The sequence below is a fragment of the Pandoraea sp. SD6-2 genome (assembly GCF_000389825.1).
In the GTDB taxonomy this organism is placed as follows: domain Bacteria; phylum Pseudomonadota; class Gammaproteobacteria; order Burkholderiales; family Burkholderiaceae; genus Pandoraea; species Pandoraea communis.
On record NZ_KB944458.1, the window covers coordinates 1 to 81738 of the forward strand.

At 63.8% G+C, this 81738-nt stretch carries 57 protein-coding genes and 2 pseudogenes; 31 read left to right on the top strand and 28 right to left on the bottom strand.

Annotation, left to right across the window (positions count from 1 at the left end; genetic code table 11):
- From C266_RS25230 to C266_RS25255, 6 genes and pseudogenes are all read right to left on the bottom strand, one after another.
- Nucleotides 1–453: pseudogene (locus tag C266_RS25230) on the bottom strand (electron transfer flavoprotein subunit beta/FixA family protein); the annotation flags it as partial.
- Between the two features lie 75 nt (nucleotides 454–528).
- Nucleotides 529–1758: an MFS transporter gene (locus C266_RS25235; protein WP_010805283.1), complete on the bottom strand. Its 1230-nt coding sequence runs from the start codon at nucleotides 1756–1758 to the stop codon at nucleotides 529–531.
- A gap of 137 nt (nucleotides 1759–1895) precedes the next feature.
- A complete protein-coding gene (locus C266_RS25240; protein WP_010805284.1) occupies nucleotides 1896–2786 on the bottom strand; it encodes an amidohydrolase in 891 nt (296 codons plus the stop codon).
- Between the two features lie 111 nt (nucleotides 2787–2897).
- Entirely contained in the window at nucleotides 2898–4310 is a 1413-nt protein-coding gene (locus C266_RS25245; protein WP_010805285.1) for an FAD-binding oxidoreductase, read from the bottom strand.
- 51 nt (nucleotides 4311–4361) lie between these two features.
- A complete protein-coding gene (locus C266_RS25250; protein WP_010805286.1) occupies nucleotides 4362–5093 on the bottom strand; it encodes a FadR/GntR family transcriptional regulator in 732 nt (243 codons plus the stop codon).
- A gap of 154 nt (nucleotides 5094–5247) precedes the next feature.
- A complete protein-coding gene (locus C266_RS25255; protein ID WP_010805287.1) occupies nucleotides 5248–5547 on the bottom strand; it encodes an antibiotic biosynthesis monooxygenase in 300 nt (99 codons plus the stop codon).
- A gap of 338 nt (nucleotides 5548–5885) precedes the next feature.
- On the opposite strand from C266_RS25255, the gene C266_RS25260 reads away from it, so the two are divergent.
- The gene (locus C266_RS25260) at nucleotides 5886–7088 is read left to right on the top strand and encodes an ammonium transporter (protein ID WP_010805288.1); all 1203 of its coding nucleotides are present in this window, start codon (nucleotides 5886–5888) and stop codon (nucleotides 7086–7088) included.
- A 69-nt stretch (nucleotides 7089–7157) separates the two neighbouring features.
- Here C266_RS25260 and C266_RS25265 read toward each other — a convergent pair whose 3' ends face one another.
- Entirely contained in the window at nucleotides 7158–8666 is a 1509-nt protein-coding gene (locus C266_RS25265) for a hypothetical protein (protein WP_144265928.1), read from the bottom strand.
- A 494-nt stretch (nucleotides 8667–9160) separates the two neighbouring features.
- Between C266_RS25265 and C266_RS25270 the strand changes: the two genes are divergently transcribed.
- Nucleotides 9161–10102: a flagellar brake protein gene (locus tag C266_RS25270; RefSeq protein ID WP_081636416.1), complete on the top strand. Its 942-nt coding sequence runs from the start codon at nucleotides 9161–9163 to the stop codon at nucleotides 10100–10102.
- The gene (locus tag C266_RS25275) at nucleotides 10102–10893 is read left to right on the top strand and encodes an IclR family transcriptional regulator (RefSeq protein ID WP_010805291.1); all 792 of its coding nucleotides are present in this window, start codon (nucleotides 10102–10104) and stop codon (nucleotides 10891–10893) included. The genes C266_RS25270 and C266_RS25275 overlap by 1 nt, the downstream gene beginning before the upstream one ends.
- A gap of 83 nt (nucleotides 10894–10976) precedes the next feature.
- On the opposite strand, the gene dmpG is transcribed toward C266_RS25275, so the two are convergent.
- On the bottom strand, nucleotides 10977–11996 hold the full coding sequence (dmpG, locus tag C266_RS25280; RefSeq protein ID WP_010805292.1) for a 4-hydroxy-2-oxovalerate aldolase: 1020 nt from the start codon (nucleotides 11994–11996) through the stop codon (nucleotides 10977–10979).
- A gap of 32 nt (nucleotides 11997–12028) precedes the next feature.
- Nucleotides 12029–12973 (bottom strand): acetaldehyde dehydrogenase (acetylating), encoded by a 945-nt coding sequence (locus C266_RS25285; RefSeq protein WP_010805293.1) that lies wholly within the window; start codon nucleotides 12971–12973, stop codon nucleotides 12029–12031.
- A gap of 734 nt (nucleotides 12974–13707) precedes the next feature.
- Between C266_RS25285 and pagP the strand changes: the two genes are divergently transcribed.
- On the top strand, nucleotides 13708–14370 hold the full coding sequence (pagP, locus tag C266_RS25290; protein ID WP_010805294.1) for a lipid IV(A) palmitoyltransferase PagP: 663 nt from the start codon (nucleotides 13708–13710) through the stop codon (nucleotides 14368–14370).
- 21 nt (nucleotides 14371–14391) lie between these two features.
- On the opposite strand, the gene C266_RS25295 is transcribed toward pagP, so the two are convergent.
- Entirely contained in the window at nucleotides 14392–15717 is a 1326-nt protein-coding gene (locus C266_RS25295) for a sugar MFS transporter (RefSeq protein WP_246831229.1), read from the bottom strand.
- Nucleotides 15718–15964: 247 nt separating this feature from the next.
- Between C266_RS25295 and C266_RS25300 the strand changes: the two genes are divergently transcribed.
- From C266_RS25300 to C266_RS25330, 7 genes are all read left to right on the top strand, one after another.
- Complete coding sequence (locus C266_RS25300) at nucleotides 15965–17023, top strand: hypothetical protein (RefSeq protein ID WP_010805296.1); 1059 nt, start codon at nucleotides 15965–15967, stop codon at nucleotides 17021–17023.
- 312 nt (nucleotides 17024–17335) lie between these two features.
- On the top strand, nucleotides 17336–17794 hold the full coding sequence (locus tag C266_RS25305; protein WP_010805297.1) for an HU family DNA-binding protein: 459 nt from the start codon (nucleotides 17336–17338) through the stop codon (nucleotides 17792–17794).
- 474 nt (nucleotides 17795–18268) lie between these two features.
- The gene (locus C266_RS25310) at nucleotides 18269–19066 is read left to right on the top strand and encodes a transporter substrate-binding domain-containing protein (protein WP_036664573.1); all 798 of its coding nucleotides are present in this window, start codon (nucleotides 18269–18271) and stop codon (nucleotides 19064–19066) included.
- 353 nt (nucleotides 19067–19419) lie between these two features.
- On the top strand, nucleotides 19420–20076 hold the full coding sequence (locus tag C266_RS25315; RefSeq protein WP_010805299.1) for a PadR family transcriptional regulator: 657 nt from the start codon (nucleotides 19420–19422) through the stop codon (nucleotides 20074–20076).
- Nucleotides 20076–20915 (top strand): siderophore-interacting protein, encoded by an 840-nt coding sequence (locus C266_RS25320; RefSeq protein WP_010805300.1) that lies wholly within the window; start codon nucleotides 20076–20078, stop codon nucleotides 20913–20915. Before C266_RS25315 ends, C266_RS25320 begins: the two co-directional genes overlap by 1 nt.
- A 59-nt stretch (nucleotides 20916–20974) precedes the next feature.
- Nucleotides 20975–21325, top strand: coding sequence for a hypothetical protein (locus C266_RS25325; RefSeq protein WP_010805301.1), 351 nt, complete (start codon nucleotides 20975–20977; stop codon nucleotides 21323–21325).
- Nucleotides 21326–21478: 153 nt separating this feature from the next.
- Complete coding sequence (locus tag C266_RS25330; RefSeq protein ID WP_010805302.1) at nucleotides 21479–21826, top strand: hypothetical protein; 348 nt, start codon at nucleotides 21479–21481, stop codon at nucleotides 21824–21826.
- A gap of 129 nt (nucleotides 21827–21955) precedes the next feature.
- Here the strand turns inward: C266_RS25330 and C266_RS25335 are convergent, their stop codons facing one another.
- Entirely contained in the window at nucleotides 21956–22711 is a 756-nt protein-coding gene (locus tag C266_RS25335) for an SDR family oxidoreductase (protein ID WP_010805303.1), read from the bottom strand.
- A 502-nt stretch (nucleotides 22712–23213) separates the two neighbouring features.
- On the opposite strand from C266_RS25335, the pseudogene C266_RS28490 reads away from it, so the two are divergent.
- From C266_RS28490 to C266_RS25375, 9 genes and pseudogenes are all read left to right on the top strand, one after another.
- A pseudogene (locus C266_RS28490) lies at nucleotides 23214–23606 on the top strand (CDP-alcohol phosphatidyltransferase family protein); the annotation flags it as partial.
- A gap of 174 nt (nucleotides 23607–23780) precedes the next feature.
- A complete protein-coding gene (locus C266_RS27615; protein WP_144265929.1) occupies nucleotides 23781–24611 on the top strand; it encodes a 2OG-Fe(II) oxygenase in 831 nt (276 codons plus the stop codon).
- A complete protein-coding gene (locus C266_RS25345) occupies nucleotides 24612–25634 on the top strand; it encodes a flippase-like domain-containing protein (protein ID WP_010805305.1) in 1023 nt (340 codons plus the stop codon).
- 15 nt (nucleotides 25635–25649) lie between these two features.
- Entirely contained in the window at nucleotides 25650–26414 is a 765-nt protein-coding gene (locus C266_RS25350) for an NTP transferase domain-containing protein (RefSeq protein ID WP_010805306.1), read from the top strand.
- Complete coding sequence (aepX, locus tag C266_RS25355) at nucleotides 26411–28120, top strand: phosphoenolpyruvate mutase (RefSeq protein ID WP_010805307.1); 1710 nt, start codon at nucleotides 26411–26413, stop codon at nucleotides 28118–28120. The genes C266_RS25350 and aepX overlap by 4 nt, the downstream gene beginning before the upstream one ends.
- On the top strand, nucleotides 28113–29300 hold the full coding sequence (gene aepY / locus C266_RS25360; protein WP_010805308.1) for a phosphonopyruvate decarboxylase: 1188 nt from the start codon (nucleotides 28113–28115) through the stop codon (nucleotides 29298–29300). Before aepX ends, aepY begins: the two co-directional genes overlap by 8 nt.
- 41 nt (nucleotides 29301–29341) lie before the next feature.
- Complete coding sequence (locus C266_RS25365; protein WP_010805309.1) at nucleotides 29342–30415, top strand: 2-aminoethylphosphonate aminotransferase; 1074 nt, start codon at nucleotides 29342–29344, stop codon at nucleotides 30413–30415.
- Nucleotides 30416–30437: 22 nt separating this feature from the next.
- On the top strand, nucleotides 30438–32354 hold the full coding sequence (gene dxs / locus C266_RS25370; RefSeq protein WP_010805310.1) for a 1-deoxy-D-xylulose-5-phosphate synthase: 1917 nt from the start codon (nucleotides 30438–30440) through the stop codon (nucleotides 32352–32354).
- 330 nt (nucleotides 32355–32684) lie between these two features.
- Complete coding sequence (locus C266_RS25375) at nucleotides 32685–34802, top strand: TonB-dependent copper receptor (RefSeq protein ID WP_010805311.1); 2118 nt, start codon at nucleotides 32685–32687, stop codon at nucleotides 34800–34802.
- A 6-nt stretch (nucleotides 34803–34808) separates the two neighbouring features.
- Here the strand turns inward: C266_RS25375 and C266_RS25380 are convergent, their stop codons facing one another.
- Nucleotides 34809–37442 (bottom strand): MMPL family transporter, encoded by a 2634-nt coding sequence (locus tag C266_RS25380; RefSeq protein WP_010805312.1) that lies wholly within the window; start codon nucleotides 37440–37442, stop codon nucleotides 34809–34811.
- Nucleotides 37443–37678: 236 nt separating this feature from the next.
- Here C266_RS25380 and C266_RS25385 point away from each other — a divergent pair, with 236 nt between their 5' ends.
- From C266_RS25385 to C266_RS25405, 5 genes are all read left to right on the top strand, one after another.
- Entirely contained in the window at nucleotides 37679–38326 is a 648-nt protein-coding gene (locus tag C266_RS25385) for a phospholipid-binding protein MlaC (protein ID WP_010805313.1), read from the top strand.
- A 359-nt stretch (nucleotides 38327–38685) separates the two neighbouring features.
- Nucleotides 38686–39645: a 4-hydroxy-3-methylbut-2-enyl diphosphate reductase gene (gene ispH, locus C266_RS25390; protein WP_010805314.1), complete on the top strand. Its 960-nt coding sequence runs from the start codon at nucleotides 38686–38688 to the stop codon at nucleotides 39643–39645.
- A 23-nt stretch (nucleotides 39646–39668) separates the two neighbouring features.
- Entirely contained in the window at nucleotides 39669–40790 is a 1122-nt protein-coding gene (hpnH, locus tag C266_RS25395) for an adenosyl-hopene transferase HpnH (protein ID WP_010805315.1), read from the top strand.
- A complete protein-coding gene (hpnA, locus tag C266_RS25400; protein ID WP_010805316.1) occupies nucleotides 40791–41786 on the top strand; it encodes a hopanoid-associated sugar epimerase in 996 nt (331 codons plus the stop codon).
- Nucleotides 41783–42985, top strand: a complete 1203-nt coding sequence (locus C266_RS25405) for a glycosyltransferase (protein WP_010805317.1) — start codon at nucleotides 41783–41785, stop codon at nucleotides 42983–42985. Before hpnA ends, C266_RS25405 begins: the two co-directional genes overlap by 4 nt.
- Before the next feature lie 114 nt (nucleotides 42986–43099).
- On the opposite strand, the gene C266_RS25410 is transcribed toward C266_RS25405, so the two are convergent.
- The 4 genes from C266_RS25410 to hpnD form a co-directional block, all read right to left on the bottom strand.
- Nucleotides 43100–43816 carry a phosphorylase gene (locus tag C266_RS25410; protein WP_010805318.1) on the bottom strand — a complete coding sequence of 239 codons (717 nt, stop codon included), beginning with the start codon at nucleotides 43814–43816 and terminating at the stop codon, nucleotides 43100–43102.
- Between the two features lie 12 nt (nucleotides 43817–43828).
- On the bottom strand, nucleotides 43829–45793 hold the full coding sequence (gene shc, locus C266_RS25415) for a squalene--hopene cyclase (protein ID WP_051126571.1): 1965 nt from the start codon (nucleotides 45791–45793) through the stop codon (nucleotides 43829–43831).
- Nucleotides 45794–46021: 228 nt separating this feature from the next.
- Nucleotides 46022–47275 (bottom strand): hydroxysqualene dehydroxylase HpnE, encoded by a 1254-nt coding sequence (gene hpnE, locus C266_RS25420; RefSeq protein WP_010805320.1) that lies wholly within the window; start codon nucleotides 47273–47275, stop codon nucleotides 46022–46024.
- A complete protein-coding gene (gene hpnD, locus C266_RS25425) occupies nucleotides 47275–48123 on the bottom strand; it encodes a presqualene diphosphate synthase HpnD (RefSeq protein ID WP_010805321.1) in 849 nt (282 codons plus the stop codon). The genes hpnE and hpnD overlap by 1 nt, the downstream gene beginning before the upstream one ends.
- A gap of 177 nt (nucleotides 48124–48300) precedes the next feature.
- On the opposite strand from hpnD, the gene hpnC reads away from it, so the two are divergent.
- From hpnC to C266_RS25440, 3 genes are all read left to right on the top strand, one after another.
- Nucleotides 48301–49164: a squalene synthase HpnC gene (gene hpnC / locus C266_RS25430; protein ID WP_010805322.1), complete on the top strand. Its 864-nt coding sequence runs from the start codon at nucleotides 48301–48303 to the stop codon at nucleotides 49162–49164.
- A gap of 172 nt (nucleotides 49165–49336) precedes the next feature.
- Nucleotides 49337–50287 (top strand): DMT family transporter, encoded by a 951-nt coding sequence (locus tag C266_RS25435; RefSeq protein WP_246189981.1) that lies wholly within the window; start codon nucleotides 49337–49339, stop codon nucleotides 50285–50287.
- 125 nt (nucleotides 50288–50412) lie between these two features.
- On the top strand, nucleotides 50413–51588 hold the full coding sequence (locus C266_RS25440; protein WP_010805324.1) for a nitronate monooxygenase family protein: 1176 nt from the start codon (nucleotides 50413–50415) through the stop codon (nucleotides 51586–51588).
- Here the strand turns inward: C266_RS25440 and C266_RS25445 are convergent.
- The 7 genes from C266_RS25445 to C266_RS25475 all read right to left on the bottom strand — a co-directional run bounded on the left by C266_RS25445 (nucleotide 51525) and on the right by C266_RS25475 (nucleotide 61070).
- Nucleotides 51525–52226, bottom strand: a complete 702-nt coding sequence (locus C266_RS25445; RefSeq protein WP_010805325.1) for a hypothetical protein — start codon at nucleotides 52224–52226, stop codon at nucleotides 51525–51527. The genes C266_RS25440 and C266_RS25445 overlap by 64 nt on opposite strands.
- Nucleotides 52227–52359: 133 nt before the next feature.
- Nucleotides 52360–53298, bottom strand: coding sequence for a LysR family transcriptional regulator (locus C266_RS25450; RefSeq protein ID WP_010805326.1), 939 nt, complete (start codon nucleotides 53296–53298; stop codon nucleotides 52360–52362).
- Nucleotides 53299–53300: 2 nt separating this feature from the next.
- Nucleotides 53301–53672, bottom strand: a complete 372-nt coding sequence (gene cyoD, locus C266_RS25455; protein ID WP_010805327.1) for a cytochrome o ubiquinol oxidase subunit IV — start codon at nucleotides 53670–53672, stop codon at nucleotides 53301–53303.
- Nucleotides 53669–54304, bottom strand: coding sequence for a cytochrome o ubiquinol oxidase subunit III (gene cyoC / locus C266_RS25460; protein ID WP_010805328.1), 636 nt, complete (start codon nucleotides 54302–54304; stop codon nucleotides 53669–53671). Before cyoC ends, cyoD begins: the two co-directional genes overlap by 4 nt.
- Nucleotides 54304–56310: a cytochrome o ubiquinol oxidase subunit I gene (gene cyoB, locus C266_RS25465; protein WP_010805329.1), complete on the bottom strand. Its 2007-nt coding sequence runs from the start codon at nucleotides 56308–56310 to the stop codon at nucleotides 54304–54306. The genes cyoC and cyoB overlap by 1 nt, the downstream gene beginning before the upstream one ends.
- Nucleotides 56311–56313: 3 nt before the next feature.
- Nucleotides 56314–57327: a ubiquinol oxidase subunit II gene (cyoA, locus tag C266_RS25470; RefSeq protein WP_010805330.1), complete on the bottom strand. Its 1014-nt coding sequence runs from the start codon at nucleotides 57325–57327 to the stop codon at nucleotides 56314–56316.
- 398 nt (nucleotides 57328–57725) lie between these two features.
- Nucleotides 57726–61070 carry an autotransporter domain-containing protein gene (locus C266_RS25475; protein WP_010805331.1) on the bottom strand — a complete coding sequence of 1115 codons (3345 nt, stop codon included), beginning with the start codon at nucleotides 61068–61070 and terminating at the stop codon, nucleotides 57726–57728.
- Nucleotides 61071–61881: 811 nt separating this feature from the next.
- Here C266_RS25475 and C266_RS25480 point away from each other — a divergent pair.
- Nucleotides 61882–62484, top strand: a complete 603-nt coding sequence (locus C266_RS25480; RefSeq protein WP_010805332.1) for a response regulator transcription factor — start codon at nucleotides 61882–61884, stop codon at nucleotides 62482–62484.
- A gap of 36 nt (nucleotides 62485–62520) precedes the next feature.
- Complete coding sequence (locus C266_RS25485; protein ID WP_081636418.1) at nucleotides 62521–64104, top strand: ATP-binding protein; 1584 nt, start codon at nucleotides 62521–62523, stop codon at nucleotides 64102–64104.
- 90 nt (nucleotides 64105–64194) lie between these two features.
- Here the strand turns inward: C266_RS25485 and C266_RS25490 are convergent, their stop codons facing one another.
- The 3 genes from C266_RS25490 to macA are packed head-to-tail and all read right to left on the bottom strand — an operon-like array spanning nucleotide 64195 to nucleotide 68951.
- Entirely contained in the window at nucleotides 64195–65631 is a 1437-nt protein-coding gene (locus C266_RS25490) for an efflux transporter outer membrane subunit (RefSeq protein WP_371257195.1), read from the bottom strand.
- Between the two features lie 23 nt (nucleotides 65632–65654).
- A complete protein-coding gene (locus tag C266_RS25495; protein ID WP_036664592.1) occupies nucleotides 65655–67736 on the bottom strand; it encodes a MacB family efflux pump subunit in 2082 nt (693 codons plus the stop codon).
- Between the two features lie 24 nt (nucleotides 67737–67760).
- Nucleotides 67761–68951: a macrolide transporter subunit MacA gene (gene macA / locus C266_RS25500; protein WP_010805336.1), complete on the bottom strand. Its 1191-nt coding sequence runs from the start codon at nucleotides 68949–68951 to the stop codon at nucleotides 67761–67763.
- Between the two features lie 540 nt (nucleotides 68952–69491).
- Here macA and C266_RS25505 point away from each other — a divergent pair.
- On the top strand, nucleotides 69492–70127 hold the full coding sequence (locus C266_RS25505; protein ID WP_010805337.1) for a trimeric intracellular cation channel family protein: 636 nt from the start codon (nucleotides 69492–69494) through the stop codon (nucleotides 70125–70127).
- Between the two features lie 22 nt (nucleotides 70128–70149).
- Here the strand turns inward: C266_RS25505 and C266_RS25510 are convergent, their stop codons facing one another.
- Together C266_RS25510 and C266_RS25515 are read right to left on the bottom strand one after the other, a co-directional pair.
- Nucleotides 70150–70842, bottom strand: a complete 693-nt coding sequence (locus C266_RS25510; protein WP_168162960.1) for an RNA polymerase sigma factor — start codon at nucleotides 70840–70842, stop codon at nucleotides 70150–70152.
- A gap of 168 nt (nucleotides 70843–71010) precedes the next feature.
- Nucleotides 71011–81723: a filamentous haemagglutinin family protein gene (locus tag C266_RS25515; protein WP_036664567.1), complete on the bottom strand. Its 10713-nt coding sequence runs from the start codon at nucleotides 81721–81723 to the stop codon at nucleotides 71011–71013.
- Nucleotides 81724–81738: the final 15 nt, after the last annotated feature.

The following is an 81738-nucleotide window of genomic DNA, read 5'->3' on the forward strand; positions in this document are numbered from 1 at the left end:
GTTATCCGCCACCGTCACCTTCGAGGCGAACGTCGCCTGCGGCAGCTTCGCCAGCGCCGCGAGCATCTGACCGGTTTGATTCGAGTCGTCGTCGATCGCCTGCTTGCCCAGGATCACCAGTTGCGGCTGCTCCTTGTCCACCACCGCCTTGAGCAACTTGGCCACAGCCAGCGGTTGCAGTTCTTCATCCGATTCGATCAGAATCGCGCGATCCGCGCCGATGGCCAGCGCCGTGCGCAGTGTCTCCTGCGCTTGCGCAACGCCCGCCGACACCGCGATCACCTCCGTCGCCACGCCCGCTTCCTTCAGACGCACCGCTTCTTCCACCGCGATTTCGTCGAACGGATTCATCGACATCTTCACGTTCGCGATGTCGACGCCACTGCCGTCGCTCTTCACGCGAACCTTTACGTTGTAATCCACTACCCGTTTGACCGGTACCAGGATCTTCATGCGCAACTCCCTTGAATCAGAAAAACCGGGAGGCGGGCCGACTCGACGGCGCTCGCCCCCTGAGAAGATACGAACTTACTCGATCTCGCGCCCTTTCGTCTCGGGCAACAAGAAGGCGGTGACCAGCACGACAAGATAGGCACCGCCGGCGAACATACCGATGGCAGTTCCCAGGCCACTGGTCTTGGCCAGATAGCCGACCAGACTCGGGAACAGCGCGCCGATGCCGCGCCCGAAGTTATACGCGAAGCCCTGCCCGTTGGCACGCACCGCCGACGGAAACAACTCGGTCAGATAAGCGCCCATGCCACTGAAGATGCCCGATGCGGCGAAACCCAGCGGAAAACCGAGAATCAGCATCTGGTCGTTGCTCAGTTGGAACTGCGTGTAAGCATAGATACTCGCCCCCGACAGCACGGCGAAGATCAGCAGGTTCGCGCGTCGCCCCAGACGGTCGGTCAGATACGCGCCCGTCAAATAGCCGATGAAAGACCCCAGAATGATCACGAGCAAATAGCCGCCGGTGCCGATGACCGAGAGATGACGCTCGGTCTTCAGGAACGTCGGCAGCCATGTCGTCACGGCGTAGTACCCGCCCTGCACGCCGGTGCACAGCAACGCCGAGAGCGCCGTGGTCTTGATGAGTGACGGCGAGAAAATCGCCCACGCCGAGGTGCGCTTGGCCGCGTGCGCCTCCTGCTTGCGCGTGCGCTCGAACAGTTCCGGCTCCGGCACGTTCTTACGAATGAAGAGCACGAACAGCGCCGGGATCACGCCAATCCAGAACAACACGCGCCAAGCGTACTCCTCAGGCAACAACGAGAACGACGCCGTGTAACACAGCGCCGCCACCGCCCAGCCGATAGCCCAGCCGCTTTGCACGGTGCCGACGGCACGCCCGCGATACTCGGTGCGCACGATTTCGCCCATGAGCACCGAGCCGACTGCCCATTCGCCGCCGAAGCCCAGCCCCTGCAAGGCACGCAGCACGAAAATCTGTTCGAAATTCTGCGCAAAGCCGATCAGGACCGTGCAGACGGAGAACCACAGAATCGTCGCTTGCAGAATGCGCACACGGCCGAAGCGGTCGGCAAGCACGCCCGCCACCCAGCCGCCGATGGCCGAGAACAATAGCGTAATGGTGGCCAGCATGCCGGCCTGCGCCTTGTCGATACTGAACACAGTGATCAGCGTCGTGATCACGAAGGTGAATACCATGAAGTCGAGCGCGTCGAGCGCCCAACCGCCAAACGCCGCAATAAAAGTGCGCCGCTCGGTCTTATTCATCTGGCGATACCAATCCATCTTGTCTCCTCCTCTTGTCCCTGCTGAATTGCGAGAGCGCGACATGCGCCCGGATAGGATAAAAATCAGTGGCGAAAAGCGTCAGTACATCGGGCGGCAATACCGCCGCCCGCGACGCCGCATACGCCGGTGCATCGTCAAACCGTTGCCGGGAACCCGTACAGACGTGCCGGGTTGTCCACCAGAATGCGACGCCGCGTATCGGCGTCGGGCGCCCATTGCGGCAGCAGATTGCGCAACGCGCCCGTGTTCGGCATGCGCGTGAGCGACACATGCGGCCAGTCGCTTCCCCAGACCATACGGTCGGGGGCGTCTTCGATCAGGGCTTGCGCGAAGGGGGTCACGTCGTCGAACGACGGGAAACGCTCGCTGATGCGATAGGCCCCCGAGAGCTTGACCCAATAGCCGTGGTCGCGAACGAGCGAGCGCAGCGCCGAGAAGCCAGGCGCGTCGAGCCCTTGCGCAACCGGCGTGTGTCCCATGTGATCGACAATGCCCGGCACCGGCAGCTTCGTCATGCGCGGCATAAGTTCGGGCAACGCGTTCACATCCATCAGGAATTGCATATGCCAGCCAAGATCCTTGATGCGGTGCGCCAGCGCTTCCATCGCCGTGAAGCCGATACCGCCGCCGAACAACACGTTGATACGCAAGCCGCGAACACCTGCCGCGTGCATCGCTTCGAGTTCGGCATCGGTCACATCCGGCGAAACCACGGCGATGCCACGCAGGCGATCGTTGTGACGGCGCAGCGTCTCGAGCATGTAGCGGTTGTCCGTGCCGTAGACACTGATCTGCACGAGCACGCCGTAGGTCATGCCCGTGGCGTCGAGCATCGAGAGGTACTTGTCTTCGGGCGCGGGTGGCGGCGTATAGCTACGCTCGGGCACCATGGGATACGCGTCGCTTGCGGCAACCACATGCGCATGCGTGTCGACGGCACCGAACGGCACGTCGAAGGTGGGTGGATCAATCTCCGGCAGCGGGCCAAGGCACAGCGGCGCTCCGGCGGCAGGCGTTACGGTCATGTCGACTCCTCAGGAGGCGCGAGGGCGACAGTCACAAACGTCGGGCTCACGCCGGGGGGGGTAAAACAGATCGGGCACCGCCACTGCCGGCACCCGTCAGAAGGCAGCCGCTTACAGCAGCTTGCCCGGATTCATAATGCCGGCCGGATCGAAGACGGCCTTGATCTCGCGCATCAGCCGCAGCTCCAGCGGCGACTTGTACTTCGCAAAGTACTCGCGCTTGAGTTGCCCGATGCCATGCTCGGCGCTGATGCTGCCACCGAAGCGCGCCACTTCGTCTAGCACTTCGGCGGTGATCGCCTCGCCATGTCTGACCATGAAGTCCGCCACTTCACCCGCCGGACGCGACAGGTTGTAATGCAGATTGCCGTCGCCAAAGTGACCGAAGATGAACGGCCGCACTTGCGGGCAAACGCGTCGCACACGCACCTCGGCGCTCGTCATGAATTCCGGAATGGCTTCGATCGGCAGCGAGATATCGTGCTTGAGATGCTGGCCGTCTGCGCGTTGCGCCTCTGAGATTTCCTCGCGCAACTTCCACATTTCCTCGACCTGCCCCAGCGTCGACGACACCACGGCATCCGCACACAGATCGCGCTCGATGGCCGTCTCGATCACACGCTCCAGCAAGGCGGCCAACGATTGTTCGTCGGCCGTGTCGGCCAGTTCGATCAGCACATAACCGGCGTGACGCTCGTTGAACGGCGCACGCACACCGGGCACATGTGCCATCACCAGATCAACGCACTCGCCCGTGAAGAACTCGAACGCCTGCATGCGCGGGCCGCATTCGGCAAACAGCAACTCATACAGTTCCAGCGCCTGACGCGGCGACGTCACCGCCGCGATCACGACCTGACGAACGGGTGTCGGTGCGTAGAGGCGAAGCGCCGCCGCCGTTATCACCCCCAGCGTGCCTTCCGAGCCGATCAGCAACTGCTTGAGGTCGTAGCCGGTATTGTCCTTGCGCAGCGTACGCAGGCCATGCAGGATTTCACCGTTCGGCAGCACGGCTTCCACGCCGAGTACGAGTTCGCGCGTCATGCCGTAGCGAACGACGTTCACCCCGCCGGCGTTCGTCGCCAGATTGCCGCCAAGCTGGCATGAGCCTTCGGCCGCGAGACTGAGCGGCAACAGACGATTCGCGTCGCGTGCCGCGCGTTGAAGGTCTTCGAGAATGCAGCCCGCTTCAGCGACCAACGTGTTGGCGATGGTGTCCAGACTACGCACGGCATTCATGCGATCCAGGCTGAGTACCACGTTCTGCGTGGAGGTGTCGGGCGTCGCGCCGCCGCACAGGCCCGTATTGCCGCCGCGCGGCACGACCGGCGTCGCCGTGCTCTGACAAAGCGCGAGAACTTTTGCGACGTCCTCCGTCGTTCGCGGACGCACGACGGCCTGAGCGTTGCCGCGATACATGCCGCGCCAGTCGGCCAGCCACGGGGCCACGTCGTCGGGCGAGGTGAATACACTGTCGGCACCGACAGCGTCGATAAGACGTTGAGCAAAAGCGGAGAGGGTCATAGGATCACGCGTCGGGGGGGTTACGGTGCAGAAGATGGCATCTGACGAGGGTCAGGCCCGGGTCGGCGCAATGGCGCCAGTGATGACGTCGCGTCCAGGCAGCGTCAGCCCCAGACGCGCCGAAGCACGCAGCAGATGCGAGAGCGACGCCGCGCGCGCCAGCAACGGGTCGCGTGCCTTGATGGCGTTGAACACGGCCACGTGCTCCTGATGCACCTGCGCGGCGAGCCCTTCGTGACGCAGCGTGTTCGTGCGCGCCGCCTGCACGACCTGCCGGATTTGCAGGTTCAGATACTGCAAAAGGTCAGCGTAGTAACGGTTATGCGTGGCGCGCGCAATGGCGGCGTGAAACGCGGTGTCGTACTCCACCCCGTTGTCCGCGTGATACAGATTCGTTTCCAGCTTTTCCAGAATGTCGGCGAGCCGGCGAATGTCTTCGTCGGTATGACGAACCGCGGCGAGCGCCGCAGCGGTGCTCTCCAGATCGAGTCGCAATTCGTAGACGCTGGCGAGATCCGCCGCGTCTTGCCCAACGGGAACCTGAAAACCGCTGGACGGCGTGCGCGCCTTTACGGTCACCCCCGCCCCCTGCCGGCTATCGATCAGGCCCTGCGAGCGCAAACGCTCCGTGACCTCACGGATCACCGCCTGACTCACCCCGTACGTTTCGGAGAGTTGCTTGCCGGTCGGCAACTTCGTGCCGACGGGATAGGTGCCCTGCCGGATAGCGTCCTGCAACTGCTGCGCAACCTGCTCGGTCAGGGTCTTGGGCTTGGTCGTCATCCTCTCGCGGCATCTCATATTTTTCTGGTTTGCATGTTATATGAAAACTTTGAGCATTCACCACCGAGTTAACCCTTAGACTCCCGCACCATGAATGACAAAGGCGGCGGGGAGTCTTGCTCCGCCACCGCCTTTTTTTGCTGCGTTGCGACGCTCAGAAACCGATCAGCGCTTCCGTGACGTGGCTCACGTTCGGTGGCGCGGTGAAGCAATCGCTCACGAGCGCGCGCCATTGCTGGAAGGCTTCGGAGTTGCGGAAGTGGACGGTGTGGTCTTCGAGCGTTTCCCACGTCACCACCAAACTGTAGTGGGTCGGCTGCTCGATGGACTTGAGCAGACGCATGCCGTGGCAGCCTTTCGAGCCCTTGAACAGCGGTGCGGCTTTCGCCACACCTTGCTCGAACGCGGCTTCGCTGCCGGGCTTCACTTCGATCTGGGCAATTTCAAAGATCATCGGATTTCCTAGAGGGTTTGGGTGTAGTGGTGCGAGTGTCGATCCTGTTGTCGTCGCACGAAGGCGCCGCGAGAACGCTCGATTCTATACCGCACATTCGTGTGATGCATCGCATGCGGCGCCCCCCCCTACCATTCCGCATTTTCCACTTGCGTCACTCGCGTCTGCGCACGGACTTCGGTCATCCGTCGGCCACACAGCACCATGAGCGTGCAGTCCGCCACCCCATTTTCACTTCACCTGACAAAACATCGATAAAAATCAAATACCTGAAAAATGCTGGCATCGCTCTTGCATATCTTCCTTCTTCTTTATGTTTGCACCAAAAGAGCACATTCATGCCCAATTCCAATACACCCGGCGACGTGCTGTTCCTTCTGCTCGGCGCGATCCTGGTGCTTGCCATGCACGCCGGCTTTGCGTTTCTCGAACTCGGCACCGTCCGCAAGAAGAATCAGGTCAACGCCCTCGTCAAGATCCTGACCGACTTTGCCGTCTCCGGACTCGCGTACTTCTTTATCGGCTATCCGCTGGCGTACGGCGTCGACTTCTGGTCGAGCGCCACGGTGCTGTCCGAACACAACGGCTACGCGCTGATTCGCTTCTTCTTCCTGCTGACGTTTGCGGCCGCGATTCCCGCCATCGTCTCAGGCGGCATTGCCGAACGTGCGAAGTTTCACCCTCAGTCGGTGGCGACCTTCTTCCTTGTCGGCGTGATCTATCCGTTCTTCGAGGGCATTGCGTGGAACGGACATCTCGGCATTCAGGACTGGCTCACGCGTGTCTTGGGTGCGCCCTTTCACGATTTCGCAGGCTCGGTGGTCGTGCATGCGGTCGGCGGCTGGATCGGGCTGGCGGCAGTGCTGCATCTCGGCGCACGCCGGGGACGCTACAACGGGCAGGGGCAAGTGGCCGCGCATCCGCCGTCGTCGATCCCCTTTCTGGCCCTCGGCGCGTGGATTCTGATCGTCGGCTGGTTCGGTTTCAACGTGATGAGCGCGCAGCGTGTGGGCGGCATCTCCGGGCTGGTCGCGGTCAACTCGCTCATGGCGATGGTCGGCGGCACTCTCGTGGCGATGTGGATCGGCAAGGATGACCCCGGCTTCGTTCACAACGGCCCGCTCGCGGGGCTGGTCGCCGTGTGTGCCGGTTCGGACGTCATGCATCCGCTCGGCGCCCTCGTCGTGGGTGCCGTCGCGGGCGGCCTGTTCGTGTGGCTCTTCACGGTGACGCAGAACCGGCTGCGCATCGACGACGTGCTCGGCGTCTGGCCGTTGCATGGCGTGTGCGGCATCTGGGGAGGACTGGCGGCAGGCATCTTCGGACAGACGGCACTCGGCGGACTGGGCGGCGTGAGCTTCGTCGCGCAGGTTGCCGGGACGGTGATGGGCGTGGCGATTGCCTTCGCCGGAGGTTACGTCGTGTACGGCATCATCAAGCGCAGCGTCGGTCTGCGGCTCGACGACGAACAGGAGTACTACGGCGCCGACCTCTCGATCCACAAGATCACCGCGACACCGGAACGCGAGACGAACTGGTAAGTGCGCCAGTGAAGACAAACAATCATTGTTTGCCTTCGTGCGTCAGCGCGACGTGCTGCCGCCACCCACTCAGACCCGAGTCGATTCAACATCGATATGCGCAACACCGGACCGTGTGCGCGTCACACCCGCCGGGTCGTCCGGCGGCGATTCGACATCGCGCGCCGCTCCCGCGCACGATGACGACGACACCGCCCGCTCCAGCAGCGCCGAACTCCAGTGCTGATACAGCAGCAATAGCCGATACGACGCGCGCGCCGGGGTTGCAACGCCCCACCGCCACGCGTCGCCCGTCCAGCGATGTCCCCAAGGACTCTCCCCCGGTTTCAGGCTCAGATAGCTGATGCCATCGACGCATGACGTATGGCATAGCACGCCGAACCGCTCGCAAGCGCAATCGATCTCGCTTGCCGTCAACGACCCGCCCGAAGCGAGTAAGTGCTCGCGCAGCGCGTCATGCGATGCGATCTTCGTCAGGAGCGGCGTGTCGCAGTGCGCGCAGAGCTGCGTCATGCGCGCTACGCGGTGAAGCACCGCCGTCTGGTCCGCAGCAGGCACGTCTGCGAGCCGCGCACAAAGCAACTGCCACCGATGCGTCAAGTCTTGTGCGTCAAGCGTGAACGCGGTATTGCGCGCCCATGTGCCCAGCAGACTCGTCACTGCGCGACAGGAATCGAGCATGAGACCCGCCACGCGCAAGATGCCCCGGTAGCCGTTGATTTCGGCCGGCGGACTCGTGAACCACGACGGCGCCCAGAGCCCCAGTCGCGCGGGCGGTATCGCCGTATTGGCAAATGTGAAAAGCGTCGCCACGTCGCGAGCCCGCGTGAGCGCGCCTAACGTGTTGCGCCACGATGCAGGTTCCGTCGGCGGCGGCATCGCGACACACGCCTCCAGCAACCGGCACCCCGCGTCCATGCGTTTGAGCACTTCGTCGACCGCGTGATGACGAATCAGCGTCGGCGAACCGAGCGACTGCGTGATCACCCCCTTCGCGCCCTCGAACGCCAGCAGCGTCCAGTCGGCCCAGGGCACCCCGAATGGCGTGTTCGCTAGCGCAGCACCGCGAACGGTGGCTTGCGGGCCGTCACCCTCCGTTGCCCCCTGTTGATGAAAGCACGCGGCGATGATCGCGAGCATCGACAGATTGCCGACCAGGGACAACGCGTCGCGCGCCCCTCGAAAGTGCCACCCCCGGTCGCCCGTCGCGGCGATCGTCTCGAGCCATTGCGCAATATCGCGGTGCACCTGCTCGACCGCGATGCCGCCGGAGACGAAAAGGCCGGGAGCCGCGAGCGCGGCGTCGCCGTGAGTGGGCGCCAACATCGCTTCGACCTGCGCCAGCGTGTCGCCCAGACGCGCATCTCGCTTGTGTGCAAGATCGAACTCCTTGCGGTAGAAGTGCTGACATGGCCCGGTACTCACCCACAATCCCGCCCACGCCTGGGCAAATGCACGCGCCAGCTCAGGGTCGATACGAGGCGACGCGTCGATGCCGTTGCGCCGTGCGTTGCGGGCCGCGTTAGCTGTTCGCTCCAGACCTTCGCCAAGCCCATTTGCCCCGGAGCGATGCTGCACCGACGCCTCATGTATGTCCGCCAGATCAATGTCTGGCGTCGTGCGCCTGCTGACGTTCCCACCGTTTGCGCCTACACCGTTCGGGTACCCCATCGCTCCCTCCCACATCGTCGCCGCCGGGCGTGCCGGCAAACCGTCGACTATAGACAGACGGTGCCGAACGCGTAGCACCCCGTCGAGCGGACACGCACGCCGGCCCCGGCAATCCGGTCTCGACGGCACCGAACGTCGCGCACAGCCCCCTCCCCAGCGAGTACCCACTTACGCAGCTTGCACAAGCGCGGGAATGCCCCCCTCTCGCCAAGTGCCAATGCGGCGCGGTAGACTTTCGCCAAACCTGACATCTGCGGCCCTGTTTGCACGCTTTGGCGAGTCCCCACTTCGCTGACATCGCTGCAAAGCCAGTGTGCCGATGCCACCCCTGCCAATCGGCCAACGATCACGACCTTTCGACGGCCTAACGCGAGCGCACCTGTCGCGCCCCCTAGCTCCTTATGTCCAACACCCCTTCTCAAGCGTCTGCCGCCACCGCGCTTCCCCTCGTCCCGCTCACACCCGACGAGATGCCGCTGGGAGAAGCCCTGCCCTGGGCTATCGTCGATAAAAACGGAGAACCGTTGCTCGCCGAAGGCGACATGATTCCCACGCAGGCCGGACGCGACTGGCTCTTCACCTCGTTCGCGCCGCACCGGGTGGCGAATCTCGGCGAAGACGACGCGACGCTGGCCGACGTGGCTCCGTCACCGGTGCCGGCCACCGGCGAGCCAACGTCCGCCACTGGGACACCCCCACCGCAGTACGCGCTCACCGACCTCAATCTGCGCCCCGGCGACTGGCTACAAATTCAATTGCCGCCAGGGGCCGGATCGCAGCGGGTGCGCACGCGCGTCATTGGTCATGCACCGAATCAGATGCTGTTCGTCACGGCGCCGACCGGCCGCACTGCGCCTCCCGCCTTGCAAGTGAGCGAGCGGCTTGAACTGTGGACTTTCTCGGGGGAGGACATTTACCACTTCGTCTGTACCGTCGAACGTGTCGAGCGAGCGCCGTTCGATTACGCCATTCTCTCGGCACCCGCGCAAATTCGCCGCAAGGTACTGCGCCGTTCGCAACGCGTGTCTGCGAAGCTGATCGCGTCGGTCGTCGCGGGTGAGGCGCGTCACCTCGCATTGCTACAGGACGTGAGCGCCGAAGGCGTTTCACTGCTGGCGGACACATCGCTTGGCGCACCCGGCGAAAGCATGCAACTGGCGTTTCGCGTGCGTGTCGGTGATATCGACATGCCCATCGACGCCGCCGGCACGATTCGCGGCGTTCACCAAGGCGATGACGGAAGCTATCTTCACGGCATCGAATTGCCCGTGCTCGAACCCTCGCATTACGTCGCACTGAAGTGCTACGTCTATGAGCGCCTGCTCGCGCTCGGGGGGGCCTGATGGCAAAGCCGAAGTCTGTGCCGGCCGAGCGGCCCCGCACACTCGCCAGTCAGACACTTTTCCGCGGTCTCGATATCGTGGAAGCGGTCGCCGCCGGCATCGACACCGTGCCGGCCCTCTGCGCGCACACCGGCATCACGCCGTCGACGACGCATCGCATTGCATCGGCCCTGGTGCACGCGGGGTATTTGCGATTCGAACCGCGTCGCGGTTATCGCCTGGGCAACAAGCTCATCGAGTTGGGTTTTCTCGCGTATCGTCAGATCGACTTGCCGCGTGTCGCCCGGCCGACGCTGGAGCAGTTGGCGAGCGAGACGCAGGACACCGTGCATCTGGCCGTCGCCGATGGCTGGGAGGTGATGTACCTCGACAAATTGCCGGGGCAACGCGCCGTGGAAATCAGCTCGCGCATCGGCGGTCGCAAGCCGATCTGCGTGACCGGCGTGGGTAAGGCGCTGCTGCTCGATCAGGACAAAGCGCAATGGCAGGCGCAGCTCGAGCACTATCAGGCGGAGCGGCCCTCGCATCCGATCGACACGGCGGCATGGCTCGCTCGCATGCATGACTATGCCCGCCACGGTTACGCCTTCGATCTGGAAGACGACACCCCGCAGATCCGCTGCGTAGCGGCCCCGGTGTACGACGCAAGCCAACATATCGTGGCCGCCATCAGTGTCTCGAGTACGACCAAGTACATGAGCCGCGAGCGCATGCAGGAACTCGTGCCACGCGTGAAAGACGCCGCGGCACAGATCAGCCGTCAGCTCGGGTGGTCCGGCAGCGCACGCTGATTCCCGTCATCGACAGACGAAAAAAGCCGGCCCCTGCCTGAAGAGGCGGGGGCCGGCATCGCTACCGCGTCGGAGATGCTACGTCAGGCAGCGCGACGCTTGAGCAGATCGAGCGCAACGTCGACGATCATGTCCTCCTGACCGCCCACCATGCGACGCTGCCCCAGCTCGACGAGAATGTCGACGGTCTTGAGGTCATAGCGTGCCGCAGCAGCTTCGGCGTGACGCAGGAAGCTCGAGTACACACCGGCGTAGCCGAGTGCCAGCGTCTCACGGTCCACCCGCACGGCACGATCTTGCAGCGGACGCACGATGTCATCGGCCGCGTCCATCAGCGTGTACAGATCGCAGCCGTGGTTCCAGCCCAGACGCGACGCCGCCGCGATGAACACTTCCAGCGGCGCGTTCCCCGCGCCTGCCCCCATGCCCGCAAGGCTGGCGTCGATGCGATCGCAGCCCTCTTCCACGGCCACGATGGAGTTCGCCACCCCCAGGCTCAGGTTGTGGTGGGCGTGCATGCCCGTAAGCGTCTCGGGCTTGAGCACATCCTTGAATGCGCGGAAGCGGTCTCGCACATCGTTCATGCCCAGCGCACCGCCCGAATCGACCACATAGATGCAGGTCGCGCCGTACGACTCCATCAGTTTGGCCTGCTCGGCCAGATGCTGAGGCGTGGTCATGTGGCTCATCATCAGGAAGCCGACGGTATCCATGCCCAACTCGCGCGCGTATGCAATGTGCTGGCGGGAGACGTCGGCTTCGGTGCAGTGCGTTGCGACACGAACCACGCGAGCGCCGGCGTCGTAGGCTTCGCGCAGATCGTGCACGGTGCCCACGCCCGGCAGTAACAGCGTGGCGACCTTGGCATGCGTCACCGTCTCCGCTACGGCAGCGATCCACTCGAGATCGGTGTGTGCGCCAAAGCCATAGTTGAAGCTCGAACCGGCGAGGCCGTCGCCGTGCGCCACTTCGATGGAATCGACGCGGGCGGCATCCAGCGCGGCGGCAATCGCCTTCACGTTGGCAATGCTGTACTGGTGACGAATCGCGTGGCTGCCGTCGCGCAGCGTCACGTCGGAGATATAGAGCTTTTTCTGCGTCATGATGGGATGTGTCTCCTGATAGCGCGCGACGTTCAAGCGGCAAGCGCCAGGCGAGTGGCGGCAATACGATCGGCACAGGCCAGCGCGGCGCTGGTCATGATGTCGAGGTTGCCCGCGTAGGCCGGCAAATAATGCGCGGCACCTTCCACTTCGAGGAAGACCGAAGTCTTCAAGCCGGTGAGCTTACCCAGCCCCGGTACGTTCAGCGCCCGCGAAGCGTCGAACAACTCGAACTGCACTTGTTGCTTGAGACGGTAGCCCGGCACGTAGGCATGCACCTTGTCGACCATCGCCTGAATACTGGCTTCGATGGCAGCCTGATCGCCCGGCTCCGACAGCACGAACACCGTATCGCGCATGATGAGCGGCGGCTCGGCCGGGTTCAGCACGATGATCGCCTTGCCGCGCGAGGCACCGCCCAGCACTTCGATCGCCTTCGACGTCGTTTCGGTGAACTCGTCGATATTGGCGCGTGTGCCGGGACCGGCCGACTTGCTCGAGATCGATGCGACGATCTCCGCGTAATGCACCTTCGCCACTTGCGAGATAGCCGCCACCATGGGAATCGTCGCCTGACCGCCGCACGTCACCATGTTGATGTTGCGCGCGTCCAGATGCGCGTCGAGGTTGATCGACGGGATCACGTACGGGCCGATGGCCGCAGGCGTCAGATCGATCACCTGCACGCCGCGCGCTTGCAACAGCGCGTTGTGATGCGCATGCGCCTTGGCCGACGTGGCGTCGAATGCAATGCGAATGTCTTCGAAGCCCGGCATCGCCAGCAGACCGTCGATACCGCCGGCCGTGACCGGCACGCCCAGCCGCTGCGCGCGCGCCAAACCATCCGAGGCCGGATCGATACCGACCATCGCCCCCATTTCCAGATGCTCGCTGTTACGCATCACCTTGATCATCAGGTCGGTGCCAATGTTGCCCGAGCCAATGATCGCCACTTTCTGTTTGTGTCGTTCCGTCACTGTCGTCTCCTGAACGTGTCCGTCCGCCGGTATGAGGCGCATCGTAATTCCGCGACAACTTAAATGTCAATATGTAAACATTGATCTCATATATTGAGATCAATGACGAGCATGGCTTATCCACACTTTTTGTTCACAAGCCCGTTGATAACTTGCGGAAAAGCATGACAAGTCGCTGATTCGACAGGGAAGAATTGCCGCGCGCGAAAGTTGTGCCGTGTGCTGCAAAACAAGGCGTGGCGCGGGTTTAGCCAAGGATGGGTTATCCACAGAATCTGTTTGCAAGCCAGTGGACAACTCGCGGATAGACGACTCAAGTCCTTGATCGGGTGGAGGAAAAATGCGGCGCGCATTTGCTGCGCCCTCCCGGTAACCTGTGGAGCGCCAGTCTTCGCGCGGCCCGAGGCGTGCACCACCGGGTCTGCACCGCTCGGTGTTATCCACAGAAAATGTTCACAACCCGGTGAATAACACGTCGATATCCGCGATATCTCATTGACGCAAAAGGACATCTTTGCCGCGCAACAGGTTGGGTCAATCAACGCTTCGTCAGTGAGCATTCGTGCAAAATGACGGCGTTTCGAACTTTTGCGATGACGGTGAGGTCTAGAGAGACTTGAATGCCGGTCACGCGACGCATTGCGGTAATGCCGCCAATGTCCGCCATGTCCCTTTGTCCGCACGATGTCGACACTTGCCGTCGACACGTTTCTCGCAAGAAGACACACTCAACCATGCCTACGAACCCCCGACTCAACGGGCGGCTCGCGCTATCGATTCGACTCGCACCGCTTGCCTCCCCCTGCCTGAAGCCGCCACGCACTCGGCACCGCTCGCTCGCCGCCCTCGGCGCCGCATCGATATTCCTGTCGCCGCTCGCAGCGCAGGCCAACGACGCTCCCGGCGGCATTTCGACCTGGGCCGGCGCCATCGTCGATGAATTCCGCGACGTGGCGACACAAGGCGCAAGCGATCTGTACGTGCCGCTGCATACGCATCACCTGCGCTTCGCGTACACCCGCGAAAAAATCGCCCAGTACAACGAAAACCCGTGGGGGCTCGGCTACGGCCGCGTGCTGTCCGACGGCAAGAACGGCTCACGCATGCTATACGCCATGGCGTTCAAAGATTCGCACAACGACTGGTCGCCAATGGCGGGTTATGGGCGAATCTGGAACATCGCGAATGCCGGCCCAGTTCGATTCGGCCTCGGCTACACCGTCTTTCTGATGTCGCGCTCCGACACGCTCCGCGGCGTGCCCTTCCCTGCCGCGCTGCCCCTCGCAGAAATCGGCGTGGGGCGTGCATCCGTGTCGACCGCCTACGTGCCGGGCGGCAAAGGCAACGGCAACGTGTTGTTCATCTTCGGGCGCTACACGTTCGGCAAGCCGGGCTGAACTCCCTCTTCAACTGGCCGCTCACGTCGGCTTCACGGCCGCTTTCTCATCGGTGGCATCGGTGCCGGATGCCGATTCGGTCATGGTGCGCGCGCACCATGTACCGAATCCGGCGATGTAGCCGTAGGCCAGCGCGGGGACAAGGAACGACAGCACGATCCCGATACTGTCCGCCAGCGCGCCTTGCAGGTACGGCAATATCGCGCCGCCGACAATCGCCATGCAGATCAACCCGCCGCCCTCGCTCACCCGCGCACCGAGCCCGCCCACGGAGAGCGAGAAAATCGTGGGAAACATGATCGCGTTGCCAAGGCCGCAAGCCAGCAACAGCCACATCGCGAACGACGCAGGCAACGCCAGCGACGCGAGAATCAGCGTCAGGTTGTAAAGCGCGCACAGGCTCAAGAGTCGTCCCGCCGACACCTTGCGCAGCAGCCACGCCCCCACGAATCTCCCCACCATCGCCCCACCCCAGTAAAACGCCAGATAACGGCTCGCATGCGCGTGGTCGAGAATGCCCGTGCCCGTTTGCGTCAGGTAGACGATCAGGAAGCTGCCGATACTGACTTCAGCCCCGACATAAAGAAATAGCGCCACGATGCCGTAACGCAATGGACGGTGTGCCATCAAGCTACGTACGTTAACAAGCAAGCCCGGCGATGTGGCATCGGCGGTGGGCCGCTCGGGCAGCGTCAGTCGCCAGAGCACCACACCGCCGATGGCGAGCACCGCGGCGAGCAAGCCGTAGGGACCTCGTACGCTATCGACGGCATGAGCACTGGCTGTCGTTGTCTGCGGCGCGAGGATCCAGAGCGCGGCCAGCGGCGGCCCGACGGTCGTTCCCAGCGAGTTGAACGCTTGCACGAGTGTGAGGCGGCTTGCCGCAGCACCGCGCGAGCCCAAGGTTTCGACATAGGCGTTCACGGCGACTTGCAGCAGGGTAATGCCGCTCGCCAGCACGAAAAGCGCGGCAAGAAAGCAGAGATAGGACGTCAGCGCAGCGGCCGGAAAGAACAGTGCGCAGCCCAGACCCGCCAACCACAGGGAACTGGCCAGCGCACGTCGATAGCCGACGCGCGCGGTGTATTGCCCCGCCGGGTACGACACCACGAAATAGGCAGCAAAGAAACTGGATTGAATCAGCGCCGCGTCGCGATAGGTCAGGTCGAAGGCCGCCTTGAAATGAGGCACGAGAATATCGTTCAGCGACGTAATGAGCCCCATGGCGAAGAAAAGCGCCGCGAGCATCGCAAGGACGCGATTCACAGACGGCATGGGGGATGTTGGGGAGTCATTGGGAGGGGGTAAATCGGAACGGCCGGGGGCATTCGTGCGATCGACAAGCATGCATGTCTCCAGAAGCCAACGGGCAGTGGCTCATTGAATGAGGGGCCAATGCCCGTCAGTGTAGAACGCGCTATCGATGCCGGGATACGGGCGAATTCTCATAATTGCGTGACGCTGCGATGGCATGCGATACGCCGTCGAGCCCCCGTTTCCCCTTGTTTTTCGCTGTTTTCGGCGCTTGTCAGCCGACGTCTTTTGATCGACTATCCGCAGGCATAGGATATGCCGCCACATTCGAGGAAACATCATGCGGGGTTTCAGTTCTTTAAGGATCGCGACGGGATGGCTCGTCGCGGGCATGCTCGGCCTGGCCGCGCAGGCACAGGCACAGTCCGGTGGCGCGTCGCGCGCTCCGGTCGCCGCGTGCAATTGCGCGCAGATCATTGCCGACTGCTCGGCCTCCGTGTCGGTGGTCCCGACACGCGCCACCAACAGTGTTTTCTCTGCCGACGTCGTGCTGCAAACCGACGCCCCCTCGTGCGCCAAGGTCGACTATCAGCTCGACGACACGCCTTACGTCACGATTTTGCGTGACGGCGCTCAGGGCGGGCAGCGGCTCTATGGTACGCGTCCGCTAACGCGCAACAGTCTCTCTCACATGTCGTGTCATGTGTGCGCAGCGGCCTCTGCACCGGTGCCGAACGATGGCCTGCCACCCGATATGGCGCGTGTGGACGGTGCACCAGGCACGTTCAGCGCGGCGCCCGCCGCAGTGCAACCGTCGCCCGGCAACACCAGCACTTACGCACCGCCCGCTGCTGCGTCGCAAAATGCCGCTATCGCGGCGACGGCCCCGCAAACCAGCACCCCGCTGCCGAGCGCCATTGGCGACACGCCGGGGCTGAACGCGGTGAACGCCACGAGCGCCGGCTCGCCGGAAGTCGCACGCGACGTCGCGGCAATCGATGCGCCGCCGCCCGCAGGGGCCACGCTCGTCACACCGCCGATCGCCCCAGGCACCGCTGCGCAGGCCGGCGCGCCAGCACCGTTGCGCGTCGTGAATCCGTCGGGACGCTGGCGTGGTCTGTGCACAAACGCACCGCCGTGGTGGGGTTTTTGGGGCTCGCCGATGACACGGCTGATGGCGCTTGCGCTCAACGGCGCGCAAGTCACCGGCAGTATCGACGACGTCGAACCGAACATTCACACCTCCGTGCAGGGCACGCTTGCGGGTGATCGTCTGCAACTCGCAGGCAGCTATGGCGCGAAGCACAACATCACTTTTGGCCCCGACGGCACGACGCTCACCGACGCTTGGTGCAACGGCGATGGCCGTTGCGAAACCTGCGAAATGCAGCGTTTCTAAGGGTTTCGGGGCCTTCGAGGTGGATAGCGATGCCTGATACGCGCACAAAAATCGCGTAAAAAAATCCGGCGAAACCCGCGAAGAAATCGCGCCAGGAATTCACGGCGACAGGAACGAATCGGCACGTTGCGAACGAAACGACTCGAAATGCAGCGCCGATCACCGCTCAGCCTTGTGCGGCAAGCGCGCAACATAATTCGCGCACTACTCTCACAAAGCGATTTCTTAGGTAGAATCGTCGGCGCAGCAAGACGTATCATTCGGGTGGCCGTTCTCCGACGGCACTTTCTTATTCTCATCGATTGGATCGATATGGCAACGGCAAAGAAAGCAGCAGCAAAGAAGGCCCCTGTGGCGAAAAAAGCTCCGGCAGCAAAGAAGGCTCCGGTAGCGAAAAAGGCAGCCCCGAAGGCAGCTCCCAAGGCAGCCCCGAAGGCAGCCGCCAGCGGCAAGGTTTCGCCGATCAAGGAAGCGTTCAACAAGACCCAGCTCGCAGCGCACCTCGCCGAACAATCGGCTGTCGCCGTGAAGGAAGTCAAGGCAGTGCTGGCCGCGCTCGAGAACACCATCGTCAGCTCGCTGCACAAGAAGGGCGCTGGCGAATTCACGCTGCATGGCCTGTTCAAGGTCACGTCGCAACAAATCGCTGCCAAGGCGAAGCGTTTCGGCAAGGACCCGTTCACGGGTCAAGAGCGTTGGTTCCCGGCCAAGCCGGCTTCGGTGCGCGTGAAGGTTCGCCCGCTGAAGAAGGTCAAGGACGCTGCCCAGTAAGTCTTGCTGTCGCGCCGCCGTGGCATCTGCGGCAGCGCGAATGGCAAAGACCCGGCAGGCAAGGCCTGAATACGGTGCCGATTTCCGGCACCGTTTTTTTTCGTCCTCATTTTGTTTTCGCTCCCTGCCTGAGGCTGATTTCGTCATCCTCATCATTTTGGCGATGAAGCACCGCTCAACCGAAACTTAGGGTTTTCGCTGGGGTTTGTGCGGAGTGGACGCATCTTGTGGCGCCCGCTACCATCGCTCGGGTACAGCCGTCAGCCAGCAAACGGACGCACGCCTTGCACGACGAACTGGCGTTTTCGGCGATGTCTTCGCGGCCTCAGGAGACCCAGCATGACTCGCAAGTTATCGCGTCACCCTGCGCAATCGCAACACGTGTCATCGCACCCCGCCAGCCGGCGAACCGTTCCGGGCAGCGTGGATATCAGTTCCCGCCGCGGTTTTCTCGCCACGCTCGGCGTTGCTGCCATGCCGGCCGCATTCGTCGGATCGCTCGGCGGCACACTCGGCGGACTGCTCACCAGCACGCTGTCGCTATTCTCCGCCCCCGCCCACGCGCAGACCGTTGCCGGCATCAAGAAGAAGGGCACGCTTAACGTCGGCATGCTTATCGACTTCCCGCCGTATGGCACGACGAATGCGCAGGCGCAGCCGGACGGTTACGACGCTGACGTCGCGAAACTGCTGGCCAATGATCTGGGTGTGAAGCTCAACATCATGCCGGTGACCGGACCGAACCGGATTCCGTATCTGCTCAGCGGCAAGGTAGATGTTCTCGTCGCCTCGCTCGCAATCACGCCCGAGCGCGCCAAGCAGGTCCAGTTCTCCAAACCGTACGCTGCCGCGACCATCGTGCTGCTCGGCAAAACGGGCGCGCCCATTAAATCGGCCGCCGATCTGAAAGGCGTACGTGTCAGCGTTGCGCGTGCGAGTACACAGGACATGGCGCTCACCAAGACGGCCCCCGAAGGCACCGAGATCCGCCGTTTCGACGACGATGCTTCCGCGATGCAAGCGCTACTCACCGGACAGGTTGACGCCATCGGCTGCTCCGTGACGGTCGCGAACGCGATTCGTCAACGCGCGCCGGGCCAGTTCGAGCCGAAGTTCAATTTGCTGCAACAGGCGATGGGCATCGCGATGCGCCTCAATCAGCCGGAGTTGCTGGCCGCGGTCAACGACTTCGTCACACGCAATACGGTCAACGGCGAGCTGAACAAACGATATCGCAAGTGGCTCGAGACCGATCTTCCGAAGCTGGAGTGAGCACCGCCGGTGATTCGCGCACGTTGCGCGTAGCACGGCAACAGTCCCCCCGAACCGTTGAGTACCACACCAAGTCCGGCGATCTGGCACAACGAGCGAGCCGCATAAGACATAGCTCCCCATAGCCGCCGCGAGTCACTGCCCCTCAGCGGCCGGGCGCCGCATCGGCATATCGAAACGCGCATTTCGATATAGTTTCCGCACTTTTTCCTCCCTCCCAAATACCTCGCTCTCCCCGTTCGACAGGGATTTCACCCATTTTCCACAGGATCGCTACGTAAAAAGATTTTGCTTTCGATGCGATTTAGATATATCGTAAACATGTCTCAATTACATCGATAAGGAGTCGCATCATGCGTGGATCACGTGGCGATTTCATGGGCCGTGGCCCGTTGGACCTGGACAAAATGGATTTTGGCGACGAGCGGCGTGGTGCACGCCACGGACGGCGCGGCGCTGGCGAAGGCTATGGTGACGGCCGTTTCGGACGTGACGATGAAGTCCGAGGCGCACGAGGCGCACGAGGTGGCCGCGGCGGACGCGGCGGCGGCCGCCTTTTCAGTCACGGCGGCTTGCGACTCGTGCTGCTGCATCTGATTGCCCAACAACCGCGTCACGGTTACGAACTCATCAAAGCCATCGAAGAGAGCGTGAACGGGACGTATAGCCCGAGCCCAGGCGTTGTCTACCCGACGCTCACGTTGCTCGAAGAAATGGGCTACATCCGCGTGCAGGAAAGCGCGGGCGACAGCCAGCGCAAGTCTTATGAGATCACCGACGCCGGGCGCGAGTATCTGGCCGAAAACGAAGACTCGATCACGGAACTGCTCGCGCGGCTCGCAACACGCCGCGAACGCTCGGAAGAGATGCCGCCGCAAGTCATGCGTGCGCTGCATAACTTCAAATATGCCGTGCATTTGCGTCTGGGCGGCGAGCCGCTCACGACCGAACAAGCCAACGCGTTCGCCGCGATTCTCGACGCGGCCGCGCAACAACTGGAGCGACTCTGATGCAAAACAACGCTGCACCGAACGCCATCCCCGATCGCACGCCGCAACGGGTGCGCCACGAACTTCGCATGCGGCTGCTCGAAGTGCGCAGCGTCGAGTCGCTCACGCCGCACATGGTGCGCGTGACGCTCTGCGGCAACGACCTCGAAGGCTTCACCAGCCCCGGCTTCGACGACCACGTCAAACTCTTCTTCCCCAACCCCGAGACCGGTGAACTGGCACTGCCGCAGATCGGTGCCGAGGGCGTGGCCAAACCGGCGCCTGGCGACGCACCGCGGCTCATGCGCGACTACACGCCGCGCCAATATGACGCGGCGACGAAAACGCTCGTGATCGATTTCGCCATGCATGAATCGGGGCCGGCCACCCAGTGGGCGCGCACGGCCAAACCGGGAGACCGCATCGGCGTGGGCGGCCCGCGTGGCTCGTTCGTCATTCCCATGAACTTCGACGGCTACGTGCTCATCGGCGACGACACGGCACTGCCGGCGATTGCGCGACGCCTGACCGAGCTACCCGCCGGCGCACTGGTGTTCGTCTTCGTTGAAGTCGACAGTCCGGCCGACCGTCTGCGCTTCGCGAGCAACGCCGATGTGGTGGTGGAATGGATCTATCGTGAAGGCAAGCCTGCTGGCGAAAGCACGGCCCTGCTCGACGCGCTTCAGGTCGCCACGTTGCCCAGCGGCGATATCCACGTATGGGTCGCGGCCGAAGCTGGCGTGGCGAAGGCCGTGCGCCGCCATCTCGTCGACACTCGCGGCCTCAACCCGAAATGGGTGAAGGCGGCCGCCTACTGGCGACGCGGCGACGCCGCCGTGCACGAGAATCTGGACGATTGAAGGCGTGGCAGCGCGTGTATGCTTTCTATCCTCTGCTCAAGAGAGAACGCTTAGTACGTATGGATACGCCACCGTTGCCCGACACGAACCTCTTTGCCGGCCTGCCCTCGCACCCCGATCCGAAGGCGGCCGAGCAGTTCGACACATTGCTCGCCCGGCCGGGGCTGCGGGTCGAGCGCATCGTCTCGACCGGACAGGCATCCCCCGCGGGCTTCTGGTACGACCAGGCGCAGCATGAGTGGGTCGTGTTGCTCACCGGCGCTGCGGGTCTGGCTTTCGCCGATACGCCCGGTCAGACGCTTGTGCTGACAGCGGGCGACGCGGTGACGATTGCCGCCCATCGGCGTCATCGTGTGGCCTGGACAGCCCAAGGCGAAACCACCGTCTGGCTGGCGATTCACTACGATTGACGCCGGTCCGTCCGTCCCCTTTGGAGAAATTCCCTGCCGTATTTCGGAATTGCCTGATAGAAATGCCAGGAACAAATTCCGACTATGAAAACGCGCCCGGGGATGTCGAATCTCGGCACCCGGAGGGCGGTTCACCCAAGGGGGTACGACGACATGGAGCAACGCAAAAGACACGACGGCTTCGAGCGTTGGGCAGCGGGCGCGACAGCGCGTCAGATAGGGCGGGACGATGCTCGCTGGCGCGTGTTTCGCGCACCGGAGCAGGCAGACTTTCACGGGTTCGTCGTCTGGTGTTACACGCAGGGCGTATTTCTCGGTCAGGAGTTTGACCGGCGTACCGACACCATCACGCATTGCTACGTGCGTAACGGTGCCTGGGCCGTGCAATTCGATTCGTATGGGGAAGCTTGTGAGCGTGCTTTCGACATTCACACGCCGACACTGATTCTGTACGCACCGGAGCGCAACGGCAGCGTTTTCATCACCAGCACCGAGCAGTAGGCGGCGCTTCACACCGCTGTCGGCTGCACCAAGACGGCACCGGCCGGCAGTACGCCGGCTGGTGCATTTTTTTGGGGGGCTTCACCCGTCGCGCAGGTGGCGGCAAGCACTCGCGCCCGGCAGGCTGGATCAGGGGTAGTGACGGATGTCGTCGATCTCGGTCTGGCCGAAATCGTCACGCTCGGTCAGCGCCAGAATGCGGCGAGCCACATCTTCCGGCGAAGCGAGTTTGCCGCTCGCCTTGAGGTCCTGAAAACGTGCCAGTGCCGGAAAACTCTCCGCGCTGCTGCTGCGAATGGTCTCCTGCATACCGGTATCGACCACGCCGGGGGCCAGCGACACCGCCTGCACACCGTGTTCCCGATGTTCAGCGTTGACCACCCGCGTATACATATCCAGCGCTGCCTTGGTCGAGCAGTAGACCGCCCAGCCAGCGTTCGGATTGCGGCCGGCGCCCGACGAGATATTCACAATCTGCCGTTTGGCGGCCAGCCCTTGCGTGGCGGTAAGAAAGCGGGCTGTGAGCAACATGACCGAGGTCACGTTCAGTGCGAATGCCGCACCGATGGCGGCCGGGTCCGTCAGGGCCGAGCTGTTGGCAACCGGGTTGACCGTCCCAGCGTTGTTGATCAGCAGATAGCGGCCGGCGTCGCGCGGCAGCGCGGCGAAGATTCGATTGGCGACCTGCGCCGTAGCCTGGGTATCGGCCAGATCGACGGCGATTTGTTCGAGCGCGACACCTTGCGCGCTCGCCAAGGCGGCGAGGTCGTCGTCCGTGCGACGTGCCAGCGTCACGAGATGGGTGCCGGGGGCGAGCAAACCGCGTGCGAGCGCCGCGCCGAGACCACGGGATGCGCCGGTAAGGATGGCAATCGTTTGGGACATGGGGAGATGTGCGGTCGGATAACACCGCAAAAAGGGACTAACGGGAGCGCCATTATCCGCGCATCGACCCGGCACCGCTATCCCGGCCACTCGCCATTTGCCGGTCAAGCCGGGCGTGAAGGTTTGTGCGGACCGCTACCGGTGCGTCGAAACGACACCGGGTGCCGGCAAGCGAAACGGAGTATTGCGGAATATAATTGCAAATTCATTGCGCTTATAACCTAAGGTAGTAAAAACGTATTTGGCGAGGCCCCGGAACGATCGGCACGCTAGCGCGGCGAGACGTTTATCGCGCGTCAATTCCCCGAATCGTCAAGGTTGTCGCGGTAAGTACAGGTCTTTTAGGTGCACTGCACATTACCGCCTTATGGGTATATATTCCCCCCTCATGGAAACGATACCGAAAATCATTTCGGCGCCTGCTGCTGCGCCGGCCACAAGCAATACCGCACGTCCCGTGCCGCCGCGCCCGCGCCAATACGATGCGCGGCTTGCGCGCTGGATGGTCACGCCGCTCGTCGACACCCGAGTCAGCCCGAACCACCTCACAACGCTTCGCCTGATCGTCGGGCTGGCCTGCACCTGGGCATTTGCGCAAGGTAGCTACGCGATGGCCAATCTGGGCGCCGTGTTGCTCGTGCTGTCGAACTTCATCGACCACACGGACGGCGAACTGGCGCGCATCAGCGGTAAGACGAGCCGCATTGGCCACCTGTATGACCTGGCCTCGGACGCCTTGGTCACCGTGCTGCTGTTCGGCGGTATCGGCATGGGCGTGGCGGCTGTCGCCCCGGACCCATACCCGCTGCCCGTGCCGCTCTCGGCATCCGCGCTCGGCTGGATTGCCGGCATTGCGGTGGCCCTGATCTTCTTCCTGCGCATGCGCATCGAAGACCGCGTGGGCAAGGCCGGCACGAAGCAGGCATCCGTCGGCGGCTTCGAGACGGAAGATGTGCTTTATCTGATGCCGCTCGTCACGCTGTTCGACGGCACGCGCGGCTTCCTGATTGCCGCCGCCATCGGCGCGCCGATCTTCGCGCTGCTCGTGATCGCCGACTACGTGCGCGTCATGCGCCGCGCGCTGCCGGTCGAAGCCGGTGAGTCTGCCGCCACGCCCGAGGCCGCCACCGCCGTCGAGGCAGCCCAGCCGATGGCGCCTGCGGCGTTCGCGGCAGACGCCGAAATCGAACGTGCACTGGACGCCATCGACTTCGACGCCGCGACCCGCGAGTTCAAGTCGCAGGACGCATTCATCTATCTCGAGAAGTTCCTGCCGAAAGCGGTCACGGAACAATTGATCGCCGTGGTTCGCTCGGTCACGCCGAACGTCAATCGCAACTACCTTCCCGGTCACAAACAGGGCGGCAGCGTGAGCCGTCATACGCTCGACGAGCTTGCCCCGTTCGTGGCCGAGTTGTACCGCTCGCCCGCCCTGATGCGTTTCCTGGAGCGTCTGGCCGGTGAAAAGCTGTTGCCGTCGCCGCAAGACGACCCGCACGCGTATGCGCTGTATTACTACACACGTCCGGGCGATCACATCGGCTGGCACTATGACACGTCCTACTACAAGGGCCGCCGCTACACGCTGCTGCTTGGCGTGGTGGACCAATCGAGCTGCAAGCTCGAATACCGGCTTCACACCCGCAACCCCGGCGTGGCGCAAGTCGAAGGCGCAGTGGCGTATCCACCCGGTGCGCTGGTGTTCTTCGACGGGGACAAACTGCATCACCGGATCACACCGCTCGGCGAAAATGAGGAGCGAATCTCGCTCACGTTCGAGTATGTGACCGACCCGCGCATGGGCACATGGCAGCGCTTCATCTCGAACATGAAAGACGCCATCGCCTACTTCGGTTTCCGCCAAGTGTTTCGTCAGCTATTGGGACGGACGAAACGCTAAATGAACCGGACTGCCATCGTATCTCTCACCCTAGGTTTCGCCCTTTTTGTCGCCCTGCTCATTTGGCAGGGCACGGGATCGGTGATGTCTACGCTGGCGGTCGCCGGCTGGGGACTGTTGCCCATCGCCGCCTTCCACCTCGTGCCGCTGGTGCTCGACGCCGCCGCCATTCAGGTGCTGGTGGCGAAATCCTGTTCGCTGCGCCGCGCCACGCTCACGCGCTGGGTCGGAGAGTCGGTCAACAGCCTGCTGCCGGCCGGTCAGATCGGCGGGCCGATCGCGATGGTGCGTCAAATGAAGCAACGCGGGTTGGCCGGTCGCGAAGCGGCGGCCGCCATCACCGTCAGTACGACGCTACAGGCGGTGGCGCAGATCGTTTTCGCGCTGTTGGGATTGGCCGTCTTCGGGATCAGCGCAACACAAGGCGCCGGTGACAGCCTGTGGCTGCCGATGCTGCTTGCCACCGCGCTCATCTCCGCCCTGCTATACGCGTTCTACGTTGCGCAACGGCGCGGCATCTTCGGCTGGGCATTCCGTATGCTCGCCAGAATGTCGTCCAAGCGCGACTGGTCGTCGCTGCTCGACCGGGCGGACGCCGTCGACGAAATCGTGCAACGCATGTATGGCCAGCGCCGTCAGGTGCTCGCGAGCTTTTTGCTCAGCCTTGTTGGCTGGATCGTCGGCACAGTGGAGGTCTGGCTGATTCTGCAATTCATCGGCTACCCGGTGAGTTGGATCGACGCGATGCTGCTCGAAAGTCTCGGGCAGGCGATTCGCGGCGCTGCTTTCTTCGTGCCGGGTTCGCTCGGCGTGCAGGAAGGCGGTTACCTGCTGCTCGCCCCGCTCGTGGGCCTGCCGGCCGACGCCGCGCTGGCTCTCTCCCTGGCCAAACGTACGCGCGAGCTGCTGCTCGGCGTGCCGGGCCTCGTTTATCTGCATTTCTCCGAACGTGGCTGGCGCCGCCGGCGTGCCTCGCAACAAAGTGTGTCGCTGCCTGCCGCCACGGACTCTGCACCGCTCTAAAGAAGGATATTCATCATGCGGGCCATCATTCTCGCAGCAGGCATGGGCCTGCGTTTGCTACAGCCCGAAGATAAGCAGTCGCCCAAGTGCCTGCTGCCGTTCGACGGCATGTCGCTACTCGAGCGCCATCTGCGCATGCTTGCGGCGGCGGGAATCACCGATGTCGTGCTGGCGCTCGGCTTCCATCACGAGCAAGTGAGCGAAGCCCTCGATCGCCTGAACTGGACACCGCGTCCGCAGATCCGTCTGAACCCGGCGTTCCATCTGGGCAGCGTGCTGACCTTGCACACGGCCGCCGACGCGATGACCGCGGGCGGCGACGTCCTCGTCATGGACGCGGATGTGCTCTACGACCAACGCATTTTCAACGCCCTGGTGGCGGGTGAGACGGCGAACCGTCTGCTCATCGACCGCGATTTCGAAGTCGGCGATGAGCCGGTCAAGTTGTGCCTGCGCAACGGCGTACCCGTCGAACTGCGCAAGCAGGTGATGGCAGGTCTCGAATACGACACCGTGGGCGAATCGGTCGGCTTCTTCCGCTTCAACGAAGCGACGGCGACACGTCTTGCGGAAATCACCCGCGATTATGTCGAATCGGGCCGCGCCAAGATGCCGCACGAAGAAGCCGTGCGCGATCTGCTGCTCGAGCGCGGCGCGCAATTCGAAACGGCCGATGTCACGGGCTTCCCGTGGATCGAAATCGACTACCCTGAAGATGTAAAGCGCGCCACCGAACAGGTGCTGCCGCAACTCGAACCGCTCACGATGGTGTCAGAATGAACGCTCCCGACGCATTCACCCCGCCGCCGACCGCCACGCGCGCGTCGCAACTGCGCGCCATGCTGCGCAGCAATCAACTCGAATTCCTGATGGAAGCCCACAACGGCCTGTCCGCACGTATCGTGCGTGAAGCGGGCTTCAAGGGCATCTGGGCATCGGGCCTCGCCATCTCGGCGCAATTCGGTGTGCGCGACAACAACGAAGCCAGTTGGACGCAGGTTGTCGAGAACCTCGAATTCATGGCCGACGCCAGCGATCTTCCGATCCTGCTCGACGGCGATACCGGCTACGGCAACTTCAACAACATGCGACGCCTCGTGCGCAAGCTCGAGCAACGTGGCGTGGCCGGCGTGTGTATCGAAGACAAGATCTTCCCGAAGACCAACAGCTTCATCGGCGGCGAGCGCCAGCCGCTCGCGGACATCGACGAGTTCTGCGGCAAGATCAAGGCAGGCAAGGACTCGCAGGCCGACGACGACTTCTCGATCGTGGCGCGCGTCGAAGCGCTGATCGCGGGCTGGGGCATGGAAGAAGCCCTGCGCCGGGCGGAGGCCTATCGCCAGGCCGGTGCCGACGCCATCCTGATTCACAGCAAACTCAAGCGTGCCGACGAAATCGTGCAATTCGCCCGCGAGTGGGATAACCGCTGCCCGCTGGTGATCGTGCCGACCAAGTACTACAGCACGCCCACCGACGTGTTCCGCGAAGCCGGTATCAGCGTCGTGATCTGGGCGAACCACCTGATTCGCTCCGCCACGTCGGCCATGCAGGCCGTGGCCGCCGAAATCCACCGCAGCGAGACCCTCGTCAACGTCGAAGACCGGATTGCGACCGTCGATGAGATCTTCCGCCTGCAAGACGCCGACGAATACACCCAAGCGGAAGACCGTTACCTGTCCGCTGCGAATGGACCGCGCTCGGCCATCGTGCTCGCCGCCAGCCGTGGAAAGAACCTCGAGAGCGTGACGACCGACCGTCCGAAGGTGATGCTGCCCGTTGCTGGCAAGCCCTTGCTGCGCTGGCTGGTCGACGGTTTCAAGAAGCAGAATGTGAACGACATCACGGTCGTGGGCGGCTATCGCGCCGACGCCATCGAGACCGCCGGCATCACGCTCGCCGTCAACGAACGGTACGCCGAAACCGGCGAACTCGCCTCACTCGCCCGCGTGGCCAATGCCTTCACGCACGACACGGTGATCTCCTACGGCGACCTGCTGTTCCGCAGCTACATCGTGCGCGATCTGGTGGAAAGCAACGCCGACTTCACCGTTGTCGTCGACTCGACGGCCGCGACCACGGCCAATGCCGCCAACGCCAGCGTGCGTGACTTCGCGTACTGCTCGGCCGGCGACGACCGTGGGCTGTTCGGTCAGCAAGTGCTGCTGGAGAAGATCAGCGGCAACGCCGCAGACGCCGGGCGCGCGCCCAATGGCCGCTGGATCGGCTTGCTCGGTGTGCGCGGCGACGAAGGCCGTGCGCAACTGCAACGCGTCTTCACGGCATTGCAGGCACGCCCGGACTTCGATCAGCTCGGCATGCCCGAACTGATCAACGCCCTCGCGGCGGACGGCGCCAAGATAGAGGTGCAATACGTGCACGGCCACTGGCGTGGTGTGAACGACATGGAGGAATTCCGCCGCGCGGCAGACTTCGCCCATGGTCAGACGCCGTTTAGCAGCGCCGCCCCGGAGGCCCAAGGTGATTGAAGCCGGACAGTTCGTCGAAGCCGCGCGCAAGCACGGCTTCACCTGGTACACCGGCGTGCCGTGTTCGTTCCTCACGCCGTTCATCAACTACGTGCTGCAAGACCCGACGCTGCACTATCTGTCGGCGGCCAACGAGGGCGACGCCGTCGCCATCGCGGCCGGTGCCACCCTCGGTGAGGGCAGTGGCGCACGCTCGGTCACGATGATGCAGAACTCGGGCCTCGGCAACGCCGTGAGTCCGCTGACTTCGCTCACATGGACCTTCCGCCTGCCGCAGTTGCTGATTGTGACGTGGCGTGGCCAGCCGGGCATTACCGATGAGCCGCAACACGCACTCATGGGCCCGATCACGCCGGCCATGCTCGATCTGATGGAAGTGCCCTGGGAGCTGTTCCCCACCGAGCCCGAAGCGATTGCGCCGGCGCTGGAGCGCGCGGTCCGTCACATGGACGAGACCGGACGCCCCTATGCACTCGTGATGCAAAAGGGCAGCGTAGCGCCCTACCCGCTGCAACCGGCCGAGCGCCCGGCGCGTCCGGCCCAGCCCGCGCCGGTGTCGCTCATGAAGGGTGTCGCCCCGTCCGAGATGCCCACGCGTCGCGACGCGCTGGCCCGTGTGATCGCCCACACGCCGCTCGAAAACACCGTCGTGCTGGCGTCGACTGGCTTCTGCGGCCGCGAACTGTATGCGCTCGACGACCGCGCCAACCAGTTGTACATGGTTGGCTCGATGGGCTGCGTGACGACGCTGGCGCTGGGCCTCGCCTTGGCGCGCCCCGACCTGCGCGTGGTCGCCCTCGACGGTGACGGCGCCGCGCTCATGCGCATGGGCGCCTTTGCCACGCTGGGTGCGTACGGCCCGTCGAATCTCATCCATCTGCTGCTCGACAACGCATCGCACGACTCCACCGGCGCGCAGGCCACGGTCTCGCCGACGGTGTCGTTCGCGGGCGTAGCCGCCGCAAGCGGTTATGCGCTCGCGCTCGAAGGCGATACGCTCGACGTCGTCGAGTCATTGTTCGACAGCCGCACCGCCAGCCTGAGCGAGGGACCGCGTTTCGCTTGCCTGACGACGCGTCCGGGCACGCCTGACGGGCTGCCACGCCCGAAGATCACGCCGGAAGCGGTAAAGGCACGCCTGATGGACCATATTGCACGACGCGCACCGGCTTCGGCCTGAGCGTCTCCCCCATTCACGAAATCTGCCGAGGAAGCTTCGCCATGCTGTTACTGAATCCGGGCCCCGTCACCCTGACCGAGCGCGTCCGCAAGAGCCTGCTGCAACCCGATCTGTGCCACCGCGAGCCCGAATTCTTCGATCTGCAGGAAGAGGCCCGCGCACGTCTGACGGCGGTCTACGGCCTCGATCCGGCTGTGTGGGCCCCCGTGTTGATGACCGGCTCGGGCACCGCAGCCGTCGAGAGCATGACCGCAGGTCTCGTGCCGGAAGGCGGGCGCCTGCTGATCGTCGAGAACGGCGTGTATGGCGAGCGCATCTCGCAGATTGCGAAGCAGTACCGTATCGATCACGACGTCATTCACTTCGAATGGATGCAGGCACCCGATCTCGCGCAGATCGTCGACCGGCTCGACACGGCGGGAGACCGTCCGTACACGAACGTGGCGATCATCCACCACGAGACGACGACAGGCCGCCTGAACGATCTGACCGGCATCGCCGCCGCCTGTCGCGAGCGCGGCATCGATCTGCTGGTCGACGGCGTGAGCAGCTTCGCCGCCGAAGCCATCGATTTCGACGATTCGGGCATCGTGGCCGTTGCTGCGACCGCGAACAAGTGCTTGCACGGCGTGCCGGGCGTGTCCTTCGTGATGGTGCGCAAGGACGCTCTCGCCAAGGCCGCCAGCCGCACGTATTACCTTGACATCGCGCGCCTCGCCAAGCTTCAGGCCGAGCGTAATACGCCGTTCACGCCGTCTGTGCACGCCTACTACGCGCTGGTCGAAGCACTGCGCGAACTCGACGACGCCGGTGGCTGGCAACAGCGCCACGCCCATTACGGCGCGCTCGCCGAGCAAGCGCGCGCCGGTCTGGCCGCGCTGGGCATCGACAGCGTCTTGCCGCCGGGTGAGTCGTCGGTGGTGCTGCGCGCCTACAAGTTGCCCGCGGGTGTCGACTATGTGCGCCTGCACGACTGGCTCAAGGCCGACGGTTTTGTGATCTACGCAGGGCAAGGCGGTTTGTCCAAGTCGTTGTTCCGTATCTCGACGATGGGCAACCTCACGGCCGCCGACATCGACCGCCTGCTGGCTTCCGTCGCCAGACTGGTGAAGTGAGCGCAGGGACGGACGTTCATCCATGAAAGATCTGCTAGCCAGCATCCAATCCCCATCCGAGTTGCGCGCGCTCTCGCGCGCCGACTTGCGTCGCGTGGCCGATGAATTGCGTGCCTGTGTGCTCGACAGCGTGTCGCGCACCGGTGGCCACCTCTCGTCGAATCTGGGCACCGTCGAACTGACGATCGCACTGCACTACGTTTTCGACACACCCAACGACCGCATTGTGTGGGACGTGGGTCATCAAACCTATCCGCACAAGATTCTCACGGGCCGCCGCGACGCCATGCCGACCCTTCGGCAATGGCAGGGCCTGTCGGGCTTTCCGAAGCGCGACGAATCGCCCTACGACACGTTCGGCACGGCGCATTCGAGCACGTCGATTTCGGCAGCGCTCGGCATGGCGCTGGCCAGCAAGGTCAAGGGCGAGAAACGGCACGCGATTGCCGTGATCGGCGATGGGGCGATGACCGCCGGCGAGGCCTTCGAGGCCCTGAACAATGCCGGCGTCTACGAAGACCTGCCGTTCCTCGTTGTGCTCAACGACAACGACATGTCGATCTCGCCGCCGGTCGGCGCGCTCAATCAGTACCTCACACGACTCATGTCCGGTCAGTTCTACTCGGCCGGCAAGGAGAGCGTGCGCAATCTGTTGCGCAATGCCCCCGCCCCCATGCGCGAACTGGCGCACAAGCTCGAAGAACACGCCAAGGCCATCGTCTCGCCCACGGGCACGATGTTCGAGGAGTTCGGCTTCAACTACCTCGGCCCTATCGACGGCCACGATCTGGACGCACTCATCCCCGCGCTCGAGAACATCAAGGCGCTCAAGGGGCCTCAGTTCCTGCATGTCGTGACGCGCAAGGGCCGCGGCTACAAACTCGCCGAAGCCGATCCGGTGCTGTATCACGGCCCGGGCAAGTTCAATCCGAGCGAAGGGATTCGTCCGGCCGCGCCGGGCACGGTCTCGGCCAAGACCTATACGCAGGTCTTCGGCGAATGGCTGTGCGACGCGGCGGCGGCAGACAAGCGTGTCATCGGCATCACGCCCGCCATGCGCGAAGGCTCCGGGCTTGTGGAATTCGAGAAGCGCTTTCCTGAGCGCTATTACGACGTCGGTATCGCCGAGCAGCATGCCGTGACGTTCGCAGGCGGGTTGGCGACCGAGGGGCTCAGGCCCGTGGTGGCGATCTACTCGACGTTCCTGCAACGTGCCTACGATCAGGTGATTCACGACGTGGCCCTGCAAAACCTGCCGGTCGTCTTCGCGATCGATCGAGGCGGTCTCGTCGGCGCCGACGGCGCAACGCACGCTGGGGCTTACGACATCGCCTACCTGCGCTGCATCCCCAACATGGTGGTCATGGCCCCGGCCGACGAAAACGAATGCCGACAGATGTTGCAGACGGCGCTCGGTATCGACGGCCCCTGCGCCGTGCGTTACCCGCGCGGCACCGGCCCCGGCGTGAAGACCGAGGCCGGCTTGACGACACTGCCCGTGGGCCGTGCCCAGGTGCGTCGCCGGAGCGCTGCCCCGGTGGGTCGTCGCGTGGCTATTCTGGCGTTCGGCTCGATGGTGACGCCGAGTGAACAGGTGGCCGCCGAGTTCGACGCGAGCGTGGTCAACATGCGCTTCGTCAAACCGCTCGACGACGCCACGCTGCTCGACATGGCCCGCACGCACGACCTCATCGTCACGATCGAGGAAGGTGTTGTGATGGGGGGTGCCGGCACGGCGTGTGTCGAAGTCCTCAACGCCAATGGCGTGCTGATTCCGGTGCTGCAACTGGGATTGCCCGACACTTACATCGATCAGGGCACGCCCGCGCAGCAGCTCGCGTCGGTCGGGCTCGACGCGCAGGGCATTGCGGCGTCGATTCGCCGGGCACTGACCGAGCGTCTCGGCGGCAAGGTCGAGGCGGTGCCGTCGGCCCCCTGAGCGAAGCGTTTCACCACACTTCCATATCCGTAGCAAAACGGCACCTTTTGATCTGATTTAGAGAGTCAGATCAAAATGCACAGGGCAAACTCCCAAAGTTCACGCTCCCCGAGAACCGGGTTCGGCAATGCCGATATCCGGGATTTCGGCACCTTTGCCGCCAATTAGCGCCGCTTCTGCAAAACTGCGTAACGCCGCCGCTCGACACAATCCCATCTCAACGCCTCAGAATCCGGCTACGCGATTTTGCGAGCCCTTCGCCATGTGCAGGATTTTCCCTTCCGTTCGTGTCGGCGATCAGCCGCACCGACGTCTTTCCCGTACCGATTCATGTCCTCCCAGTTCGTTCATCGTGCGCGCCCCCTCCGCGCGAAGCACCGCTGGCACGTGCACAGCGTGACCCTTCCCGCACTTGCTGCTGGCGCCTTCCATTTCTCATACGCATTCGCGCAACCGGTGGGGGCCGAGCAGGCCGGCGAATTCGCGCACGCGGAACACGTGTTCATGCTCCCAGCGATCGAAGTGGTTGCCGCTCCTGACACAATACCGCTGGAGGTCGTCACCGATCCGAAAAGACCACGCCAACCTCTGCCCGCGAGCGACGGTGCCGATTATCTGAAGACGATCCCTGGCTTCGCGTCGATCCGCAGCGGCGGCACCAATGGCGACCTCGTACTGCGCGGCATGTCCGGATCGCGGCTCCAGTTGCTGGCGAACGGCATGTCGACACTCGGTGCGTGTGGGGGTCGGATGGACTCGCCGACGTCCTACATCGCACCAGAAAGCTACGACAAGGTAACCGTCATCAAGGGCCCGCAGAGCGTGCAATACGGACCAGGGGCATCGGCCGGCACAGTGCTATTCGAGCGAACGACACCGCGCTTCAAGGCGCCCGGCATGCGTTTCGAAGGCAGTATGGTCGGCGGTTCATTCGGGCGCAACGATCAGAACCTGGACATCGCAGCGGGCACGCCGGACTTCTATGGCCGGGTGACCGCAAATCACGCGCATTCGCAAGACTATAAGGATGGCAACGGGCGCGTGGTACCGTCGCAATGGAGCAAATGGAACGCGAACGCGACATTCGGCTGGACGCCTGACAACGACACTCGACTCGAGATCACCACGGGCACAGGCGACGGGTATGCCCGCTATGCCGGGCGCGCCATGGACGGCTCGCGTTTCCGGCGTGAAACCTTCGGTCTGAAGTTCGACAGGAAGCGCATCGGTGGCCCGCTCGACCGGATCGAGGCACAGGTCTATTACAACGTAGCCGATCATGTCATGGACAACTACACGTTACGAACTCCCGCTTCGACGGCAGGTATGCGCATACGCGTTGCCTCTGAGGTACGCCGGCGTATGGTGGGCGCGCGCACCGCCGCAACCTGGCGCCTGGACGACGCGATCCAACTCGTGACGGGGATCGATGTGCAATCAAGCCGTCTCGATTTGCGCACGGCACGAGGAATGCAAGAGCGTGGTGGACAACCATGGAATCCGCGCGCGAACCTTTGGAACGCAGGGGCCTTCGGTGAGCTAACGTGGCTGGCCAGTCACGAATCACGCGTGATTGCCGGAGCACGGGCGGATCGTGCGTCGGCGCGCGACGAGCGCGCAACAGCTAGCGGGCCGGTCCAGCCCAACCCGACGTTCGACGTAACGCGCTCGCGAGTGCTACCGAGCGGATTCATTCGCTACGAGCACGATCTCGCATCGGTGCCCGTCACTTGGTACGCGGGCATCGGCCATACAGAGCGTTTTCCAGACTATTGGGAATTGTTCTCGGCCGCCCGAGGGCCAAGCGGTTCGGTGAATGCATTCTCGGCAATCCGCCCCGAGAAGACAACGCAACTCGATGTCGGCGCACAGTACAGAACCGAGAAACTCGACGCATGGGTATCCGCCTATGCGGGTCAGGTGCAGGACTTCATCCTCTTCAACTACGCGACGGGCCCGGCGAAGCAGGCGACTAACGTCAATGCGCAGATCATGGGCGGCGAACTCGGCACGGCGTGGCGCCCTTTTGCGGCGTGGCGCTTCGATGGTTCGCTCGCATATGCGTGGGGACGCAATCGCCAAAACGGCGGACCGTTGCCGCAGATACCTCCGTTGGAAGCGCGCCTGGGGCTGGAATACACGCACGGATCGTGGACGGCTGGTGGACGATGGCGCATCGTCGCACCACAGCGCCGTTGTGCGTTGAACCAAGGCAACGTTGCCGGCAAGGACTTCGGCCCGAGCCCCGGCTTCGGCGTGGTGTCGCTGCATACGCAATATAAGGTGAGCAAGGCCGTGCACATCTCGATTGGCATGGACAACGTATTTGACAAGGCGTATTCGGAGCACCTGAACCTCGCCGGCAATGCTGGGTTCGGGTATGCGGCGAACGTGCCGGTCATGGAGCCGGGGCGTTCGGCTTGGGTACGTGTGGGGGCGAAGATTTGATGAGCGCTATGGCTTCGAAGGCGCTTCCTTCTCGCGCGGCTTGCCCATGAGCACCGGCTGGAAGAACACCGCGCCGATCAGCGTGCACACGAGTGAGAGCGCCAGCAGCTTGCCCATGCTCGACGTGCCCGGATGGTGCGACAGCCACAGACTGCCGAAGGCGATGCCCGTCGTTGCGGCAGAGAGCACAATCGCCTGCGTCAGACTCGAGGCCAGCAAGTGGGTCTTCCCCTCTCGCCACGCGATCACGTAGTAGATCTTGAACGCCACGCCAACGCCAAGCAGCAACGGCAGCGCGATGATGTTCGCGAAGTTCAGCGGCAAACCGATCAGCACAGTGATTTCGAGCGTGACGGCGGCCGAGACCAACAGCGGCACCAGCGTACGCAGCACGTCGCCGAAGTTGCGCAGCGCTAGCCACAGCAACACAGTGATCGAAAGCAATGCCCAGAGGCCTGCCTCGATGAAGGCGCGGATAATCGTGTCGGCCGAGCGCAGGATCGAGATCGGGCCGCCAACGGCATCGGGTGCGCTCGCCAGCACGGCCGCACTGAACTTGCGCAGCATGGCGTCATCGCTCGGATCGGCGCCCTTCGCCACGTGCGGAGAGATGTTCACGAGCGCGCGTCCGTCGGCCGCGACCCATTGCGAAACGATGTCCTTGGGCAGCGATTCGCGCGTGACCTCACGCGGTTGCAACGCGTCGCGCAATTGGCCGAGGGCAAGCTTCAACGGCTCGGCGATCGCACGATCCGCCCGGTCGCGGGTGGCAGCATCGGCCGCCGCAAGCTTGCGCAAGGCCGTTGCCAGACGCTGCGCTTCCTTGGCCCCTTCGCCGGGGTGATCGAGCGCGGCGTCTTCCAACTGGCCGGCCGCCGTCTTGAGCGACGACACCCGCGCCGCATCGGCCACCGGGGCCAACGGCGTTTGCGAGAGCACCGGCAGCAGCGACGCGGCAGCCGTACCGATCTGCGCGAGCTTGGCCGGCTGCTCCGCCGGGATAAACGTCGTGAGCGTGACCACGCGGCCGACCTCGGGCACAGCGCGCAGCTTCGCGGCCTCGGCATTGGCCGCGTCAAGATTCGGGGCGAGCAGTTGCACGTCGTTCACGCCGGCTTCCGGCGAATTGGCCAGATCCAGCAGCGTCGCCATCGACTCCGTTTTCGGATCTTTCAAATGCAACGGGTTGAAGTCGAAATGCAGATGCGCCAGCAGTGGCAAGCCCGCGATGACAAGGGCGAGCGTGCCATACAGCAACGGCTTGCGGTACTTGTCGGTGAAATCGTCGACCGGACCGAGGCTGCGAAAGCCCGGCGGGCTCGCTTCGCCCTTCGGTTTGAACACGCTGATGAGCGCGGGCAGCAACGTAATGGCCGACGGGAATGCCACACACAAAATGCCCACGCCGGCGATCAGCCCCAGCTCGGACACGCCGCGATAGTCTGTCGGCAGGAACGAGAAGAAGCTCGCCGCCGTGGCCGCCGCGGCGAGCGACAGCGGCATCGCAATCGCCTTGCCTGCCCCCGTGAGCGCGCCACGAAGCACGTCGTCGGCCGACGACTTGCCGTCGCTGTCCAGACGATGACGCTCGTCGCGGTAGCGCACGCCAAACTGAATCCCGAAGTCCACGCCGATGCCGACGAACAGCACGGCAAACGCCACCGAAATCATGTTCAGTGCGCCAACCATCATCAGGCCGAGCGCAAACGTGACGACCAGCCCCGCCAGCAACGTGATGAACACCGCGAGAATCATCTTGCCCGAGCGTACCGCCAGCCACAGCACCACGAGCACGGCCAGCAGCGTGATGACGGCGTTCGACCCGGCGTCCTCGCGCACGGATGCGAATTCCTCATCGGACAGTGGGCGCGGGCCCGTCAAACGAACCGTCGCGCCATAGCGCTCGGCGAGCTTCAGGTCGGCAGCCGCCTCGCGAATGCGCGATGCGGCGTTGGCGCCGGCTTCGAGCGCCGCATAGTCCAGCACGGGCTGCACCTGCACGTAGCTGCGCGCCACGGTATCCGGCACGACGAGGGCCCGCCACGACATGCCCGCCGGACGGCCCGCCAGCACCGCCTCGGTCGTATCGGCCGCGCGGCCGAGCAGGCGCGCCATGTCCGGCAGCTTCACCTGCCCGGTGAGCAGCGGCGTCTGCAACGTGACCGACAGGAGATTCGACAGGCCCGTGAGGCTGGGATCTTGTGCAAGACGGTTGAGCAGCGGCTTCGCGTCTTCGAGCTTGCCGGTGAGGGTTTTCACGTCGTCGAGCGACGCGAAGAGCAGCGCGTTGCGCGCAAAGAACTCGCCCGATCCCGGGCGGCTCACCGAGCGGAACACGTCCGTCTCGGTCGACAGCTTCTCGGCCAGTTCTGCGGCAGCCCGGTCGGCGAACTCCACGGCCGGGGCCTGCACCACGGCCAGCGTGATGTCGGCCTTCTGCGGGAAAGCGCGGTCGATTTCACGCCCGCGCTCGGCGGCGGGCGTGTTCGAATCGATCAGGCTCGAGATATCGGTGTTGATCGCGAAGTGCTTGGCGACGTAGACAGAACTCGCAATAACGAGAAGCAGCGAAGCGAAGATGACTGGGTACGCGTGCTTCGCCGAAAAACGGACGATGCGCACGACGAGCGAAGTCAGCATGTAGCGGTTCCGGAAGAAAGTGGAGGCCGCCCTCGCCTTCGGCCGCCTGGATCCATAAGGTCAAACGTTATGTATCCGATGCGCCGGGGAACCAATCGTGGACAAATTCCGTCGATCAGTTCATGGAAAACGAGGAAACGGTGAATTTACGAAATCGCAGCAGTATACAAGGCCGCGTGAACTACACTACGGGCCTACTCGTTTTAACCGACTAAAACCGACGAAGACGAACTGGTATGAACAAATTTCTGGTGACGGCAACCGCCGCCGTCGCATTGAGCAGCATCTGTGGCGTCTCAGGCGCCTGGGCACAGGCAAGCAGCGCGAATCCGAACGATCTGGTGAAGACGGCAGTCGAGACGGTCGTCAAGAATGCCAAGGCCGACCCGGCCGCCCGCGACGGCGATGTCGCCGCAACCGCACGTGTTGTCGCCCACGACTTTCTGCCCTACACCGATTTCCACCGCACCACGCGCTATGCCGTGGGCGCAAAAGCATTCGATGCCGCCACACCGGCCCAGCAGCAACAGGTCTTCGAGCAGTTTCAGCAGTTGCTCGTGAACACCTTTGCGCTGCAACTCTCGCAAGTGCGCGGCACGCAGATCTCATTCAAGTTTGCCCCGGCCAAACTCACCGCGAACAGCACCGATGTGGTGGTGGGCGCCACGGTCAGCGGGACTGGCGACAATCTTTCGGTCGCCTATCGTCTGGCCAAGACCGACAAAGGCTGGAAGATTTATGACATCAACATGATGGGCGAGAACGTGGCCGACGCATGGCTCATCCAGTTGTATCAGCCGCAGTTCAAGGCACGTATCGCTCAAGGCGGCATTGACGGACTGGTCACCTATCTGCGCGAGAAGAACGATCGTTTCACCAAATAAAACAACAACTTAACGACGGGCATCGTGAACAGCGCGGCGCCTCCGGGGGCGTCGGTGTCAGCATCTCCCTCGACGGCTCGACCCACTTATCGGCAGATTCGGCCCAGATCCGTGGCAGATCGACGCCGATTCGTCAACATTTATGCAACACTCGCTGGCGCCTTCCCACGGGAGGTCGTCAGCAACATTTGGCTGCCGCGGTTACAATCGCTGCTTGTCAAACGACCGGACGGCGGTCCCCCCGAGGGTTTGCGCGATTTGCCATCGAAACTGGCGCCGCGCGTTCCATGAGGCCATGGCTTCTCAACATGGACACCCGATAGCACCGCCATCCCGGCCGACCTGAGCCGGAGAGCTGAATGCAAGTCTTCCTTGCCCAACCCCGCGGGTTTTGTGCGGGTGTCATACGTGCCATCGAGATCGTGGAGCGCGCCCTGGAAAAATACGGCGCCCCCGTCTACGTCCGCCATGAGATCGTCCACAACAAGCATGTGGTCGATTCGCTCAAGGCCAAGGGCGCGCGCTTTATCGACGAGTTGTCCGAAGCACCTGCGGGCGCCGTGACCATTTTCAGTGCACATGGCGTCGCACGCGTCGTCGAACAGGAAGCGCAGACGCGCGGCTTGAAGGTGCTCAATGCCACTTGCCCGCTCGTCACCAAGGTGCACATTCAAGGCAAGAATTATGTGTCTGCCGGTCGTGAAGTCATTCTGATCGGCCATGCCGGTCACCCTGAAGTCGAGGGGACGATGGGGCAGATCGACGGTCCGGTGCATCTTGTGCAGACCGAAGAAGATGTCGACGCATTGCCGCTCGCCGACAATACGCCGCTGTCGTACGTTACCCAGACCACGCTGTCGGTCGACGAGACTCGCGGTATCATTGCTGCGCTGCAACGTCGCTTTACCAATATCGTCGGGCCGAACACCAAGGACATCTGCTACGCCACACAGAACCGCCAGACCGCCGTGCGCGAGCTGTGCGAGCGTGTGGACGTACTACTCGTGGTCGGGGCGACGAACAGCTCGAACTCGAACCGCCTGCGCGAAATCGGCTCCGAAATGGGGCTGCCGAGCTATCTCGTGGCCGACGGCACCGAGTTGAACCCCGAATGGGTGCGCGGCCAGGCCCGCATCGGCATTACCGCCGGGGCGTCCGCGCCCGAGCGCATGGTCGAAGACGTGATCGACGCGCTGCGTCGTATCGACACCGTTGACGTGACCCTCATGGACGGCATTGAGGAAACCATCCAGTTTCGCTTGCCGTCGGAATTGATTAAAAACGAGCCGGTCGCCGCACAACACGCGGTCGCTGGCTAACGCAACACGAACAGGAGCCGAACTTGGCCATCCCCTTCCTGCAACAGGCGTATGTTGGCGCCTACCTGATGAAGCAACGCTTCAAGGGCAACAAGCGCTACCCGCTGGTGCTGATGCTCGAACCGCTGTTCCGCTGCAACCTCGCCTGCTCGGGCTGCGGCAAGATCGACTATCCGGATCCCATCCTGAATCAGCGTGTGTCGCTCAAGGACTCGCTCGACGCCGTGGACGAGTGCGGCGCACCGGTGGTCTCGATCGCCGGCGGCGAGCCGCTGCTGCACAAGGAAATGCCGCAGATCGTTAAGGGCATCATCGAGCGCAAGAAGTTCGTCTATCTGTGCACGAACGCCCTGTTGCTCGAAAAGAAGATCGACGACTACGAGCCGAGCCCGTTCTTCGTCTGGTCGATTCACCTCGACGGCGACCGTGAAATGCACGACGCCGCAGTGTCGCAGGAAGGCGTGTACGACCGCGCCGTGTCGGCCATCAAGCTGGCCAAGTCGCGTGGCTTCCGCGTGAACATCAACTGCACGCTGTTCAACAATGCCGACCCGGAGAAGGTCGCCAAGTTCTTCGATTCGACGAAGGACCTGGGCCTCGACGGCATCACCGTCTCGCCGGGCTATGCCTACGAGCGCGCGCCGGATCAGCAGCACTTCCTGAACCGCTCGAAGACCAAGCAACTGTTCCGCGACATTCTCAAGCGCGGCAACGGCGGCAAGGACTGGACGTTCAGCCAGTCGAGCCTGTTCCTGGACTTCCTCGCCGGCAACCGCTCGTACCACTGCACACCGTGGGGCAACCCGACGCGTACCGTGTTCGGCTGGCAGCGTCCGTGCTACCTGCTTGGCGAAGGTTATGCCAAGACGTACACCGAACTGATGAACACCACCGACTGGGACAAGTACGGTGTGGGCAACTACGAGAAGTGCGCCGACTGCATGGTGCACAGCGGTTTCGAAGCCACGGCCGTGAACGAGACGCTGACGCGTCCGCTGCGCGCGCTGGGTGTGGCGCTCAAGGGCGTGCGTACCGATGGCCCGATGGCCGAAGACGTCTCGTTCGCCAAGCAGCGTCCGGCCGAGTACGTGTTCTCGAAGCACGTCGAGATCAAGCTCGACGAACTGCGCCGGGCCAAGGCGTAAATGCGCTCGCGTGTGCTGGTCACCGGAGCCTCCGGGTTCGTCGGTTCTGCGGTGGCACGCACGGCGCTCGCGCGCGGTCACGAGGTTCGCCTGCTGGTGCGTGGCACCAGCCCGCGCGCGAACCTCGCCGACCTGCCCGTGGAAGTCGTGGAAGGCGACATGCGCGATGCGGCATCGATGCAACGCGCGCTCACCGGGATGGATGCCCTGCTCCACGTCGCCGCCGACTACCGCCTCTGGGCGAAAGATCCGAACGACATCATGCGGGCCAACATCGTCGGCACGCGCACGGTCATGGAAGCCGCGCTGCGTGCAGGCGTCGAGCGGGTGGTATATACCAGCAGCGTTGCCACGCTGCGTGTGCACGACGCCACCGGCCCCGTCGATGAAACCTCCCCGAACGACGAAGCCACGACCATCGGCGTGTACAAGCGCAGCAAGGTCGCGGCCGAACGTCTGGTCGAACGGATGATCGCGAACGACGGTCTGCCCGCCGTGATCGTCAATCCGTCCACGCCCATCGGGCCGCGCGACATCAAGCCCACACCGACCGGGCGCATCATCGTCGAAGCCGCGCAAGGCAAGATCCCCGCATTCGTCGATACCGGCCTGAATCTCGTGCACGTCGACGATTGCGCCGAAGGCCATCTGCTGGCCCTCGAACGCGGCCGCATTGGTGAGCGCTACATTCTTGGCGGCGACGACGTCCTGCTGCGCGACATGCTCGCGACCATTGCAGGCCTGGTCGGCCGCAAGGCCCCGACGATCGCCCTGCCGCGCTGGCCGCTTTATCCGCTCGCGATGGCAGCGCAAGGCGTCGCGCGCTTCACGGGCAAAGAGCCGTTCGTTACCGTTGATGGCCTGAAGATGTCGCGCTATCACATGTTCTTCTCGTCCGAGAAGGCGAAGCGCGACCTCGGCTACACCGCCCGCCCCCACCCCGAAGGCCTGCGCGACGCGCTCGCCTGGTTTGGTTCTGCCGGATTTTTGTCATGACTGTTTTGGCCTGGATTGCCGCGTTGTCGCTGGCCATCTGGATCTATCTGCTGAGTTCTCAGGGCGGCTTCTGGCGCGCGCGTGAGCGCGACGATCTGGACGAAGACCGTCTGCCTGTGCCCGATGTCTGGCCCGCCGTGGCCGTTGTCATTCCCGCGCGCAACGAGGCGGAGTCGATCGGACAGGTAGTCGAATCGCTGTGCCGTCAGGACTATGCAGGACGGCTGCGCATCGTGGTGGTGGACGATCAGAGTCACGACGGCACGGCCGACCTCGCCCGCGAAGCCGCCGCACGCGCTGCGGCCGACGGTTTTACGCGACGCGTGGACGTGCTCGGTGGTCAGCCGCTGCCCGGTGGCTGGACCGGCAAGATGTGGGCGGTGTGCCAGGGCGTGGCGTTCGCCAGCGATCCCGGCACGAACGACGGCGGCATCGCCCCCGACTACCTGCTGCACACCGACGCGGACATCGCGCATTCGCCCGAGAACGTGCGCCGGCTGGTCACGCGCGCCACGGGCGACCATCGCGTGCTCGTCTCGCTCATGGCGAAGCTGCGTTGCACGGCATGGTTCGAGCGCACGCTGATCCCTGCGTTCGTGTTGTTCTTCCAGATGCTGTATCCGTTCGCCTGGGTCAACGATCCGAAAAAGCGCATGGCAGCGGCGGCCGGCGGATGCATGCTGATCCATCGCGCCTCGCTCGAAGCCGGTGGCGGTATCGAAGCCATTCGCGACGAGATCATCGACGACTGCGCCATGGGTCGCCTGCTCAAGAAACAAGGCGCGATCTGGCTAGGCCTGACGGAGCGCGCGGTAAGCGTGCGTCCGTACGACAATCTCGGCGAGATTCGCAAGATGGTGTCGCGCACGGCGTACGCGCAGTTGCAGTACTCGCCGGTGTTGCTGGCGGGCACCATCGTGTCGCTGCTGCTTACGTTCATCGTGCCGCCGGCCATGACGATCTTCGCCTCGGGCATTGCCCAGTGGCTGGGGCTCTTCGCCTGGATAGCGATGACGCTGTCGTACCTGCCGATGCTGCGCTTCTATCGTCAGCCGTCGAGCTTCGGGCCGCTGCTGCCGCTCGTCGCTGCGCTGTACACCGTCTTCACGTTCGACTCGGCGCTGCAACACTGGCGCGGTCGTGGCGGCATGTGGAAGGGACGCGCTCAGGCGCGCGGACAGCAATCGTCGGACGCGTGATCCAGCACACACGGGCATCTGCCCAAAATGAAAATGCCAGCCCGTCAGTTCAGACGCGCTGGCATTTTCTTGGATGACACCCGCGTTTGACCGGGCGCGCGAAGTACCGCTCGCTCAGATGCCTGCGGCCACCGCACCGAATCCGTCCCCCAGCTTGAGGGCAACGATCTCGCGCCCGTGGCGCATGGCCTGCCTGGCGAGGCTCGCGTCTTTGCCGACGCGCAGCAAGGCAGGCAGTTGCAACGGATTGACGGCGAGCGAGCGCAGCACGCCGAAAATATCGGTAGAGCCGTCGCTGCGAAGTCCGGCGAGCGCCGCCGGGGGAAGCGAACGCTCCGCCGGGTCGATCACCACGCGGGCGGCAACGAACGGCAGCCCGTGCGCCTGCGCCACTCGCGCCACGATATGCGACTCCATATCTGCCGCCGCCGCCCCGCTCTCGCGGAACAACTTGGCTTTGTCACCGGCGGTCACCACGGGCGCGCTCACACCGGCCAGATCGGCACGTAAGGCGCCCGGCATGGCGCGGCGCAGCGCATCCGCCCAGCCAATCGCCGAGACATACTCACGCGCCTGCTGAGGCATATCCAGCACCTGCTGAGGCATATCCAGCACCTTGTGCGCAATGACCCACTGACCGGGCTTCACGCCGGGAATCAGGCCGCCGGCCGTACCGAAGCTCACCAGGCCGCGCGCACCGCCCTGTGCCATTGCGGCCTCGAGGTCTGCTGCGAGCGTATTGTTCTGCGCGCAGACCACGAGCACGCCGTCACCGCGCGCAATGCGGGCTTCGAAGGGCATGCCGGTCACAACGATGATGGGCGGTGTCATGGCGTTCGCGTCTTACATGCCGCAGGGCACGGGGCAATCGTTGCGCACCGTCAGATTCCGGTAGCGCGCGAGCGCCCACAGCGGGAAGAACTTGCGATAGCCGTGATAACGCAGATAGAACACGCGCGGGAAGCCTGTCGCCGTGTAGCGTTCCTCGTCCCACAGCCCGTCTTCGTTCTGGGTATTGAGCAGATAGTCGACACCGCGCTTGACCGCCGGATCGTTCGCCTTGCCTGCCGCCATCAGGCCGAGCAATGCCCATGCCGTCTGCGACGCGGTGCTCGGTGCTGCCTCATAGCCCTTGTAGTCGAGTTTGTAACTATCGCCGTCCTCGCCCCAGCCGCCATCGGCGTTCTGGATCGAGAGGAGCCACTGCGCCGAACGGGCCAGCGCCGGATGCTCCGGCGGCAAACCCGCCGCCTGCAAACCGCACATGGCCGACCACGTGCCGTACACGAAATTCATGCCCCAGCGGCCGTACCAGCTACCGTCGGCTTCCTGATCGTCGAGGATGTACTTCAACGCCAGGTCGGCAGACGCCTTGCGCGCCGGCGACGACGGTAATTGCGCCAGCATCGACAGACAACGCGCCGAGACGTCCACCGTCGGCGGATCGAGCAACGCACCGTGATCCGAGAACGGGATGTTGTTCAGATACAGATGGGTGTTCTCGGGCTCGAACGCGCCCCAGCCACCGTTGCCGCTCTGCATGCCGATCACCCACTCCGTGCCGCGATCGATGGCATGGCGCATCGGACGCGTGCTCGCATCGACCTTGTCGTTCTCGAAGGTGCCCGCGAGCTTCTCGTAGCGATCCATCGCCATGGCGACCACCGCGGTGTCGTCCACGTCCGGGTAATGGGGGTTGGCGAACTGGAAGGCCCAGCCGCCCGGCCGCACATTTGGACGACGCGAGATCCAGTCGCCCCGCACGTCCAGAATCTGAAGCGGGATGAGCCACTCGAGCCCCTTGCCGGCCAGTTCGATGGCGCGCTTGTCGCCGGTTTCGAGCAACGCGTGCGCCGAGAGCGCGGTGTCCCACACCGGCGACAGACACGGCTGCACGTAAGTCTCATGATCGGCCGGCGTCACCAGCTTTTCGACCGACTTGCGGGCAATCGCACGGCTCGGATGATCTTCCGGATAGCCGAGCACGTCGTACATCATGACCGCGTTCGCCATCGCCGGATAAATCGCGCCAAGGCCGTCTTCGCCGTTCAAACGCGCTTCGACGAAATCGACGGCGCGCTTGATCGACTTCTCGCGCAGCGTCTTCGGAAAGTACGGATCGAGCGCACGCAGCACGTGATCGACACCCGAGAAGAACGTGAACCAGAAACGGCTCTGATGCGGGGCGCGCTTCGGCGGCCCCACGTCTTTGGGGTTGCCGATGAACAGTTCGTCGATGCCGATCCCCTTCGGATTGCGCGCGAGCGGACGCTTGGCCTGCAACACGAGCAGCGGCACGATCACGGTGCGCGCCCAGTACGACACCTTCGACAAATGGAAGGGGAACCACTGCGGCAGCAGCATGATCTCGACGGGCATCATCGGTACCGCACGCCAGGGGAGTACGCCATACAGCGCCAGCAGAATGCGAGTGAAGACGTTCGAATTCTGCGCGCCGCCACGCGAGAGGATGGCCTCGCGTGCCCGCACCATGTGCGGGGCGTCGATCGGCTCACCGATCATCTTGAGCGCGAAGTACGCCTTCACACTGGCGCTCATGTCGAACTTGCCATTGTGAAACAGCGGCCAGCCGCCATGTTCGCCCTGAATACGACGCAGGTAGGCGGCGATCTTCGCTTCGAGTTCGGCGTCGACCTTCTCACCCAGATGGTGACGAAGCAGCACATATTCGGCCGGAATGGTCGAGTCGGCTTCCAGTTCGAACAGCCAGTGACCGTCTTCCTGTTGCAGGTCGAGCAACGCCGTGATCGAGCGGTCGATTCCCGTCTCGAGAGTTTGCGTGGCCATTGCCGTGCTCACCTTCTTGGCAAGCTCCGTATGCAGCTTCAGATCCACGGCCGTGGCGGTGGCCGTGCGTCGCGCTTCCTTTTCGGAAGCATCGCGTATCGTATCCATGGCGTTCTTGCCTACTCAAAGGCGTATGAGCGGCGCGTGGCACGCGCCGGTTAAACATTCACTCTTGCGATTGCGCCGGGTTCTTCTGCCCGGCTGGCGCATAAGACGATACCGCAGGGCTCAAGCCGGACGCAGCGTGTCGGCCGCCCGGTTGCCGCTGCGCAGCGCACCTTCGATGGTCGCGGGCAGCCCCGTGGCCGTCCAGTCGCCGGCCAGCACGAGATTGCGCCAGCGTGTCTGCGTGCCTGGGCGACGCTTGTCCTGCGCCGGTGTCGCTGCGAACGTGGCGCGCTTCTCGCGCACCAACTGCCACACCGGCATCGGCGTGGACGGCACCTGACAGGCGCGTGCGACTTCTTCCCAAATGCGAAGCGCGAGCGATTCCCGCGATTCGTCGAGCAAATGGTCCGCACCGCTGATCGTGACCGACAGTCGGCCGTCGAACGCGAAGATCCAGTCGCTCACACCGTTCACCACGCCGATCATCGGCGGGCAGCCCGGCGGCGGCGGCACCTGAAAGTGCGCGTTGACGATCGCCCGGTATTCATCCGGTGTGGTCAGTTCCGGCACCAACGCAGCCGCCACGTTCGGCGGTACGGCGAGCACTACGGCATCGTCGGCCGCCAGCGTTTGCGGTCCGTCGCAAAAATCGATCGATTCGACACGGCTGCCGTCCGGCGCATAGCCTAACGCGCGCACGCGGTGCTGCATCATCACGCGCGCGCCCTTCGCATCCAGGTAGGCGAGCGCGGGCGTGACGAACGACACGTCCAGACCGTCGCTAGCAATCAGCGGATGACAAGCCTTGCCGCCGGCCGCGAGCGTCTCGCGAATGACGGCGGCGGCCATCTGCGCCGAGCCTTCCGCCGGATCGGCGTTGAGCACAGCGAGAAACAACGGGTGAATCAACCGCTTGTACAGCGTGGGCGGGCAATTCATGGCGTCCGTCATCGTCGCGTCGGGCCCTGCGCGCAGCAGCGGTGCGAGCGATAGATAGTCAGACCATTTCGTGCCCGGCACGCGAGCACCTTTATCAAAAATCCACCACGGCAGGCGCCCTTCCGACAGACGCACTGTCCAGCGCGCATCGCTATCGAGGTCGATGAACGCGAACTCGGCGCGATCGGGGCCGCTCAGCGTGTGCTCGGAACCGATGGTGCGCGTGAATTCGCGCATCGTCGTATTGCCCGAGAGCACCAGATGATTGCCGTTATCGATCACGGCATTCAACTGCCGGTCGAAATACGAGCGGCAACGTCCGCCCGCCTGCGGCGCGGCCTCATGCAGCACAACAGGCACACCTCGCGTGGCGAGCCTTACCGCGGCGGCCAGCCCTGCAAGGCCGGCGCCGATGACGTGAACCGTGCCCGCCATCAGAAGACCATCTGCCGCAGCAGCATCAGAATGAGGCGCCAGCGCGGCACACGCACGCGCTCGCGAGGCACGGCAAAACCGCGTGCGACGAGCTTGTCGAGAATCGCCCCGTAGGCCTTGGCCATCACGGCGGGTGCGACGACCATGCGACGCGGATGCCGCACCATGATCGCCCGCGCCCTTGCATAGTGCTCGCGCGCGCGTGTCACGAGCGGCGCGCAGGCACGGTCGAGCTTGGCAGCCACGACCATCTCGGGGGTCACGCCCACGAGACCGGCGTCGGCCAGCGTTTCACGCGGCAGATAGACCCGGCCGATGCCGGCATCTTCGTCGATATCACGCAGAATATTCGTCAATTGCAAGGCACGGCCGAGGTGATAAGACAGGTCGATGCCATCTTGCTCAGGCATGCCGAACACCTTGACCGACAAGCGTCCGACGGCGCTCGCCACGCGATCGCAATACAGATCGAGCGTGGCGAGATCGGGCGCGACGATGGGGCCGCAGGCGTCCATTTCCATGCCTTCGATGACGGCAAGGAAGTCTTCGTGCTTCAGGCCGAATTGCTTGACCACTCGGGCGAGTTTCACGAGCGACGGCGCGGGGCGGCCGTCGTACAGATCGGCCAGATCGCGCCGCCAGACGGCCAGACGCGACATACGGCTCGCCGACGTGTCTTCGCCGTCGTCGGCAATGTCGTCCACGGCGCGGCAAAAGGCGTAGATCTCGAACATGCCTTCGCGTTGCGCAGGCGGCAGGATACGCATGGCAGCGTAAAAACTGCTGCCCGACGCCACACGTGCGCTGCTTTGCTCAGGCGAAATATCGATGGGTTCGGCGACGCTCACGAGGCTCCTCGTCGTGCAGGGGAACAGGGTGACACCACGGAAAAAACTCTGGAGATTCTTGCAAGGAGGGAAGTATACCGGGGATTGGCGCGACTTTCCCGCCAGAATTTGCAACGATAGCATAGAATCTTGGGGCACTCAGCGCAGCCGCGTTGCCCCAATTGCCTCACCAGCCCGATGACTTCCGACGCCAAGATCGAGCATTACGAGAACTTCCCGGTCGCCAGTATCCTGCTGCCGCGCGAGATGCGCGCGCCGGTCGGCGTGATCTACAACTTTGCCCGCACCGCCGACGACATTGCCGACGAGGGCGATGCGACCAACGCCGAGCGGCACGCCGGCCTCGCCGCCTATCAGGCCGAACTCGACAAGATCGCCGCCGGACAGCCGACATCTCCCGACAAGCCGCTGTTCGCCGCCCTGGCGCGCGTCATCGCCGAGCATCGCCTCGCCGTTCAGCCCTTCTCCGACCTGCTCTCGGCGTTCGATCAGGATATCGAGGTCAAGCGCTACGCCACCTTTGCCGACTTGCGCGACTACACCCGGCGTTCTGCCGACCCGGTCGGGCGCATCATGCTCGGTCTGTTCAAGCTCGACACGCCCGAGAACGTCGCTCGCTCCGACGATATCTGCTCCGCCCTGCAACTCATCAACTTCTGGCAGGACGTGGCAGTCGACTGGCGCAAGGCGCGCGTCTATCTGCCGCAGGGCGACATGGCCCGCTTCGGCGTGACCGACGCCGATATCGGCGCGCAGACGTTCGACGACCGCTGGCGCGCGCTCATGCGTTACGAGGTCGACTTCGCGCGTCAGATGATGCTGCGCGGCGCACCGCTCGCCAACCGGGTGCCGGGGCGCTTTGGGCTCGAACTATGCTGCGTGGTGCATGGCGGCTTGCGCATTCTCGACATGATCGAAGCGGCCAACTACGACGTCTTCCGCCACCGCCCGCAACTGGGAAAATCCGACGGACTGCGCGTGTTCTTGCGCGGCCTCGGTATGAAACTGAGCGGCACACCGCCCAAGGCACGCGCCAACTGAAACCGTTCCGCCCTGTCGCGGCCCTCAGCCGCGCGGGGTTCGGCGCACCGTGGCACCACCGATTGCCTCGCTTCTGGCGCTTCTCCGGCTTGCACAGGTGTCCTAACGTGACGGGATAGCGCGTCCCGCCTGTCGCGGCACGCCCATCTGCAACCTACGGGAGCCCGTGCGCGTGAACCTGCCTGCCAGTCTCCAACGTCTTGCCTCGAATCGTTCCCCCGTGCGCTCGCACGCCGGTGTGCTCTTTACCATCGTCATCGTGGCGTGGGGCGTGAACTGGCCGGTGAGCAAGGCATTGCTCCTGCATGTCTCTCCATGGTGGAGCGCGGCACTGCGCTCGGTCGTCGGCATGACGACGCTCTTCGTCATCTGCGCCCTCACCCGGCGTCTCGTGCTGCCGCGCCGGGGCGATCTGCCCGTCATCCTGAGCGTGGGCTTGTTGCACATGACGGTGTTCTCGCTGCTCGTCGCGTTGAGTCTTCAATACGTCAGCGCGGGACGCTCCGCCGTGCTCGCCTACACCACGCCCCTCTGGGTGATGCCAGCCGCACGCGTGTGGCTGGGCGAAGCGCTCACACCGCGCCGTGCGCTCGGACTCGCGTGCGGCCTGTTGGGTCTGGCCGTGATGTTCAACCCGCTCGCATTCGACTGGCACGACCGTCAGGCCGTGTTCGGCAACGCGCTGGTGCTGGCGGCGGCCTTCGCCTGGGCGGTGGCCATCGTCCACGCGCGAGCGCACCGCTGGGTCAACGGTCCGTTCGAACTCAGCCCGTGGCAGTTGCTGCTCGCCAGCGGTGTGATGTGCGCGCTCGCGCTCGTGGTCGACGGCGCGCCGCATATCAGCGGCTGGCGCGGGTTCTCGGGATTGCTCGCCTACGGCGGGGTGATCGGCGGCGGCATTGCCTATTGGCTTGCCGGCGTAGTCACGCGTCGGTTGCCGGCGGGCGTCACTTCGCTCGGATTGCTCGGCGTGCCGGTCGTCGGTACGCTGGCCTCGGCCCTCATCCTGCGCGAGTCGCTGGGATGGGACGTCTGGCTTGCCCTCGCCCTGATCGTCGGCGGCATCGCGCTCGGCACGGCGACGGGCACTGCGACGTCATGCCGCACGGACGCCACCGCCTGAGCCCCCCTGCGCTTGACCCATCGCAAGAACCGTTTGCCCGGCAGGTGCCAGACTGCCTTCTCGCGCGCGCAACGCCATCTCGGCGCCTTTGCGCGAGCGAGCCAACATCGACGAACGGAACTGACATGAACGAGCAATGGTTGACGCTGGCCGGCCGCCGGCTGGTGCCGGTGGTGCAAGGCGGCATGGGAATCGGCATCTCCGCGCACCGGCTGGCGGGCACAGTCGCGCGGCACAACGGCATGGGCACGATCGCGAGCATCGATCTGCGTCACCATCACCCCGACCTGCTCGCCCAAGTCGAAGGCACGCGGGACAAGGCGGCCATCGAGGCCGTCAATCTGATCGCGCTGGATCGCGAAGTCCGCGCCGCCAAGGCAATTGCCGACGGCAACGGGCTGGTGGCGGTCAACGTCATGAAAGCGGTGAGCGCGCACGCGTCGCTGGTGCGCCAGGCGTGCGAGAGCGGTGCGGACGCCATCGTCATGGGCGCGGGACTGCCGCTCGATCTGCCCGAACTCGCGGCCGAGCATCCGCACGTCGCCCTCATTCCGATTCTGTCGGACTCACGCGGCGTGAGTCTGGTACTGCGCAAGTGGATGAAGAAGGGACGCCTGCCGGACGCCATCGTCATCGAGCATCCGGCGCATGCGGGCGGGCATCTCGGCGCATCGCGCATCGAGGATCTGGGCGACGCGCGCTTCTCGTTCGACCGCGTGCTCGCGGAGTGCCGCGAGATCTATGCCGCACTCGGCATCGACTGGGACAGCGTGCCGCTGATCGTGGCGGGCGGCATCCATCGTCACGAGCAGGTCCTGCATTGGCTCGACAAGGGTGCGGCCGGCGTACAGTTGGGGACGGCATTTGCCGTCACGGAGGAATCGGACGCCCATCCGGCCTTCAAGGAAGTGCTCGCTCGCGCCCGCCCCGAAGACATTGCCGAATTTACCAGCGTGGCCGGACTGCCTGCGCGCGCGGTGCTCACACCGTGGCTCAAGAAATATCTGTCGCGCGAGACGGCCTTGCAGGCCAAGGCGAAGGTGCGGCAATGTCTGGAAGGGTTCGATTGCTTGCAGGCCTGCGGGTTTCGCGACGGCGTGGCGCGCATCGGGCAGTTCTGCATCGATCTGAAGCTTGCACAGGCGGTGCGTGGCGACGTGGCGCGCGGACTCTTCTTCCGAGGCCGCGACCCGCTGCCGTTTGGCGATCGCATACGTCCTGTGGCCGATCTCATGCGCTACCTGCTCACGGGCGAGCGGCCGGACGAGGGGAACACGGCAACAACAGCGACAACGGCGTAATCCGGCTCACTTTGTCGATGGTATGGACGGTGTGTCCACGGTGGCGTCCGGCGATGCGTCTGGCGCACGGGTGCCGTCCGGCGGGCTCGTGCCCCCTTCTCCTCTCGCGCCGCCATTCGCCGGTCGAAAAACGCGGCCAGCGCCGGATCGTTCACTTTGAGATCGAACTGAAAATCGTCGACGGCGTTGAAATAGCCGTCGCACAAATCGGCCTTCTCGGCCTCGGTCGATTGATCGTCGATACTGCGCGAGTACACGACGAACTGACGCTCGACGAGCATGGGCAACTGCGTGCGCAACAGGTCATCGAAACGCTCGCGTGCCTGCGCGTCGGTGTAAGCGGCCTGCAATTCGGCACGCACGCGCCGGCCCTCGGCGAGATAGTCACGGTGACGCGCCTGCCACGCGCGCAACGCCGCGTTGCCATGCACTCGGGTCGGCTCTCCGTAGAGGCCGCATTTCTGCACCAGCCGCTCCAGCACCAGCCCCACGCCTTCGGGTGAGGCAATCGCCGCACCCATCAGTTCGGCGTCATTCCGGTATTGAGGCGGTTGCGCGGGCGCGGGCGCCGTCCACACGAAGCCCGCGCCCGCCATGGCACAGGCGACGAGGCGTCGCAATGCGTTGCCACGTAGCATCGTTCCAGCTCAAAGGGATGGCGTGCTCGGACGGCTACGCTCTTGGAGATATCGCATCGGCCACGACGTCGATGGCAGCATCTTAGCCCAAGTGAAGGCAAGACGTGCCACCGCCTTCCGCGCGGCCCGGCCATCAGGCCGACGTCGCGGCCGGGCAGGCCTCGGGCCCGAGTTTGGCGACCATGTAACGAACGAAATCGTCGAGCTTCGACGACACGAAGCGTCCGGCAAGATGCACGAGGTGCATGGGCTCGCTTAGTTGCACATCGGCCTCGAGCACGCGCACCAGCCGTCCCGCTTGCACTTCAGGCGCAAGCAGATACTCCGGCAGCAGCGCAATGCCCATGCCATGTACGGCCGCCTGTAACTGGGCAAGCGGATTGTGGGCGATGAGCCGGGCGTCGCGAACCGTGCCGCCACTCGCCCCGGCTTGCGTGAACACCCAACGGCCCAGCACGTCGTCATAGCGGAACCCGAGACAATCGTGTCCGGCCAGATCGACGGGTTGCCGGGGCACGCCGCGCCGCGCCAGATAAGCAGGCGACGCACATGCCACACGCGTCACGCCGCGCAGGGTATGCGCCACCAGCCCCGGCACGGGATTTCCGCCCGCCTGAAAGGCCGCGTGAATTCCCTCTTCCTCAAGATCGACAACGCGATCCTTGAGTGCGAGATCGAGTGCGACATCCGGATGCGATTGCAGGTACTCGGCAAAGATCGGCATGAGCAGGTGCGAGCCCACGGTTGTCGGTGCGCTCACGCGAAGCTGACCGACGGGCCGTGAAATTGCCCCTGGCATCGACGCCCCCGCGGGCCCGGCATCGCCCAGCGCATCGGCGTTCTCCACCCGCGCGAGCACTTCCGCACACTCGGCGAAGTACCGCTGGCCCAACGCCGTCGGCACCTGGCGCCGCCCGTTACGCCGCAGCAGCGGCTGCCCGAGGCGCGCCTCGAGCACCTGTACGTGACGCGCGGCGGTGACTGCCGACATGCCACAGGCCGCCGCGCCGGCGGACAAACTGCCGGCGCGCACGACCTGTACGAACACCTCCATGCATTTGAGGCGATCCATGATCAATCGCGCAGCTTTGCCCGTTCGATGGACATGTGCGTGGGCATCATGTTGGTATTGGCGTTATGCATCACCCAGAGCGAGCCGGCGACGATGATGGCGATCAATCCTGCGGTACACAGGAAGATGGCCGAGTTCTGACGCTGGCTGCGCTTCGCGCCGATGTGCAGGAAGTACACGAGCTGCACGATCAGTTGCGCCACACACAGCACGACGATGCTCGCCAATCCCATGCCCGCCGGCACCAGCTTGAGCATGACCGCACCGAACGACGCGAACGTGAGCACCAGCGAAAGGAAGAAGCCGATGACGTAATCGCGCAGGTGACTTTGCGAGGCATACGCCGCATGATCGTGGACTTGAGCGCGCGTCATACGAACTCCCGCAGATAGACGAAGGTGAAGACACAGATCCAGACGAGGTCCAGAAAGTGCCAGAACAAGCTCAGGCATTGCAGGCGGCGGCGCACCACGGCGTCGAAGCCGAAGCGCCCGATCTGGTGGATCATCACGACGAGCCACAGCAGACCGCACGTGACGTGCAGGCCGTGTGTGCCCACGAGCGTGAAAAACGCCGACAGGAATGCGCTGCGTCCCGGCCCGGCGCCTTCGTGGAGCAATGCCGAGAATTCGTAGATTTCCATGGAGACGAACGCCGCGCCGAGCGCGAACGTCACCCACAGCCAGCGCTGGACGATGGCCTCGTTACCCGGGCGCATGGACAGCGACGCGAGGCCGAACGTGAAGCTGGAGAGCAGCAGCAGCATGGTCTCGCCGAGCACGAACGGCAGCTCGAACAACTCGCGGCCGGTCGGCCCGCCGGCGGTGTTCTGCACAAGCACGCCGAACGTGGCGAACAGCACGCAGAAGATGAGACAGTCGCTCATCAGGTAGATCCAGAAACCAAGCGTCGTGGTGGCGCCGGTGTCGTGATGACCGTGAGCGTGATCGTCGGACGGCGCGTTGGCGCCGTGCCCGTGATGAGGATGAAGGGATGCCGAGGACATCAGGCGGCCTTTTGCAGGGATTGACGCGCAGGAAGCGCTGCACGCAGGTCGGCAAAGCGGGCGTTTTCGATACGCTCCACTTCGGCCGCCGGCACGTAGTAATCGACGTCGCGGTCGTAGGTACGCCACAGGAAGACGGCAAGCGTGGCGACGAGGCTCGCACCGGCGAGCCACCAGATGTGCCACACGAGCGCGAAGCACATGACACCGCTGAACACCGAGACGAGGAAACCGGTGCCGGTGTTGCGCGGCATATGGATGTCTTCGTATTGCTTGGGCTCACGCCATGCGAGGCCGCGCGCTTTGTCGTCCCAATGCTGCTCGAGCGAGTCGATGTGCGGCACGTGCGCGAAGTTGTAGAACGGCGCCGGCGACGACGTTGCCCACTCCAGGCTGCGGGCGTCCCACGGATCGCCCGTCAGGTCGCGGTTGGCGTTGCGGTCGCGAATGCTCACGGCCAGTTGCACGATGAACGCCAGAATACCCAGTCCGATCACCGCCGCGCCCACGGCGGCCACGATCAGGTACGGCTGCCAGTCGGGTTGCACGTAGTGGTTCATGCGGCGTGTCATGCCCTTGAAGCCCAGCACGTACAGCGGCATGAAGGCCAGATAGAAGCCCACCAGCCAGCAGGTGAACGAGATCTTGCCCCAGCGTTCGTTAAGCGTGAAGCCGAACACTTTCGGGAACCAGAACGTAATCCCCGCGAGGCACCCGAAGACGACGCCGCCGATGATGACGTTGTGGAAGTGCGCCACGAGGAACAGCGAGTTGTGCAGCACGAAGTCGGCCCCCGGCACGGCGAGCAGCACGCCGGTCATGCCGCCGATGGCGAACGTCACCATGAATCCGATGGTCCAGAGCGTGGACGAGTGGTATCGGATACGGCCCTGATACATGGTGAACAGCCAGTTGAACAGCTTCACGCCGGTCGGAATCGAGATGATGGTGGTCATGATCCCGAAGAACGCGTTGACGTTGGCCCCGGAGCCCATGGTGAAGAAGTGGTGCAGCCACACGAAGAACGACAAAATGCCGATGGACGAGGTGGCGTAGACCATGGACTTGTAGCCGAACAGGGGCTTGCGCGAGAACGCGGCGATGATTTCGGAGAACGCGCCGAACGCCGGCAAGATCAGGATGTACACCTCGGGGTGACCCCATATCCAGATGAGGTTCACGTACATCATGGCGTTGCCGCCCAGTTCGTTGGTGAAGAAGTGCATGCCCAGGTAGCGGTCGGCGGTGAGCAGCGCGAGCGTGGCGGTCAGCACCGGGAACACGGCGACGATGAGGATGTTGGTGATCAGCGCCGTCCAGGTGAACACGGGCATCTTCATCAGGTTCATGCCGGGCGCACGCATGCGCAGGATGGTGACGATGAAGTTGATGCCGGTCAGCGTGGTGCCGAGCCCCGATATCTGTAGCGACCAGATGTAGTAGTCCACCCCGACGGTCGGGCTGTACCCCAGTTCGGACAGCGGCGGATACGCGACCCAGCCGGTGGCGGCAAAATCGCCCACGAACATGGACATCATGACGAGCACGGCGCCCATGGCGGCGAGCCAGAACGACAGGGAGTTCACGAACGGGAAGGCGACGTCGCGCGCACCGATTTGCAGCGGCACGATCACGTTCATCAAGCCAAGCACGAGCGGCGTGGCCACGAAGAAGATCATGATGACGCCATGCGCCGTGAAGATCTGGTCGTAGTGATGCGGCGGCAGATAGCCCGCCTCTCCTCCGGCGGCAACCGCCTGTTGCGCGCGCATCATGATGGCGTCGGCAAAGCCGCGCAGCAGCATGACCAGCGCGAGCACGATGTACATCACGCCAATACGCTTGTGGTCGACTGAGGTGATCCACTCTTTCCAGAGGTAGCCCCATTTCCGGTAGTACGTGATGGCGCCCAGAAGCGCCGCGCCACCCATCAGCACCACGGCAAGCGTGCCCATGATGATGGGCTCGTGCAGCGGAATGGCGTCGAGATCGAGTTTTCCAAACATGACTTACTCCGTGAACGCGCGCGGCGCAGCAGGTGGCACACCGGCTTCGCGCTCGGGACGCTGCGCGAGAAGCGCGCGGCGATCCAGTGGGCCGAGTTGGCCGTCCACACGGCAATTGGCGGCGGCGATGATGTCGTCGAGGGCACTGCCCGCGACACGCATGCCTTGAGAGGTGCCGTCCATGGGCCCCATGTATTTGCCGACGATGGCGTCGAACAGCCCCGGCATGACGTTGGCGTAAATCGCGACGGGCGCACCGGTGCCCGGCTGTTCGAGCTTGACGTAGGTCGGTGCGTCAAGCGCGTCGGGCACGGCCTGCGCTTCCCTGACCCATTTGTCGAAGTCACCGCGCGAAGTCACATGCGCCTTGAAGTGCATGTCCGAAAAGCCCGCCCCGCTGTAGGCGGACGACATCCCGGCATACGTGCCGGTCTGGTTGGCGATCAGGTGCAGCTTGGTCTGCATGCCCGACATGGCGTAGACCATGCTCCCAAGCTGCGGGATGAAGAAGGCGTTCATCAACGACTCGGCCGTGAGCTTGAACTCGACGGGCGTGTCGACCGGCAACACGAGCTTATTGACGGTGGCGACGTGGTAGTCCGGATAGATGAAGAGCCACTTCCAGTTGAGCGCCACGACTTCGACTCGCACGGGCGGCTTGTCAGACGCAACGGGCTCTATGGCACGGTACGGGTCGAGCTTGTGAGTCGTCTCCCAGATCATCACGGCAAGCGCGACGACGATGACGACGGGGATACTCCACACGACCACTTCGATCTTGGTCGAGTGCGCCCATTTGGGCGAGTAGGTCGCAGCGGTGTTGGTCTCGCGATAGCGCCAGAAGAACACGAGCGTGAGCACGATCACCGGAATCACGACAAGCAGCATGACACCCATGGCGATCAGGATCAGATGCTTTTCCTGCTCCCCGACACTGCCCTTCGGGTCAAGCAGCTCCAGCGTGCAACCGCTCATGGACACCACCGCCATCGCCGCCGCAACCCGCGCACACCACATGCGCCAACGCGCGACAGGTGTCGTGTCTGCCCTTCCCCTCTCGGTGGGCAAGACGTTATGCATGGACATTTAAAGCCTCTATGTATGGATACACAATTTGCGTGACGAATGCTACGCATATACATATTCCATACATCGCGACATAATGACGCAGGCCGGTACTTCGTAGTTTTGCTTTTTTCTTTTGGCTCTTTTGGCTCTTTTGAGCTTGTTTTTTTGCTTGGCTGAAAAACCACCTTTTTCACCACGCTCAGGTACTGATTACCCCAGCGGCACCAGACCGGAGACCCCCTTCCGATACTCAAACAGTGACCCAACTCGTCTCGGAAGGGGGTCCCCGGTCCGGCCTGTTACGCCCCCCCCCCCCCCCGGTTCCCCTCTCCTTCTTTCTCCGTTTCTTAAAAACGCCACGTTGCCGACACCGACCCCGCCACGTCCGCACTCCCCGCCTTGTACAGGTTGCTCGACACCGCCGCACCAAACACAACGCGCTGCGCCAACCGATACGACACCCCCGCCTGCAACCCAAGGCTGTCTCTACCCACTACCTCACTACGCGTTGTGAACGCCGCGCCCGGATATCCCGCGAAGTACGCACTCTGTGTCACTGCACCACCCGTCAACTCATGATTCCACGTGGCCTGCATACTCGCCGTCAACGCATTGCCAGAAATCATCGGCAATTCGAAACGCACTTCACCTCCAAGACGACTCCGCAGCGAATTGAACGTCTTGCCGTTAACATGCAAACGCACACCGTCAGCATTGCCTTCGGTAAGACTCGGTCGATATAGCGCCGTGTAGTCGAGCGCCGCAATCGGCCCCGCACTCGTCGTGCCACTCAACTGCCAACGCCAACCACCACCCACGGTGGCCGACGCCGTCGCTCCCGTCCACGTCCCCCTCGGCGCCGCCGAATACCCGTTCACCGCAATCGAACGATCCACCCGGCCATCCTCAACCCCCACCCGCGCCGACGCAAACGCATGCGGCCCAGCATTCAAGTCCGGCGCATACCTCGCATGCACACCGACATCGAGCGCCGTAGTCTTTCCAGAGCCAGGCGTCCGACCGTCCAGACGCGTCGACTGACCACTGATGGCACCATGCGCGCCCAACGCCCAGTCGCGCCCCTCACCCGCCACCCTCTCAACGCCAAACACCACGCCGTAGGTATTGCCGCTCGCACCCGCCATGTCTCCAGCGCTTCCGCGCCAATATCCACTGCCGAAAGGCATCGCGAACGCACGCCAGTTGCCCTTGAGCGCGCCCTCACTCACCCCCTTCACGCCATCGGCGCCAACAGCCGCCGCAACCATGTCGGTAATCTGACGCTCACGCAACAAACCACCCGTGTACATGGCGCCATACGCGGCCGGAGTGAGTTGCGGCAACGCCCTGGCAATGCCGCTGCCGTCCGCCGCAGAAAAGTCGAGCGCCGCCACCAACGGCTGCAGGTCCGCACCGGCACCGCCCGCGATCTTGTCGAGCGCCAATCCGACCCCCTGGCTATTGCCGTCGACACCGTATCGGGAATATGCACTCGCCGCGCGTGTGATAGCCACGCGGTAGGTGTTGTTGCCCAACGACGTGGCACTGGCGTTCAGCGTCGGTGATGCCAGCAAGGCCGTTACGCTGGCAAAGGCACCCGTGATGCTCGACGCATTGAGCCACTGGTTCGATGTGACGCTGAAACCGCTCGCGTACCAACCGCGCTGCGGCGCAATCGCCAGCGTGCCGTCCAGAGTGGCATTGCCGGAGACGACCAGTTTGCTGAAAGTGCCGTCGGCCGCGAGCGAGCTCAGCAAGCGGCCCGTGCTCGCTTGTGTGTAGTCTCCGCCCACACTGATGAAACCGCCAGCCAGCAACGGCGCGACCGTGCCCGCGTTGACGAAGCGCCCAGCAGCATCGAGTTGATAGCGACTGTTGCCGGTAAGCGTCGCACCATTGGCCACATTCACGTCGTAGACCGTGTGATCGCCGTTGATCTGTGTGGTGCCACCAACCATCGACAGCGACAGATTGCCGCCGACGATGTTGCCGTCGAAGCGCAGGTTGAAGGCCGCATCCGGTTGCAAGGTGGCGCGGCCGTTTGCATCCGGCGTCAAACCGAATTTGAGTTGCGTCAGCCGTAGCGCACCGCTGCTGTCGCGCTGCGAATAGAACGACAGAATGTCGCCATAGAGCGCCGCCCCGCGCATGATGTTGATCTGCCCGACATAACCGCTCTCGGACATGTAGAGCGAAGCGTATTTGCCCGCGAGCCGGCCCGTGACGTCGACTTGCGATACCAATGGCCCGTTGATTTCGTCGGGCAACGGCAGCGGATTGTTCTGCTCCTGGCGGATGTACGAGCCCCGATATTCGAAATCCTGACCGTCGCCGAGAGGGTTGTAGCCAAAGTCGAAGCTCGCCGCGATGCCATGCTCGCCCATTGCCTGGACGTCGCCACGCTGCACAAAGGTGTGATTCTTGCCGTAGGTGAACATCACGCCACGCCCATAGGCACCGTCGGCATACACGCGCGTTCCGGGAAGCACGACGACAGTATTCCCCACACCGTCAACGCGAATGCCCGCGCCACCGGGCCCCGCGCTCAACAGATCGGCCAGTTGCGAGACGTTGTTGTAGCTGCCGTAGATGTGTAACCCCAGGCCTTGCGTGGCGGTGTTGTAGACGTTCGGCAAGTATGCCGTGCCGTCGGCGTTGCGGCCGAAGTACGGCCTGTCGTTAACGATGGTCAGCCCGTCGTTGTATATCGAGCGGCCGAAGAAGTTGCGACGATCGATGTTGTAGCCAAGGTCCTGAAGCGCCGCCAGTTCGGCCTCCATGAACCCGGTGTAATTGCGATACTGCTGGTGACTCATCAAGCTGTTTTTCAACTCGATGTGCGACATGAACGGAAGGTCGGCCGCGTTGCTATCGAGTCCCGTCGTAACCACGGGAATTCCCTTCATCGCGCCCGCCAGCACTTCGCTCACGTGGTCGCCGGCGAAGTATCCCCCCTCCGAACTGACGTCGAACGGATTGGCCGACGGGGTATTCACGCAAACCGGACAATGGATGACTTGTCCCGGCTGGGCCGGATTGCCTTTGCTGTCGCGCAAGTGGGAAGTCCAGACGTCGAGCTGCTGCGGGAAAGACGCAGCGTACGGCGCCCCGCCTGCGTAATTCATCACGATATTCGTGCCGATACCCAGGTTATGCGCCACCTCATGAAAGATCACCGCAGGCAGATCGGCCTGCCGATTGAGCGGTATCTGCGATGGAATGTACGGCGCCGGCGAGAAATTCATGTCGGTAATGGTGATTTCTCCATGCGCCTTGAAGAAAGAAGGCGCCGGAGCCTCGCCTTTGAGCAGCGCTGAAACCACCAGTGTGTCGACGCCGTTACCGTCAGCACCAAACGGGCTGTCGGCATGGGTGCCGCCGGTCTTCGACAGGCCGATGTTGAGAACCGCAGGCACCTGCCCCTGCGGAAACCTGAGAATTTCGCCCCAGTAGCGCAATGCAGCCACTGTCTGCGCCCTTTGGATTGCCGAAATGGTGTCGCTCGACGGCACGCCCAGCCCCGTGGTTTCCGAGTATCGATAATCGCCAAAGGACGGCGTCACGAAGCGCGCATCGATGAACGGCACCCCGTTTCCGTCGGTGATGTGCTCGATATCGTCGGCTTCTGCCACTGGCGACATCATCATGCAAAGCGCCGCAAACGCGACGCCAGTCATACGAATCGTCATCATTCAGTACTCCATACACATTTTCGTATTTCGTAATGATTTGTAATACGAAGCGCATGGTACGGAGTGCTCGATGGAGTGTCACTGCGATTTATACGGGGTTTGGGCAGAACCACCCGCAAACCATTGTTAAACAAGGATTTTTTTGTTTTTCACACTGCAATTTCACAGGAAATCGGTCCGGCTTGTATTAATCACAGTTTCGCCAGGGTGGGGCTGTGACGATACTTCACTCACCGACTGACGCAACACAGCGGCAGCCGAAACCCGGAACCCGGACCCTTCAAGGAGAAACGACATGCCCGCCATCATCGCCTACGGCTTTCCCTCACTCCTCGGCCTCGTGGGCGTCATCGCCCCGATCTTCGGCTGAGCCGCCCCTCACCCCGACCAGAACCCGGAGAACGACATCATGAGCCACCTCTTCGACTTCATCGACAGCCTGCTGACCAACGAAACGTGCGTCGAAACCGGTATGCAGTGCGCCGTGACCATCGGCCACTTTTTTGCCTACTGATACGCGGCACGATCGCCGCCCCCCAGATCAAGGAGAAACAATATGCCCGCTGCCCTCTATTGCGCCGCCACGGAACTGTTCGAGAAATTCGGCCACCTTCTTCCTTTCAATCTCTGAATCACCCTGATTGCCACGAAGAAAGGACCGCCCCAAGCGGTCCTTTCTTCGTTATGCAACACGGTGAACCCATCGCGCATAACCGATATGCCACCAACGCGGAAATTAAGAAGAACTTCGTCGTCCGGCAATTTTTTAGTACGATTTCGGCATTCACATACAAAAATCGGGGCCAGAGGGATGTCATCTCCCACCAAAGTATTCTGCATCGAGGACGATCATGATTCAGCCGACCTGATTCGCGAAGACCTGACGGATCGGGGCTACGTCGTCAAGGTGGCGCACGACTTTACGACGGCACTGGCGACGCTGGCGTCGTTCATGCCGGACGTCATCCTGTGCGACATCAATGTGCCGGGCATGACCGGATTCGAGTTTCTGGAAAGCGCCCGCAGCATCATCCAGGGCGAACGCAAGATTCCCTTCATCTTCCTCACGGGCAACGCCGACAAGGCGTCGATCATGCGCGGGCATAGCACCGGCGCCGACGAATACATGCTCAAGCCGGTCGACTTCGACGTGCTCGACACTGTCATCCGCAAGTACACCGAGCACGACGAAACGCCGGATGACGCGCCGCTGCCGTTCGGCCTGACGAAACGGGAAGTGGAAGTGCTGCAATGGTCGGCACGCGGCAAGACGTCCGCCGAAATCTCGATCATCCTCGATCTGGGCAAACGCACGGTGGACTTCCATATCGATAACGCCCGCGAGAAGCTCAATGTCGCCACGCGCACGGAAGCCGTGGTACGCGCCGCGCTGCTCAACATCATCCAGCTTTGATCGCATCAGACTCTCTTTCCGCGACGGATCGCCCGCATGGCTAAAGCGTCTTCATCACCCAACAAGCAACTCCCGATCCGGCGCAGGATGTATTTACTGCTCGCCCTCAGCCTCATCGCCATGGTCGCGGTGGGCGTTGTGGTGCACCGCGAAGTCGATGCATCCCAGCGCCGCGCCATCGAGGCCGAACGCACGCAGATAGAACACCTCAGCGTGCTTGAGGAACTCAACGATTACATCTCGGACTTTCGCACCGTAGAATCCGAAGCCCTCGCCCCGATGTCGCCCAAAGCGCTCGCCGATACCCGCGCCGCCGCCGCCGAGTTCGACGACAAGATCAAAACGGCCTCGGAGCGCTATCAGAAGGTGCTGGTGCACGACGAATTCCGTCTGGCATTCTCGAAATTCCAGACGCAGTGGGCTCAGTATCGGCGCGCTTCGAATCAGGTGTTCCAGCTCGCCCAGAGCGGCAAGCTGAACGACGCCGCCAAGCTCTATCGCGGTGAGTCGAACAACAAGTACACGCAGGCGAATAGCACCTTCGGTTCGCTGGTGTTTCGCAGCACCGAAGCCCTCATCAAGGAAGTCGAAGCCAAGAACAAGGCGGCTCGCAACCGTCTCCTGCAAATCGACGGCCTCATCGCCGCGATGATTATTTTGACGCTGCTCTGCCTGGTCTACGTGGACACGGCCATCCTCAAACCGCTCACGCGCCTGATCCGGATGTCGGGCAACGCGGTGTCGGGTAAGGAAAAGCTGCGACTGCCCTGGCTTGCGCGCGGTGACGAAATCGGCACGCTGTCGCGCTCGCTCGCCAAGTTCCAGGAAAGTACGTCGTCGCTGGTGCGCAATCAGAAGCTCGCGACAGCCAAGAACACGATCCTGCAACGCGCACTGGCCAACGAGGAACGCCTCAACAACTTCCAGAAGACCTTCCGGTCGATGGCCACGCACGAGTTCCGCACGCTGCTCAATGTGATCGACGGCCACGCGCAACGCCTGCTGAGCCCGCGTAACGAGGAAACGGATTCGAGTCCGCGCTATACGAAGATTCGCGAAGCCGTCGCCAAGCTCAACCATCTGATTCAGAACTGGCTGGATGCCGCGCAAAGCGCATCGCTCGACGACCCAAAGTTCGGCAAACGCGCCGAGTTGTCGCTCGTTGCTCTGCTCGAAGACGTGCGCGGTGTCGGCTCGGATATGTTCCCGAACGCGACGATTACGGTGCAAGCCCCCCCAGGTCTCGACAGTCGCATGATCGGCGACAGCAACGTGCTGTTCCACGCGTTCATCAACCTGATCAGCAATGCCACCAAGTACACGATGGTGGCGCCCGCGATCGATATCGGCGTGTCCGATACGGGCAGGGCCTTGTGCGTCGTCTTGCGCGACAACGGCACGGGCATTCCGGAGGACGAACTCAGGGAAATCTTCCAGATGTCGTTCCGCTCACGCAGCAACGCGGTGCTGGAGGACGGCTCGGGCGTAGGCCTCGCGGTGGTCCACGCCGCCATCGAATTCCATAAGGGAACCATCGATGTGACGAGTCAGGTCGGTGTTGGCACCACGTTCACGATCACGCTGCCGAAATCGCTGGGCACCAGCGAACCCGCCGCCTGATAGCTTCAGACATCGACGACGCCAGAAAGCAAACAGGCCGGCATTGCCGGCCTGTTTGCTTTCCTGCCGCCTCGTGGGGCGCCGTCCCGATCAGGCGGGCGGAACAACCTCCGAGGTGTTGTCGGAACCGCCCAGCGCCTTGTAGAGCGCCATGCGATTGTTCAGCCGGTTCAGCCGCACCTGCGCATCTGCGGCCTGTGCGTCGCGCAGGCTCTTTTGCTGATCGAGCCAGGGCTGAATGTCGATGGCGCCGGCCAGATAGCGCGAACGCAAAAGGGCTTCCGCGCGCTGCGCCTGCGCCAGCGACAGCGCACGCTGCTCCCCTTCCCTCGCCAGTTGCTCTCGCGCCGAGAGCGCATTCTCGACTTCGCTCAAGGCCGTGAAGAGGCTCTTGCGGAAGGTCACAGCGGCTTCGTCAAACTGTGTCTGCGACACTTTGATCTGCAATTGCATGGTGTTCCACTGGATAAACGGCAGCGCCAGTCCCAGCCCCAACGTCCCAAACGGATTGGCCAGCACGCGCTCGAGCGACGAACTTGACGTCCCGAGCGTTCCCGTCAGCGTGAACGTCGGATAGAAGCTCGTCCGCGCCACGTCGACGTTAGCGAGCATCTCTCGCAGCCGCAGTTCCGCGGCGCGCAAATCGGGCCGTCGACTCAGCAGCTCCGCAGGCAGCCCCTCCGGCACGGCAGGCAACGCCTGCGTGGGCAGCGCCGACGGCTCCGCAGCGGCTTGCTGCGGCGGACGGTCAAACAGAATCGCCAGTGCGTTACGGTTCTCGGTACGCTGTTGCAACAGCGTCGTGAGCGTCGCTCGCTGATCCGACAGCGCCTGCTCGGCTTGCGCCACATCCAGCGAAGAGACCGCCCCTGCGGCATAACGCGAACGAACCAACGCCAAAACACGTTCGCTGTACGCGATGTTGCTCTCGGCGTAAGCGATCACCTGATTGAAATAGCCAATCTGCCAGTAGTACTGCGCCGTCTGACTGATCACCGCCAGACGCGCCGCCTCCCGGTCAGCCTCGGTGGCTTCGAACTCCCAGCGGGCGGAATCTCGCTGTGCCGCCAGTTTGCCCCACAGATCCAGCTCGTAGTTCGCCGTCGCCGTCAGACCGCTGGTCCGTGTCACGAAGTGGTTGTCCAGTCTGCGCGACACACTCCCCTGGCCCTGTACCGTCACGCCGGGAGTGAGATTGGTATCCGCCAGACCGGCTTGCAACTGCGCGCGATAGGCCCGGATACCCGCCGCAGCGAGATCGTTGTTGACGGCCAGCGCGTCGGCGATCAGGCGGTCGAGCACCGGGTCGCCGAACGCGCGCCAGAAATCGGGGGCTATCGTGCCGACGGGGGCGGCGGGAGCCGCCGCTGCGGTAGCGGACGCAACCGGCGCACCGGTCCACTGCGCCGGAACCGGCACCGCCGGCAGCGGCTCATGGCGCACACCCGCGCACCCGGCCAGCAACGTGGCCGCGCTCGCCAGTGCGAGCACCGTACGGGTCAGCGTCGGAATACGAATCGTAGGAATGACTTGGGTCATCGGGCAGTACCTCAATCGCGTGCCAGTGCTTCGACCGGGTCCAGCCGCGCCGCATTGCGCGCAGGCATGAAGCCGAACACAACGCCGATGAGCGTCGAACACAGGAAAGCCGTTACAACGGAGCCCATCGAAAACACCATTTTCCATTGGGCAACGAACAGCGAGAAGATGAAACTTGTGCCAAACGACAGCGCAATGCCGATGGCGCCCCCCATCAGACACACCATCACCGCCTCAACCAGAAACTGCTGCATGATGTCGCTCTGCCGCGCGCCCACCGCCATGCGGATACCGATTTCCCGCGTGCGCTCGGTGACCGACACGATCATGATGTTCATCACGCCAATCCCGCCCACGACGAGCGAAATCACCGCAATCAACGAAAGCAACAGCGTGAGCGACTGACTCGTCTTCTCGACGGTCTTCACCACGCTGTCCATGTTGTAGGTGAAGAAGTCCTTGCGCCCGTGACGCTGCGTCATGAGCGATTCCAGACTCTTCTCCGCCGCTTTGCTCGGCTGCCCCTCTCGCACCCGCACCGTAATGCTGTCGACGTTGCGCTGCCCGAACAACCGGCCAGCCGCCGTGGTGTACGGCACCCAGATGTTCAGACTCTTCATGTCGCCGAAAGCGCTCTTCTTCTCGGCCGTCACGCCGATCACCACGCACGGCAGGTTGCCGACGAAGATCACCTCGCCCAGCGGGTTCGGGTTCGCGCCAAACAACTTGCGGCGCGTGTTCTGGTCGATCACCGCGACCTGCGCCTGACGGCGCACCTCGTCCGGCCCGAAGGCGATGCCCTGGGCAATCTTCATGCCGCGCACCTGAAAGAAGTGCTCCCCTACACCGGTCACCATCGCGCTCGCGTCAATGTTGCGATACCGCAGCAGCAAGCTGCGCGCGGTCTCCGGTGTCGCGCTGTCGACATAAACCTGCTCGGACAGCGCGCTCACGTCTTCCGGCACGAGCGTCTGAATCGTGGCGGCGCGATTGTCGCCCCAGTCCTTGCCGGGATAGATGTTGATCGTGTTCGTGCCGATGCTGCCGATCTCGGCGAGCATGTAGCGCTTCGCCCCCTCGCCAATCGCGACGATCGAGACGACAGACGTAATCCCGATGATGATCCCGAGCATCGTCAGAAACGTGCGCAGACGGTGCGACACCAGCGCGATCCACGCCATGCGGAACGCTTCGGCAAAGCGGTCGATGCCTCCTGCCCAGCGGCGCGGCGGCAACGCCCCGCCATGGCTGGCGTCCGCGGCGGCAGGATCGGTCGAACGTGCGACGGGCGCGGCAGGCGTGCGGATGGCAACGACACCACTGTCGCCACCATCGCCATCGGCGGCAGCCACCGGCATCGCTTCTGGCACATCGGCCACCGGTGTATTCGTCCGGTCGTCCACCACCTCGCCGTCACGAATCTCGATGATGCGGCGGGCGTGCGCGGCAACGTTCTCGTCGTGGGTCACGATGATGACCGTGTGTCCGAGCGCGTTGAGTTCCTTGAGAATGCGGATGACTTCCTTGCCGCTGCGCGTATCGAGGGCGCCGGTCGGTTCGTCGGCCAGAATGACTTCGCCGCCGTTCATCAGCGCCCGCGCAATACTCACGCGCTGCTGCTGACCGCCCGACAACTGGCTCGGCCGATGGCCGGTACGGTCGGCGAGCCCCAGCCGTTCGAGCAACTGCACCGAACGCGCACGACGCACCGCGTGGGGCGTGCCGGTGTAGACCGACGGCATCTCGACGTTGGCGGCGGCGTCCAGATGCGGCAACAGGTGGTAGCGCTGGAAGATGAAACCGAAGTGCTCGCGACGCAATTGGGCCAGCGCGTCGGCGTCGAGATCGCGCGTCTCGCGTCCCGCCACGCGGTAGTTGCCCTCGCTCGGGTGATCGAGACATCCGAGAATGTTCATCAGCGTCGACTTGCCCGAGCCCGACGCGCCCATGATGGCGACGATCTCGCCCGCCGCGATGGTGAGATTCACGTCGCGCAGCACGACGACATCGCGATCCCCCGACGGAAAGCGCCGGGTGACACCCGTCAGCTCAAGCATGGGGGGCGAACTTGCGTTCAGGGGAGATTGGGCCATGGCGCTCGACATCTTTCACTTCCCTTACCGACCTGCGTTGGCCGAAGTGTCGGCGGCCGACACGGAGTCGCTCGCCTCGCCGATCACCACGCGCTCGCCCGCCGCGAGCCCCTCGCGCACTTCGACCTGCACGTTGTTGTTCAGGCCAATGACGACCTGACGCGTCACGGCTTTGCCGTCGCCGCCCAACACGCGGACCTCGTAGCGCTGGGCGCCGGCTTTCTTGCCGAGCGCCGCCACGGGAATGCTCAACGCCTGCTTGGCGGTGCCGAGCAGCACGTTCACCTGAGCCGTCATCGAAATGCGCAGGCGGTGATCCGCGTTCGGCACTTCGAACAGTGCGTTGTAAAAGACGGCCGTATTGTTGCGCGTGGCACCACCACCAAGCGTACTCTGCGTATCGAGAAAGTTCTGCGGTGCAGGTTCGATCGCGCGCAGCTTGCCGTAGTAGCGCTTGTCGGGATCGCCGAGGATCGTGAAATACGCCGTCTGCCCGGGCGCCACGCGGATGACGTCGGCCTCCGAGACCTGCGCCTTCACGGTGATCGTGTCCAGATCGGCGAGCTTCAGAATCACCGGTGCCTGCTGCTGCGCGATCACGGTCTGGCCTTCCTGCGTAACGATCGCAACGACCTCACCGTCGATAGGTGCGTCGATACGCGTGTAGCCGACGTTGGCCCTGGCCGACTCGATGGCCACACCGGCCTTGCGCAGTTGGGCGTCGAGGCCCGCGAGCGTGGCGCGCTGAGAGTCGAGTGCGGCCTGCGCCGACTCGAAATCCTGACGCGAGGTCGAATCGTCGGGCAGCATCTGCCGCTGACGGGCGAACGCCAGTTCCGCCTGCTTGAGCTGCGCGATGGTGGAGCGCTTTTGCGCCTGGAGGTTCTGCTCGTCGGCCTCGGCCTGCCGCAGACTGTTCTGTGCCAGCACCGGGTCGATCTGCGCGAGCCATTGTCCCTTCCTGACCTTATCGCCAAGCTTGACTTTGAGCGACTTCAACTGCCCGGAGACCTGCGCGCCGACGTCGACCTGCTGGAACGCCTGGAGCGTGCCGGTGGCGAGGACGGTGTTTTCGATATCGCTGCGCTCGACCTTGGCGCTGATGTACTGCGGCGGCTTGGGAGTCGCGAGACTGCGCAGACCGAGCGCCACGAGAACAACGAGCACGACGAGGCTGGCGACAAGATAACGTCGGCGGCGAATGAACTGGATCATGGAACGAAGTGGGGGGTCAAAGAAGCACGTCGAAAAATACGCTGCGCAAAATCCGTTGCCACCAACTGGCAGGTCGCTCTGCCGATACCACGCACCGGCAGATCACCGCCCCGAGGCACCGTTCGGGGCACGAAAAGTTGAGAGTTTAAGGCGTTTGGCAACGTTGGAGACCATCCGTCCCAACGACCGCAGCAAAGATAATCCGCCAACGACGACAACGAACAGACTGTGAACCTGAAAGAGGACTCGCATCAACGGGTGCCGACGAAAGGGAACACGGCCACCAGACCCTCGAGGAGGTTGGAAAGCAGACCGGGAATGTAGGGCATGACGGACTCCTCGATAATTGGCAAAGGCCACTGGCTTCTGACGCCCGGCGTACGGGGCACCTGCCTGCATACGTCGTTTCGTTGGAAAGAGTGTCGCATCGCGCGGCCCCGGTGAAAACTTGTACAAATCACAGGGCAGGCCACGGGGCGGCGTCACTATCGGGGAAATCTCATGAAGTGATATATTTCCCCCGGCACCTGAAGGGACTTTATGAAAACAGAGATCTTCTACGCCCTCTACCTGATCGCCATCGTGACCGAAGCAATGTCGGGCGCGATCATGGGGATGCAACGCGGCATGGACCGCTTCGGACTCGCCTTCATCGGCATGGTGACGGCGCTGGGCGGCGGCACCATTCGCGACGTGCTGTTCGGCCGGCACCCGCTGGTCTGGATTGCCCACCCGGAATATCTGCTGCTCACGCTGGGCGCGGCCACGCTCACCTCCATCGTTGCGCGCCACGTGCACCGGCTGCGCATGACCTTCATCACCGTCGACGCCATCGGACTCGCGGCGTTCACCATCCTCGGTTGCGACATCGGCATGACCGTCAGCACGAGTCCGGTCATTGTCGTGCTGGCCGGCGTACTCACGGGGATTGGCGGCGGCATGCTGCGCGACCTGCTCTGCGGTCAGGTGCCGCTGGTGCTGCGCCGGGAGATGTACGCGAGCGTGGCGTGCATCGCAGGGGCGATGTACGTCGTGATGCTGCGTCTGGGTGTCGAGAACGGTATCGCGACGGGTATCTGCTTCGCCGCCGGCTTTGTCATCCGGATGCTGGCCGTGTGGTTCGGCTGGCGCTTTCGCACCTTTGAGAACGAAGCACCGGCCGAGCCGATGCACTGACGGGCCGGTGTTCCCGGTGCGATCAGACGCCGGCGTGTTCGCAGGGAGACGATGACGAGACGGGCGCCGCCGGGGCGGAAGTCGATGCAGCGCGCTTTGCCGGACGACGTGATTCGCCAATACCGCCGGATGCCATCCGGCCGGTCTGCGTGGCGCAGTAGTCGAGTGTCTGGCGCAGCAGCGTGTCTACCTTGCGCAGCGACAAGCCATGACGCGCGGCGACTTCTTCGCGTGTCAGGTCATCGACCCGCAACTCCATGAGCACGCGCCGGTGATGTCCCGACATCTCGTCCAATGCGCGGGAGAGCGCCGCAAGCTCGGAGCGCGCACCGGCCACCGCCTCCGGGCCGGGCCCCCGGTCTGGCAGGACGTCGAACACTTCGTGCTCCTCGCCAAGCGATTCCCACATGCGACGACCGCGCATCTGGTCGACCGCCAGGTTGTAAGCCATCCGGAACACATAGGTCTCGGCGCTGTGCACCGCGTCGGGCAACGTGGCGCTGCCAAGGCGCACCCACGCCTCGTGCAGGCTGTCGCTGGCGGTATCGGAACAACCGATCCGGCGCGACAGCCGGCGCAGCAAGCGCTCGTAGTTCGATTCCAGGCACTCGCGCAGCACCCGAATGGCCGCGCCGGTCTGCCCGGCCCCGCCGAGTTCGCGCGCCTCGGCGGCCGAGACGGCGTCGGCAACGCTGTTTGCCGTGCCCAGATCCACTTCAGCGCCTCCCGTGCTCCGTGCTTCCCCGTACTGTCCACGCGCGAACATTGTTTGCCCCCCGATCCCCATGAACGCTTCTGTCTGCCATTTCGTGCAAGCCTCAATGACATGACGGATATCGAAGGGCAAATCCGCAGATTATTTTTTGTAACGCACCGCCTGCCGTCACAGATGTGCCTTTTCCTCCCGCGTGAGCTGCATCTTCTGTGCTTCGGTCAACTCTCCATTCCCAACCAGTTGGAATGCGCTCGACGGGTCGTAACTCGCCCTTGCCTGCGGCGCGAGCGATGCGCCCTTCTGGTCGGCGTTGGGGGCGGGTGTATCCGAGCCCCCGCCCAGCATGCGGATCGAGAAGATCGACGGCGCGTTCTGACGCTGCGCCGCCCGGTCGCGTGCCATAGCGTCCTGCGCGGCGGTGGCTGCCTGCGCGGCCGTGGCACTCGCATTGGTCAGCGCGCCGACATTGACCGCCGCAATCACCGGCAACCCCGTCGACTTGCCCTGCACCTGAACGTTGGCGGCGTTGACGATCGCCAGCGCTGCGAAGTTGACGTTGCCCGACACACGAATCCCGGCTTCGCCCGCGTCGATGGTGCCCAGCGGCGCGACCAGGTCGATGTCGCCGCCCGGCACCTCGGGCAGCGGCGCCAGCGTGGCGATACCCGCACCGCTGGACGGCACCGACGGCGAGAGCGCCACGTCGCCCACGTTGTCGTACACGCGCTTGGGCGGGGTGTAAAGCACCGTCGTCTTCGAGCCACGACCGGCGTTGATGTCCCCTTCGGCCGACCACGCCTGAATGCCGCCGCCAAAGGTCGTCATTACCCGCGACAGACCGAGCAGGATGCTGTCCCGGCTGTAGAGCTGAACGTCGCCTTCGCCTTGCGTAACCACACCTGCGGTCGCGCCGGGCGTTACCCCTTCGACACCCACCAGCGTTCTGCCGCCCGGGTTCAGCATCTGGATGTTGCCGCCGAAGTTGGTGCGTACACCGGCATCGGTCGTGACAGGCGTCGTCACACCGTTCACTGTATTCGTACCCGTCACGCTGCTGAACATCGTGATCGCGCCGTCGTAGCTTTGCGGATTGCCCTGCACGTCGTTTGCCGGGAACAGCGTGGCGATGGCGCTTCGACCGCGCAGATAGCTGCCATAGCGCGGGCTGCTCGTGTCGTTGTACTCGCGTCCGCCGAGCAGCAACTCCTTGAAGTACACCTCACGCACGAACACGCCCTGCTGCACCTGCGGCAACGCGAGGAAGTACCCGAGTGCATCGGCCGACGTTCCGGTGTAGCCGAAGCGATCCTTGAGCCATGCCGTCAGTTCGTCGCCGTAGGCGTGAACCACCTTGCCACTGCCGGCCAGCGCGCTGCCGCTGGCCAACTGGTTGGCCGGATCGAAGTACAGCCTGGCGAAGCGCGTGTAATCGGGGCCGTTGGCGCCCACGCCGGCGAGCACCGAAATGTCTGCGCCGCCGGTGGTGTTCGACGGGTGCATCACGTCGCCCACACTCGTGAGCATGCCGACATAACCCTGATACAGATTGCGTCCCGCCTGCATTTCCAACAGGCCCGGTCCGACAATGTTCGCCGACTGATAGATGATGTCGCGCCCAGCCTGCATGAGCGTGACATCGCTGCCGGTCAGGTTCGCGAACGTGTCCGGCAACGTGCCGACACCGACGATGTCGCGCCCGGCCATGACCTCGAAAGGCTTCGCGGCGACGTACCAGACGCCGTGCGTCGGGACAAACTGCGCCACAGGGTCGTTCAGGCTGACAAGCGTCTTGCCGATACTCAGATCGTCGATATCCACGCCGGCATAGATACGGGCAGGCACACTATCCTGCCCGTGCAGCGGCGACGTTATGGTGTCTTCGCCATACGCAAGCGGATTGGCCGCAGCCTGACGAATCGCCGCGTCCGGCGACGCGCTGTTGAGGTTTGGCCCCTTGATCGTCTGGAAGAAGGGATGCTGCGGCGTGGCCAGGCTCGCCATGTCGGCGCCGGACATTGAGACCGTCGCGCCCTGCCCATAGATCGTGCCCGCCGCAAACATTTCGAGTTGCCCCACTGGCGAGGCGATCAACTCGAGATTGGTTCGCGGATCGTCCGGCGTCATCGCCGTATTGAACCGGATGTCGCCATTGGCGGCCGTCACGCTCAGGCTGCCCGGGAAGAAGCTGCCGCCGTTCGCGGTGCCATTGCCCGCATATCCACCGTCGATGGGCATGACATCGCCGCCGGCCGAGAACAGGCGAATGGCGGTGGCCGGACGGAAGAGCGTGAACTGCGTGTTGCCGCCCTTGGTCAGGGAACCCGTGGCAGTCGTGTAGAAGGCGCCGTCGACGTTCTGCGACGCCGTCATGCCCGCGTCGCCGACCCCGCCCAGCACGAGATCGCCACGCGCACTGACGCTGACCGTGCCGTCGCCGGGGATCAGCACCGGTCCGCGCGTCTGCGTCACACCTTTGATCGTCGTGAGCGCCTGTGCGCGCGGATCGTAGGACTTCCAATAGCTGCCGTTGGCATACGCCGCCGTCGCACCGACCGAGCCCGCGTCGATGGTGGCGTCGCCGCGCAAACTCGTCACCGAACCGAAGTAATCGCCAGGACGGTCCGACTGCCCCACGGACGGACGTCCGTTGAGCATCCCGCCGACCTTCACGCTCAGATCGCCACCGCCCGTCTGCACCAGACTGCCGTCAGACAGCACACGACCGGTCGAGGCAACGGCGAGGTCGAGGCCCGTCGACTGGAAGTTGTTCCCGGACGTCATCACGCCAGCGTTGCGTCCGGCCACCAGCGTCAAATTGCCACCACCAAGCGTGCCGATGCCCTGGAAACCGATGATTCCCGGAGCGATATTGTTTGGATCGAGCACGGCCATCGAGCCGAAGTTGATCCCCCACGCGGTCGGGTCCGTCGTGAGTCCCGCCCCGCCCTGGCGCCACAGCCAATTCGACGTGAGGTTACTGTCGACGAAGCGCTGCGAGTTATCGGCCATCTGGATATTGCCGGTCACATCCTGCTGTGCCGATATCAGCACGTCGCCACCATGCTCCGGATACCAGACCTGAACACCGCCGCCCGAACCGGCTGCCGGCAGGTTATACGGATTGGTACCGTCCACCGCGAGTGTCGGCGCGGAATTCGTACCGGCCGTATAGACGCCATACGGCGTGGCTTCGCTGAAGTTGCCGCCGGCAAGAATCTCGAGATTGCCCGTCCCGGTGCGCAACACGCTGAAGGACTTAGCGCTCAGCGAGTTGTTGTACGCCGCGTCGCTCAGCGTGACATCCCCTTGTCCCGCGAGCGCACGTGCCGCCTGCAACCCACGCGGGTCGGCAGAGGTAACGTCTGCGCCACCGACAAGGCGAATCGAAGCGGAGGACGAACCGGGCGCGAGCATTGGCGCCATCGGCGACGTGGGTGCCGCCCCAGCAACGCCGGGCGTGACCACAGCTCCCAGGGGCGGCAAAGTTGCGACATCGAAGACGAGATAGCCGTTCCCCCCTAAAGAAGGCCCGGGATTGAGTGTGGTACCCGCCGGGATCATGCTACCCGGCCCATAGGCATGGCCAGCAATATCGACAAAGGGAACGCCATACCCCGAGACCATGTCCTGATAGAACTGATCGTTCGGCACGGTCCAGTCATTCATCAGTGTCACTGCACTGGAATAAACGTAGCTGGAATTATTCAGACCGGTGTCGCCAGGCGACCACAACTGCGCATTAGGATCCGTCGAGATGTCGATCGGAGTGTAGACCGCTGGCGTGCCAGAGGACGACTTGAACCCATCCGAAATGCTGCCCCCGATCGTCAGATTGCCGCCCGCGCGCAAGACCAGCGCCATCGGTTCGCCCGCGCCATACGTTGCCGAATTCGGATCACGATCCGCCCCTGCGCCGTAGCGGTACTTCGACAGATCGATGTCGCCGATCGTCGACAGATCGCCAACGGAGGCGATCTGCACGCCGGGGCGCAGGTGGTAGGCGCTGCCGTAGGCCGAGAGACCGGCCGTGCGCGCCGCCAGCGCACCGTTACCGGCAGCGGCGTTCATGAACGCAGTGCTGGCCGTGTCGTAACCGTCAAGCGTCGCCTGCGAAATCGCGCTGCCTGCCGCCAGGTTATACGTCCAGAAGCCATTGAGCGCGACGCTGTTGGCACCGCGTATCGTCAGCGGCCCCGGTGCGTTGATAGCGATGTCGCCCGACGTCTCCCCCGTTCGCATCGCGTTGAGGATGACCTCGCCGTAGCGCCCGCCGCCCGGTGTGCTGAGATCGAACACGGCGCCCGGCGAGAGCGTCATCGTGCCACCCGACGTCGTCAGTTCGATATGACCGCGATTCTTCGATTCGATGGGCACGCCGTAGCTGTCAACCTGAAGCTTCGTGCCGTGCGCGTCGAGTACCGCACCGCCACCGAGCGTAAGCCCGTTGCCGGCCGACAAACGAATCGTGCCCGGCGACGTGCCGGAAGCGTCGATCGTGCCGTTGACCGTCAGATTGCCACTGTCGACCGAGATGCCGACGTTATGCGCCTTCACGCCGTCGCCGACGACCAGATCGCCCTGCTTCTGCACGAAGTTGCGCGAATCGAAGAAGCCCCCCCGCGTGAGCAGCGCGTTCAGTCCGGCAAAGTCGGTGAAGGTGCCCGCCGCGGCCCCAAAGTCAGCGCTGACAAACCCCGGGTTCGCGCTGCCGCGCAACAGGCCGTTCAGAGTTACCGTGCCGGCACGAGCGTCGATCGTAATCGCCCCCGCATTGCTGTTTTGCGCAGAAACATCGACGATCGAGCCAGGCGACTGCGTCACGCCGCCCTGCGCGCTCGAGAACGTCGCCGTGCCGCCGAAGCCGTAGACGGTGTGCGCCTGAATCTGCGAGGTCTGACCGCTCAGATCGATGCGGCTGCCGTCGGCGAGCACGACGTCGTGCGTGGCGTCCACGGCGAGCTTGCCGCTGGGCAGCAGGACGGTGCTGCCAATGCGCACGTTATCGCCCGTCAGATCGATCTCTGCACCGGCAACCGTCGACGTTGCCGTGCTTGGCGTCGTTCCCGCCGGGGCCACGACATTGAGCGCGCCGCCCGCCGTATAGCCGATGATCGATTTCTGCGTACCGGTGAGCAGCGGCGTCGCCAACGTGAGGTTACCGCCCGTGCCGCTCTGACCGAAGACCGCGCCGCTTTGTGTGCTCGGCGCCTGAAACACGAAGAGCTTGCTGTTGCCGGCCGACATGATTCGGTCGCTGGCCGTCAGATCGACGTCGTTGAAGCCGTAGATGGTGCGCGTGACGCTGGTCGTATCCACCGGCACGAACTGGCCGAGATCGATTTCCTTCGCCACCAGGCTCAACGCGCCGCTGCCCGGGCCACCCGTCAATATCGCCGGTGCCGATGCCCCCGCCACGCCGCTCCACGTCAGCCGGTCGGCAACAATCGTTGCGCGATCGCCTGTCGCGCCATAGCCGTAGATCGCCGGGGACTTCAGAACGACATCCACGCCCGAGCCACGCGTATCGAGACCGCTGCTGCCGAACACGTTGATCGCCCCGGCGGCGCCCAGCGTGATCTTCTCGAGGGCAGGTGCGCCGCTCGACGCGTCGCCATGCATCAGCGTCGAGAGCATGGCCTGATTGAACAGCATGCCTGCCGGGTTCCCTGCGGCAGCCACCTGCGACGCGTCGCCCACATTGAGCGAGCCCACCGCGAGCGTGATATTGCGCGCGCCGAAGCGTGCCGTCGAATCGAGCGTCGACGAGCCATTGGTCGAGAAGACCAGCGTGCCTTCGGAGAACAGGCCTGAGCCCGCCCCTATCGTGATCGCACCGTTGCTCGATTGCGTGCCGGCAAATGCTATCTCGCCGTTCGACAGGCCAAGCACCGTGTTATTCCCGGCGACGTAGGGCAACCCCGTCGTCGCAGTGTCGAACGGTGCCGCGCCCTTGCCAACAGTCGTCAGCGTCACGTTATTGCCCAACGTGATGTTGGTGCCGATCAGATAGATCTCGCCGGCAGACAAGGTGACGCCGTCGCGCAAGTAGAGATCGTTGACGCCGCTGTTGTAGATGCTGTATCGCTGTCCCAGCGTCGGAGCCGCGTAGCCGTTAATGCTCAGGCGCGGCGCGTTGATCGCGCTCAGGTCGTTTGCCGCAACCGACAACCCCGTGAATCCCGGCGTTGGGGTTCCCGTAGTAATTTCGCCGACGTTCTCCACCGCGACCTGTCCCGCGACACCGCCCTGCGCAGCGCGGAACAGCGCCTTGCCGTCGAACGTGAAAGCCGGCGTCGTCGGCGCCTGGTCGGGCATGACGAACACAATGTCGAGCGCACGACCGTCGCGCGGCAGCATCGGCGTAAGGTTCCCGAACTGCGCCGCCTGACTCGAGAGGAAGTCGCTGTAGCTCTGTTCGTTGAACTGAGAATATTTGCGCACGGCCGTGCCCGGCGTGACCAACAGGGTCGACGGCAGTTGGTTGACTACCGGCGTGTTGGCGATACGCAGATACCCCGCAGTCAAATAGGTGTCGTTGCCCGCCGCCGTCGCGATGGCCGGCAGATTCTGGCCCGTACCGCCGATCTCGACGCGATAGGCCCCAGGCAGCAGTGCGTAGTTCGACGGCAGCAACGTGTAGGTGCCGGCAGGCAGGCCCGGCACACCGTTGCCGATGGTGACGCGCTGCCCGACGACCGGATCGCCCGCACCGTTCTCCGACGCCACTGGCGCATAGTTCGACGCGTAGCCCGGCAAGATGGCGTAGACCTTGTCGCTCGCCTTGCTGAGTTTCATGGTCGGGTTTGCATTGACCAGCGGCGTGTTGAGCACGTTGACCGAACCGCCTCGCCCCGACACGAATCCCGCGCCGGTGAGCGAGCCGCCGCCCGAAAGATCGACCACCGCGCCACCGTCCACCGCGATCGACTGTCCCTTGAGCCGGATACCGGAACTGATGCCCCAGCCACCCGCCGTGAAGCCGCCCGCATCCAACGGCGAGATGCTCGCGCCGTTGTAGGTGTACGTCACGCCGTCGAAGGTGCCGCCATAAGGCATGGTGAGGCCGTCGGTGGACACCGATGTCACGCTGCCGGGCAACAACGCAATGTTCCGGGTGATGCCCCCCGAACCCGGTACGTTATCGACCTGTCCCAAGATCAACGTCCCCAAGGGCGCACGCACCACGCCGCCCTGTTTGATGTTCGGCGCCGACATCAGCAGCGAGCCGAACGCGGACATCGGCATATCCGGCACGTCCGCCGTCGTGCGGCCCAGTGTCAGGGTGGCGTTGTAGTCCGGGTTGTTTGCTCCCGCGACGATGTTCGCTCTGGCCCCCGTCGTCGGATAAATCTGCGCCCCTTCGAAATCCAGGTCCCAGGGCGAGCCCAACGACGTTCCGGCCGCCAACGCCGTTGTCGGAAGAAAACGAATATCGCCCTGACTCACGAAGCGTGTCGTCTTGAAGCCCGCGGCGGGGGTCTGGACCCACTGGCTGAGATTCGTGTCCCAGTAAGAGGTGTTGGAAGAGAAACTGACTGGCCCCTGAATGTCGATGAGGTTCGCGTCGACCTCGAATGTCGCTGTGGTCGGTGTCTTAGCCGGCTGCACGTTGCCGATGGCCCCGGTCCGATAGCCGTCGCGATAGACGGCTGGTGTAGCGCTGAAGCTCACGTAGGGCGCGGCCAGCCGCACGGTGTTGCTCGTGGGCACCGGTATGCCCGCCTGGGGCAGGTTCGACGTGATGGCGTTCGCCACGAGCTTGAGGCTCTTGTCGAGCGAGAGCGACACATCGCCATTGAAAATCAGAAAGTCGGTCGACAGCAGCGACGCCGAACTGAAACCACCGTCCTTGATCTGATCGACGCTCACCGTCGCCTGCCCGAACGCCAACGAGGCCGAAGCGGAAGGTCCGGTGAGCGCGGCCGGAACGCCGCTGTGCTGTGTGACCACGAACTTCCCAGGGACTAGCACTGACATCGGAATCAGATTGGCCGGATCCTGATATTGCGCCGTTGTCAACGACAGCGACAAATCGCCGCCCGAGGTACCTGCGCCGCCTGACTTGGCATGCGCGTTGCCGTCGAACATCAGACCGCTCATCGAATTCAGCGCGATCGCCCCGCCGTTGGAGACCAGCGCCATGCTGCCCGGAGCGTTCGACGGCTGCCCCGGCACCGTCGCCGTACTCACCTTCACCGCCGCGCCATCGGCGTTCAACTCCGCGCCCGGACGAACGATCACGAACGATACGCTGCCGTTCAGCGCGATGCTGCCGGCGTCCGACACGGTGCCGTAGGTGCGCCCGGAGGCGTCGACAGTCGTGTAGCCAAAGCCGGAGACATCGAGCAAGGCCGTCGGCCCCAACCAGATCGCCATGCCAAGGTTGTTGCCGGCAGCGTCGAAATTGCGGGCACTGGGCAATGCGCCATCGGCTTGTGCATTCAGTGTGATCTTGCCGCCGCGGGCGGTCAGCGCGCCATCGACAGTGATCTGCCCGAACGAATCGAGCGTGATGTTCTGGCCTGGATCGACAACGACCGATGCGCCCTGCCCGATGCTCACCTCACCGCCCGCCTTGTTGCCCTGATAGTCCTTCGTGATCGAACGCAATGCGAGGCTGGCCCCGGCGCGCTGTGTGAGCATGGCAGGCTGCGCGTTTTCCGCAAAGAGTTGCGGCAGCACCACCTCCATGACCTTCGACGGATCGCTGCCGGTGGGGGCGCTCGCGCTGTTTGCCGTGAAGTGGTACACAGGCATGACCGGCGCGAGCTTCACGCTGTTGTCTACGCGCACGCCCTGCCCGCCATTGATGTCGTAGCTCGAGAACCCCGCGCTGAAGAACGGCGTATTGCTGCCCGACGCGCCCGCGTTGAACGTCGGCACCGGCGTGACGGCGACGTTGCGCGCGAGCGTCGTGCCGGCCGGGATGACCACCCCTATGGGGTAGGTCACGTCCACGTTGCTGATCGTGCCCGCCGTGTACACGATACGGTATGGCAGGATCGAGAAGCCGGTGGGGAACACCTTCGACGGAATGACGGTGCCTGCGGGCATGTTGCCGCTGCCGTCCGCGCCAAACATATTGAAGATCAACTTGCCCTTCGGCAGCGTGTCGCCGGGATAGTATCTGCTGTATCCGGAATTGACGTCCGTGTTGTAAGCGAGTATTCCCACGCCAGCGGGTACGACCCAATCGGCTGCGGTGGGGGTGCTCGGCGCCACGTCGAGCTGAATCGGCACCGGGAACGGCACGTCCATGATCAGCTTGGTGTGCGCATCGACCGAGGAGAACGGCAGCGGCGTGCCTGCGGGAACGGTGTAGGGCTCGGCGAGTTTCACCGCGACGTTCGCCGACGTTCCTGCCGCCAGTTCGCCACCGGCCAGCGCCGCGTTCGCACCGATCATGACGGCGTCCGGCGTCGAGATCGTGAGTTTGCCGCCGCCGTTCACGCCATACGCGAGGATCGTGCCGTTCATCGTCATCGTGCCAACGCTGACGTTCACATTGCTCGCCGAGTCGCCGGCGATCAGCGTGACGTTGCCACCGGTGCCGCCCCGGGTCTTGCCGTTGGCGAGCATTGCGCCGCCAGACGACACGTCGATCACGCTGCCGTCGCCGATGGTCAGATCGCTGGTGGAATCGAACGTGACGTTGCCGCCGTTCAGGAAGGCAACCTTGGAGAGCGAGTCGGGATCGGTAGCGCCGTTGACCCAGAGCCCGCGCACGTCGATTCTCGCGCCCGGCGACAGCGTCAGTCCCACCGTGCCATTGGGCTGGAACAGCGCCACGGGGTATTGCTCGCCCGCGCGCAGATAGGTGTTGGAGATATTGACCGTGCCACTCGGCACGATGATGTTGCCGCTCACCTCGACACCCGGCGACACCAGATTCAGACGGCCGCCGTTATCCAGACGCAGGTCGCTGCGCACGTTAATGTCGCCAGACGTCACGAGGTCCAGCTCGCCGTAGCCGGTGGCATTCAGACGCGCCGCATCGAGCCAGAGCGTATTCGTGCGTGTCGCGTCGAGCGCATCGCCCGCTTTCATCTGCGACGTGATGTCATCGATCGCGCCGATCACGACATCCGTCGCGAAGGCCCCTGTGCGGCCCACGCCCGTGTACTGGCCAAGCGTAAGCGAACCGGCACGCGGTACGGCGAACTGGCTGAGGGTGTAGCCGTCGGTGAGCCCGGACGGACGTGCCTGCGTCTGCACCGGGCCGGTGTAGACGTTGGCGACCACGTCGCCCTCGAGCACGGCCGTCGGTGCCGAGATCGACAGCCGGCCCGCGTCGCGCCCGACCGTGTAGCCGTTTTGCAGCACGCGCGTGGGCGCGATGAGCGGGCTGGCGTACGACTCGGTCAGGTTCTTGCCCCAACGCCGGTGCTCCACCTCGAAGCCGTTATAGACACCCGTATAGAGCACGTTCGATGGCGCGGTATTGACGTTGTAGAGCTGACCGTCTACGCCCTTGAGCCACGTCTGATTCAGATAGCCCGTCTGCACATTGAGCGAGCCGCCCGACAGGTTGATGAGCGCCCCCTTCTGCGTCACCACCTCGTTGCCGCCAATGGTCACGGTGCCGCCCTGCGCGGCCCACTCGCCAATGCCGTGCGTCTGATTGGCCAGATAGCCACCAACTTCCAGCAAACCTCCGGCGGTGTACCAACGCTCGTTCGCGTAGCCCCCCACGGACGCCGGAACGTAGATCAGACGCCGGCGGTCGATGTAGACGTTCGCATTGTTCAGTGCCGTGTTGTCGCGGTTGCCCGGTGCGTCGCGCTGCTCGTTGCCTTGCACGTTGATCTTGACGTTGTTGCTGTCCATCGACAGCGACACGCCGACCGCGCCTGAAACATCCAGTTGTGCCCCGTTTGCCACGAAACTGCGACCCGT

Bases quoted from the DNA above. Each gene is read 5' to 3' on its own strand.
- C266_RS25330 (WP_010805302.1), top strand. From the start codon at position 21,479: ATGGAGCAACGCAAAAGACACGACGGCTTCGAGCGTTGGGCAGCGGGC.
- C266_RS25440 (WP_010805324.1), top strand. From the start codon at position 50,413: ATGAACGAGCAATGGTTGACGCTGGCCGGCCGCCGGCTGGTGCCGGTG.
- C266_RS25375 (WP_010805311.1), top strand. From the start codon at position 32,685: ATGTCCTCCCAGTTCGTTCATCGTGCGCGCCCCCTCCGCGCGAAGCAC.
- C266_RS25485 (WP_081636418.1), top strand. From the start codon at position 62,521: ATGGCTAAAGCGTCTTCATCACCCAACAAGCAACTCCCGATCCGGCGC.
- cyoA (WP_010805330.1), bottom strand. From the start codon at position 57,327: ATGTGGTGTGCGCGGGTTGCGGCGGCGATGGCGGTGGTGTCCATGAGC.
- C266_RS25320 (WP_010805300.1), top strand. From the start codon at position 20,076: ATGCAAAACAACGCTGCACCGAACGCCATCCCCGATCGCACGCCGCAA.
- C266_RS25270 (WP_081636416.1), top strand. From the start codon at position 9,161: ATGTCCAACACCCCTTCTCAAGCGTCTGCCGCCACCGCGCTTCCCCTC.
- dmpG (WP_010805292.1), bottom strand. From the start codon at position 11,996: ATGACGCAGAAAAAGCTCTATATCTCCGACGTGACGCTGCGCGACGGC.
- C266_RS25310 (WP_036664573.1), top strand. From the start codon at position 18,269: ATGCCGGCCGCATTCGTCGGATCGCTCGGCGGCACACTCGGCGGACTG.
- shc (WP_051126571.1), bottom strand. From the start codon at position 45,793: ATGGCCACGCAAACTCTCGAGACGGGAATCGACCGCTCGATCACGGCG.
- C266_RS25305 (WP_010805297.1), top strand. From the start codon at position 17,336: ATGGCAACGGCAAAGAAAGCAGCAGCAAAGAAGGCCCCTGTGGCGAAA.
- cyoB (WP_010805329.1), bottom strand. From the start codon at position 56,310: ATGTTTGGAAAACTCGATCTCGACGCCATTCCGCTGCACGAGCCCATC.
- C266_RS25380 (WP_010805312.1), bottom strand. From the start codon at position 37,442: ATGCTGACTTCGCTCGTCGTGCGCATCGTCCGTTTTTCGGCGAAGCAC.
- hpnA (WP_010805316.1), top strand. From the start codon at position 40,791: ATGCGCTCGCGTGTGCTGGTCACCGGAGCCTCCGGGTTCGTCGGTTCT.
- C266_RS25365 (WP_010805309.1), top strand. From the start codon at position 29,342: ATGCTGTTACTGAATCCGGGCCCCGTCACCCTGACCGAGCGCGTCCGC.
- C266_RS25235 (WP_010805283.1), bottom strand. From the start codon at position 1,758: ATGGATTGGTATCGCCAGATGAATAAGACCGAGCGGCGCACTTTTATT.
- C266_RS25410 (WP_010805318.1), bottom strand. From the start codon at position 43,816: ATGACACCGCCCATCATCGTTGTGACCGGCATGCCCTTCGAAGCCCGC.
- C266_RS25445 (WP_010805325.1), bottom strand. From the start codon at position 52,226: ATGCTACGTGGCAACGCATTGCGACGCCTCGTCGCCTGTGCCATGGCG.
- C266_RS27615 (WP_144265929.1), top strand. From the start codon at position 23,781: ATGCGCCGCGCGCTGCCGGTCGAAGCCGGTGAGTCTGCCGCCACGCCC.
- C266_RS25295 (WP_246831229.1), bottom strand. From the start codon at position 15,717: ATGCTTGTCGATCGCACGAATGCCCCCGGCCGTTCCGATTTACCCCCT.
- C266_RS25245 (WP_010805285.1), bottom strand. From the start codon at position 4,310: ATGACCCTCTCCGCTTTTGCTCAACGTCTTATCGACGCTGTCGGTGCC.
- ispH (WP_010805314.1), top strand. From the start codon at position 38,686: ATGCAAGTCTTCCTTGCCCAACCCCGCGGGTTTTGTGCGGGTGTCATA.
- cyoC (WP_010805328.1), bottom strand. From the start codon at position 54,304: ATGTCCTCGGCATCCCTTCATCCTCATCACGGGCACGGCGCCAACGCG.
- macA (WP_010805336.1), bottom strand. From the start codon at position 68,951: ATGATCCAGTTCATTCGCCGCCGACGTTATCTTGTCGCCAGCCTCGTC.
- cyoD (WP_010805327.1), bottom strand. From the start codon at position 53,672: ATGACGCGCGCTCAAGTCCACGATCATGCGGCGTATGCCTCGCAAAGT.
- pagP (WP_010805294.1), top strand. From the start codon at position 13,708: ATGCCTACGAACCCCCGACTCAACGGGCGGCTCGCGCTATCGATTCGA.
- C266_RS25405 (WP_010805317.1), top strand. From the start codon at position 41,783: ATGACTGTTTTGGCCTGGATTGCCGCGTTGTCGCTGGCCATCTGGATC.
- C266_RS25385 (WP_010805313.1), top strand. From the start codon at position 37,679: ATGAACAAATTTCTGGTGACGGCAACCGCCGCCGTCGCATTGAGCAGC.
- C266_RS25325 (WP_010805301.1), top strand. From the start codon at position 20,975: ATGGATACGCCACCGTTGCCCGACACGAACCTCTTTGCCGGCCTGCCC.
- aepX (WP_010805307.1), top strand. From the start codon at position 26,411: ATGAACGCTCCCGACGCATTCACCCCGCCGCCGACCGCCACGCGCGCG.
- C266_RS25480 (WP_010805332.1), top strand. From the start codon at position 61,882: ATGTCATCTCCCACCAAAGTATTCTGCATCGAGGACGATCATGATTCA.
- C266_RS25300 (WP_010805296.1), top strand. From the start codon at position 15,965: ATGCGGGGTTTCAGTTCTTTAAGGATCGCGACGGGATGGCTCGTCGCG.
- C266_RS25260 (WP_010805288.1), top strand. From the start codon at position 5,886: ATGCCCAATTCCAATACACCCGGCGACGTGCTGTTCCTTCTGCTCGGC.
- C266_RS25250 (WP_010805286.1), bottom strand. From the start codon at position 5,093: ATGACGACCAAGCCCAAGACCCTGACCGAGCAGGTTGCGCAGCAGTTG.
- C266_RS25275 (WP_010805291.1), top strand. From the start codon at position 10,102: ATGGCAAAGCCGAAGTCTGTGCCGGCCGAGCGGCCCCGCACACTCGCC.
- C266_RS25475 (WP_010805331.1), bottom strand. From the start codon at position 61,070: ATGATGACGATTCGTATGACTGGCGTCGCGTTTGCGGCGCTTTGCATG.
- C266_RS25350 (WP_010805306.1), top strand. From the start codon at position 25,650: ATGCGGGCCATCATTCTCGCAGCAGGCATGGGCCTGCGTTTGCTACAG.
- C266_RS25315 (WP_010805299.1), top strand. From the start codon at position 19,420: ATGCGTGGATCACGTGGCGATTTCATGGGCCGTGGCCCGTTGGACCTG.
- C266_RS25255 (WP_010805287.1), bottom strand. From the start codon at position 5,547: ATGATCTTTGAAATTGCCCAGATCGAAGTGAAGCCCGGCAGCGAAGCC.
- C266_RS25335 (WP_010805303.1), bottom strand. From the start codon at position 22,711: ATGTCCCAAACGATTGCCATCCTTACCGGCGCATCCCGTGGTCTCGGC.
- C266_RS25345 (WP_010805305.1), top strand. From the start codon at position 24,612: ATGAACCGGACTGCCATCGTATCTCTCACCCTAGGTTTCGCCCTTTTT.
- hpnE (WP_010805320.1), bottom strand. From the start codon at position 47,275: ATGGCGGGCACGGTTCACGTCATCGGCGCCGGCCTTGCAGGGCTGGCC.
- hpnC (WP_010805322.1), top strand. From the start codon at position 48,301: ATGACTTCCGACGCCAAGATCGAGCATTACGAGAACTTCCCGGTCGCC.
- C266_RS25450 (WP_010805326.1), bottom strand. From the start codon at position 53,298: ATGGATCGCCTCAAATGCATGGAGGTGTTCGTACAGGTCGTGCGCGCC.
- C266_RS25505 (WP_010805337.1), top strand. From the start codon at position 69,492: ATGAAAACAGAGATCTTCTACGCCCTCTACCTGATCGCCATCGTGACC.
- C266_RS25240 (WP_010805284.1), bottom strand. From the start codon at position 2,786: ATGACCGTAACGCCTGCCGCCGGAGCGCCGCTGTGCCTTGGCCCGCTG.
- C266_RS25495 (WP_036664592.1), bottom strand. From the start codon at position 67,736: ATGGCCCAATCTCCCCTGAACGCAAGTTCGCCCCCCATGCTTGAGCTG.
- dxs (WP_010805310.1), top strand. From the start codon at position 30,438: ATGAAAGATCTGCTAGCCAGCATCCAATCCCCATCCGAGTTGCGCGCG.